This is a genomic window from Dictyobacter aurantiacus, from assembly GCF_003967515.1.
GTDB lineage: Bacteria > Chloroflexota > Ktedonobacteria > Ktedonobacterales > Ktedonobacteraceae > Dictyobacter > Dictyobacter aurantiacus.
In genome coordinates this window covers 115344-230686 of record NZ_BIFQ01000002.1, presented here as the reverse complement: position 1 = coordinate 230686, position 115343 = coordinate 115344, and the positions used below count along the sequence as shown (strand labels likewise).

The 115343-nt window shown below is 53.7% G+C and carries 99 protein-coding genes and 5 pseudogenes (2 of these 104 cut by a window edge); 61 read left to right on the top strand and 43 right to left on the bottom strand.

Translation table 11 applies throughout. The annotated features are described in order from the left end of the window. Positions 1-538, top strand: the 3' portion of a protein-coding gene (locus KTT_RS25820) for a Type 1 glutamine amidotransferase-like domain-containing protein (protein WP_160146141.1). It extends 173 nt beyond the left edge of the window; the window shows 538 of its 711 coding nt (coding positions 174-711); its start codon lies beyond the left edge, outside the window; the stop codon is at positions 536-538. Here KTT_RS25820 and KTT_RS25815 read toward each other — a convergent pair. The 3 genes from KTT_RS25815 to KTT_RS25805 all read right to left on the bottom strand — a co-directional run bounded on the left by KTT_RS25815 (position 535) and on the right by KTT_RS25805 (position 3230). Continuing rightward, positions 535-1908 carry a cytochrome P450 gene (locus tag KTT_RS25815; RefSeq protein WP_126600212.1) on the bottom strand — a complete coding sequence of 458 codons (1374 nt, stop codon included), beginning with the start codon at positions 1906-1908 and terminating at the stop codon, positions 535-537. The genes KTT_RS25820 and KTT_RS25815 overlap by 4 nt on opposite strands. 19 nt (positions 1909-1927) lie before the next feature. After that, a complete protein-coding gene (locus tag KTT_RS25810) occupies positions 1928-2485 on the bottom strand; it encodes a GNAT family N-acetyltransferase (protein WP_126600210.1) in 558 nt (185 codons plus the stop codon). A 349-nt stretch (positions 2486-2834) separates the two neighbouring features. Next, positions 2835-3230: a DUF4383 domain-containing protein gene (locus KTT_RS25805; RefSeq protein ID WP_126600208.1), complete on the bottom strand. Its 396-nt coding sequence runs from the start codon at positions 3228-3230 to the stop codon at positions 2835-2837. A 308-nt stretch (positions 3231-3538) separates the two neighbouring features. Here KTT_RS25805 and KTT_RS25800 point away from each other — a divergent pair, with 308 nt between their 5' ends. Next, positions 3539-4879 carry an MFS transporter gene (locus KTT_RS25800; protein ID WP_126600206.1) on the top strand — a complete coding sequence of 447 codons (1341 nt, stop codon included), beginning with the start codon at positions 3539-3541 and terminating at the stop codon, positions 4877-4879. A 39-nt stretch (positions 4880-4918) separates the two neighbouring features. Here KTT_RS25800 and KTT_RS25795 read toward each other — a convergent pair whose 3' ends face one another. From KTT_RS25795 to hppD, 3 genes are read right to left on the bottom strand one after another with little or no spacing between them, the layout of a single operon-like run. Beyond that, positions 4919-6082 (bottom strand): homogentisate 1,2-dioxygenase, encoded by a 1164-nt coding sequence (locus KTT_RS25795; protein WP_126600204.1) that lies wholly within the window; start codon positions 6080-6082, stop codon positions 4919-4921. Between the two features lie 27 nt (positions 6083-6109). Then, on the bottom strand, positions 6110-7003 hold the full coding sequence (locus tag KTT_RS25790; RefSeq protein WP_126600203.1) for a fumarylacetoacetate hydrolase family protein: 894 nt from the start codon (positions 7001-7003) through the stop codon (positions 6110-6112). Further along, the gene (gene hppD / locus KTT_RS25785) at positions 7004-8107 is read right to left on the bottom strand and encodes a 4-hydroxyphenylpyruvate dioxygenase (RefSeq protein ID WP_126600201.1); all 1104 of its coding nucleotides are present in this window, start codon (positions 8105-8107) and stop codon (positions 7004-7006) included. It abuts the gene before it with no gap. A gap of 229 nt (positions 8108-8336) precedes the next feature. Here hppD and KTT_RS25780 point away from each other — a divergent pair, with 229 nt between their 5' ends. Further along, the gene (locus KTT_RS25780) at positions 8337-9041 is read left to right on the top strand and encodes an IclR family transcriptional regulator (RefSeq protein ID WP_126600199.1); all 705 of its coding nucleotides are present in this window, start codon (positions 8337-8339) and stop codon (positions 9039-9041) included. A 178-nt stretch (positions 9042-9219) separates the two neighbouring features. On the opposite strand, the gene KTT_RS25775 is transcribed toward KTT_RS25780, so the two are convergent. The 3 genes from KTT_RS25775 to KTT_RS25765 form a co-directional block, all read right to left on the bottom strand. Continuing rightward, on the bottom strand, positions 9220-9564 hold the full coding sequence (locus tag KTT_RS25775) for a mersacidin/lichenicidin family type 2 lantibiotic (protein WP_160146140.1): 345 nt from the start codon (positions 9562-9564) through the stop codon (positions 9220-9222). Positions 9565-10264: 700 nt separating this feature from the next. Beyond that, complete coding sequence (locus KTT_RS36630) at positions 10265-10588, bottom strand: mersacidin/lichenicidin family type 2 lantibiotic (RefSeq protein WP_218031015.1); 324 nt, start codon at positions 10586-10588, stop codon at positions 10265-10267. Between the two features lie 491 nt (positions 10589-11079). Then, positions 11080-11988: a MarR family transcriptional regulator gene (locus KTT_RS25765; RefSeq protein WP_126600195.1), complete on the bottom strand. Its 909-nt coding sequence runs from the start codon at positions 11986-11988 to the stop codon at positions 11080-11082. 273 nt (positions 11989-12261) lie between these two features. Here KTT_RS25765 and KTT_RS25760 point away from each other — a divergent pair, with 273 nt between their 5' ends. From KTT_RS25760 to KTT_RS25750, 3 genes are all read left to right on the top strand, one after another. Next, entirely contained in the window at positions 12262-12894 is a 633-nt protein-coding gene (locus tag KTT_RS25760) for an NADPH-dependent F420 reductase (protein WP_126600193.1), read from the top strand. A 35-nt stretch (positions 12895-12929) separates the two neighbouring features. Beyond that, positions 12930-13703, top strand: coding sequence for a type 1 glutamine amidotransferase domain-containing protein (locus KTT_RS25755; protein ID WP_126600191.1), 774 nt, complete (start codon positions 12930-12932; stop codon positions 13701-13703). Positions 13704-14164: 461 nt separating this feature from the next. Further along, entirely contained in the window at positions 14165-14650 is a 486-nt protein-coding gene (locus KTT_RS25750; protein WP_160146139.1) for a ClbS/DfsB family four-helix bundle protein, read from the top strand. 69 nt (positions 14651-14719) lie between these two features. Here KTT_RS25750 and KTT_RS25745 read toward each other — a convergent pair whose 3' ends face one another. Next, complete coding sequence (locus KTT_RS25745; protein ID WP_126600187.1) at positions 14720-15667, bottom strand: LLM class F420-dependent oxidoreductase; 948 nt, start codon at positions 15665-15667, stop codon at positions 14720-14722. Positions 15668-16070: 403 nt separating this feature from the next. Here KTT_RS25745 and KTT_RS25740 point away from each other — a divergent pair, with 403 nt between their 5' ends. Continuing rightward, the gene (locus KTT_RS25740; protein WP_218031014.1) at positions 16071-16889 is read left to right on the top strand and encodes a GNAT family N-acetyltransferase; all 819 of its coding nucleotides are present in this window, start codon (positions 16071-16073) and stop codon (positions 16887-16889) included. Between the two features lie 59 nt (positions 16890-16948). On the opposite strand, the gene KTT_RS25735 is transcribed toward KTT_RS25740, so the two are convergent. Continuing rightward, entirely contained in the window at positions 16949-17896 is a 948-nt protein-coding gene (locus tag KTT_RS25735) for an MBL fold metallo-hydrolase (protein WP_126600184.1), read from the bottom strand. Positions 17897-18055: 159 nt separating this feature from the next. Next, positions 18056-18268, bottom strand: a complete 213-nt coding sequence (locus KTT_RS25730; RefSeq protein ID WP_126600182.1) for a dodecin — start codon at positions 18266-18268, stop codon at positions 18056-18058. A gap of 257 nt (positions 18269-18525) precedes the next feature. Here KTT_RS25730 and KTT_RS25725 point away from each other — a divergent pair, with 257 nt between their 5' ends. Further along, positions 18526-18909, top strand: coding sequence for a methionine-R-sulfoxide reductase (locus KTT_RS25725; protein ID WP_126600180.1), 384 nt, complete (start codon positions 18526-18528; stop codon positions 18907-18909). 114 nt (positions 18910-19023) lie between these two features. Here KTT_RS25725 and KTT_RS25720 read toward each other — a convergent pair whose 3' ends face one another. After that, a complete protein-coding gene (locus KTT_RS25720; RefSeq protein ID WP_126600178.1) occupies positions 19024-20679 on the bottom strand; it encodes an FAD-dependent monooxygenase in 1656 nt (551 codons plus the stop codon). A gap of 111 nt (positions 20680-20790) precedes the next feature. Continuing rightward, positions 20791-23802 (bottom strand): winged helix-turn-helix domain-containing protein, encoded by a 3012-nt coding sequence (locus KTT_RS25715; RefSeq protein WP_160146138.1) that lies wholly within the window; start codon positions 23800-23802, stop codon positions 20791-20793. 628 nt (positions 23803-24430) lie between these two features. On the opposite strand from KTT_RS25715, the gene KTT_RS25710 reads away from it, so the two are divergent. Beyond that, complete coding sequence (locus KTT_RS25710; protein WP_126600174.1) at positions 24431-25729, top strand: MFS transporter; 1299 nt, start codon at positions 24431-24433, stop codon at positions 25727-25729. A 325-nt stretch (positions 25730-26054) separates the two neighbouring features. Here the strand turns inward: KTT_RS25710 and KTT_RS25705 are convergent, their stop codons facing one another. Continuing rightward, entirely contained in the window at positions 26055-27266 is a 1212-nt protein-coding gene (locus KTT_RS25705; RefSeq protein ID WP_126599403.1) for an IS256 family transposase, read from the bottom strand. A gap of 176 nt (positions 27267-27442) precedes the next feature. Here KTT_RS25705 and KTT_RS25700 point away from each other — a divergent pair, with 176 nt between their 5' ends. Continuing rightward, positions 27443-29038, top strand: a complete 1596-nt coding sequence (locus KTT_RS25700) for an ISL3 family transposase (RefSeq protein WP_126594041.1) — start codon at positions 27443-27445, stop codon at positions 29036-29038. A gap of 34 nt (positions 29039-29072) precedes the next feature. On the opposite strand, the gene KTT_RS25695 is transcribed toward KTT_RS25700, so the two are convergent. Beyond that, a complete protein-coding gene (locus tag KTT_RS25695; protein WP_126600172.1) occupies positions 29073-29324 on the bottom strand; it encodes an NUDIX domain-containing protein in 252 nt (83 codons plus the stop codon). 393 nt (positions 29325-29717) lie between these two features. Between KTT_RS25695 and KTT_RS25690 the strand changes: the two genes are divergently transcribed. The 4 genes from KTT_RS25690 to KTT_RS25675 all read left to right on the top strand — a co-directional run bounded on the left by KTT_RS25690 (position 29718) and on the right by KTT_RS25675 (position 33553). Beyond that, a complete protein-coding gene (locus KTT_RS25690; protein WP_126600170.1) occupies positions 29718-30272 on the top strand; it encodes an RNA polymerase sigma factor in 555 nt (184 codons plus the stop codon). Next, entirely contained in the window at positions 30269-31798 is a 1530-nt protein-coding gene (locus KTT_RS25685; protein ID WP_126600168.1) for a PQQ-binding-like beta-propeller repeat protein, read from the top strand. Before KTT_RS25690 ends, KTT_RS25685 begins: the two co-directional genes overlap by 4 nt. Before the next feature lie 206 nt (positions 31799-32004). Beyond that, on the top strand, positions 32005-32256 hold the full coding sequence (locus KTT_RS25680; protein ID WP_126600166.1) for a hypothetical protein: 252 nt from the start codon (positions 32005-32007) through the stop codon (positions 32254-32256). A 385-nt stretch (positions 32257-32641) separates the two neighbouring features. Then, on the top strand, positions 32642-33553 hold the full coding sequence (locus KTT_RS25675; RefSeq protein WP_126600164.1) for an aminoglycoside phosphotransferase family protein: 912 nt from the start codon (positions 32642-32644) through the stop codon (positions 33551-33553). Positions 33554-33747: 194 nt separating this feature from the next. Here KTT_RS25675 and KTT_RS25670 read toward each other — a convergent pair whose 3' ends face one another. Then, complete coding sequence (locus KTT_RS25670) at positions 33748-34410, bottom strand: TetR/AcrR family transcriptional regulator (protein WP_126600162.1); 663 nt, start codon at positions 34408-34410, stop codon at positions 33748-33750. 207 nt (positions 34411-34617) lie between these two features. Between KTT_RS25670 and KTT_RS25665 the strand changes: the two genes are divergently transcribed. The 3 genes from KTT_RS25665 to KTT_RS25655 are packed head-to-tail and all read left to right on the top strand — an operon-like array spanning position 34618 to position 37455. Beyond that, entirely contained in the window at positions 34618-34848 is a 231-nt protein-coding gene (locus KTT_RS25665) for a ferredoxin (RefSeq protein WP_126600160.1), read from the top strand. After that, positions 34838-36154 carry an NAD(P)/FAD-dependent oxidoreductase gene (locus KTT_RS25660; RefSeq protein WP_126600158.1) on the top strand — a complete coding sequence of 439 codons (1317 nt, stop codon included), beginning with the start codon at positions 34838-34840 and terminating at the stop codon, positions 36152-36154. Before KTT_RS25665 ends, KTT_RS25660 begins: the two co-directional genes overlap by 11 nt. A gap of 38 nt (positions 36155-36192) precedes the next feature. After that, positions 36193-37455, top strand: a complete 1263-nt coding sequence (locus KTT_RS25655) for a cytochrome P450 (RefSeq protein WP_126600155.1) — start codon at positions 36193-36195, stop codon at positions 37453-37455. Positions 37456-37641: 186 nt separating this feature from the next. Here the strand turns inward: KTT_RS25655 and KTT_RS25650 are convergent, their stop codons facing one another. Further along, positions 37642-38754, bottom strand: coding sequence for a hypothetical protein (locus KTT_RS25650; protein WP_126600153.1), 1113 nt, complete (start codon positions 38752-38754; stop codon positions 37642-37644). A 749-nt stretch (positions 38755-39503) separates the two neighbouring features. On the opposite strand from KTT_RS25650, the gene KTT_RS25645 reads away from it, so the two are divergent. Together KTT_RS25645 and KTT_RS25640 are read left to right on the top strand one after the other, a co-directional pair. After that, positions 39504-41762: a glycosyl hydrolase family 18 protein gene (locus tag KTT_RS25645; RefSeq protein WP_126600151.1), complete on the top strand. Its 2259-nt coding sequence runs from the start codon at positions 39504-39506 to the stop codon at positions 41760-41762. An 85-nt stretch (positions 41763-41847) separates the two neighbouring features. Continuing rightward, positions 41848-43350 (top strand): chitinase, encoded by a 1503-nt coding sequence (locus KTT_RS25640; RefSeq protein WP_126600149.1) that lies wholly within the window; start codon positions 41848-41850, stop codon positions 43348-43350. Between the two features lie 34 nt (positions 43351-43384). On the opposite strand, the gene KTT_RS25635 is transcribed toward KTT_RS25640, so the two are convergent. After that, positions 43385-44260 carry an SDR family NAD(P)-dependent oxidoreductase gene (locus KTT_RS25635; RefSeq protein ID WP_126600147.1) on the bottom strand — a complete coding sequence of 292 codons (876 nt, stop codon included), beginning with the start codon at positions 44258-44260 and terminating at the stop codon, positions 43385-43387. Positions 44261-44567: 307 nt separating this feature from the next. Between KTT_RS25635 and KTT_RS25630 the strand changes: the two genes are divergently transcribed. Continuing rightward, positions 44568-45143, top strand: coding sequence for a cysteine hydrolase family protein (locus tag KTT_RS25630; RefSeq protein ID WP_126600145.1), 576 nt, complete (start codon positions 44568-44570; stop codon positions 45141-45143). A 92-nt stretch (positions 45144-45235) separates the two neighbouring features. On the opposite strand, the gene KTT_RS25625 is transcribed toward KTT_RS25630, so the two are convergent. After that, a complete protein-coding gene (locus tag KTT_RS25625) occupies positions 45236-45805 on the bottom strand; it encodes a DUF1326 domain-containing protein (RefSeq protein ID WP_160146137.1) in 570 nt (189 codons plus the stop codon). A 358-nt stretch (positions 45806-46163) separates the two neighbouring features. On the opposite strand from KTT_RS25625, the gene KTT_RS25620 reads away from it, so the two are divergent. From KTT_RS25620 to KTT_RS25595, 6 genes are all read left to right on the top strand, one after another. Further along, the gene (locus KTT_RS25620; protein ID WP_126600141.1) at positions 46164-46400 is read left to right on the top strand and encodes a heavy-metal-associated domain-containing protein; all 237 of its coding nucleotides are present in this window, start codon (positions 46164-46166) and stop codon (positions 46398-46400) included. 123 nt (positions 46401-46523) lie between these two features. Then, on the top strand, positions 46524-47321 hold the full coding sequence (locus KTT_RS25615; protein WP_126600139.1) for an aminoglycoside adenylyltransferase domain-containing protein: 798 nt from the start codon (positions 46524-46526) through the stop codon (positions 47319-47321). Positions 47322-47560: 239 nt separating this feature from the next. Continuing rightward, positions 47561-47974, top strand: a complete 414-nt coding sequence (locus KTT_RS25610) for a DoxX family protein (RefSeq protein WP_126600137.1) — start codon at positions 47561-47563, stop codon at positions 47972-47974. A gap of 11 nt (positions 47975-47985) precedes the next feature. Beyond that, entirely contained in the window at positions 47986-48402 is a 417-nt protein-coding gene (gene tsaA / locus KTT_RS25605) for a tRNA (N6-threonylcarbamoyladenosine(37)-N6)-methyltransferase TrmO (RefSeq protein WP_126600135.1), read from the top strand. Positions 48403-48981: 579 nt separating this feature from the next. Further along, entirely contained in the window at positions 48982-49938 is a 957-nt protein-coding gene (locus KTT_RS25600) for an ABC transporter ATP-binding protein (RefSeq protein ID WP_160146136.1), read from the top strand. Next, the gene (locus KTT_RS25595; protein WP_126600131.1) at positions 49904-50749 is read left to right on the top strand and encodes a DUF2705 family protein; all 846 of its coding nucleotides are present in this window, start codon (positions 49904-49906) and stop codon (positions 50747-50749) included. Before KTT_RS25600 ends, KTT_RS25595 begins: the two co-directional genes overlap by 35 nt. Positions 50750-51185: 436 nt before the next feature. Here the strand turns inward: KTT_RS25595 and KTT_RS37245 are convergent, their stop codons facing one another. Then, the gene (locus KTT_RS37245) at positions 51186-51362 is read right to left on the bottom strand and encodes a hypothetical protein (protein ID WP_235845874.1); all 177 of its coding nucleotides are present in this window, start codon (positions 51360-51362) and stop codon (positions 51186-51188) included. Between KTT_RS37245 and KTT_RS25590 the strand changes: the two genes are divergently transcribed. Beyond that, a complete protein-coding gene (locus tag KTT_RS25590; protein ID WP_268904565.1) occupies positions 51298-52218 on the top strand; it encodes a phosphotransferase enzyme family protein in 921 nt (306 codons plus the stop codon). The genes KTT_RS37245 and KTT_RS25590 overlap by 65 nt on opposite strands. Positions 52219-53034: 816 nt before the next feature. Here KTT_RS25590 and KTT_RS25585 read toward each other — a convergent pair. Both KTT_RS25585 and KTT_RS25580 read right to left on the bottom strand, forming a co-directional pair. Continuing rightward, positions 53035-54387, bottom strand: a complete 1353-nt coding sequence (locus tag KTT_RS25585) for a universal stress protein (RefSeq protein ID WP_126600127.1) — start codon at positions 54385-54387, stop codon at positions 53035-53037. A 511-nt stretch (positions 54388-54898) separates the two neighbouring features. Beyond that, positions 54899-55327 carry a hypothetical protein gene (locus tag KTT_RS25580; protein ID WP_126600125.1) on the bottom strand — a complete coding sequence of 143 codons (429 nt, stop codon included), beginning with the start codon at positions 55325-55327 and terminating at the stop codon, positions 54899-54901. A 322-nt stretch (positions 55328-55649) separates the two neighbouring features. Between KTT_RS25580 and KTT_RS25575 the strand changes: the two genes are divergently transcribed. After that, the gene (locus tag KTT_RS25575; RefSeq protein WP_126600122.1) at positions 55650-56372 is read left to right on the top strand and encodes a response regulator transcription factor; all 723 of its coding nucleotides are present in this window, start codon (positions 55650-55652) and stop codon (positions 56370-56372) included. A 9-nt stretch (positions 56373-56381) separates the two neighbouring features. Here KTT_RS25575 and KTT_RS25570 read toward each other — a convergent pair whose 3' ends face one another. The 3 genes and pseudogenes from KTT_RS25570 to KTT_RS25560 all read right to left on the bottom strand — a co-directional run bounded on the left by KTT_RS25570 (position 56382) and on the right by KTT_RS25560 (position 57608). Next, complete coding sequence (locus tag KTT_RS25570) at positions 56382-56888, bottom strand: hemerythrin domain-containing protein (protein ID WP_126600120.1); 507 nt, start codon at positions 56886-56888, stop codon at positions 56382-56384. A 224-nt stretch (positions 56889-57112) separates the two neighbouring features. Further along, the gene (locus KTT_RS25565) at positions 57113-57298 is read right to left on the bottom strand and encodes a hypothetical protein (protein ID WP_126600118.1); all 186 of its coding nucleotides are present in this window, start codon (positions 57296-57298) and stop codon (positions 57113-57115) included. A gap of 50 nt (positions 57299-57348) precedes the next feature. Further along, positions 57349-57608, bottom strand: a pseudogene (locus KTT_RS25560) (4Fe-4S dicluster domain-containing protein). A gap of 635 nt (positions 57609-58243) precedes the next feature. On the opposite strand from KTT_RS25560, the gene KTT_RS25555 reads away from it, so the two are divergent. The 8 genes from KTT_RS25555 to KTT_RS25520 all read left to right on the top strand — a co-directional run bounded on the left by KTT_RS25555 (position 58244) and on the right by KTT_RS25520 (position 62862). Then, positions 58244-58450 (top strand): hypothetical protein, encoded by a 207-nt coding sequence (locus tag KTT_RS25555; protein ID WP_126600116.1) that lies wholly within the window; start codon positions 58244-58246, stop codon positions 58448-58450. A gap of 321 nt (positions 58451-58771) precedes the next feature. Then, positions 58772-59215 carry an OsmC family peroxiredoxin gene (locus KTT_RS25550; protein ID WP_126600114.1) on the top strand — a complete coding sequence of 148 codons (444 nt, stop codon included), beginning with the start codon at positions 58772-58774 and terminating at the stop codon, positions 59213-59215. Between the two features lie 38 nt (positions 59216-59253). Further along, positions 59254-59643: a DUF488 domain-containing protein gene (locus KTT_RS25545; protein WP_126600112.1), complete on the top strand. Its 390-nt coding sequence runs from the start codon at positions 59254-59256 to the stop codon at positions 59641-59643. 22 nt (positions 59644-59665) lie between these two features. Continuing rightward, positions 59666-60328 (top strand): GTP cyclohydrolase I, encoded by a 663-nt coding sequence (gene folE / locus KTT_RS25540; RefSeq protein WP_160146135.1) that lies wholly within the window; start codon positions 59666-59668, stop codon positions 60326-60328. After that, on the top strand, positions 60325-61188 hold the full coding sequence (locus KTT_RS25535) for a RibD family protein (RefSeq protein WP_126600109.1): 864 nt from the start codon (positions 60325-60327) through the stop codon (positions 61186-61188). The genes folE and KTT_RS25535 overlap by 4 nt, the downstream gene beginning before the upstream one ends. Positions 61189-61367: 179 nt before the next feature. After that, positions 61368-61589 carry a hypothetical protein gene (locus KTT_RS25530; RefSeq protein ID WP_126600106.1) on the top strand — a complete coding sequence of 74 codons (222 nt, stop codon included), beginning with the start codon at positions 61368-61370 and terminating at the stop codon, positions 61587-61589. Further along, positions 61586-62539, top strand: coding sequence for a DNA-3-methyladenine glycosylase family protein (locus KTT_RS25525; protein ID WP_126600104.1), 954 nt, complete (start codon positions 61586-61588; stop codon positions 62537-62539). The genes KTT_RS25530 and KTT_RS25525 overlap by 4 nt, the downstream gene beginning before the upstream one ends. After that, positions 62539-62862, top strand: coding sequence for a PAS domain-containing protein (locus KTT_RS25520; protein WP_235845970.1), 324 nt, complete (start codon positions 62539-62541; stop codon positions 62860-62862). Before KTT_RS25525 ends, KTT_RS25520 begins: the two co-directional genes overlap by 1 nt. Positions 62863-63045: 183 nt before the next feature. On the opposite strand, the gene KTT_RS25515 is transcribed toward KTT_RS25520, so the two are convergent. The 3 genes and pseudogenes from KTT_RS25515 to KTT_RS25505 form a co-directional block, all read right to left on the bottom strand. After that, positions 63046-64359 (bottom strand): RNA-guided endonuclease InsQ/TnpB family protein, encoded by a 1314-nt coding sequence (locus tag KTT_RS25515; protein WP_126603137.1) that lies wholly within the window; start codon positions 64357-64359, stop codon positions 63046-63048. A 291-nt stretch (positions 64360-64650) separates the two neighbouring features. Beyond that, positions 64651-65187 (bottom strand): annotated as a pseudogene (sdhB, locus tag KTT_RS25510) (succinate dehydrogenase iron-sulfur subunit); the annotation flags it as partial. 93 nt (positions 65188-65280) lie between these two features. Then, entirely contained in the window at positions 65281-65715 is a 435-nt protein-coding gene (locus KTT_RS25505; RefSeq protein WP_126600098.1) for an Hsp20/alpha crystallin family protein, read from the bottom strand. Positions 65716-66019: 304 nt separating this feature from the next. Between KTT_RS25505 and KTT_RS25500 the strand changes: the two genes are divergently transcribed. The 8 genes and pseudogenes from KTT_RS25500 to KTT_RS25465 all read left to right on the top strand — a co-directional run. Continuing rightward, positions 66020-66559 carry a DUF488 domain-containing protein gene (locus KTT_RS25500; RefSeq protein ID WP_126600096.1) on the top strand — a complete coding sequence of 180 codons (540 nt, stop codon included), beginning with the start codon at positions 66020-66022 and terminating at the stop codon, positions 66557-66559. Between the two features lie 266 nt (positions 66560-66825). After that, entirely contained in the window at positions 66826-67053 is a 228-nt protein-coding gene (locus KTT_RS25495; RefSeq protein ID WP_160146134.1) for an MmgE/PrpD family protein, read from the top strand. A 42-nt stretch (positions 67054-67095) separates the two neighbouring features. After that, a complete protein-coding gene (locus KTT_RS25490) occupies positions 67096-67797 on the top strand; it encodes a DsbA family oxidoreductase (protein ID WP_126600092.1) in 702 nt (233 codons plus the stop codon). Between the two features lie 57 nt (positions 67798-67854). Next, a complete protein-coding gene (locus KTT_RS25485) occupies positions 67855-68748 on the top strand; it encodes a Rieske (2Fe-2S) protein (RefSeq protein ID WP_126600090.1) in 894 nt (297 codons plus the stop codon). 25 nt (positions 68749-68773) lie between these two features. After that, positions 68774-69058: pseudogene (locus KTT_RS37785) on the top strand (FAD-dependent oxidoreductase); the annotation flags it as partial. 302 nt (positions 69059-69360) lie between these two features. Next, on the top strand, positions 69361-70539 hold the full coding sequence (locus KTT_RS25475; protein WP_126600085.1) for a hypothetical protein: 1179 nt from the start codon (positions 69361-69363) through the stop codon (positions 70537-70539). 250 nt (positions 70540-70789) lie between these two features. Then, a pseudogene (locus KTT_RS25470) lies at positions 70790-71332 on the top strand (4Fe-4S dicluster domain-containing protein); the annotation flags it as partial. A gap of 194 nt (positions 71333-71526) precedes the next feature. Beyond that, positions 71527-71787 (top strand): annotated as a pseudogene (locus KTT_RS25465) (zinc ribbon domain-containing protein); the annotation flags it as partial. Between the two features lie 156 nt (positions 71788-71943). Here KTT_RS25465 and KTT_RS25460 read toward each other — a convergent pair. The 5 genes from KTT_RS25460 to KTT_RS25440 form a co-directional block, all read right to left on the bottom strand. Then, positions 71944-74349: a glycoside hydrolase family 65 protein gene (locus KTT_RS25460; protein WP_126600083.1), complete on the bottom strand. Its 2406-nt coding sequence runs from the start codon at positions 74347-74349 to the stop codon at positions 71944-71946. 367 nt (positions 74350-74716) lie between these two features. After that, positions 74717-75952: an MFS transporter gene (locus KTT_RS25455; RefSeq protein WP_160146133.1), complete on the bottom strand. Its 1236-nt coding sequence runs from the start codon at positions 75950-75952 to the stop codon at positions 74717-74719. A gap of 219 nt (positions 75953-76171) precedes the next feature. Beyond that, on the bottom strand, positions 76172-76939 hold the full coding sequence (locus KTT_RS25450) for an MBL fold metallo-hydrolase (protein WP_126600079.1): 768 nt from the start codon (positions 76937-76939) through the stop codon (positions 76172-76174). Between the two features lie 89 nt (positions 76940-77028). Next, positions 77029-78348 (bottom strand): MFS transporter, encoded by a 1320-nt coding sequence (locus tag KTT_RS25445; RefSeq protein ID WP_126600077.1) that lies wholly within the window; start codon positions 78346-78348, stop codon positions 77029-77031. A 574-nt stretch (positions 78349-78922) separates the two neighbouring features. After that, complete coding sequence (locus tag KTT_RS25440) at positions 78923-79972, bottom strand: LacI family DNA-binding transcriptional regulator (RefSeq protein WP_126600075.1); 1050 nt, start codon at positions 79970-79972, stop codon at positions 78923-78925. Between the two features lie 434 nt (positions 79973-80406). Between KTT_RS25440 and KTT_RS25435 the strand changes: the two genes are divergently transcribed. From KTT_RS25435 to KTT_RS25420, 4 genes are all read left to right on the top strand, one after another. Further along, positions 80407-81792: an ABC transporter substrate-binding protein gene (locus KTT_RS25435; protein WP_126600073.1), complete on the top strand. Its 1386-nt coding sequence runs from the start codon at positions 80407-80409 to the stop codon at positions 81790-81792. 267 nt (positions 81793-82059) lie between these two features. Further along, the gene (locus KTT_RS25430; protein WP_160146132.1) at positions 82060-82887 is read left to right on the top strand and encodes a carbohydrate ABC transporter permease; all 828 of its coding nucleotides are present in this window, start codon (positions 82060-82062) and stop codon (positions 82885-82887) included. A 4-nt stretch (positions 82888-82891) separates the two neighbouring features. Then, entirely contained in the window at positions 82892-83716 is an 825-nt protein-coding gene (locus KTT_RS25425; protein ID WP_126600069.1) for a carbohydrate ABC transporter permease, read from the top strand. A gap of 48 nt (positions 83717-83764) precedes the next feature. After that, entirely contained in the window at positions 83765-84805 is a 1041-nt protein-coding gene (locus KTT_RS25420; protein ID WP_126600067.1) for a zinc-dependent alcohol dehydrogenase family protein, read from the top strand. 5 nt (positions 84806-84810) lie between these two features. On the opposite strand, the gene KTT_RS25415 is transcribed toward KTT_RS25420, so the two are convergent. Then, complete coding sequence (locus KTT_RS25415) at positions 84811-85686, bottom strand: SDR family oxidoreductase (protein ID WP_218031013.1); 876 nt, start codon at positions 85684-85686, stop codon at positions 84811-84813. A gap of 219 nt (positions 85687-85905) precedes the next feature. On the opposite strand from KTT_RS25415, the gene KTT_RS25410 reads away from it, so the two are divergent. From KTT_RS25410 to KTT_RS25385, 6 genes are all read left to right on the top strand, one after another. After that, positions 85906-86877, top strand: a complete 972-nt coding sequence (locus tag KTT_RS25410; RefSeq protein ID WP_126600065.1) for an N-acetylglucosamine kinase — start codon at positions 85906-85908, stop codon at positions 86875-86877. A 219-nt stretch (positions 86878-87096) separates the two neighbouring features. After that, positions 87097-87339, top strand: a complete 243-nt coding sequence (locus KTT_RS25405; RefSeq protein WP_126600063.1) for a hypothetical protein — start codon at positions 87097-87099, stop codon at positions 87337-87339. Between the two features lie 30 nt (positions 87340-87369). Then, positions 87370-88350 carry a trypsin-like serine peptidase gene (locus tag KTT_RS25400; RefSeq protein WP_126600061.1) on the top strand — a complete coding sequence of 327 codons (981 nt, stop codon included), beginning with the start codon at positions 87370-87372 and terminating at the stop codon, positions 88348-88350. A 316-nt stretch (positions 88351-88666) separates the two neighbouring features. Continuing rightward, on the top strand, positions 88667-89410 hold the full coding sequence (locus KTT_RS25395; RefSeq protein ID WP_126600059.1) for a (Fe-S)-binding protein: 744 nt from the start codon (positions 88667-88669) through the stop codon (positions 89408-89410). Next, entirely contained in the window at positions 89407-90831 is a 1425-nt protein-coding gene (locus KTT_RS25390; RefSeq protein WP_126600057.1) for a LutB/LldF family L-lactate oxidation iron-sulfur protein, read from the top strand. The genes KTT_RS25395 and KTT_RS25390 overlap by 4 nt, the downstream gene beginning before the upstream one ends. Continuing rightward, positions 90828-91460, top strand: a complete 633-nt coding sequence (locus KTT_RS25385; RefSeq protein ID WP_126600055.1) for a LutC/YkgG family protein — start codon at positions 90828-90830, stop codon at positions 91458-91460. The genes KTT_RS25390 and KTT_RS25385 overlap by 4 nt, the downstream gene beginning before the upstream one ends. 63 nt (positions 91461-91523) lie before the next feature. On the opposite strand, the gene KTT_RS25380 is transcribed toward KTT_RS25385, so the two are convergent. Then, the gene (locus KTT_RS25380) at positions 91524-92021 is read right to left on the bottom strand and encodes a GtrA family protein (RefSeq protein ID WP_126600053.1); all 498 of its coding nucleotides are present in this window, start codon (positions 92019-92021) and stop codon (positions 91524-91526) included. 513 nt (positions 92022-92534) lie between these two features. On the opposite strand from KTT_RS25380, the gene KTT_RS25375 reads away from it, so the two are divergent. The 3 genes from KTT_RS25375 to KTT_RS25365 all read left to right on the top strand — a co-directional run bounded on the left by KTT_RS25375 (position 92535) and on the right by KTT_RS25365 (position 96170). Continuing rightward, the gene (locus KTT_RS25375) at positions 92535-93428 is read left to right on the top strand and encodes a VOC family protein (protein WP_126600051.1); all 894 of its coding nucleotides are present in this window, start codon (positions 92535-92537) and stop codon (positions 93426-93428) included. A gap of 55 nt (positions 93429-93483) precedes the next feature. Next, positions 93484-94380, top strand: coding sequence for an NAD(P)-dependent oxidoreductase (locus KTT_RS25370; protein ID WP_268904542.1), 897 nt, complete (start codon positions 93484-93486; stop codon positions 94378-94380). 485 nt (positions 94381-94865) lie between these two features. After that, the gene (locus KTT_RS25365) at positions 94866-96170 is read left to right on the top strand and encodes an MFS transporter (protein ID WP_126600047.1); all 1305 of its coding nucleotides are present in this window, start codon (positions 94866-94868) and stop codon (positions 96168-96170) included. Positions 96171-96267: 97 nt separating this feature from the next. Here KTT_RS25365 and KTT_RS25360 read toward each other — a convergent pair whose 3' ends face one another. Continuing rightward, on the bottom strand, positions 96268-97332 hold the full coding sequence (locus KTT_RS25360; RefSeq protein WP_126600045.1) for an alpha/beta hydrolase: 1065 nt from the start codon (positions 97330-97332) through the stop codon (positions 96268-96270). 689 nt (positions 97333-98021) lie between these two features. Here KTT_RS25360 and KTT_RS25355 point away from each other — a divergent pair. Continuing rightward, positions 98022-99326, top strand: coding sequence for a glycoside hydrolase family 3 protein (locus KTT_RS25355; protein WP_126600043.1), 1305 nt, complete (start codon positions 98022-98024; stop codon positions 99324-99326). 35 nt (positions 99327-99361) lie between these two features. Here the strand turns inward: KTT_RS25355 and KTT_RS25350 are convergent, their stop codons facing one another. Next, positions 99362-100684, bottom strand: a complete 1323-nt coding sequence (locus KTT_RS25350; protein WP_235845870.1) for an MFS transporter — start codon at positions 100682-100684, stop codon at positions 99362-99364. Positions 100685-101274: 590 nt separating this feature from the next. Between KTT_RS25350 and KTT_RS25345 the strand changes: the two genes are divergently transcribed. Both KTT_RS25345 and KTT_RS25340 read left to right on the top strand, forming a co-directional pair. Further along, the gene (locus KTT_RS25345) at positions 101275-102876 is read left to right on the top strand and encodes an alpha-amylase family glycosyl hydrolase (RefSeq protein WP_126600041.1); all 1602 of its coding nucleotides are present in this window, start codon (positions 101275-101277) and stop codon (positions 102874-102876) included. Between the two features lie 226 nt (positions 102877-103102). Further along, positions 103103-105226, top strand: coding sequence for an ADP-ribosylglycohydrolase family protein (locus KTT_RS25340; protein WP_126600039.1), 2124 nt, complete (start codon positions 103103-103105; stop codon positions 105224-105226). Between the two features lie 1811 nt (positions 105227-107037). Here the strand turns inward: KTT_RS25340 and KTT_RS25335 are convergent. The 5 genes from KTT_RS25335 to KTT_RS25315 all read right to left on the bottom strand — a co-directional run bounded on the left by KTT_RS25335 (position 107038) and on the right by KTT_RS25315 (position 113891). Further along, on the bottom strand, positions 107038-107988 hold the full coding sequence (locus KTT_RS25335; protein WP_126600037.1) for a carbohydrate ABC transporter permease: 951 nt from the start codon (positions 107986-107988) through the stop codon (positions 107038-107040). A 19-nt stretch (positions 107989-108007) separates the two neighbouring features. After that, a complete protein-coding gene (locus KTT_RS25330) occupies positions 108008-109006 on the bottom strand; it encodes a carbohydrate ABC transporter permease (protein WP_218031011.1) in 999 nt (332 codons plus the stop codon). 103 nt (positions 109007-109109) lie between these two features. Next, positions 109110-110501, bottom strand: coding sequence for an ABC transporter substrate-binding protein (locus KTT_RS25325; RefSeq protein WP_160146131.1), 1392 nt, complete (start codon positions 110499-110501; stop codon positions 109110-109112). Positions 110502-110709: 208 nt separating this feature from the next. Next, a complete protein-coding gene (locus KTT_RS25320; RefSeq protein WP_160146130.1) occupies positions 110710-111612 on the bottom strand; it encodes a CE1 family esterase in 903 nt (300 codons plus the stop codon). 191 nt (positions 111613-111803) lie between these two features. Continuing rightward, complete coding sequence (locus KTT_RS25315; protein WP_218031010.1) at positions 111804-113891, bottom strand: tetratricopeptide repeat protein; 2088 nt, start codon at positions 113889-113891, stop codon at positions 111804-111806. A gap of 678 nt (positions 113892-114569) precedes the next feature. Here KTT_RS25315 and KTT_RS25310 point away from each other — a divergent pair. Beyond that, positions 114570-115343 carry the 5' end (the start) of a WD40 repeat domain-containing protein gene (locus KTT_RS25310; RefSeq protein WP_160146129.1) on the top strand. It continues 2472 nt past the right edge of the window, so the window shows 774 of its 3246 coding nt (coding positions 1-774); its start codon is at positions 114570-114572; the stop codon falls past the right edge of the window.

The following is a 115343-nucleotide window of genomic DNA, read 5'->3' as shown; positions in this document are numbered from 1 at the left end:
CTGGTTTCAGCACCTGGGCGCGACGGACGTAAGGTCACTGCCACTGATCGATAAGGCTTCGGCCAACGCGGAAGAGATTATCGTCGCGCTTAACCAGTCCCGGCTAATCTATCTGCTGGGAGGATTTCCACATCACCTGGGGCAGACGCTGCTTCGAAGCAAGGGTTGGGACGCCATGCGGCAGGCATACGAGCACGGAGCCGTGCTGGCGGGCAGCAGCGCCGGCGCTATGGTGTTGTGCCAGTACTACTTTGATCCGCAGAGCAAAAAGGTCGTCGAAGGACTGGGATTGATACCCCGGGCCTGCGTCCTGCCCCATCACAACGCTTTTGGTAAAAACTGGGCCGCTCAGCTAACCAGCCTGCTGCCCGATACCATTCTGCTAGGGATAGATGAGCAGACGGGCATGATCAACGACGTAGACACCGGACAAAGGAACACCTGGCGCGCGTACGGCAAGGGGTCCATCACGCTGTATCGGGCGGGCAGCACAAGCGTCTACAAAGCGGGCGAGCCCTTTGAGGTCCTGGTCAGCTAGACCACCTGGTGGCGGCGCTGGACGCGCATCTTCAGCCCATATCTGGGCCGGATGGTAATGGTTTTATCGTTATCTGGAATGATCTGTTGACCTGGTAGCAGCGAGAACGTGACATGCTGCACCAGCGCCGCCAGCAGCAGATGGCCCTCCATCAGAGCAAAATGGTTACCGATGCAGATACGTGGCCCGGCGCCAAACGGCAGATAGGCGAAGCGTGGCAGGCGGGCCTCATTCTCGGGTCGAAAATGGTCTGGATTAAAGCGTTCGGGATCGGGAAAGTAGTCGGGGCGGCGCTGAATCGTGTAGGGTACGATCATAATCGTCTGGCCCCGGCGCAGATGGTAGGGTCCCAGGTCGACCGGTCGCAGAGCCACCCGGACCAGGGCGATCGAAGGTGGATAGAGGCGCATGCTCTCTTTTAAGACCTGTAATGTATAGGGGAGTCGCGCCAGGTCGGCGTAGGTAGGTGAGCGGCCCTGCAGAACCGAATCTACCTCGTCACGCAGGCGTTGATAGATGTCAGGATGCTCGGCAAGTAAGAACCAGGTCCAGGTCAAAGCAGCAGCTGTCGTCTCATGTCCGGCCACAAACAGGGTCAGGGCCTCATCCTTGATCTGCTGATCGCTCATCGGGGCTCCATCCTCGTCGCGTGCCCGCAGCAGGATGGACAGGAAATCGTCTCCCTGTTCGCCGCTGGCCCTGCGCTCCTCGATCATCTTCTGCATGCGCCGATTGAGCAGTTCCAGCGCTCCTCGCGTCTGCCTGTTGCGCTCCGTTGGCCAGTTGAGTGGGAGAGGAAAGAAGGACGAAAGGATATAGTTGATATAGGCCAGCGCGGTGCTCAGGGCGGCGCCAAGTTCATCAGTCTCCGCCAACACATCGGTCTGGAAGAGCACATTCCCAACGATGCTCATGGTCAGTGCCATCATCTCGCGGCTCATGTCCAGGGTCGCGCCATCCTGCCAGTCCTGCTGCGCGCGCTCAGTATACTCCACCATCGTCTGTGCGTAGTTGACGATGTGTCGTGGCTGGAAAGACGGAGCCATAATCTTGCGCTGGCGGCGATGCAGCTCGCCCTCGCTGCTGAACAGACCTTCACCCAGGACGGGTCGGAAGGCGCGATGTATAATAAAGCCCTTATCGAAGTCGTTCGCGTGCTCCACCAGGGCCGCGTGCACCAGCTCGGACGAATTGAGTAGTAGCATCTGGGCTGGTCCCACCCGGAAGGAGCCTATATCGCCCGTCTGACGCGCCACGGACAGCAGAAACGCCAGTCGATCCCTGCGCATCGATTCCAGGCTACCCAGCAAAGAATGCTCTTTAATGGCCGGAATCTCTGGTCTCGACGTTGCCTCAACACCAGTTTCCATCGGATCTGCTCCTGATATGTCAAGCTAGTTTCGCATTATCTACAGAGAGGTCAATGCGCCAGTCATTGCAACGCATAAAATGGCCTTTTGGATACTCGAATTCGCATTCCTCAATCAAGGTGAACCCCAGCTTGCGACAGACCGCGTTTGAGGGTTGATTCTCAACGGATGGGAAAGCATGCAGGAAGCGATACTTACCATCCAGGCGGGCCTGAGCGATGGCCAGGGCGGTTGCCCTGCTCGCGATCCCCTGGCCCTGAAAGGTGGGGAGCACGAGCCAGCCGGTTTCGTAGATATCCTCGCCATTGTGGTTGGTGTCCCAGTAGCCAACCGAGCCGACCGCCTCACCTGTAGCCACGTGAATAATCTTGAACATGCGCCCCTTCCCCTCATCCGTGAGCCGTTCGTAGCGGACCTGCCGCCTGGCAAGTTGCTCATCGCTCTCGGGCCCACCGAGATACCTGGTTATAGTTGGATCACCCAGCGTCTTCTTTAAGATATCCAGGTCGTCCTTTCCCCAGGGCTCGATTCGAATGACATTCTGGTCGCGTTCCTTGCTTGCTGGATGGTTGCCCATAATCAGTTCGAGCTCCTCTCGAATATTGGCCTCCATGTCCTGGTGATAGCTATAGTCTGGAGGCTCTATCTGTATCCCGCTTTTTTGATTCGCCCGCCCTGTTTGAGAAGGAGGCCTTTTTCGCATTGTACCACAGTGGTTTGCTACATCAACCATCTTTAAATAACTTCACTGTTATGGGTATTCTGGTGAGCAGAAGTTCCCAAACGCAATCCCCTTTTATCTAAATAAATATAAAGAAGCTGTTGTCCTGTGCACATGATTACAGAACAGCAGCTTCTTTATAGTGTGAAGATGAAATCAACGTTGGGAATAGACTCCATTGATATTGTCTTACAGACAGCAATGGTTACGCTCTCTGAGCGATTGTGGCACGCTCCTGCAGGGCAAAGCCAACGAGGGTGAGCACGACACCGATAACGATGTGAAGAAAGTTATCCGCTAAATTGATCATGACCAGGCCCAGGAGCATGCCATTGGGAGCAAGGCCAGGGATGAAGCCAAGGATAGCAATCAGCAGATAGATGATACCACTAGCCCTGTTGTAGAGGCGCCCCATTCCTGTAAATGCGGCAGCGATGCCAAGCACGCCGAACAGCAGGTGAACGACACTATGAACGCCGTTGACCATAAACAGCCCCAGTAAAGCACCCCCGGGAGTTAATGCTGGAACGAAACCGAGGATACCGATTAAGAGAAAAACAATACCGAAGACAAGCGCTATGGTTTTCTGAATATTTGCCATGATTATAATTGGCTCCTTTCATTTTTCTATTGAGCACTACGCTTGTCTGGTCAATTTGGATCACTATGGTCGGGGTTTATAAAATCGGAGGGAAAACGCTGGATGGTAATAGCAGAGAGCGGGCAGGGGATTTATAAATAGTATAATTGTTTCCGCATTAACCTTTTGCAGGACCTGAATTTCTCATTTTAATTGTAGCATATTCGTCAATAGCTCGACATCGTGCTTTTGGCCGATGTTTTTTGCATCTGCTTTCGGTATAGTTACCATCAGTTTTGTTTGATGGACTGGAAAGGAGAAGGTATCTGATGGCGGATGAAGATGTATCTGAGCCGATTGACCCCGCCTCTTCCCAGGTGGCTGTGCCAGAGGAGGCTCTGGAAGCGGAGGTGCTGACGAGTGTTATTTCTAAGCGGCCGAAGAAAAGTTTGCTGAGTGCGTTCACTTCACTGCGCCATCGTAACTTTCGTCTGTACTGGTCGGGTCAGGTAATCTCTCAGCTGGGTAGTTATATGCAGGGGATCGGGCAGTCCTGGCTGGTGTGGCAACTGACCCATAGCGCCTGGCAACTGGGACTAGTGGGGGCGTTGCAGGCTGTGCCGGTATTGTTCTTTGCGCTGTTCGGGGGAGTCCTGGCCGATCGCTGGCCTAAACGACACGTCCTGCTTTGTACCCAGACTGCGGCTATGATCCAGGCTCTGCTGCTCTGGGGGCTGATTGCGACCGGCGTGGTACAGTTATGGCACCTGTATATACTGGCGCTGATGCTGGGTCTCACCAATTGCCTGGGCCGGCCCACGGGACAGGCATTTGTCGTCGAGATGGTTGGGCGAGAAGATCTGCCAAACGCTGTGGGTTTAAACTCCATGCTGTCTCAGATGACGCGCATCGTGGGGCCGGGACTGGGAGGCATCGTCATCGCGCTCAGCGGCGTTCCCATTCTCTTCTTATATAATGGGCTGAGCTATCTGGCGGCGATAGCAGCCCTGGTGCTGATTAAGAACCATGAGTTGTACGCCCAGGCTGTGCCCATGAAAGGGGAAGAAAGGCGTAAGAATACCTGGCAGAGTCTGCGTGAAGGTGTGGAATATGTATGGCGTACCCCGACGATACTGCGCTTGATCCTGGTGGTTGGCCTGGTGCTGCTTTTCGGCTCCAACTTTGGGGTACTGCTGCCATCCTTCGCCACGGATGTGCTGCATGGAGGACCCGAAAGCTTTGGTTTTCTCTCGGCAGCCATGGGAACTGGAGCGTTGTTGGCCTCTTTATGGCTGGCCTGGAACAACGAGCAGCCGACCTTTCGTAGGGTGCTGATCAGTATGCTGATCTTTGCTGTGCTGGAGATCCTGTTCGCGCTATCGGGCTGGTATGTGCTGTCGCTGATATTGATCGCTGGTGTTGGAGGTCTGGAGATCGACTTCGCGGCCCAGGCCATGACCGCGCTGCAGACCGCCGCGCCCGATCACCTGCGCGGACGTGTGATGAGCGTGCAGATTCTATTCTTCGATGGCAGTCTCCCGCTGGGCTATTTGTTGATAGGCTGGCTATCCGGGCTCTTTGGGCCGCAGCCTGCAATGTTTACCGGCGCCATTCTCTGCTTGCTGGTCACAGCGGTTGGATGGATCTGGCATAAAGCGGGTACTCGCTAATCTTGAGAAGCGAGTACCCGCTCTTGATATGGGTGAGTGTTAGTCCGCGAACCAGCTGTAGGGGTAAGCGGGATCGTCCAGGGTGCGGGCGATGGTGGTGAACTTCAGCGGGTTGAAGGTATCGATCATCACGGCCAGCTCATCGGTGCGCTCGGCGCCCAGGCTCTTTTCGACGGCGCCCGGATGGGGTCCATGGGGGATGCCGCGTGGATGCAGGGTCATCGAGGAGCGCTCAATGCCCCGGCGGCTGCCGAAGTTGCCGTTGACGTAATAGAGCAACTCGTCGCTATCGATATTGCTGTGGTTATAGGGCACAGGGATCGAGCGCGGATGATAGTCGAGCTTGCGCGGCACGAACGAGCAAACGACAAAGTTGGGTCCCTGGAAGGTCTGATGGACCGGTGGGGGTTGGTGGACGCGTCCCGTAATCGGCTCAAAATCGGCGATGTTAAAGATCCAGGGATACTCGCAGCCGTCCCAGCCGACGGTGTTGATGGGATGGAAATCGTACCAGTAGCTACTGATGATGCCACCGACCTTGACGCGCACCTCAAATTCGCCGCGCTCGGTATGGGTAACCAGTTCCTCGGGACGGCGGATGTCGCGCTCGCAGTATGGCGAGTGTTCAAGCAACTGTCCATTGGGACTGAGGTAGCGGCGAGGAGGCTCGATCGAGCCATGGGCCTCCACCACCAGGAAGCGAGACTGCGCGCTATCGGGTGCGATAGTAAAGCGGAATGTTGTCCCGCGCGGGATGATGATGTAGTCCCCCTCGTGATAAGGGAGCAAGCCAAAATTGGTTTCCAGCACCCCATGGCCATCGTGGACGAAGTACATCTGGTCTGCCTCGCCATTGCGATAGAAGTAGGTCATATCCTGCGTTGGCAGGGCGATCCCGATCGTCAGATCCTTGTTATACATCAGCACCATATTGCCCAATACCGCGTCGCTGCCAGGTTTGAAGCCCGCCGTCTTCAAATGGTGGTGGCGATGAACATCCTCGTTCCACTCCTCAAACTGCTGTTTGCTGAACGGCTCGATCTTCTTCACACGGGTCGGAGGATAATGGTAGTAGATGTTAGAATAATTATTCGAGAAGCCCTCGATCCCAAACAGTTCCTCTGAATAGAGCGAGCCATCTGGTTTCTGAAACTGCGTATGGCGTTTGGGGGGAATCTCACCCAGGCGATGATAAGGTGGCATCGGCCTCACCTCCTCTATTGAAAAAAGCTACACAATCCTATTCCGCAATACACCGATTCCCGTAATTTCCAGTTCAACCGTATCACCGCGCTGCAGCCACGGATGAATTTCGGTACCAAGCTCCAGTATACAGCCCGTACCAACGGTACCGGAGCCAAGGATATCGCCGGGACGCAGACGAGCGTTGCGTGAGGCGTAGGCGATCAGCTGGGGAAAACTATAGTAGATCTGATTGAAATTGCCGCGAGAGATCTCCTGACCATTCACCCGGGCCAGCATTGTCAGGTCGTAGCGCTCACCGCTACCACTGCCGGTGCGATAGCCCTTCAACTCATCGGGAGTGACCAGCCAGGGTCCCAGCGACGTAGCAAAATCTTTGCCCTTGCCAGGCCCCAGGTTGAGCTTCATATCCTGGCGCTGAAAATCGCGCGCGCTCCAATCATTCATAATGGTATAGCCCGCGATATACTGGTGTGCCTCATCGACCGCAATATTTTTGCCTTCGCGCCCGATCACGCAGGCGATCTCCAGCTCGATATCCAGTTCCTGACTGCCAACAGGATAGGGAACGCGCTCATCGTGCCCATAGATCTCGCTGGTATTAGAAAAGTAGAAGGTAGGGAGCTTATACCATTCAGGGATCATCTCCAGTCCACGCTTCGCGCGACCCGCCTTGACGTGTTGCTCAAAGGCATAGAAATCGCGCAGCGTGGGTGGATTGGGCACGGGTGTCATCAAGGTAAGCGTGCGCACGGATAATCCCGGCTTATTACTCTCCAGCAGCTGGCGTGCTTGCTGCATGCCAGCTGGATCCTGCAATAGCCTGAGCAGGTTTGGATAGTGGAGTAGAAGTATCTCTTCACCGCGTACTACGCCCGCGTATGTAATATCATGGGCGGTTCTGACCGTGACTAGCTTCATTTAGAGATTTCCTCGCAGCTCCTGCTCCTGTTCGAGAGCCTGGAAGAGCGCTTTGAAGTTACCCTCACCAAAGCCACGGGCACCTTTGCGCTGAATCACCTCAAAGAAGACTGTTGGACGTGCCACGACCGGCTTCGAGAAGATCTGCAGCAGATACCCCTCATCATCATGATCGACCAGGATGCTCAGATCGGCCAACTGCGACAGATTCTCATCGATATGACCGACCCGGTCAAGTACATCATCATAATAGTTGCGCGGGGTGCGCAGGAATTCCACGCCGCGCTCCGTCAGATTGCGCACCGTCGACACAATATCGTCGGTAATCAGGGCCAGGTGCTGCACGCCGGGGGTGTGATAGAAATCAAGGTACTCCTCGATCTGCGACTTCTTACGGCCCGGGGCCGGCTCATTGATCGGCAGCTTGATGCGGCCACTGCCATTCTGCATTACCTTCGACATCAGGGCGGAATACTCGGTGCTGATCTGGCGATCATCGAAGTGGATCATCTGGGTGAAGCCCATGATCTTCTCGTAGAAGCCCACCCACTCGTTCATCTTGCCCAGCTCCACATTGCCCACCACATGGTCGATGCCAGCCAGGCCAGCAGGACGGGAACGGCGCGGCAGCGACGAATCCAGGGCGCGGAAGCCAGGCATAAAGGCCCCCTTATAATCCTGGCGCTCCACAAAGGTATGGATCGTCTCACCATAGGTCGCGATAGAGGCTAGCTTCACCGAACCAAAATCATCGCGAATCTCTTTAGGTTCCATCACGCCACGCGCGCCACGGCTGGTTGCCTCTTGATAGGCACGTTCGGCACTCTCCACGCGGAACGCCACATCTTTGATACCATCGCCATGCAGATGAGCGTGCTGCGCGATGGGGCTATCGGGGTTTAATGCGGAGGTAATCAGCAGGCGGATATTGCCCTGTTCCAGCACATAGCTAGTGCGATCGCGTGTGCCGGTCTCCAATCCCGCGTAGGCCACGGGCACAAAACCCCAGGCATGGGTGAAATAATATGCCGTATGCTTGGCATCGCCAACATACATCTCAATATAGTCGAAATTCTGGATCGGCATGAAATCCTGGTGCGTCATTGGACTCTCTCTTTCCATGCGAATGCGTCATTGCGTTTACGGTTTTTGTGCGATAATCGGACAAAATATTCGTTAATCGGACTACTTGTTTAAGTTATAGCAGGGAACCTATGGGATGTCAAGGAACGAGCAGCCGCGGGCATATAGACAAGAAAGCTATGATATTGTATAGTCGGTCGATGGAGTATCTGCGAGGTGTAAATAGCAGATAAACGAGGAAACTGAGGTTATGGCACAACCGCGTCCAAATGAACGACCCCTGCAAGGCGAAACGGCTCAGACACTGGACCGTGGATTGCGCGTGCTGGACATTCTGGCCAGCTATCCAGCGGGACTGAGTGTACCCGACATCGCGCAGGCATTGAATATTCATCGCACCATCGCCTATCGCCTCCTCAACACGCTGGTCGCCCACCGTCTTGTGCGCCGTACAGAGGATAACCGCTATTGCCTGGGGATTGGACTGATTGAGTTGGCCCGCCATGTCGTTCCACGCTTACAGGAGGCCGCCTATCCCGCCATGCGGCAACTGGCGGAAGAGTTGCGGGCCACCGCCTGCCTGACGATCATGGATGGAGACGAAGGCGTAGTCCTGACCACATTGGAGCCAAGGACAACGACCATGCATATCGCCTATCGACCTGGATTCCGGCACATGCTCGACAAAGGGGCATCGGGCCTGGCCATCCTGGCGGGGCGCCCACGACAACCAGGAGAGCGCCGGGAGATCACCATGGCTCGCAAACGCGGCTACGCCACCAGTTACGACGAGATCCAGTACGGGGCCAGCGGCATCGCGGCCCCCATTCAGCCCGATGGTCAGCAGGCCGAAGCCAGCATCGGTGTGGTCTTGCTGGGTAAGATCGACGAAGCCACCTTCGCGCCCCACATCATCGCCGCCGCCCACACCATCGCCAGCGCCCTTCTTACATAGATAACAGGGAGGCACAGAGATCTGCTCTGCAGAAAAAGAGGGCCCCTTCACATGTTGAAGGGGCCCTCTTTAATGTGTAGCCATCGACCTGCTTACAGAGTAATCCACAGCAACCGGGAGAGCCTATCCATAGATGGCGAAACGACAGTTACCATGGTGACACCAAGCCGGTTAGCGCTTAGTGGTTATTGCCCTGATTGCCACCGAACCAGTTGCCACCACCGTTTGGTTGCTGCCAGCCACCGAACCAGTTATTGCCACCATGGCAGTGATGATGGCGATGACGATGGTAATGATACGGCTGGAAGTAGCCATCAAACATGTAACTATCAAACTGGTAGCCATAGTAGGCGCTCGGATCGAACTGGTTACTTGACCCGCAGGCACCGCTGACAGCCGAAAGAGCTGCATCGGTCAATTCAATTGCACCGATGGGATTCTGAGGAAGCTGCGCGAGCTCTTCACTGGTCAGGGTTTCGCGATACTGAGCATCTTTCCAGGCTTTTGCAATGTCGAAGTTCATAAATGGTGCCTTCCTTTTCATGTAATAAAACGACAAATTTACTTTTGTGGTACCGTACGACGAACGCGCTACAGAAATGGCTATAGAGACAGTTATTGTAAATACCCCTGGGGCATTTCTATTTTATTGTTCTATGTCCGATCTCGTAGTGACTGCTTGCGTGCCTCAATGAATTTCGATACCTAAATCTATTATAAAAACCACCAAAACAAGCGAGCGCTTAAAGCGAAAGAATACATGTATAGAAATTCATAAAGAAAGCGTAAAAAAGGTGTCGCGAGATAAATTAATGAATACAAATACATGTGTGGTGTCTCCTGAAAGATGAAAAAGAAAGAGATAGCGACGAAATCATGCGTATTTATGGATATTTTTTGTCTTTGAGCATCAGATTTCAAAGTAATGGAAAAATGAATAGAAATTTATAAAAATGACACATTTTATGTGTGTAGGAAGAATAGATTTGGCCTCAAATAGACCATACAATGCGGGTATTTCATTGTATTGAAGAATTTGTATCACAATTTCATGACCGTTATGTGTAAAAGAAGAGCCAGCCACAGCCACTCTAAGGATGGGTGTTACCGCTGCCTGTGTGCTGACCGGCATTATAAAACAGGATAAAGAAAGCGAGCGACCAACTTCGCGTTGGTCGCTCGCTTCAGGTGACCCGGTGATTATCAATCGCTCTTAGAGAGGATTAGCAGTGGCAGCAGCCACCGTCGAAGCCGCCGAGATAGCCGTAACCACTACCGACGAATCCATAGCCACCGCCTACGAGCCCGTAGCCACCACCGTAAAAGGAACCACCGGAGCGGCGGAAGCCAGGGATGGGATCGACTGGCCAGAGTCCGCCACAGCAGAATGGATCAATGTGGCACAGCGCGCCATTGACCGTAGCCAGGGCTGAATCAGTCAATTCAACGGAACCGACGGGATTCTGTGGCAACTGCGCGCGCTCCTCGCTGCTGAGGCTCTCGGCATACTGGGCGTCTTTCCATGCTCGTGCGATATCAATGCTCATAATGTGTATTTCCTTTCATTCACTAAAAAAAATTTTAATGGTATCTCTCACAACGATAAGTTAATGGAATTGCCTATGTCCATGTGTACATAAATGGATTGTCAACCATAAACGACACAGACTACATAAACAACTTTGCACTCATTTCGTTTGTTTCCTTACGAATTTGGATACCTAAATGCATTATAAAAACCCCAAAAACAAGCAGGGGGTAAAAAACGGGAGGTATATTGTCTGTTTTTTCAGAGAGCAAATGAAAATGAGATTTATGTTCAGTGCATATGAATAAAGCGTCAGGGTGATGGTAACAGATGGATGGAATCGAACCTACCAATCCTGGTGGATTTTGAGCTTATCTGGAATAGTCAGAGCCAGGATTTGACACCAATTTTCGCGGCATGGAAAAATGAATAAGATGTTAGGGAAATTGCTGGTTTTTGGTGGGCAGAGAGGAAAAACTGGCTAACAAGCCACTAAAAAACGTTCACGGCTTATCTCTCCTCTGGTAGGGAAATGGCCAAAGAGACCTGTCTATGTTCAAGTCCGTGAAGCACATCCAATACCAGAGGATCTTGCTTGACCGCCAGCGCCTGTTTATAGAGCTCTTCAATGGTGCGGATCTCTAATCCATTGGCCGCGATAATCAAGTCTCCTTCATATAGCTTAGATTGCGCAGTGGGACCTGATGATTCCACGCTGCGCACCAGCAGGCCGGGGATGTCAGGCAGTCCTGAAGCGCGGCGTATCGTTCTGGCTACCTGGACGGGTGCAAGGGACGCTCCCAGCCAGTGTAAGGGATGCCGAGGGTCCTCGGGTGCGACCTGGTCGAAACTGCTGAGCAGGATATGGAGGAGATCAGCCAGTTGTGTACGCTCCTGCTGATTCAATGCTGAGAGCAGACGCTCCTCGTTGGCGAGGTGCAATGGAGCGACATGCTCGAAGAGCTGCAGTCCCTTCTCGGTCAGCCGCACCAGGACTCCCCGCTGATCGGAAGGATCGGGGTGGCGCTCCACGATGCCATCGCGTTCAAGCCGATCGATGCGCACGCTGATCGTTCCCCCGGTCAACTGCAGAGCATTCACCAGGGCGCGCTGTGATAGCTGATAGGGCTGGCCTGCTCGACGCAGGGTAGCGATCACCGCGAACGATGGTCCAGTCAGACCAAAGCGTTCAAGAACAGCAGTAACTTCGGAGCGTAGATAGGTATGCAGTCTTTCCAGGCGACTGATGATCGCGATCGGCGCGACCGGAAGGTCCGGCAGTTCCTGCGCCCAATCTTCGAGCACCCCATCAACATGATCCTTGAGATAATGCTTTGAATGAGAGATCAGTTCTTTATTTGTCCCATTCTCTTCTCTGGCATTTTTTTGCTCAGGCTGAAATTTTTCCTGTCCAGTCATACTTCACCCATGTTTTTAGCTATTCATTACTCCGCAATTCACCCTCTAGTCTAAATCGAAGCACCATATATATCTGATCCAGTTTATCTATGCATACAATCGTGCTGGTGAGAAAAGTGGGTGAACCAATTTTGTTCTTCAATAATATCACATAGAATTATCGGAATAAATGTTTGAATTCAAACGTTGTATCAGAAGGAAAGGATGAGGCGAAATAGAAATGAAAGATAATGCTCTATTTTGCCGCTTCAATACATAGTTTATGGAGAAAACATGATGGAAAGAAGAGCGCTGGTTATTGCAGTACTGGGTGCTGGAAACATTGGACGCACGCTGGGCAAAAAGTGGAGCCAGGCGGGGCATGAACTGCATTTCGGCGTGAGCGATCCTGCGGGCAAGAATGCTCAACTGGTGCATGCCGAGTTCGGCGACCATGCTACGGTGGGTACCATAGAGGACGCGCTGCAGAAGCAGCCCGACGTGGTACTGATCGCTTTACCCGGCCTGGTAGTAGAAGAGGTGGCGCAGCAATATGCCTCCCGGCTCGATGGGCGCATCATCATTGATGCCGCCAATCGCGTTGGGGAAGACTCGATGCACAACCTGGGTCATTTCCAGCGGCATACGCCACAGGCTCAGCTCTATCGAGCGTTTAATTCGCTGGGCTGGGAGAACTTCGCCGAGCCCAATTTTGAGGGTATCCAGGCGGACCTCTTCTACTGCGGAACTGATGGTACGACTCGAGTCACTGTGGAGCAACTGATCAGCGAGGTTGGCCTGCGACCGGTATATCTTGGCGGGGTCGATAAAGCTGGCGTAATGGACGCGGTCGCTTCGCTCTGGTTCGCCCTGGTCTTTGGTCAAAAGAAACCTCGCCACCTGGCCTTCAAAGTATTAGGTATTTAGTGTATACAAAGTTCTACAAAAGAAAGAAGAACATCATGGCTGATATCAGCATTCAGAATAGCGGCTCTCACCATTCCGTGGTTGATACCACCCACACCAAGCCTTTTCGCATCTTGCAGGTCGTGGCCAATCCATCTACCTCCACCACCACTGGCTGGCCGGTAGGATTCTGGGCGGCCGAACTCTCGCATCCCTTCTATGAATTCAGCGAGGCCGGGTACGATGTCACCGTGGCCAGCCCCGCTGGTGGCAAGGTCGAGGTCGACGCGCTCAGCGATCCGCGTGATCCCAGCAAATGGTCGGCTGATGACCTGATCAGCATGGGATTTCTCTCTACCCCCGATCTGGTGGAACTGCTGGAGAGCACGCCCCGGCTGGCCGATCTCGACTACAGCTCGTATGATGCGCTGGTTATTTGTGGTGGGCAATCGCCGATGTTCACATTCCGCGACAACCAGGATCTACACAACGCCATTCGCAGCTTTTATGAGGCTGAAAAGCCGGTAGCCGCCTTCTGTCATGGCGTAGCGGCCCTGGTGGATGCCACGCTCTCCGACGGCAGTTACCTGGTCACCGGCAAGACCGTCACCGGCTTCGCCAACGTAGAAGAGGACTACTCGGACAAAGCCGCCAGCGTCAAGATCATGCCCTGGCGCCTGGAGGATGCGCTCAGAGAGCGAGGCGCCAACTACGTCCAGGCGGGTCTGTTTAAGCAATTCGCCATCCGTGATGGGCGCCTGATTACAGGCCAGCAGCAATACTCGGGGCGCAAGGTGGCGCAGCTGGTGATAGCTGCCCTGGGTCAATAAATACTTGCCAGGTGGCGCGAGTTCTCATCGTGTCACTCACCAACTTCGCGTGTTACTCATACGTATACGTATACGTAGCGTCCAACGCATACCTGGTTTCATCAGAGCCGCTAGATGGAACTGGCAGGCAAGAGCAGCCGTGTGAAAGGATGAGCAAGATGAACGAAAAGAAACCGTCAACTGGCAAAACCGTAGCCTGGATGTATGGGGTGGTAGCCTCTTTTGTCACTGTATATGTCGTAGGAGGTGTCCTGCTCGACAAATTATGGCGCAAATAGCGGGTAGCACATATCTACAAGTAGATTGAGAGAGGAGCATGACATGAACTATCCTTATGGGTGATTCGCGCCATGCTCTTTATTGTCAGAAAATTGTCAGAAAAGGATAAACTATAGTTAAGCTTGTTGTTGCTCGCCTGAATGAACAGGGATGAAATACTTCTGGAGGATAACGTGGACAAAATGACTTTGTTGAATACGATCCAGACTCAATATGCACAACTCGAAGCGTTGCTCGCGCCCTTAAGCGAGGCGCAAATCTGCACGCCTCCATCAGAGGGGGAATGGTCCATTAAAGATGCCATGGCGCATATCGCCGCATGGGAACAGATCTGTACGCTCTGGCTGGACGAGGTCGTGCGTGGCATTACTCCCCGGCCGGTGGAACGGGTTGACATGGAGAGCAATGATCGCATCTATCGCGAGAACCGGGATCGCTCCCTGGCAGAGGTGCAGGAGTTCTTTCATCTGGCTCACCAACGCTTTGTTGAACAGGTGAAGATACTGCTGCAGACGCTTTCGGAGGAGGATCTCAACACACCACATCGTTTTGCCTGGACCACGGACTGGCCGGGTGATACCCTGGTAGCCGTCATCGCTGATAATTCGTATGAGCATTATCAAGACCATGAGCAGCAGATCCGCAGCTTGCTGCAGGCGAAAAGGTAAAGTAGCATCCAGGTGTCTGGCGAGGGATACGTCAGGCACCTGAATTATGTTGATTCCCAGGAAGAACGATCAGGCGATAAACTCGCTCGCGAAGCGCTTAATCGAAGTTAGCTGGGTGGCATCGGGGAAAGCGATGAGCAGTTCTTGAACGCCAGCCTCTTCGTATGCCTGCAGGCGCTGGCGGATCGTATCGATGCTACCGACAAGTGTCGTATTAATCGCATTGCCAAAGCGGGCCTTCATCATTGGTGGGACTTTGGCCAGCGCCTCTTCATCGGTTTCGCCGATAATACAGACGCTCATCGATGTACGATGGATGCTATTGTAGTCGCGTCCAATGGCCTCGCAGTGCTGGCGAATAACCTCAAATTTGTGTTTGAGGGTCTCAAGATCACCCGCGACATTACAGGCATCGCCATACTGGGCCACCAGTTTCAGAGTAACTTTCTCACCACCGCCACCGATCAGCAATGGAATGTGTGGTTTCTGCACCCCTTTGGGTTGATTGATGGCACCATTGACATGATAATATTTGCCTTCGAATACGGCCTCCTCCTGTGTCCACATAGCCAGGATCACCTGGACCGCTTCGCGCAGATGGCGCAGGCGATCTGGGGCATCGGGATAGTCATAGCCATAGGCACGATATTCATGTTCATACCAACCGGCGCCGATGCCGAAATTGAGGCGACCATGGCTCAGCACGTCCACCGTACTGGCCATCTTCGCTAGCAGTGCGGGATTTCTATAGCCATTACAGGAGACCATCTGACCGATGCGGATGCGCCTGGTATCACGGGCCAGCGCGGCCGTTGTCGTCCAGCACTCAAATGTCACTTCCTGAGATGGCTGGGGGATAGTATGAAAATGGTCCACCAGCCATGCCGAATTGAAACCAGCCTCATCGGCCGTCTGCGCCACGCGGGTCATGGTTTCGTATGCCTCAACCGGATCTTTGATATGGGCCAGATCCATGGTCCAGCCCTGCGGGAGTGAAATGCCAAACTGAAGTGCCATGAATAGAAACACCTTTCTGCGAAAACGCTATACACAACGAAATGACAGGTAAAGGGCGTGCGCGATCGACTATAAATAGGTCGTGCTCAGGAGTAAATGCGAACACCGGGCACGGACCGCTTTTATTGTATTACATATCATGGTTATTTGTCTGAGCTATCATCCATGAGGGGCTGAACCGATTGGGGACGGGGTCGCTACGCTCCAAGCTGGGGCAAGCCCAGCACCTACGGGGGCATTGCTTGTTGTTTGATGCATGGGTTTTTCCTGTTTGCAAAATGTGGAATGGTGCTTTGTTTGTATTGCTATGTGGATAGGGGGTAGAGGATCAGTTATACTTTGATTAAAATGTATGATGCTAGTTGATGAATGTTGACGAGATTCTGAATTGATGCAGGGGGCAATGATGGAACAGCCGTTTGATGGCCTGCCGGCGCAAGCCATGGTTGAGATGATCGAGGCGAACACGAACGAATTTCTGCTAACCCTGGGGCGCCTGGGCGGCGGTGAGGAATGTAGTGAGGCGGATCATCAGTGGATTATCGGTGGATCTCCGCTCGCCTATCATAACTGTGTGACCCGTGCCCGACTTACTGAGGAGAGCGTGGATGAAGTTATCGAGGAGTCCATGCGGCTGTTGCAGTCCTATAACGTGCCGGGTTCCTGGCATGTCGGACCGTGGATGGGTCCAGATAATCTTGGTGAGCGGCTGGTGGCGCATGGTTTCATCCATGTAGGTAGTGAGCCAGGGATGGCGCTTGATCTGGGGCAGCTAAACGAGTCTCTTTCCGTACCCGATGAGCTGGTTATTCAGCGTGTACGTAACGAGCGGGAGTTGGAGATATGGACACGCACGCTAGGGATGGGATTTGGGGAAGGAGAGGTTGAGGCGAACTGGGTGGGTGCCATGTATCGCAAGATAGGTTTTGACGAGGAGGGGTCGTGGCATCACTATCTAGGCTGGTGGCATGGTGAGCCGGTAGCCACGGCTTCTCTGTTCCTGGGGGCTGGTGTAGCGGGCATCTATTTTGTCTTTACATTGCCGCAGGCGCGCCGCCAGGGTATAGGAGCCGCCATTACACTGGCCGCGCTGCAGGATGCCAGCATGCGGGGTTACGGTGTTGGTGTCCTGGGTTCATCCTCAATGGGCTACCCCGTCTACCAGCGTCTGGGTTTTCAGGAGTATTGCCGGATCGAGATGTATGAGTGGGCCCTCCCGTAGCAGGTAATTCGTGACATCTGCTACGAGAGATCTTTCTGGCAAATCGTGCCATCAAAGGATTAGCTCATGAGCCATTGCATGATGTAGCGAATATTGTTGTTGTGGGCGCCGCTATAAAATGGGCGGTCGAGTGGTTCGGGGATTTCAATCATGCGTGATGCGTCCGCGGCCACTTCATCGAGCGAATAATCGATCAAGGCGGCGGCCTGTTCCAGGTCTTTTTCCGTTGGGAGTCGTTGTTGTAACACGGCGCGGCAGCGTCGCTCGATCTCGCGGAAGTAGGTGAGATTGGCGTTGATGATGCGGGGGCTGGTCGTGCCGCCGTGGGAGCAGAGGACGCGTTGAGGCTGCAGGCTGGCGAAATGCTCCAGGGTCGAGAACATATCCTGCACGCCGGCGACGTTTTTTATCAGCGGCAAGGGTGTCTCGACGGCATCGAAGGCGAGCAGCAGGCGCAATTCTGCAATCCAGGCGGCGATATGGTCCCGGCAATGGCCTGGCGCGCTAAAGAGCTCAATCGTCAGATCGCCACCAGCGAGGGAGAGTCTGTCAGGAAAGGTAATGGTTGGAGGTGTAAGGACGACCGCATGGAAATGGTTGGGATAGCTACGCTGAAAATCGGCCAGCAAGGTCTGCTCTCGCTCCGACTGCAGCCGCGTCCGGCAGTGCTCATGCGCGATGATTGGAGCGGTACGCTCTCCTGTAAAGTAGCTGTTGCCCCACGAATGGTCCCAATCCGCGTGGCTATTCATGACCAGCAAAGGTTTTTTGGCTGGATCCACGGATATATCTTCAAAGATCACGGCCATATCTTCTGGTCGAATCGATGTATCACAGAGCAGGCGAAAGCGATCTGTGGTCAGGAGATAGCAGTCGACCTCCATGCCATCGAACTCGGTTGGCCCGGAGAAGTTGTTGGGGGAGACACGCAGGCGGCTGCCGCGATAGACGCGCACGCGACCATCCTGGCTCATCTGTGGTACGATGGTGATATCGGACATTGGCATCGATGAAGCTCCAATCTATTGAATGGTGTGTTATCTTCCTTATCTTAACCTTTCTGACCGGGTTATGTCTATCGGGGGAAGGTGTTGGAGCGGGAGCAGTTTATAAAGCCGGGGCGAGCCCGGCACCTACGATGACGATGATTGGCGATGGTCAGGTGTTTATTCGAGGGCAAAGCCGATTTCCAGGGTGACCTGGTACTCAATGGCTTCCCCATCGATGCGGCCCCTTTGTTCCTTGACTTCAAACCATTGCACGTGGCGCAGCGTTTTCTGTGCTCGCGCAACGGCGTGCCGCACGGCGTCATCAAAACCAACGCTTGAGGTACCTACCAGTTCTGTTTTTCGATAGATTGTGGCTTCGTGTGTTGACATGTTTTTCTCCTATCTGTTATTTGCTCTGCTTTACTTTACCTCTCTTCTTCTTATACGCTGGTTTTTTCAAATGAGACGAGTTTGATATGATGCTGAGATGTGGATTTACGTGTTGGACAGAGGGTATCTGGATGGCGGAAAATGCCGTGGTTTTGGGGAACATCCGTGTGGCGGCAAATTGTTATAAATATTATCATACGTGAGAAATGTTTTTTTATGAGGACAACCTTGATACATTGAGACAGGGGAGGATTGATATGAACAAATTAACACCGCAAGAAGAGTGGGTTCTTTTACATAAGGGGACCGAGCGCCCTTTTAGTAATGAGTATGATGAGTTTTTCGCTGACGGCACCTTTATCTGTCGGCGCTGTAATGCTCCGCTCTTTTCTTCTGAGAGCAAGTTTAATAGTGGCTGTGGCTGGCCAGCCTTTGACGAGAACTATCCGAACGCGGTGCGCCGCGAGACGGATGCGGATGGCAGACGGACCGAGATCTTGTGCGCGAACTGTGGTGGACACCTGGGGCACGTTTTCCAGGGTGAGCGCCTGACAGAGAAGAATACGCGCCACTGCGTCAACTCGCTGTCGATTCGCTTTATCCCCAAAGAGAAAGAGCTTCCTGCCACACTGCATGAATAATCATGCTTGAGGGTCCTATTCGGGCGGTCGCATATGCGGCCGCCTGTTTTTTTATATAGTGGAGTAGTATTGTCGGGTCATGTTTGTGCTTAGCACAAACATGACCCGACAATACTACTCCACTATATTTCTTAATACCAGCTCAAGTGCCTGGAGGGGATTGGGTGGGAGAGAATGGGCGCGCCAGGCAATGAAGCCGTCGGGGCGCACCAGCACTGCTCCACTGCTGGAGATGCCATAGCTTGATTGAAATTGTTGCTCTGTGTCGGTGTATGGCTGGTGATCGCCAATGCCATGTATCGCAAATGGAACACTGAGTTTGTTTGATAGGTTGGTGACAGCCGCGGTCCAGGCATCGCTGGTAGGGGTAAGTAGAACGAATCCATGGCCGAAGAGGTCGAGGGTTGACATGGTTTCGCCGTTGGAAGAGAGCCAGATGTGTGGGGCGCGGGTGCCTGGGCGTCCCGATGGCGCGTTTTCAAACAGTGGGATGATGGCCTCGTTCTCGAGGACGATGGAGCCCGAGCGGTAGAGGTAGCCGCTGACAACGCTGAAGCCGGTAGGATGGGGCGCATCAGGGAGTAGACGCACGCGTTCTATGAGTTGTGAGGCGCTCCGCATTATCTCCTCGTGCTGTTCATGCTGTGGTAAGCGATAGGCATACAGCCAGGAGGAGACGCCGACCGCCAGATCAGCGGCTGGTTGTCGCTCGGCCTCGTAGGTGGCAAGCAAGGAAGGGGCGGCCTGATGCTTTATGACCATGGCCAGCTTCCAGGCCAGGTTGTGTGCATCGGCGATCCCTGTATTGGCGCCGAAGGCTCCCATGGTGGTCATCACATGGGCAGCATCTCCGGCCAGAAAGACCCTGCTACATTGATAATGCTCGGCGACGCGAGCGGCTAGCTCCCAATATAAGGTACCAACAAGCCTGACTGGCCAGTCGGACCTGCCGATGGCGGCGCGTACCAGTTCGAGGCAGCGCGCCTCTGATAAAGGAGTGGGTTCACCAGGTTTGAGGTAGGCCAGCAATCCCCACCTGTCCTCCGCCGATTGTCCGATGAGTCCTTCCACGATGGGATTGTTGATAAAGCCGAGGGTGATCTTGCGGCCGGGTAGCAGAGAGCTGAGATCGGCCTGGAACAGGATGCTGGCCCAGTTTCCCAACTCTCCATAGCCATAGCTATCGATGCCCAGTTGTTGGCGCACCATGCTGCGGTTGCCGTCGGCAGCTACCATGTAGGAGGCGTGCACCTGGTATTCACGGCTCGTTGCACGCTCTTTCACACGCGCCGTTACCCCGGTTTTATCCTGTTCAAACGATACGAGTTCGTTGGAGAAACGGATATCGCAGCCGGCGTCCCTGGCGTGGGCTAGCACGATAGGCTCAAGTTTATCCTGTCCAATCAGGGCGCGGCGCGTTGGACTGGCGAAGGGATCGGATTGTTGATACTGCTGATTGATGATCTGCTCACTGCTATCGATTACCGGACCCGCCAGGCTGACGACGCGCAGTCCCATCTCGCCCAGTTCATTCGGTGGCGTTGCCGCCTGGAAAATAGCGGACTCCAGGCCAGCCTGGCGGAAGATCTCCATGCTGCGCGGGTTAAAGGCGCCCGCACGCGCATGGATTGAGGTGCCGGAATGGCGCTCAATCAGCAGACAGCGTATCCCCTGTCGAGCCAGAAAGAGGGCCATCGAAAGGCCAACGATACTGCCTCCGACGATAAGGACCGGTGTCTGCTCTAATGTAGTAGTTATCTGGTTGCTCATTATGCTTGCTCCAATCCCTGGTGAAATTGATCAAGAACCATTGATGAGCAGCAGTATAAAGTGGAGGCGGGTGATACGGCATCACCCACGCTGGTGAAATCGGGAGGGTATTCAGGAAAGTCGGCGACGTTGGACGGTGGTCTGCAGTTCGCGGCGGGTATGCACCCCCAGCTTGTGGTAGATGCTGCGCACCTGGGTTTTGACGGTATTGAGCGAGACGACCAGTTCACGCGCGATCTGGGGATAAGAGAGGTCTGCCAGCAGCAGGCGCAGCACACGCTGCTCCTGACGTGAGAGCGGCTCGGGTGTGGCTATAAAAGGGGCCTGGTTCGGTCCAAAGGCCTGCAGTACAGACTGGAGGTAGCGAGCCAGGGCTGGTTCATATATCTGTCGTTGCAGCGAGCGCAGCAGGACCGCCGCGTCCTCTCCCTGATCGAGGAACAAGCGATGATAGTTCTCGGTATGGGTGTGAATAAGGATCGTCTGCAGCGTCTGGCGCACCTGGAGGGTGCGACGTTGAGCGTACTGGATGCTGGCCACCAGGAGCTGCATCTCCAGCCATGCACGCAGGCGTCCCGCCATCTGTGCTTTTTCTTGTAGCCTTGAGAGCAGCTCAGAGGCGGCTGAAAAGTCTTTCTGGCGCACCAGCAGGCGAGCCTGCAGTATGCCGAGCTGCTCCCGCAGCGGCTCTGATAGGTCCGACGTCCTGGAAATGAGGGTAGAGAGCTGATATTGAGCGGTCACAAGGTCGTTTTCTAGTAACAGGAACTGGATCTGACAGAGCTGGACCTCGTAGGTGAGCGGCTGGTGGTCTGAAAGTCGTGTGAGCAGCGCGGCCAGGCGCTGTTGAGCCTGGCTCTTCTGGTCACGCGCATAGGCGATGCGCGCGATGACCAGGGCGGCCTGAGTCTGTAATATCTGGCTCTGTAGCTGCTCTGCGAGGGCGATCGCCTCCTGAGCCGCGCGCTCAGCCGCGTCCAGGTTATTCCATTCATAGAACAGGCGTGCCTGACCGAGCAGGGCTGGTGATAGATCTTCGACATCGCCTAAATCCCTGGCTTCCTGTAGAACGGCCTGGTAGCAAGAGGATGCTAGCTGTAAGGTCCCCTGTTCGAAATAAACGAGCCCCAGGGCCAGCCTGCAACTACGGGCTCCATGGAGATGATGCAGGGCTGTCCAGATGGCCTGAGCCTCCTGCAGCGTTTCGCGGGCCCGTATGATCTGACCGGCAGAGAGCTCGCCTATGCCGAGGATATTCAGGCTCATCCCGCGCCAGTGCTGAGCTTCGGCGGGCAGCAAGCCCAATGCCTGGTGGGCGTAGTCTGCGGCCCGCTCAACCTCGCCGTGCCAGATGGCGTGCTGGGCACGGAACGTAAAGACCTCTCCCAGCCGGACCTTGTTGTCCTGCGCGCGCCAGCACTCCTCGGCGTGAAGCAAGAGCTGCTCGATATGGGCCAGTTCCGCACTGGACGGGGGAGAGGGAACGAAGCTCAAAGAGAGGACCCAGGCATAGCTCAGACAGAGCAAGGGATGCAGGTAGAGCTCCTGTTCTGGCAATTGTTCCAGCCAGCGACGCAGGGTATGCACCTCCTGCAGGTCATTGAAGCCCTGCAAGTTCAGCATCTGCACCATTATTTCGGCGGCTAACGCCAGCTCCTCGGCGTGCAGGGCCGCCTCGATGGCTTCATTTAGCATATGCTGTTGTAAATACCACAGGCTAGCCTGCCGGGCCGCCTGCAGCATTTCGTCTCGCTCAACACGGTGTCTGGCCTCGGCGCGAAGCGCTTCCGCAAAGAGTGGATGGTAGCGATACCATGGTCCGGGGCCCTCCAACTGTTCCAGGAACAGTCCGCGTTGCGCCAGCGAGTGCAGCAGCGACGCACTATTGCGCTTACCGGTTACCGCGTCACAGAGAGATGGCGTCAGGCGATTGAGCATGCTGGTAGAGAGCAGGAACGTCTGCAAGGCTGGTGGAAGCGTATTCAGAACCTCATCAATGAAATATTCCTGCAATGGGAGCTGATTACGCACAAAGCTGCTTAATTGCTGCTCAATCGTCTCCTGCGCCTGGTTTTTCTGCAGAGAGAGCGCGAACAGGCGCAGGGCCGCCGCCCAGCCTTCCAGTTGCGCGTCGATCTGCTGGAGCGCCTGAGGGGTCAATGGCGTGGCAACGAGCGGCCGCAGGAATGTCTCTACCTCATCCGGGCGAAAGCGCAGTCCATCCGGTCCGATCTCGCAGAGCTCATCCCGGATGCGTAGCCGGGTAAGCGGCAGGGCCGGAGTGCTGCGGGTAATGATCACAAGGTGCATGGTATGTGGCAGGTGATCAAGGAAGAAGGCCAGCGTCTGATGGATGGTGGGAGCGGTAATCAGGTGATAGTCTTCCAGCACCAGGATGCCGGATTCGGCAATGTGGGCCAGCGCATTTAGAAAATAGGTGAGGATGGTATCCAGAAAATGCGTCTCATGCCAGTGCTGAGAGATCAAAGCCAGCTGCTCAAGGGCAGACTGTCCTGGATCAGGCTGAAAAACGCGGCAGGCGGTCATCACATAGCGCCAGAAGCGCACCGGATCGTTGTCGTTGGCATCCAGGGATAGCCAGGCCAGGGCCGGAAAGTGCTGCCGGGTCTTGCGTGTCGCCTGCCACTGGCTGATCAGCGTCGTCTTGCCACTGCCTGCAGGTGCTGAGAGCAGGATCAGGCGACGCTCCAGTCCCGAGTCAAGCAGTGTAAACAGGCGTTCGCGAGGAATCAGAGAGGTGGTCACACGTGGCAATTGAAACTTAGGTTCAAGCAAAGGAACCGACAGCATCCCCTGCAGCTCCATGCAGATCTCCTCCAGGCGAGAAGTGGTAATATCGGTACTCTTGCCCGCGTAGCGCTTGACGACGCGTTTCCCCTGGCGCTGGTAGGCATACCAGTAAGCCTCGTTGGTACGTTTGCGTGTCTCTTTCAGCATATTGAAGCGCTGTTGTCCATTCTGAAAAGAAAAGGACCTGTGGGTATGTAGCCAGTCTAACCACGCGGGTCCCGGTACTGGCAATAGAAAGCTGTCCCCCTCATAGAGCTCGTAGCGACACTGTAGGCCAGACCAGCGTAACATAAAGGGTGAGGTTCGTGGCATAGTGGCTCGCTCCTCTCTCTCATTTTGTTCCCCAAACATTCCCCTGTAGAGAGTATAAAAGATATCCTTGAGCCATGCAAGTCAGCATTAGCATTGCTCTTCAGGCTGTCAAATATCTTTTGGGTAACACACATGGGGTGAAAACAATATGATTTTAGCCATGATATTGCCGCCAGCGCGTTGCAATTCAGAGGGATAAGATGTAAGATCATAGTGCAGGCCACGGGGCGAGGATAGAAACAACATATGTATCCCAGACCGGGCCGAAAGACCATAATCATCGCGGTATTGGTAGGGCAAGCTACAGCATCGCGAGACAACCAAATAGTGATACTACGATCGATGGTGCCGCACTAGCGTCGGTGCGCACCTGAATCTTCCAATCAGATAGACCTGGTACAACCTATTCAAATAAACCACGCATATCCACGTGCGATATGCCCGCTCTCATTGGCTCCAGAGTAGATAAGCGATCTCTATACCAGAAAATCAGGACGAATCGAAGTCCACATGCCATGTGACGTAAATATATAAATAATGTATCACTATAACTAGATTCAGGGTCTGCAAGCAAACCAATGCATTTTTGATGTCCCATTTGCAACTACATATGAAGGTGTAGTCTTTCATGACATACGAAACTATTAGAACAAATCAGACGCTACTTTTTTTTGCTTGTTGTTTTACATTTATCGCAAATGGACTACTCGGGGTTTTACCGGCAGCAAGTTTAGTTGTATTAGCGCAAAATACACACACCGAGACCAGTACTGCGGGTCTCATTTTTACGGTAAGTTCATCAGGAACGATCGTCGCGGTAGTCGTCAGCAACGCGCTGATCAAGCGGCTTGGATCGAAAGCGGTGGTCATAGCCGGGCTGGCAGGCCTGATAGCTTCCAGCATCATGATTCCGCTGGCCCAGCAATTCAACGTCTGGCTGGCGGCTGAGATGCTACAGGGAATGAGTATCGGGCTGATCAATATCGGTGTCATTATGACCCTGACGCTGAATTTTGGCGACAGACTGGGCGAAAAATTAAACATGTTGCACGGCTCGGTCGGCATGGGCTCGTTGCTCGCGCCAATCTTTCTATCGTATGCGCTATCGTTTACCGGTAGCGCGCTGGCGGCATTTATCGTTACCGCACTGGTGGGACTGCTGTGTCTATCAACATTTTATGTTTTACGCTTTCAAACCAGGGCGGCCAGGCGAAACATTAGCCACGCGGTCTATGAAGCGCCGCAGCCATCGCTGATGCCTGACCGGCCCGGACCAGCGTTCAAGCAGTCGCTACTATGGCTGATTGCCCTGCAGGTCTGTTTGTATGTGGGCGCTGAGGCGGGTTTTAGCAACTGGGTGATTACCGCCATTAGTAAGGAAGCCAATATCAGCGTCCAGATGACCACGCCGGCGGCAACGCTGTTCTGGATCGGCATCACCTCCGGACGCATGGCGGTGGCGCGCTTCATGAAGCGGGGCCACCTCACCAACGCCCAACTGCTCTATATCAGCATGCTTGGTGGAGCAGCCTGTGGTGTCTTGCTGATCGCCTGTATGCAGGTGCCGATCGTCTGTTTTGTAGCCAGCTTCGGGGTAGGGCTCTTCCTGGGACCCATCTTCCCGACCTTGCAGGCCATCGCCACCCGGCGCTTCGATCGTGTACCGGCGCTGGTCTCCAGCGTCGTCATGGTCAGCTCGGGTTTCGCTGGAATGACCATTCCGCTGTCGATGGGGATGCTCATTCCCCAGATCGGCGCGCGCGAAGTCATGATGATCCCGGCGTTACTATGCCTGCTGGTAGCCTTTCCATACTACCTGGCCAACCGGAAAGAGCAGAAGATCGTCGCCTACCGGCAGCAGCAGACGGAGCGGCCCATCTACGAACTGCCCACGATCCAATTGCCAATCGTCGAAAGCGTCGCATAAGTTATACATAGCATTGTCAGAAGAAGCATCGAAGTATGTGCACCGTACTTTGATGCTTCTTTATTATGCGTTGCTTGCCATTTTATGGGTGTAGACGATCCCTGCATCTGCATCCCCTGAAAGCCAACGCCTTAGTGGTTCACTATCGTACCACGTATGTACGCTGAGCAGATCAAGTACAGATGTCTCCTCTTTCCAATGCGCGGAAAGTACCAGATCATCTGGATCCCTAGGGCAAATGTGTCCCGAAACTTCGCAGGCAAAATGAAAAGCAAAGCCAGCATCGCGCGGGAGTCTGTCAAGACTTTTGTGTATGTATTTTGCTCTATTGGGGAAAACGCTCCCCAAAGAGCAAAGCAAAGCAATTGAGCGCTGGCACCCAATGGTAAATGGGCATGGTCCACTTTTTGGCAATATTGAACATGGCCAGGTACACGACTTTGTAGACGGCTTCCTCGGAGGGGAACATGCGGTGGTTCCGTGTCACCTTGCGCAATGACATGTTGACTGACTCAATTGCGTTGGTGGTATAGATCACTTTGCGAATATCTTCTGGATAGGTAAACAACGGGATAACATGGCTCCAGTGGCTTCTCCATAACTTACTGATGCTCGCATATTTTGGGTCCCATTTCTCTGCAAACAGTTCTAACTGAAATTCCGCTTCCATTTCCGTGGCGGCGGCATAGATCTGCTTCAAGTCGGCGGCCACCTCCTTGCGGTGCTTGTAGGACACATATTTGAGCGAGTTGCGCACCATGTGCACCATACACAGTTGGACCTGGGTCTGCGGATAGAGCGTTTCGATGGCTTCGGGCAAGCCAGTGAGCCCATCCACACAAGCGACAAACATATCTTTGAGTCCCCGATTGTGCAACTCGGTGAACACGGAAAGCCAGAATTTGGCGCCTTCGTTGTGGCCTAACCACATTCCAAGCAATTCTTTTTGGCCCTGCATGTTGACCCCTAAAGCCAGATAGAGGGCGCGATTGATGATGCGCTGGTTCTCCCGTACTTTGACCACCAGGCAGTCCACGTAGACAATCGGGTAAAGCACCTCCAGCGGGCGATTCTGCCACTGACGCACCTCATCAAGCACGGCTTCGGTGACATTGGAGACAAACGTGGCTGAAATGTCAACACCATAGAGCTCCTGGATCTGCGCTTGAATATCACGGGTCGTCATGCCACGGGCGTAGAGCGCCAGGATCTTCTCGTCAAAGCCCTCCAGCCGTGTTTCATGCTTGGGGATCAAGACAGGCTCAAAACTGGCATCACGATCCCGTGGCATGTCAATGCTCACCACTCCTTGTGATCCTTTGAGGGTTTTGCGGCTGCGTCCATTGCGGACGTTGGTGCATTCTTCAGTGCGCTTGCCATGCTTAGGATAGCCGAGATGTTCTTCCATCTCTGCTTCCAAACAGCGTTCGATCAACGCGCCAGTGAGTTGTTTGAGAAATCCGCCTTCAGCGAGCAGCTGTTTCGGATCGCTGCATTCTTTGAGCAGTTCATCAATGAGTTCGCGTCGAATGGTCATACGTTTTTCCTCTTCTTCCATCTTCCTCATCCTATTATACGTTACGTCTTACGTATCACGTATTACGTATTATTTACACAAAATATTGGCTCTTCCGCACTTTCCGTGCTGGGCTTGCAACCCCTATTCGTAGAAAAAGATGGAGGGAAATTGTTTTGCCTCCAATAAAATCATGAATGAGGTGCTCCTTCTTGCCAATGCTTCCGTTCTCGTTATCCGGTTTTGCCATTCAACACATCACACATATCAGGGAGATCCTAACTATTACGGCCTGTGCCACTAGTCCCACAGCGGCTTGCCCATCTTGCCAACACGTTTCGTCTCATATCCATAGTTATTACACACGCTCACCACAAGACTTGCCGGTCAGCGGTCACATTGTCCAGCTTGTTTTACGAGTGCGGCGTTTCCGCTGCTTGAATCACACTTGCCAGCGACAAACCTTTGCCGAACGCTTGCCTAGTCTTCCCGTTTCAGCCCGGCAAACGACTCGGTTAGCAACATTGCTGGATGGCATCGCTGTTGTTCTCAGTGGACAAGCAGGCTCACGACTCACCGAGCAATTAGCCATGCCAGTGAGCGCCGATACACTTCTCCGACGAGCCAAAAAGAAGGCCCCACCGTCACCAACGCCCCGAATCCTGGGTGTGGACGATTTTGCTTTTCGACGCGGGCGCACCTATGGGACGATCCTCATCAATTTAGAAAGTCACCAACCAGTTGATGTGCTGGAAGATAGGAGCGCAGAAACCTTTGCCGACTGGCTCAGGAAGCATCCAGGCGTCGAAATTATCAGCCGAGATCGTTCCAAGGACTACCTACGTGGGGCAACTGAAGGCGCACCACAAGCCCAACAAGTCATAGATCGCTGGCATCTGTTAAAAAATCTTCGGGAAGCTGTCGAGCGATTTCTCAGTCATACCCAAATGCCAGAGGAGGTAAGAGCGGAAATCAGCTTGACGATTGCGCCGCGTCAGAAGAGAACCAGTGGCGAGCGAGCTCGCTCCGAGGGCTCACGAAACCGACGCCTGGCACTCTACAATCAGGTGGTGGAGTTATCCAAGCAAGGAGGGACTATTCAGGGGATCGCCAGACAACTCCAGATCAGCCGGCAAACGGTTCGCAAGTTTGTTCAGGCCTCCACTTTTCCTGAATTTCAGCGAGTTCCTCGCACCAAGAGCGCGATTGACCCATATCGCCCATATCTGCAAGAGCGTTGGGAAGCAGGATGCCGCACCATCGACCAGTTATGGAAGGATGTGCAAGAGCGTGGATTTACTGGTAGTTGGATGATGGTCTACCGCTGGGTTCAACTTCAACAGGACGAGAGAGCTGAGGCAGCCGACCAAACGCAACAAAACACGCAGACGAGAACAAACAAACTGGCTCCGCGCCATCTTGCCTGGCTGTTTCTTCACAATCCTGAACATCTGGAGAAGCAAGAACGAGAGGCCCTTGCTCTGCTGCGAAAAGTACCAAGCATCGAAACAGCCTATGGATTAGTCCAACAATTTGTCGTGATGCTCACAGTGCACAACGCCAAACCACTGGATACCTGGCTCTGGGACTGCCAACTGAGCGGGATTAGCGACCTGGTGACCTTTGCTCAGGGCTTGGAAAAAGAAGGTTCTGCTCTCCACGCAGCGTTCACTCTTCCGTACAGCAATGGACCTGTCGAAGGAAAAATAAATAAATTGAAATATATAAAGCGATCCATGTATGGGCGAGGTGGTTTCCCGCTCTTACGCCAAAAGGTTTTGAAAGCTGGATGATGGAGCACGGAAAGTGCGGAAGAGCCAAAATATTTTACACACTCTCGCGCGGACCATCTTCAGTCGTGCGCAGCAGTTGAACTACGAATGCCAGCTGTGGAGTGCCAGCAAGCTGCAAGCCCGTTTCCTCCAGCAATTCTCGCCGCAAGGCTGCTACAAGCTCTTCTCCCGGCTCCACAACACCTCCTGGCAGCCACCAGGAAAGCTCTTCAGGGCCGCGCTGCTTGACCAGGAGAAAATGATCGTTTCTGCGTATTAAAGCAAATACAGTATGCTGGTAATCCATCAATGTGCACCTTTAATTTTTTTAGTAGTATTCCACATATCTTACATAGGTTGCAAGAATGTGTCTTACTTCCGGCACCCTGTGGGCGTATGCGTGCCACCGCACGCGCGTCCGCCCTTTTTTTGTATATTGGTGCATGGGTTGCGCATCCGCGCAACCCATGCACCAATATACAAAAAAATTATGAGCACCGGAGGTGCGAAACCCCATGCAGGCCGTAGGCCATCATCATGAGAGTCAGACACGTTCCAAGAAAGAATGTAAGAAGAGAAGAGGGCGTGTACACGTAGGGCGGGACTTGTAGAAAAAGAACAAAAGCATTATGTTGAACAACTGTTAGCATTTTTGCCAGTACCAACGATACATAAGCAGAAGTAAAATGTGAGGAATGAGATGCATCAGATAGATCATAAATCGTCATTCGATGCCTCACCAGTGGCGCTCCTCTACGATCGTTATGCGCATATTATTTTGCGTGTGGTATCACGATTTGCACAATCGCAAGAGGATGCGCACGACCTGGTACTGGAAGTATTTATCGCGGCCATGGAGAGCGCCACCTGGCTGAACTTGTCACAAGAAGAGCAACTGGCCTGGCTGCGGCGTGTAGCCCATAATAAAGGCGTCGATCACTATCGGCGCCATACACGCTATCAATCGGTATCCATTGATGTAGGGCCATCCGCTCCCCTTCTCTTTGAAGATGATGAACGCATGCCCGAGCATATCACCCTTCGCAATGAAGAGCATGCCATGTTACGAGAAAATATTTCCCGGCTTTCAGAACTGCAGCAAGAGATTGTGCACCTTCGTTTTGGACATGGTCTGCGCACAAAAGAGATCGCGCAGCGGCTCAATAAAAGCGATGGCCTGGTACGCGTCCTATTATCGCGCGCCATCAACTATCTACGCGGCATGTATCGGCAGCAGGAAGGAGCGCAACAATGAGACCCTCAGATGAATTGTTTTCACCAGAAACAATTGACGAACAGATTGCCTACCTTGCCAGCCAGCCAAATCCGCGTTGGAAAGCCGTCGCAGACGAGGGCGACGTGCAAGACGACTTGAATGTGCGCCTGATGCATGAGCTGCATCATCTTGAGCAGGAAGACGCGCGTAAACTGGTCCAGACCCGGGCCCGCCTGGCCGCAGCTTATGAAGCCCGTAGCATGACCACACAGAAGCGACAGGGGAACGACGTTTCTGAACAAGAGACGATGAAGACGGTAGCCCAACCAGCGAGACGACAAAAGGCAGACCGCTCAGGAAGAAAACGCCTGGTCAGAACGGTATCGCTCCTGGTCGCCATCATGATCATAGGTAGCATGGTAGCCATTTTCGCATGGAACAATGGGCATATAAAAAATTCATCCAGTGCTCGACCGACCGCTACGCCTGCAGTGGTAAAAAAGGCAACCCCACCGGGTGCTTACACCATTCTCAACGACAGGACGATCATACATATTGATCCCAGGCAAAAAAATCCTGTCTGGTTTTATGATATGCCAGCCTCTGAATCGAACTCCCCCATGATTGCTATCGATGGAGACACGGTGTATGCTACCCACGAGGAAATTGTGTACGCATTTGACGCCACCACAGGTCGCACGCGTTGGGCACAATTCATGCCTGATACCCTGACCGGTGGACCTCTTGTGGCGAATGGCAGCGTATATGCGATAACCACGCGAGGAAGCCTGTATGAGCTGCAGCCAGAAAACGGCCATATCCTGCACACCTATACCCTACCATTTACTTCTCAATTTTCTACCTATCATGACCAGAACATCCTGTATATATCCGCAAAAGCAGAACTGGCGGCTATCGATCTGAGTAATGGACGGCTACAATGGAAAAGGCAGCTCAGCACAAATCCAGATGCAGCCATATCAAACATACAGGTGTCTCATGGAATCATGCTGCTAGATCTTACTACAAGTCAGGTCCCCTTATTAGAGAGTATGAAAGCTTTTGATGTGAAGACGGGCAACGTACTGTGGACATTGCCCGCAGGCACCCGCGTCTATTACATAGCTCATTTACAGAATGATGTTGTGTACTATAGCGCGTCAGATACCAGTGTGCTACACGCCTATAATGTTCGCCAGCAACGGGAGATCTGGCAGCAAAATCTCACGGCCAGTGTCTTTGAAATGTCTATCGTCAACGCAAATACCTTACTGCTGAAGTTAGGAGACTATGTTCTGCAAAGCGACAATACCCAGGTACAACAAATCAAGGGACTGGTCACGCTAGACCTGCAGCATGGCACGATAAAAGGACAGTATCCAGATTCCCAGCAGCAAGGAGATAGCATGATAGGGCTCATGATCTGGTCTGTAATTATACAGCCGGATGGCACATTTGTGTATATGAACCTGAGTGGAGACGGGGCAAAGGGTACTTTAACCTATAACTTCACCGCATTCTCATCTACGTGTAAACCGATCTGGCGAGTGAGCTTCCAACATTAGCGCCTGATGAGAAGGGAAAATATTTGTTGAGTCCCCATTTTCTAACAGTAGGGTGCATACGAAGACTCTCGTATGCACCCTACTGTTATTCGTATAGTCTTAGAAGCTAGCTACAATACAACCAGGGTAAAACGTTGACCACCTCGTAGCGTAGTAATATAAGGGTTAGCTATTAATGTGTGTAGCCTCAAGAAAGGAGACTGCTCATGTTTCGATTTGTATCCAGAGGTTGGCGGGCGCTAACGATGCCACAGGTGAGCATGAAGCCGGAACTGTATGAGGAAGAGCGAAGGGCCAGGCTGGCAGAGGAACGAGAACGGCTGCGCACTCGACAAGATGCCTTACAGCAGGCGCGGCAAAAAAGTGGTCCATTGAAGCTGGGAGATACGGAGGCGCAACTGAAGCGTGTCTCCGAAGAAGTTACCATGGAGGCCGCTGAAAAGAAGAAGAGACACTAGGAAGAATCGAGGCCTCTTGTATATTTTGTCGTTAGCACGTTATACTACTCTAGTATGCGAATGATAGCAGTTAAAAGGAAACGTGCAATGTTCGCTCATTATTGACGCTGACATGTAACCCGGCATCTATATATCCGATCGCTGCTCAGTAGTCCAGTTGCTATTGAGAGGGTTTTCTGTTGCATATTTGCGTGGATTATACGTGCGCATCTATCTACCTCTATCCGTGCTCCTCCATTATCTTCTCTGGTATATCCACATATGACCAATACCTTTAATTGGTGGGACGTGGGCGTCCGGGGACGTGGTTGCTTCGCAAGCCGGGGCAAGCCCGGCACCTACGGCGGATTGTGAAATATATTGATACCAGAGGAGAAAACGAATTTTGTTTACTATTCCTGATAATTTTGCGCAATTTATGATCAAGCAATTTGGGGAGGAGGGGCGTGTCTGGTTGGATCAGTTACCGGAGAGGCTGGCATCCTATGAGGAGCGCTGGAGCATAAAGATTGGCGAGCCGGTACAGAATCTTTCTTTTAACTATGTCGCGCCAGCGGTGGGTGTGGATGGGAGGAAGGTGATGTTGAAGACGGGGCTGACCGATGAATTTCCCATTCAGCCGGAGGCGCTGCGTCATTTTGACGGATATGGCGCTGTGAAGATGCTGGCCTACGATGAAGCCAATGAGGTGATGCTGATGGAACTCCTCGCCCCCGGTACCTCCTTGCGGGTGGTCGAGAACGACGAAGCGGTGATAACGGCCGCTACAGAAGTGATGCGCAAGCTCTGGCGTTCGTTGCCCGAGCAACACTATCCTTTTCCAACCATCATAGATTGGGGAAAGTCCTTCGCCGAGTTGCGTCAGCAATATAACGGTGGAACGGGTCCGATCCCGGCGGTTGATTTCGACCGGGCCGAGAAGCTGTATGAGGAGCTGAGCGCCTCAATGGGAGAGCAGGTCTTGCTTCACGGTGACCTGCACCACGACAACATCCTGCTGGACGAGTACGAAGGCTGGCGCGCCGTTGATCCGAAGGGGGTAATTGGCGAGCGCGTCTATGAGACGGGGGCTATATTGCGGAACTTCTGGCCCGACATCCTGTCTAATCCTGATCCCAGGGCGTTGACGAGGCGGCGTATTGATCAGATGTCCGAGGAACTGGGTTTTGATCGGGAGCGCATCTACAACTGGGCCTTTGCCCAGGCCGTGCTATCGGTGGTCTGGAGCGTGGAAGATAGGGGCCAACTGGAATACGAAGGGCTTTACTTCGTGAACTTGTTGAATTCGATCAGGTGAGCCTCTTTTAGGGGGCGCTTACTCTCGTTGTGTTGGGGAACATCCACGCCCCCGCATGGGCGTCCGCGTGCGCGGCCGCATTTGTTTTTTATGTTGGTGCAACAGGGGCGCATCCGCGCCCCTGTTGCACCAACATGCTATGAGCTGTTGAGTATTGCAGGTGCGAAAATACAGGTAGGTTTTGATTATAAGAGTTAGATACTCTCTGGCGAGAAGATGGGGGAGAGGTAGCTGATGAGCATGGTTTTGAGGGCGCTGAGGACCGTGGATTGCTCGTGGGAAGGGACGGTTTCGGATAGCTCGAGAAGTGTCTGGGTGGTGGTGTAGAGGATGCGCAGGGTGAGGGCGCGCTCAGCGTTAGGCAACTGAGGGACGCGGGCCGCCAGTAGATCATCCAGGCGCGCAAAAAGCTCCTGGTGGATCTGCTGGGCCTCGGTGGCGAATTCGCTGGATGCGCTGGCGCCGATCAAGAAGGCACGTATTCCCCCGTGGCTGGCATGCAAGGTGATGAGTGCGCTAATCAGGCTGTCGAAGGCATCTGAGAGCGATTGAAAGAAAAAATCATCGGTCAGGATATTTTGGATCAGGTCGCGATACTGCTGGTGATAGCGAGCCACCACGGCCTGTAGTATCGCTTTTTTGTTGGGGAAAAACTGATAGAGAGACCCAATCGATGTGTTGGCGCGCTGGGCGATGGCGTTAGTGCTGGTGGCCTGATAGCCGATTTCAGCAAAGAGCTGCTCGGCGGCATCCAGAATCGCCGCTACGCGCTGCTGTCCCCGAATCTGCTGTGGCTGACGACGAAAATGCGTTTCCTGTACTTCTGCGGCCTCTGTTTGTATCTGCTCCTGGTCCATCTGCTCCCCACAATCTTCTACTTACTGGCTCTCCACAATGTAAACATGCCAAGTATAGCACACATCTATCTACGTGTTCCCCTCTTTGTATCCTATCAGTGACAAGAATCGTTTATCCATAAACGAAAATGTGAGTAATTAACTCATATTTCGTGGTAGAATATGAATGCTATGAGAACCATTTTGAGATAGAAAGGATAACGAGCGATGAAAATCACTGTTGACCTTAATCGTTGTCAGGGGTATGGGCAGTGTTGTTTCGCGGACCCGAAGGTGTTCCAGTTGCATGGAGAAGAGGCATTGGAATATGATCCATCTCCCAGCGATGAGCGCCGTCTGCAGATAATTCGTGCTGCAAAGGCGTGTCCTGTGCAGGCTATCTATATTGGTGAGTCATTTGAGGAGCAAGAAGAGAGGTCGAAAGCTCATGGGGAGTGATCGCGCACAGGGAAGGCGCAAAGACGAACGGATCGTGATTGTCGGTGCCTCGCTGGCAGGACTGCGCGCCGCCGAGGCACTGCGTCGCAATGGCTTCGCGGGTCAGCTTACGATTGTAGGTGACGAGCCATACGCGCCATATGACCGCCCGCCCCTCTCCAAGCAGGTTCTGGCTGGCCGTCTTCCGGTAGAGCATACATCGCTGGCCCTGTTTGAGGATGTGCGTGCACGCTGGATCTTAGGAGTCGCCGCTACCTCGCTGGACGTTAAGCAGCGCCGGGTCGCGTTAAGCAACGGTGAAACGCTGCCTTTCGACCAATTGTTAATCACCACCGGCACCCGGGCTCGTCCCTGGCCCGAGGAGCATGGAGGTAAACTGGATGGCGTATTTTTGATCCGTGACCGCGATGACGCGCAAAAGCTGCGGGCGCGCCTGGAGCGCAAGCCCGGCCGTGTCCTGATCGCCGGAGGAGGCTTTATCGGTTGCGAAGCCGCTGGCGTCTGTCGCGAACTGGGAATAGACGTTACGCTGATAGAGCGAGGTCCGACGCCGCTATATGGAGCGCTGGGGAGCAGCATTGGAGAGATCGTAGCCCGTTTACAGCGCCAGCGTGGTGTGGATCTGCGCACCAACATGACGGTGGCCGCGTTTGAGGGAGACGAAGAGGGACGTCTGCGTCGCGCCCGTCTGACTGATGGGAGCGTGATGGACGTGGATGTTGCGATTGTCGCCCTGGGCGCTTTGCATAATACCGAATGGTTGATGGATTCCGGCTTGACTGTGGATGAGCGTGGGGTTGTCTGTGATGTTTATTGCAGGGTATTGGATGCGCAGGGCCGGCCCAGTCCAGGCATCTTTACCGCCGGAGACGTAGCGCGTTGGCCGCAGCATCTCTACGAAGAGGATGTTATCGCCGTTGAACACTGGGGCAATGCCGTTGACCAGGCGGAGAACGCGGCGCACAACATGCTCAGCGAGATGGATGACTATCGGGTCTACCGGCACATCCCGATGTTCTGGTCGAGCCAGTTTGGCGTCAACATCAAATCGGTTGGCCTGCCGAATCTGGGTGATGAAGTCATGATCACGCAAGGTTCAGTGGAACGCTATCGCTTCGTTGCCGTGTATGGACGTAAGGGACGCCTTATCGGAGCTGTGAGCTTTGATCAGGGACGCTGGCTGGATGCTTACAGTGCGCTGATCGATGCCGGGGCCAGCTATCCACCCCAACTAGCAGCCGCCGACCAGCCAGAGGATATGCAGTCCCGGCAAGCTGGTTTCCCGGTAGCTACCCGGCACGCCTGAAGTAGTATCGGCACAGACGAAAGGACAGATAGACAACCATGGTACAAAAGTCAAAGATAAACTTTAAAGAGATCCTGGACCACTCGCATATAGCTAATCCCTATCCACTCTACGAGCAATTCCGCGATACTCCCGTGGCCGTGCAGGAGGATGGTAGCTATGTCGTCAGCACGTATAATGAGATCGTCTTCTTGCTCCACGATCCTCGTGTGAGCTCCGACATGCGCAAATCCGACGCTCAGAAACGGGCAATGGAACAGATGGAGCAGAAGCGAGCCCAGATGATTGCTCAGGGCCAGCCTGTGCCAGAGCAAGAAGAGGTTGAGCCTCCATTCATCTTTCAAGATCCCCCCAACCATGACCGCCTGCGGCGTATCGTGATGAGCCAGTTTACGCCCGAGCGCATAGAGAGTATGACCTTGCACATCGAGCAGATCGTCAAAGAGCACCTGGACAGACATACACAGGGTGGCCAGATTGACATCGTCGATGATCTGGCCTATCCGTTGCCGGTAACGGTTATCTGTCAGCTGCTGGGTGTACCACGTGAGGATGAGGCGCGCTTCCACGCCTGGGCCGAATTACTGGCTACCGTCCTGGACCCAGGCCAGATACAGACCGAAGAGCAGCAGAAGCAGATTATGGATGCCGGCCAGCAAATCCGCGCATACATGACTCAATTGTTGGAGAGGCTCAAGACCAATCCCGGTGATAACATGCTCTCGGGCATGATGCGCACCGACGACGTCGAAGGTCCGATGACGCCACGCGAACTGATCAGCACTGCCGTCCTGCTCTTGATCGCTGGACACGAGACGACCGTCAACCTGATCACCAATGGCACGCTGGCCATGGTGCGTTCTCCAGAGCTCTTACAGCAGCTGCGTGAGGATCCCGACCTGGTGATCACCTATGTCGAGGAACTGTTGCGCTATGATCCGCCGGTACATTTCCGCACGCGTACCGCGCTGACCGACATCGATATCGCCGGAGTGACTATCCCCAAAGGAGCTACCATCGTTCTAGTGCTGGCCTCCGGCAGCCACGATGGAACGCGTTTTAAGGATCCCGAAGAGTTTATTGCCGATCGCCAGGGCAACGAGCATCTGGGCTTTGGTAGTGGTATCCACTATTGCGTTGGCGCGCCTCTGGCACGTATCGAAGCTCATATCGCCCTCAGGGAGCTCAGTCGCCGCCTGATCGAACCGACGCTCGCGGTTGATCCTCCTCCCTATAGAGATAACGCCGCCCTGCGCGGCCCCCGCCACCTTCTCATAAACTTCAAAGGATTAGTAAATTAAAACAGCAGGGTGATGTGCGATGTCGCACATCACCCTGCTGTTTTAAGAGGAGGGGATTTTGGGGACTTGAGCATGCCCCCAGCATGCTCGCCCAAACCCCGGCAGGAGGGGCTGAGCGCCCCTCCTGCATCTCTCCGCTTTTTACCGGCTTTATTCATTAAAGATCATATCTTAGAAATCGAACGATCAGTTGCCGTAGGTGACGACCAGGGGAGCAGGCTGCATAGAGAGCACCTCCGCTGGTGTCATAACGCTGGTTTTGGATTCGATGTTATAGAACAATTTGAAGCCACCGTAATCGAAATTGTGATAGGCCTGCAAATCGTCGTGTACCCACTCGTGATACTGGCGCATCTTATCGCCATGATCACCGGGATAGCCCCCGACGCTATCGACGTGGATGACGGTATCCACCCGCGGGTCAATAATGATGTCGCGCTTATCCGCGATCTCCGCCTTGCCCGCGTCATTTGGTGTTGCCGTGCCATCGCCGCTGGGGCGATACTGATGGATAACGAGAATCTTACGCGGCACATGGTATTTCATCGGAATGGCCGCTACCGCCTCAATGATTGGATTGAGATCAGAGGCCCGCACATTGCTGAGATTCGTGCCGGGGATGCCATCATGACGGGGAAACATCCACTCGGGATCGACGGCCATATGGACAAAGCTATATTTTTCCAGGTAGGGGAGAAAATAATTGACCTCTGGCATAACCGGTGACCAGCCAAAGTTCAGGTCAAGGAAAAGCAGTAAATTGTTAGTTTTACAAAAATCAATATACTGCTGAATGGTGTCGCTATCGAGGTGATGGCTGTAGGTATTGTCTGGTCCGGGAAAGCCATCAGGGATACTTACGACCAGATCGATCCCTAACTGGACAGGATGGGACGGATCAAGACGCTCATATTCTGCCCCCTGCGCCTTCAAGTGTGCCAGCATGTCAGCGCTTAACTGGTAAGCGGGACCTGTGGCGGCGGCGCCAGGTATCGCGTAGAACGCGACGATACGATGGGTAGGCAGAATCGCATTGAGATTAGGATCAAATGCCGGCGTCGGAGTCGGAGTGGGTTGTGTTGGTTTGGGCGCCATCGTAAATGTCTCGCCCGACTGATCGGTTGTTGCCTTACTTGATGGAAACACATATGCCAGAAAGACACTTGTGGCAACGATCACCAATAGCAAAGATAAGACACATACAATGAGTAATCTACTCGCTCTCCAATTCTGATCTCGTAGATTGAGCGGCCCTTTCTGCTGAAATATTTTTTGTGGTAATGATAGTCTACTACGCATCGACTGACTGTTTTCCTTTGAAATACTGGTGGGTTCTCTGCGTACCCATGTCTAAATAAGAAGGCCAACGAGAATCCGAAAAAATAAAAACTGATAGAACTTGCATCAACTTTAGTCAGACCATTTCCATAAATAAGTGCATCAATATAAAATTGTCTCGCTATTTTTTGTTTCCCGCCTATAAAAAATAACGCTATTTTTTAACCATAGCATACAATATATTTCCATTTATATATGTGATGTAGCTCACAATCTGAGCCACTGCGCAAGGAGAGAAATCCTTTGCACTTTTTATGCTCAACTGTATGATAACAGCTTTGTAACATTCGTATACCCAAAAGGACTAATGGGGGTAGGGAAAGGAGGACTTTTAGGATAGGTGCGCAAGCCGAGGCCAGTCCGGCGCGTATGGGAAAGCCGGAGCAAGCCCGGCAGCTACTGGTATATACATATTGACATATACACCAGGCTTGGGTACACTTTCATCAGGGGCATATGATACGTAAAGGGCTTTTTCTGGAAAAGCTTTTGTTTTCGAGCACCATCTCTTTAATGGAAGCGGCAGATAAAACGTAAGTCATTTTGTTGTTCTAACAACTAGATGTACTTGCAACATGAAAGGAGGAACATGATCGCTATAGATTATAAATCCTGATGTGAGTCGGGCGCACAGCTGTTTTTCAAGTCAATCGGTTTCAGGCGATCATTTTAGCATGGACTGCTTATCGGATGAACGCAAGGAGCACCTTATGACAAATGCAAAGTTGTGGCAGCCAGGAAGAGTGGGTCTATTCCTGCTCTTGTTGCTTGCCACTGTATTCTATGTTCCCTCAATTGCGCATGGAGCAGCGGACGCTTCCACTATCTCTACGCCTACCAATGTTAATGTTGTCTTTAGCGGATCACAATCAATTACCCTCAGCTGGTCCGCCTCCACCGATAATTCGGGGACGGGGGATGTCGCGGCCTACTATGTTTTTAATGGTTCACAGATCGTCGCGACCTCTATGGGGACAGCGGTCACGATCAGTTCGCTGCGGCCCTCAACCAGCTATACCTTTACTGTGCAGGCATATGACAAAGACGGAAACGTCTCGGCGCAAAGTTCGGCGGTCAGCGCCGCGACCCAGGCGGCAGGGAGTAGCCCGTATCAGAATATCGCCTATTTTGATCAATGGGGCATCTATGGCAACAGTTATTATCCCTCAACCGTTGACACGTCAGGAGCCGCCTCTAAGCTCACCGCTATTATCTACGACTTTGAAAACATCGATCCAGTCAACCTGACGTGTTTTGAAACCATCAAGGCATCTGACTCCAGCAACGAAAGTGACCCCAACGCGGGTGATGGTGCCGGTGACGCGTTTGCCGATTATCAGAAGAGTTATAGCTCCAATTCCGTAGATGGGAGCTCTGATTCGTATAGCCAGCCAATAAAGGGAAACTTCAACCAGTTGCGCGAGCTCAAGGTAAAGTATCCCAATCTGAAACTGTTGCTCTCGCTGGGGGGCTGGACCTACTCCAAGTATTTTTCCGATGTAGCCGCCACGTCAGCCTCACGGCAGAAGTTCGTCAGTTCGTGTATCTCGATGTTCCTCAAAGGCAACCTGCCCACGGGAATCAGCGGTGATCCCTCCGGAGGGAACGCATCCGCCGCGGGTATCTTTGACGGTTTTGATATCGACTGGGAGTATCCCGGGACCCAGGGGCATATCGGCAATCACTATAGCGCCCAGGATAGTGCCAACTACACCTTGCTGCTCCAGGAGTTCCGTACGGAGTTGGACTCCTATGGTAGCAGTATCGGCAAGCATTTCCAACTGACGGCGGCGGTACCTTCCGGGCAGGATAAGATCGCGTACATCCAGACCGACCAGGTAGGCAAGTATCTCGATTACGCGGATGTGATGACCTATGACATGCATGGAGGATTTGAGAGCACCGGTCCCACGAACTTTCAGGATCCCCTGTACGCCTCGCCCAACGATCCATCCCAGCCGATAGCGCCTGGCAGCGAGAAATATAACATTGATAGCGCGATCAAAGATTGGACAACGGGCTCGGCAGCCTATGGTATCCCCGGCGGATTCCCATCTGGCAAGCTGGTGATGGGCTTCCCGCTCTACTATCGCGGCTGGACTGGCGTCGCCGCTGGCAGCAACCACGGTCTCTATCAAAGCGCGACCGGGCCATCGCCCTCATTTCCCACCAGCCAGCAGGCAGGAATCGCCGACTACAAAGAACTGGCCGCCGCAGGTCTGACCAGCAACACCAGCGACAACTTCTTTGATTCCACTACCCAGGCCAGCTGGATCTACGATGGCACCAACTTCTACACGGGCGACACCCCGCAATCGATCGCCGCAAAGACCGATTACATCAAGTCCCACAACCTCGGCGGCGCGATGCTCTTTTCCCTGGACGCCAATGATCCTGCTGACACATTACTGAACGCCGTCGCCAACGGCCTGGCAGGGGGAACTATCCCTACGCCGACGCCAACCCCGAATCCGACGCCGACGCCAACTCCGAATCCGACACCTACTCCCAATCCTACACCGACGCCGACGCCGAATCCGACGCCCACACCAACTCCCAATCCGACACCTACTCCTACACCTACGCCAGGCAACCTGGTGACAAATGGAGGATTCGAGACGGGGAATCTCAGTAGTTGGAGTTGTGATCCAGGGGATACAGTCGTGAGTAGTCCTGTGTACAGTGGGAGCTATGCCTTGCAGTTGACGCCCTCGAATTCGACCACCGGTCAATGCACGCAGACGATCAATGTCCAGCCCAACCATGCGTATACATTGAAAGCGTACGTGCAGGGAAACTATGTCTACCTGGGTGTCAACGGTTACTCCAGTAACTGGATGAATGCGAGCAGCTATGGATTGCTGAGTTATTCATTCACGACTACTGCCAGTACGACCAGTATCACGATCTTTGTACACGGCTGGTATCTCCAGGGGAACGTCTACGTTGACGATGTCTCTTTAAGCTGATGGCGCGCGGTCGGAGGACGGTGGTTCTCCGACCGGTCGCCTGTTTGGTTGAATTCGTGTTGAACATATTGCAAGGAGCGCAAGAATGTTTCGCAGCAAACTGGCACAGATCAGCGTTGCGCTGTGCGTCTTGAGCGGTATGGTGCTACTGCTCTTCTTCAACAGGTCGGTGGGTGTGGCCGTAGCGGCCAACAACCTGGTGACCAATGGAGGCTTTGAGACAGGGAACCTCAGCGGTTGGAGCTGTGATCCCGGTGATACTGTGGTGAACAGCCCAGTACATAGCGGTGCTTATGCCTTACAGCTCAACCCGAGCAACTCGACCACGGGACAGTGTACGCAGACCATCAGTGTTCTGCCTGGTACGGCATACACGCTCAGCGCGTATGTGGATGGATCGTATATGTACCTGGGCGTCAACGGCTATGGCAGCAACTGGACGAACAGTTCAAGCTATACACAGCTCTCCTATTCATTCACGACTGGAAGCAGTACCAGCAGCATCACGATCTACGTTCATGACTGGTACGCGCAGAATAGTGGTTACGTAGACGACATCAGCCTGGCGGGTCCCGGTGGAAATGGGACGCCAACGCCCACCCCATCGCCAACGGCCACCAGTACCCCGACGCCTACGCCAACGGTGCTTCCAACAGCGACCCCCACGCCCTGTACCGCCTGCGGAGGAGGGTTGCCCGAGCATATCTTAACCGGCTACTGGCAGGACTTTACCAATGGCGCGACTCCTCTCAGGCTGAGCGGGGTCGATGCACAATATAACCTGATCGCGGTGGCCTTCGCCAATGCTGATCCCTCCACCCCTGGTGGCGTTACCTTTAGCATCGATTCTGGTCTTTCCTCCGCCCTGGGAGGCTATAGCGCGGCGCAATTTACCAGCGACATCGCGACGTTGCACGCACAGGGCAAGAAGGTCATCATTTCCGTTGGCGGGCAGAACGGAACCATCAGTGTCGGCGACGCGACCTCGGCCAGCAACTTCGCCAATAGCGTCTACCAGTTGATCAAGACCTATGGTTTTGATGGGGTCGACATCGATCTGGAGAACGGCATCAACCCGACCTATATGGGTAGCGCCCTGCGGCAGCTCTCTACGCTGGTAGGTTCGAATCTCATTATTACGCTGGCGCCGCAGACGATCGACATGCAATCCACGGGTAGTGCCTACTTCCAGCTGGCCTTACAGATCAAGGATATCCTGACCGTCGTCAACATGCAGTACTACAATTCTGGCAGCATGAACGGCTGCGATGGCAGGGTTTATTCCGAAGGGAGCGAGGACTTCCTGACGGCCCTGGCCTGCATTCAACTGCAGGGAGGGTTGAGGGCCGACCAGGTTGGGATTGGCGTTCCCGCGAGCAGTTCGGCTGCGGGCGGAGGATATGTCTCGCCATCGGTGGTGAATAATGCTCTGGATTGCCTGGCAACGGGTACGAACTGTGGCTCGTTCAGGCCATCAACGACCTACCCAACCATTCGGGGAGCGATGACATGGTCGATCAACTGGGATGCGTCAAACGGGTATAACTTCGCGCATACCGTTGGCGCGCACCTGGCGACCTTGCCGTAACCTGCCATAGGAGATGGTCCATAGGCGGCGGCTGTTACAACATGCGATGGCCGCCGCCGACATACAGAATCTGTCCGGTGAGCCAGCGGGCTTGCTGGGAGGCGAGAAAGACGATCACATCGGCCAGGTCCTCAGGTTGACCAACGCGTCGCAATGGGGTCTGCTCAGACAGTGCCTGCTCCATGGCAGGCGTGATCCAACCTGTCTGAGTGGGTCCTGGCGACACAATATTGACGGTAATGCCGTATGGTCCCAGTTCATGGGCGGCCGCCCGAGAATAGGATTCCATAGCGAACTTACTTGCTCCATAGGATGTATTCTGCCCAAAACCCGAGGCGGCATCGGTACTGAGATTGATAATGCGTCCATCGCGTAGATCTTTGGTGATGCGTCGCCGGGCGAACTCCGCCATCATCAGCGCCACGGCCCGACTATTGATCGCGAAGTGGCGATCGTGGCTTTCCGCGCTCAATGCAGACAGCGGATAGCCGCCTGGCGTAAGATCGGCCGAGCCCGGATAGCCTTTAGGGATGAACGTATCAGCCTGGCAGTAATCCGCGTTATTCACCAGCACATCAACGGGTCCAAACAGGTATTCAGCCTGCTCAAAGAGCCAGGGGATGGTGGTGGGATTGGACAGATCGGCCTCAATCGCCTGCGCGCGTCCTCCCTGCTCACGAAGATTCCTAACAACCTCGTCCGCGTCCTGGGCACGTCGGCTATTGTAGAAGGCGAGTCCGGGTGATGATGCATCGTCCGATGGGGCGGGTGATCCCAGTGCAGGCATACGGAGATAATTGATCAGTACGGACGCGCCCTCGCGCGCTAACGCTCTGGCCGTAGCGGCGCCGATGCCGTGGTTACCACCGGTGATTAAGGCTACCTTGCCCGCTAATCCTGTATCGATCATTATTAACATCCCTGCTTTCTATTGTTCCGTATAGAGTATTTCACTTAGAATAGATCTTCTTCTTAGCACTCTGGGGCACGTGAGCGCCCCCGCACGCGCGTCCGCTGCGCGGCCGCGCTGGTTTTTTATATTAACGCATGGGGACGCGCATTCGCGCGTCCCCATGCGTTAATATAAAGTTGACACGCAGCACTGCAGATGTGCAAGCTTATGCAAGCTGCAGGTGATAAGATATATTCTTATGACAATAGCAACTATTACAGTATATAATAAATTTCAGGAGAAACAGAAAGGAAACCATCAATCGATGTCTGATACGCAAGCAAACGCGGCCCTGTTAGTAATGGATATGCAGGCGGGGATTGTTGATCGATACGCACAGTCAAGCGATATTCTTGAGCGTACAAATATAGCTATTGCGACGGCTCGTGCCGCATCGATTCCCGTTATCTATGTGGTTGTGGGCTTTCGGCCGGGATATCCCGAGGTCAGTTCTAGAAATAAGATGTTCTCTGCTCGCAGGCAAGCTGCCTCGTCAATGGTTGCCTTTTCGACGGAACTTCCCCAGGCTATCGCCCCGCAGCCGACGGATGTAGTGATTACCAAGCGTCGCGTCAGCGCGTTTAGCGGGAGCGATTTAGAGGTGGTGTTGAGGGCGCAGAACATCTCGCACCTGGTGCTATGCGGCATCGCGACCAGTGGAGTCGTCTTATCGACGCTCAGGGAAGCGGCGGATAAAGATTACCAGTTGACCGTCCTGGCCGACTGTTGTCTGGATAGCGATGAAGAGGTTCATCGCGTTCTGCTATCCAAAGTCTTTCCACGGCAGGCGGAGGTCACACAGGCTAAAGACTGGGCGGCAACGCTGGACGTTGAGAAATAAAGGAACTGGCATACAGCCGTACTTCTTTTATAGATTGATGCATGGGTTGCTCTAATGGCACCCCATGCATCAATCTATAAAAGAATCCAGAGCTAATCTTTCTGGTACGTGAATGTGTCGCGCAGGGCCATCAATCCCTGATAGTTCCAGGCTCTCGCCTGTTGGCTGGCCTGTCCATCGGGGCTGCAGACCAGGGATTGCGGATCGGGGCTGAAGGTCGCGTCCAGCGTTAGTTTGTTGTCGGGGGACATGTGATAGGATAGGTGGGCGCGATACACCGCACGCGAGGTCTGCGGAAGCGGCGCGACCTCGGCCGGAACACTATCCAATTGATGTTCAAAGACGTTGAGCAGCGCAACGACCTGGAGCATCGAGGCGGCGCTATCCACCAGGATAACCTCCTGCCAGCGATCATTTTCTCCCTCAACGACCGGTTGGGTCAGACTTAAAATGGTAAGATGAGATACATCGATGCCTTGAATAAGGCCGGCCTCGATATGAAAGCCGCTCACGCGCCAGAAGGGATAATTCGGCTGATCGCCCCTGACACTATCGCCACACCTACATGGATTGCAATCGCAGGGGTCACACGTACAGGAATCGCCGCGCGCCCCAAAGACAGCCCCTTTTACGAGATAGCTTTTTTGCATCACTGTAGCCATGATAACTCTCCTCAATAGTAAGGTCTCGCCTGGCTGGTTTTTTGAGTTGGTGTGACAGGGGTGCATTCGCGCCCCTGTCACACCAACTCATCATCATATTTAGTATAACATAAAAAGTTTAAAATGAATTTAGCTTATTAGCGTTGGTTGTGTTATTAATTGATCTATCAGTTACTGTATTTCAGATCCTTACACAGTCTAAATTAGTTACCATGATTCTATAGGGATAAGTATGTATTTTTTTTCTTAAGGTTTTATTTTTGTATCTGAAGCATGTAAAGTATGTTTTATGAAATGCGCCTGTAATGCTTATAGAAAACTAGTAGTTGTTCGGGCTATGTAGTGTAAGGAGGTCAGGATGATACAGGATGCTTACTTAAAAATGGGGCGTATGAATTGTAACGGGTGCGTGAGCAAGATAACGAAGATTCTTCAATCTTTTCACGGTCTAGAGATAGTGCAGGTTGATCTTGCGGCTAAAACGGTCACGGTACGCTATGAGTCGGATCGACTCAACTTTGAAGAGGTCGAGCAAGCTCTGGCGCAGGCGAAATATCCTATTGTGGAGATCTTGCAAGAGCGTGGTACAAGGTAATATTTGACAGAGCGTATGCGGTACATGTATAGTCAAGCCTCATATAGGATATGAAGGTAACGGCGATACAGGGTTGCTATTCTGGTGAGCCGGATATGAACAGGATTCTCTGGGAGGCGATATATGACGGGCAAGCAAGACACACGTTTGCAAGCGCTGCCGATGGATGTGCAGTCTTATGCTTCGCAGGTGGTACAGGTGCTGCATAGCTATCTGCAGGAGGGCTTATTGGGTGTCTATCTGGTTGGATCTGCCGCGTTAGGAGGGTTTGTTCCTGGCAGGAGCGATCTCGATATCCAGGGGGTCTGCGCGCGGCACCTGCGGCAGGAAGAGAAGGAGCAACTCGCCGCCCTGCTGGCGCATCCCGCGCTCCCGTGTCCAACGCGTGGATGCGAGCTTGTTATTTATCAGAAAGACGCGATCGCGGCATCCACTTCCACAGTCGGCTTTGAGCTTAATCTCAACTCCGGCCCGCAGATGCCTTTGCATGTTACCTATGATGCGAAGGATGAATCGCCCCACTGGTTTTTCTTTGATCGAGCGATCGCGCGCGAGCATGGCATCGCTCTTTTTGGTCCTCCGCCCCAGAATCTGTTTGGGGTTATTCCACGGGCATGGCTGATTGAGGCCGTTCTGATATCGCTGCGCTGGTATACGGACTATGACGAAACCGGCTATGCAAGCGTCCTCAACGCATGTCGGGGATGGTGCTTTGTGGAGGAGAATCAGGTACGATCGAAGAAGGATGCGGTAGCATGGGCTACAACACGTGTGGACGAGGGCGGTCTACTTCGGCAAGCTCTGGCCTTACACGCTGGGACCACTGACGAAAAGCTGGATGCAGCCAGGGTCAGGCGATTGCTGGATATGATCCAACGGCGTGTAGAGCAGGTGTGGCAAGAGGAGGTGTGGAAAAAATGAGGTAGCCGGCCAATGTTGTAGATGAATGTGTGGGGGGATAAAAACTGCAGGGAAAGAGCGGAATAGAAAGCCATTTTATTTCCGCTTTTTTGTTCGCGAAACAGAATAGAAAAACAGAGAGAAAAACAATAGCTAAAGATGTATCGCGAACGTTGCCTTGAACTTTTTGCTCCACGGTGAAGGAGCCTTTTACCACCTGTGATCGCACCTCATCCAGATTACTTGAAGGAGAAAAAGACATGCAAGTGGCTACCCCGACAACTTCGGTTTCAAAGACTTCATTATGGATTGGTCGTGTTTTGTCAGCGCTGGCGGCGCTGTTTCTACTCTTTGACGGCATTACCCACGTGGTGCAGATCTCCCCTGTCGTAGACTCGCTAAACCAACTCGGATATCCGGTGAACCTCGCTCTTGTCCTCGGCGTTATGGAGCTTGTATGCCTGGCTGTTTATGTATTTCCAGCTACCTCAGTTCTGGGAGCGATCCTGTTGACGGGTTACCTGGGCGGAGCGATCTCTGCTCACCTGCGCCTTGGAGATCCTCTGTTCAGCACCACGCTTTTCCCTGTCTACATTGGTATATTGATCTGGGGTGGGCTCTACCTGCGCGACGAGCGCGTACGAGCGCTTTTCACTGCTCGTAAAGAGCACTAGGGAAAGAACTTATGGCAGATATTGATTATGTACTGCATCCCATTGGTTTCCTGCAATCGTCGCTGAAGCGGCGTGAGGGCGCGCCCAAACAGGGCCGGGAAGGAGCACCGGACGCGTGGCTGATCGTCAATGACGAGTTCGGCGAGGGGTTGGATAGGATCGCGGTGGGTGATGAATTAATTATTATCAGCTGGTTTCATCGGTCCCGACGCGACACACTCAAGGTCCATCCGCGCGGCAATCCGGAGATACCACTGACAGGCGTCTTCGCCACACGCTCGCCCGACAGGCCAAATCCGCTGGGTCTGCACAGGGTAACAGTGCGTGAGATAGCTGGCCACAGGTTGAAGGTCGGGCCGATCGAGGCCATCGATGGCACGCCGGTTGTAGATATCAAGCCGGTGCTATCACACACAATAGACGCATAGCGACCGCGACCCAGAGGGGTCGCGGCTCTTTTTTTATCTGTCAGAGCGTGTCAGACTCCTATCATGTTGGGAGCGCGTGAGCACCCTCGCACGGGCGGCCGCTACGCGGCCGCCCTGTTTTGTGTGTTCGTGCCTGGGGCGCGCATCAGCGCGCCCCAGGCACGAACACACAACGGAATGCTGAGCACCGGAGGTGCGAAAACCCATGCAGGCCGCAGGCCATCAGCATGAGAGTCTGACACGTTCTCAGGGCTTTGAGCAGGAGTCGTGAACATATGGAGGACCTCTTTCGTAGAGGAGGATGATCAGGTTTTGTATTTAGTGCGCCAGGTTGCGTTTGCATTATAGAGAGCCTTATTGCTTTGTGGGGTTGCTAAATATGGGCCTGTCGCATAGAGGTATGATAGAAGAATTCTGTTGCGTAATATCTACTAATAATTAGTAGACCTAAAGTGCGCTCAATATGTAAATTAATGAATGTTAGAAATAAGATGCTTCGACGTTTATAAATGTGCTGAGTAAATCTCATAAAAGCAGTGATAGAGCCAGAAGAGAGCTATTAATTATAAGGAGAAAAATTTGGGCAGCGATGTCGTCATAAACGTTTCGCACGCAAAGAAGTATTATCGCACGGTGCATGCTGTCGAAGACATTTCCTTGCAGGTGAGAAGTGGTGAAATTTATGGTTTTCTGGGCCCTAATGGGTCAGGAAAGACGACCACCATCGGCATGATGCTGGGTTTGATCTATCCGACTGGTGGGACCATTGAAATTTTTGGTGAGCAGATTACTCCAATGCATAATGCCGGTCTGCGACGCGTAGGGACCTTGATGGGTTCACCGTCCATGATGATGGCATATTCGGCACGGCGCAATATGCAGATGCTGCACCGACTGTATCCAGAGGTCCCGGAACAGCGCATTGATCAGGTGCTGACGATGGTGGGCCTCAGTGATGTTAACAACCGGCCCGTCAAGCAATTTTCAACGGGTATGAAACAGCGGTTGGGGCTGGCCCTGGCACTGCTCGGGCAGCCCGATCTGTTGATCCTCGACGAGCCAACCAATGGCATGGATCCCGTTGGCATGCATGAGATACGCCTGCTGCTACAGAGCCTGGCTAAACAGGGAGTGACCATCTTTATTAGCAGCCACCTGCTGCACGAAATGCAGTTGATCTGCAACCGGGTAGCGATCGTGCGTAAGGGTCTGGTGGTGGCTGAAGGAAAGGTCGAAGATCTGCTGAAGACCGAGCATGTTACACGTATCAAGACCAGAGATCAACAGAAAGCTGTGCAGTTGCTGGGAGAACTGGTGGAGAGTCAGCGCTATCTGCATGTAAATGGCCCATATGTTGATGTGCAGTCGGTGACGGCCGAAAAGATTATCGAGCACCTGGTTGCCCATAGCCTGACGCCATCAGAGGTATTCCCGATTCAGAACAACCTGGAAAATGTGTTTTTACAATTCGCGCAAGAGGCGGAAAAAGGAGCTGAGACGCATGCTGTGGAGAACGCTGCAGTTAGAGAAAGATAAGGTCTTCGGCCGACCGATCTTATGGATTGAGCTGGGAATTTTAACGCTGATTATCGCGCTTATCGATTGTGGTCAATATGTTCTCGCACAACTACTGCCTCCCAATAGTGGTGGCGGTGAAGTGCTAACACGTTCCCTGAGCTGGCCAATGGGGCTGGTGCAATCGCCGCAATTTGCCGCGTCCCATTCAATGGGTGGTATCTTACTGACGATTATCGTGGCCGTCATTACAGCCAGGGAATATTCCTGGCGCACCTTTCACCTCTGGCTAAGCCGTGGCGTATCCCGCCTGGTTTTGATCGAAGCCAAATGCATCGTTAACGTATTGCTGGTGCTAACGATGGTGATTGCATCGATCCTGGTATCCGGTATCCTCACCGCGATCCTGACGCTGCTGCTGCACGGCTCATTAGCGGTAGATGGGGAGAATTTGAAGACGCTGGTAATCAACTTCCTGATTACCGATTATGCTTTGCTGCCCTATGTTGCCCTGGCTTTTATGCTGACCATCATCAGCCGCTCATCGATTCTGGCGATTGGTGTTGGGCTGGCCTTCATCCTTCTGGTTGAGTCGGTGCTCCATACAACATTTATACTGGCAGGCGGTACCTGGATTTACGTCGCGCAGTACCTGCCAATGGGATTGGAGGCATCGCTACGGGAAGCCACGAAGGTGAGTGCGGCTCCCGCGTCTCCTTTGCAGATTCCCTACCTATCACCCGCGCTTGCCAGTGCTATGATCGCGCTCTATGTTGCCGTTCTTGTGGGCATCACCATCTGGCGCTTTTTACGGCAGAACTTTACCGATTAAAATGTGGATGTGCCAGACACACTTTTTACAGGTATGTCTGAGCGCCCTCGCACGGGCGTCCGCTAGCGCGGCCGCCTTCATTTTATGCGTAGGTGCACCAGCGGGCGCATTCGCGCCCGCTGGTGCACCTACGCATAAAATGAAGGCGGCCTCTAAAGTGGGCATTTCGTATCTATTTCCATATCAAGCCTATGGGATCGCGACCGTACGATATTGAGAATGCAGCCAAGCTTGTTGTAGATGCATTCAGCAAAAAGATGTTTGAAGCTGATCAATCAAATTTTAAGGACCACCTTGCGCTTTTTGGTAAATAAGGCGAAGAGTGGTCAGGTTTTGAGGAGAGGAGTGATCACTCAGCGTGAAGCATGAGCACTGTTACATCTGTCCCTGAGAAAAGCGCTCTCCATCTGGTATACTTCTTTCCAAGAACTGTTCATTAATGAAGGTGGGCCATTGCCATGACCGGAATCGAAGCTTCGACCTCTCCCCCTCCCTTGCCGCGCTGGTTCGGACCTAGAGCCAGCCCCGATGATCCGGCCGTCTCGGCCTTGATCGCCCGCGTCGCGCGCGGGGCCAGGTGGGCAGACATCGGCGGTGGGTTCAATCTCAACATACGGATAGACGCTGAGCCGCCGGTTGTCCTCCGGATTCATAGGCCGTGGGTAACGCGCGGCCGAGTGGCTGGACTGCGACGCCTGCGCGAGCGGCTCCAGCGCACCCAAGTCCGAGTCGCTCGGCCGATTCAGATGTTCGGCTCCGACCTCGTGAGGGTCGCTGATCGTTGGGCTGAGCTTGAGGAGTTCATCGGTCACGTGAAGCCGCCGGCGACCCAGGACTCCTACGTCCGCCTATTCGAGGAGCTTGGACGTCTTCACGCGGCGCTCAAAGCAGTCTGGGAGCCCAGTCCGCCCGAACCTCTCGACGACCACAAGACATTCGGCCAACTGCGTTACTCGGTCGGCTTCACACGCCGCCGGCTCGGACCCCGTAGCGAGCCGGTCGTGCGTCGGATGCGCCAACTGACTGGCGAGCTGTCCGAGCTCCGGAAGGGTGTCGAACTGCCATTCGCGCCGATTCACGGTGACTACCGCCTGGGCAACGCGGTCGAACTGTCAGACGGCTCATGGGTCACCCTGGACCTGGATTTTGTGAGGGTCAGGGAGCGGCTGTACGACATCGCGGGCGCTCTGAGCCTGATGCGCGACTTTCCCGGCATCGCCACCAGCCTGAACCCCGGTGCACAGAGCGGCGAATGGCTCGATCCGCGACGACTGCTCGACGCCTACGAAAGCACGGCTCCGGAACCGCTGACTCGTGACGAGCACCGTTGGCTCCCCGGGGCTCTGGCTCTTATACCCTTGCACTGGGCCGCCACCGCAGGACTCGTCGGCAACAACATCCACGAGGCCGAGAGCGCAATGACCGCCGCCGAGGCCTGGTGGTCGCGCCGCGCTGAACTGTCGTCGTAGTCCGGCGGCTGCGCTCGGGGACTGATTTCTCTCGGCCCGGGCCAGCGATGGCCCAGGCCTGTGGGACACCGGTTCGTATTGGTCCAACCAAGTGAGGTGATGCCTCTGAATACGAACCGCGGCCCACCGTAGCTGGCGGTTGGGTACGGCTTGGCGGCTGGAAACCGGCCCAGGCGAGCTGCCGGGACGAGGCCGCCGTCGCGTTGTCGGCGCTACAGGACCGAACCGGTCGAAATTCCGGGACTTCAGACAGTCACATACGTTGCATCTCCCGTATCCCCGGTTACCGGTACAACATCATGTCAGGTGACCACCGTCTGACGGTTTTGTGCGGAGGCTTCACGTCCACACCCGTGAAAATGCCCAGGAGCTTGTTGATAGCTATGCGGACCGGGAACTGCAACACGATTTCGGGCTAGAAAAGACGCTGGATACGCTCTTTCCTCCCTCTTGAATGGCATCTGAGCAACAGTTCTGCGGATCATCCTTCTCCTGTGCCTACCAATTGACAAAACAGTGCTGAATGAGGCGAGAGAAGGAGCAGCTTCTCAAACAGTCAATGCTTGAGCTGCTCACGCTTCCCGCTGAGTGATCACTCTTCACCTTATTTACCACTTATTGTCGCGAAAGCGCGATAAACTGTATTGCAGCTCGAACTCGTGTCTGTTGCGTCACGGGCAGCGGTCCTATATCAAACGTGGAAGCGCGATAAACTGTATTGCAACTGATAAATCGCTGGGATGAAGAGCGTCGCTTCTTGCTTCGCTGTGAACTTGATGCTGCCTATTTAATCTAATTGAGCAACAGGATACTGTACTAGAAGAGCCCGACCCAGGATGGCATCTCAGATGTTTGCTCGCTGCCCTCTATTTGGCCTGTCTCACTGGTTTGCTTCGCTTTTTGTGGTCTTACTAGAAGAGTAGGAAGATGTGTTGTGCTTAGAATGCGTTCGGCGACACTGCCCATGACCCAGCGTTTCGGACCGCTTCTTCCATGCGTTGCCAGGGCAATCACATCACATCTGTTGGTACCATTGGCTCCTTCTCCCTGTTCGGCCAGCTGTAGAAGTTTCCCAGCACTATCCAGGTCATGGTCGAGAGCGATTGTGATCTGTAAATTGAGCGAGGCCAATTGACCTTCGTGCAACTGTTTCTCGATAGTCTGGAGGTACTCCATAACTGATGAGGTTTCTTGTTGTATGGCCTGTGCCATACTGGCATTTTGATCATATGCGAATGCCGCTGAGAGATGGAGGATATATATAAGATGCAATGCTCCTCTGGCCGGTGCCGACAATGCTGTACTCAAGTAAGCGGCAGGCTCTAATGCGGCCTCTGCCAGTTGAGAACCGTCAAGGGCGACCATAACACGGATGGATTGGGGGGTCTTGGAACGTTCTTGTTGTTGCAGATGATCATCATCTCGAAGGACAAGCACTGGTATAGGACTAGAACGTGCGACTTTCTGAGCGACACTTCCCAGTACCCAGCGTTTCAAGCCAGTTTGTCCTTTACTGCACATGACGATTAGATCATTCTGATGCAGACGCGTAGCCGCAAAGATCATCTCTTCTGGCGGCCCAATGAATATTTCTGGTGTTACGGGAACGCCAGCCAGATCTTTCGACTGCTTTACCATCTCTAGGTAATGGGTTGCACTTGCACGAGCTTTCTCTGTGACTCCAGTCGCATAGCGAGCTGTTGTTTGGGAAGGCATAATGGATTGCATGATAACCAACGATCCACCGAAAATGCGAGCAATACGTGCAGCAATAGGAAGTGCACGTTTTGAGCGGATGGACCCGTCCAAAGGAACTAAAATGCGCTGAAAGGGCTTTCTAGTGGTTCCCGTTGTCGTCTTCCGATGTTCTTGCTTATCATCACGGTGTGATGGAAGTTTGCTTTGGCAACAAACCTGGAATGCTGGTGTATCTGAAGAGCAATCTGTTAAATGGATGTGGCTCTTTTGTGCATCTATCTCTAAGAGGGCCATAGATTGTAGCATGTCGGGCGAGATACTCTGGAGGAGATCAATCAAATCTAACGGTTTCCAGCATGCTGTTTCCAGACGCGGTACATTACTTATATCTTTATTGATCTCCACAAAGGCATCTGGATATCTGCTCGCGACCGCGAGCAGACAAATCTGGAGTCTGTCATAAAGCTGCATCGTGTACCCTCCTTACCGCTGACCATTATAGCTGTCAGTCTTTTTCGTCCAGGCCGTTGAGGATGTGTCACAGAAGAACCTCTTTTACCTCGCGTCGAGGAGTAGGCTCACCATCTTTGCCGGATCTCATGCGCAAAAGTAATTGCGGAAAACCTCTTTGTACGATGAGATTATGGAGCATCAGACGCAATTCCGTAACTTCGATGGGTTGATTCAGAAATGATAACGAACCATGTATTTTCCATATGTGCTGTCTCTTGCAACGTGATGAGGAGTGAATCGGGTATCTCTCAATTTTCAAATGCTCGCCGATTGGTTCTCCGTTCCCCAATGGCGGAGAAAAGCTTGTTTTCGTTAGCAGTTGGCCCTGTGCTGCCTCCCCAACAAACAAGAGCGAGTAGATCTGGTTGAGGAATATCAGGTTGCCTACACTGATTGTGTGAGCGTCTTACAAAGTGTATCCTCATCTCCACTCAATCTAATATCTCTATTCAACATTAGAATCTGGATATTACAATGGCATCACAGTAGCAGGTTGCACTCTCACAGAGAGATCACAAGGAGTAGCAACGTTTGAGGGAGAGCGGTCAGTCGAAGCATCTCTTTCGGTGGCGCGTTGGAGCGCGTGGGTATCGGCGACCAGCACGGGCACTCCGTACCGAAAGATGGGAGCAAGCAACCCCGCTCCTCCTAGCGGCATACGCCGTAACTGCGCTTCCTGCTCCGGTGTCACGCCTACAATGGTGGCCAGGTGAAACAGGTGCCCTTCTGGAGGCACCAGGGGCTCACTCTCCTCACTGACCCGGCGCAGGGTCAAGGCGGCTATCTCCGCGCTAATGAGGTCGCATGCCGTTTCTGCGATGAGTGCGTGCAGACGCGCTTCCTCCTGTTCGCTCATGAGCGCTGCCCCTACCCGGCTCTGTTTCAACATAGATACCACGCTGCATCACTCCCTCCTACTCTTCATTATGAGCCGTGAGCGCGGTCGCCCATCGATTTTTCGCTTCTTGCACGTCCTCATTCTCCCTGACCAAAGCCAAGGCTCAGGGTGCTCACGCCGTACGGCTGACAGCTTCAATGAACGCTTTCCTTTTGCTTCGTTCTTATTCTATAATTTCTAGAAGAACCTGGCACGTTCATGCCGAAAAACGTGTGAGACCATGATACATCTTGCTTGTGATCTCTAGCGTCACCAGGCTCTTCCTGTCACATGTCTACCGTGAACACTATCAGTGTTTCTGTCTGGGAGAGAAGCACACACGATGACCGAGAAACAAACGACCATTCTGATTGTGGATGATGATCTGCAACTCTTCCAGTTGATGGCCCGCAATCTCGAATTGGAGGGCTATGCGGTGCTGCTGGCAGGAGACGGCAAGCAAGCCCTCAGCCAGATTGAGCATGCCTCGCCAGATCTGGTGCTGCTCGATGTGATGCTGCCCAGGATGGATGGCTTCACCGTCTGCCACCGCGTGCGCTCTTTCTCGACCATTCCTATTATTATTGTCACCGCAAAGGAGCGCAGCCAGGACAAGGTGCGTGGGCTGGATCTGGGGGCTGACGATTACCTGACCAAACCACTGGATATGGATGAACTGCTGGCACGCGTGCGGGCAGCGCTCAGACGCGCCCACTTTCGGGAGAACGAACGCGCCCTGTCCACGACGATGACCATCGGCAAGCTCACCATCGACTTTGGACAGCGCCAGGTCAGCCTGGCGAACCAGAAGGTGGTGCTCACACCTACTGAGTACCGCCTCCTCGCCTTACTCGCTCGTCATGCCGGACGTATTCTGCCTCAGGATGCCTTGTTAGAGCAGACCTGGGGCAAAGAGTACGTCGGCGAGCATCACCTGCTCCAGGTGAATATCAACCGCCTGCGCCACAAGCTGGAACCTGATCCTACCCATCCGCGCTATCTGCTGACCGAGCCCGGCATCGGCTACGTCCTGGCCCCACAAGTACAGGAGCCGGGCATCTCTTGACGCGAGCCATCATCTGATGGCGCGCTTTTCCTCCTGCGCGGCCCGTTCCATCGCCTCGAACAGATCCCGGGCCTCCTCTCGCGAGAGACGCGTGTCCAGGAGCGGGAGGTAGACCTCTTCCTCTTTCGCAAAGTGGGCGGTGACGAGCGCAGAGAGGCCATAGAGGACGCGGCGGAGCGCTTGCACCTCGGATGTATCCAGGTGGTCGTTCTTCAGAGACGAGCGCAGGGCTCCCAGTTCTTCCGTCAGCCGACCAATCTCCACATGGTCGCGGCTCATCGTGGCCGTTGCTTCTGGCGCTCCCATCAACCGTCCCACGACGGGATACAGGGCACGTTCTTCCGCTTGGGCATGGGGAAGGAGTTGGTGCGAAAGAAATGCAGAGGTCTCGTCGATTTCCTGCCGAAGCGAGGGAAGCGGTGTGCTCCCGACGGCGTCAGCGACCGCTCGCAATCGCTCGATATGCGGAAGCAGTTCTTTGTGCTCATCTCGTAGGGGTTGTGTTAATTGGGACATGTGCTTTCTCCTTTTTGGCTGTTCGTTTGTTTAGACGCATCTCGCCGAAGGGGCGAGGAGGCGTGTTCTTCGCATTTTGGGTACAACGCGCGATAGCTTTCCTCCTTGCTCTTCTGTCCAGAAGTATAGGCGTTTTTCGCGCAGGTGACCGTGACAAAAGTCTCTCCAGCTACTGCATCGCTGTCGAGGAACACAATCATCACACCGCCGAGAGACCGCCCCGCTTACGCCTCGGTGCCCAGGTGAACATACATGAGAGCAAGCAGCAAAGGGAAAAAGCTGAGGATGAACAGGGCCGTGCGTGTTGATGCGGGCCAGTCCAGAGCCACACCTATGGAGATGAGAGCCACGGTGATCCCGAAAAAGACCAGGCCCACTGTCCTGTAGAGCGTGGGATGACGATGGACCATCCTTTTATCCTCCTCCAAGGCGAGCAGAAAGAGCTCTCAACAAGCAGTGGTTAGTGCCGGAAGTAATCGGCGTTGATCTTGAGATACTCCTGCCACTCTGACGGAACTGCGCTTTCTTCAAAGATGGCGGTCACGGGGCACGCTGGCTCACAGGTCCCGCAATCGATATACTCGTCAGGGTTAATGTAGAGCTGTACATGCTGGTCGTAGTCGGCTTCACCGGCTGCGGGATGAATACAATCGACCGGACATACATCGACGCACGAGCCGTCCTTCACCCGATACATGGCGCAGTAATAACGTAGGTCATAGGTTCACCTTTTCCCTCTTGTTGATCTCTTTCTCAATGGGCACGTTCACCTGTTCTGACAGATCCCTGCGGAAGCTGCCTACTTCGGATTTCTGAAGCGGGCGAACGCGGAAGCCGCTTTCTATGAGTCTGCCACAGTTGGGGCAAAATTTGGTGGTATCAGAGAACTGAAGACCACAATAGAGACAATATTTGGCCATAGATGTTTCCCTCATCTTTCAGGGGTGCCATTTCTGGTTGTATCTGCATGCTCCTTCCATCTCAACTGATGTGTTGGAGAGCACCGATGCTTTCGAGACAGCCCCCCGAAAAACATCGTTGCACGATGTATTTTTCTCTCTTGATTGTACCTCCAAATTGGCAGGGAGAGGCCAGCATGCGGTCACAGAACAATCACAATTCTGCTCTCCATGAACAAGCGCGAAGCCGGCTGATCTTCTCTGCTCATGCATGGCTCTCGGACATTCCGTGGCAGCGACGCTCTCGTGATTGTTCTGTGACTATGCTTTGGCCCGTGTCCCCCTTTTTTGGATTACAATAGGGAAAAGAAATACATCGTATCACGATAAAGCTGCACGATGAGCAGCCATGCTGTTGCTACCCCTCTCGTACGTCCTTTCAAAAAGGAGAATCTCGTGAACGACATTGATGACACAGAAGCGATTGAACACTTACGCCAGGCTGGCTGGACCCCCGTAGAAATAGAGCGACTCCGGCAGGTCCGCCGAGCATATGTTGAAAAGGGAGAGCAGACGCTAGGAGATCATCCGCATTCTACGTTTGTCCGCTGGCTACTGATCCTTCTCCAGGAGGGGGTTCCGGCCTCTGGACCATGCTGGTAATCACAAGAAGAGATCTTGTGATTGTTTCGTGATTGCTCCCGCCGTCCTATGGCGTCACCTTGTGCTATGCTTATAATGTATCGGGTAACGATACGAAACACCAGGTGTCTGGAACATCCCTCTCCACTTCACAAAGGCGTGTCGTGGGGTATTGGATCATTGATCCGGACATCCACTCTCAGAGCAAGAGGCTATCTGGCCCCTGGTATCAGGAGTGATGAGGGTGCACCTATACTGCACGAGGGCCGGAGGCATTCAGTCAAAATGAGAAGAGTGCTCATCCCCATAGTGAGGAAGGGAAAAATAAAAAGGGAGAAAACGATGCTCAAAGCACAACGACGAGCTGAAATGATCTGGAACGGCAATCTGGCGCGGGGAAATGGGGAGGTGAAGGTTGGCAGTGGGGTGGTAGAAACCCTGCCGATGACCTGGGCCTCACGTACTGAGCAGCCGGACGGCAAAACGAGCCCGGAAGAACTCATCGCTGCGGCGCACGCTGGCTGCTATGCGATGGCGCTGGCGTTAACGCTAGCAGAGGGAGGCACGCCTCCAGATCGCTTACGAGTGGCTGCTGTCTGTACGCTTGAAGAGGTCGATCAGAAACCGAAGATCACGAGCATGGAGCTTGAGGTTGCAGGCAAGGTCGTGGGGCTGGATGCCGCAGGGTTTGGACGGGCAGCGCACCAGGCCGAGCAACTCTGCCCCGTCTCGAATGCGCTGCGTCAGAGCGTCGCCATTCGACTCACGGCGCACCTGGAAGCCTGACCATCCATACCTGGGGAGGAAGCAAAGGAGGTCACACCATGACCGAAAAGCCGACAACCGTCGCGTTCAAACGTGTCTACGATGAGCCAGCAGAAAGCGATGGCAGGCGTGTCCTGGTCGAGCGCCTGTGGCCGCGTGGACTTTCCAAAGAGCGCGCCCATATTGATCTCTGGCTCAAGGAGGTCGCCCCCAGCCACGAACTACGGACCTGGTTTGGACATGACCCGGAGAAATGGGAGGAGTTTCGTCGTCGCTACGAAGCGGAGTTGGCGTCTGGGGAGGCGCGCAAGGCTTTCTCCACGCTGCGGGATCTGGCCCGGCAGGGACCGCTCACTCTGGTCTTTGCCGCCCGAGACGACCAGCATACCAATGCGGTCGTGTTGCGCGATCTCCTTTCCCGGGACGATCTCTCCAGCCGGAACGAATGATGAGAGAAGAGGGAGAAAACCTATGGCTCTTGAGTATGATATTGATGAGGAACAGATCCAACATGCCTTGCATCTCTATCCCCGACATGTTTCCGAGGAGCAGATGCAGACCTTTGAGCGCTACATGGCGGAAATCTTCACGGCCTTTGGCCTGGATCTGAACACACCCGCTACCCGCGAGACCCCGCGACGGTATATTCGAGCCCTGTTTGATTCCACTGAAGGGTATGAAGGCGATCCCAAATTACTGACTGTGTTTGAGACGGAATGCCGTGGGGGGCCAGATTGTCGCCTCAGCCAGGTGATTGAGGGGCCGATCCATTTCTACTCGCTCTGCGAGCACCATGCCTTGCCCTTCCACGGGCATGCCTACGTGGGCTATATCGCACACGAGCACATTATCGGGATTTCCAAGCTCACCCGTTTAGTGCGCCTGTTTGCCAGGCGCTTCAGTGTACAGGAACGCATCGGGCAGCAGATTGCTGATACCCTGGAGGAGATGCTTTCTCCGCATGGCGTCGCGGTCTATCTCGAAGCCCACCATCTCTGTACCGAGATGCGTGGTGTGCGTGCCGTCTCGCCAATCACACGGACCACCTTCTGGCGGGGCAATTACGATACCGACGCTTCCTTGCGTGCAGAATTTTTCGTCGCGTGTGGACTCCCGCGTGGGGGGCAGACATGAGCAGCTCGCTACAGCCACTGGAGTCTCTGTTTGACCAGACGCAGGGGCAGGCCCTTCCCGAGCCCCCGGAACTGTTGACCCTGTATGGGCCGCTCCAGTTCCCCCTGCATCCTGGCCAACCGTATCTTGTCGGCAACTTTGTCTCAACACTCGATGGAGTCGTCTCGTTGAACATCCCAGGTCAGGCAGGCGGCGGGCCAATCAGTGGCGAGAGTCCGCATGACCACCTGGTGATGGGTCTCTTACGCTCCGTAGCTGATGCCGTGATCATTGGCGCTGGCACCCTGCGAGCCGTTTCTCCAGAGCATCGCTGGACAGCCCAATATATCTATCCGGCCCTGGGTGATGTCTACCAGCAACTGCGGCTTCGCCTGGGCAAGCCGGAGCCACCACTCAACGTGGTTGTCACCGCACGCGGCGACCTCAATCTTGCGTTGCCACTCTTTCAGTCCGGGGACGTGCCTGTGATGATCGTCACGACGACACAAGGCGCAACCTATCTGAGCGCGCGCCTCATCCCTCCAGCGGTGCGAGTCGTAGACATGCAGCCAACCGGCCCCCTTCGCGCGCGGTCAATCGTCCGGGCGGTGTGCGAGGCGCGCCCGTGCCAGATGATTCTGGTTGAAGGTGGGCCACAGGTGCTGGGAGACTTCCTGACGGAGCACCTCCTGGATGAACTGTTCCTGACGCTGGCTCCACAGATTGCCGGTCGGGACAACACGAGCTTTCGGCCTGGACTGGTCGAGGGACACCTGTTTGCGCCCGAACACCCCCTCTGGGGCACGCTCATCAGTGTCAAACGCGGGGGCAGCCATTTGTTTGTACGCTATGCCTTCCAAACACAGGAGGTTGCATCATGACCACTGCTGTGCAAGAACTGACCACACTCGGACAAAGTATCTGGCTCGATGATATTGACCGCGAATACCTACGTTCTATCAAGAGAAGCTTCTGCCCCTGCTCCAGGCAGAGGGGCCACGCGAGCCTGTGATCTGATGGAGAACGAAGAAGGAAGAGAGGAAAGAGAAGGAGGGTTCTCATGAAGTGTGAAGAATGTCAGCAAGCATTGTGGAAGGCCGGAGAGGTCGTTGCGGCAGGAGCCTATGCACGCGTCGATGATCGATCCTATCGCGTCATCATCCTGGAGCAAGCAGGGCCGCTGCCTGCCTCCTTTGATGGTCATACGGCGCTCTATTGTCCGTCCGCATGCCGGTGTGCCGTCCGAGCCAGGCCACCTCAGGAGAACAACGCAGCGCGATGAGAGAGGAAACCTTTGTGCTCGATCCCACGCCCCCTTTCCGCCTGGATCTGACGGTGTGGGCGCTACGCAGACGTGCCAGGAACCAGATCGATCAATGGGACGGCACGACCTATACACGAGTTCTGCTGCTTGACGGGCACCCGGTCAAAGTGACGGTCTCCCAGCAGGACCCGCTGCCGCACCCGCGCCTGCTCGTGACGGCATCATGCTCCGTTCCTCTCGCACAGCTCACTGCAAGGGTCAGCAGCACCTTGCAGCGCATGCTTGGCTGTGCGACAGATATCAGCGCCTTTTCTGCCCTGGCCCGGCGCGATCAAGAACTCTCGGCGCTGGCCGAGCAGTTCCGGGGACTCAAACCGCCACGTTTCCCGACGCTGTTTGAAGCGTTGCTCAATGCCTTTGCCTGCCAGCAGGTCAGCCTGGACGTAGGTCTTCTGCTGCTCAACCGGCTGGCGGAGCGGTACGGTTTGTCCTGGACAGATGACCAGGGCGTCGCCTTTGCCTTCCCAGGCCCAGAACACCTCACCAGCGCTTCCGAAGAGCAGCTCAGGGGGCTTGGCTGGAGCCGCCAGAAGGCTCGAGCAGCGCTTGAACTTGCCCATCTGCTGGTCGAGGAGCCACACGCTTTTGCCGAACTTCCGCGCATGAGCGATGAGGAGGTGTGCCAGGCTCTGCTGCCCCTGCGAGGAGTCGGGCGGTGGACAGCGGAATATGTGTTGCTGAGAGGATTAGGGAGAATCGAGGTCTTTCCAGGCGATGATGTTGGGGCACAGAAGAATCTGCAACGGCTCCTCTCGCTTGATGAGCAACCAACCTATGAGCACATGCAAATGTTGACAGCCCGCTGGCATCCGTATGCCGGGTTGGTCTATTTCCATCTCTTATTGCGCACCCTTGACAAGAAAGGGCTCCTTTCCCGAGACCGAGAGGAGCCGAGAGAAAAGATGTGATGGAACAGCAACAGCTCTACGCGTTTCAAGAGGAGAAGCATATCCTCTCTCATCAGTCCCCAGCGTCGCCTGCGACCGCCGAAGTGCCAACGGTTCCCCTGGACATGATGACGCGCTTGCTCGATTTCTCACCAGATGCCTCGCTTGTGGTCGATCCATCTGGCACCATTGTCCTGCTGAATGCACAGGCTGCATTCTTGTTTGGGCACGAGCAGGGGGAATTGCTTAGGCAACCATTAGAAGTGCTACTTCCAGAGCACCTTCACCGCATTCATGTCGCAGACCTGCAGGCAACCGCTCAGCTTCAGTTCTCTTTCGTATGAGAAAAACAACGATTACTTCCAGCTTTGTTTGTGAACGTCTGCTCCGATTTTGATACGCAGATGTGTGCAGCAAGCTGGCACATCTGGCAAATTTCGTTGTTCCTGCTTCATCGACCACTGCCATGGCACCGGGCCTTGAGATCAGCTATCGGCTTCGGTCTCACACGGCCTCCACAGGCGGTTTTACGTTGGGCCTGAGCCACTATCCGCAACGGGAACGTGAAGCCTTTCATCGAGCAAGCGGCGGGCTTCACATTCCAGGTTCAGCGCCGCATTGAGATCGCGATCTCTCACCATTCCACATTTCAAACAACAGTAGGTGCGATATTTCAAGGGCATGCGCTTCTTCACATGCCCACACCCAGAGCATCTTTTGGTCGAGGGGAAGAACCGATCCACGACCATGGCCTGCCCTCCCACCGCCTGCATTTTGGTGGCAAAGAATTGGAGCAACTGGCCGAGTCCGGCGTCTGCCATCGCTCTGGCCAGCTTCCGGTTTTTGAACATGCCTTTGATATGGAGGTCTTCCAGTCCCACCACGCTACACGTCTGAGCTATCTCGGTGGTCAGCTTGTGATGACTATCTCGCCGCATGTCGGCTATCTTGCCGTGCAAGCGAGCCAGTTTGACCCTGGCCTTCTCACGGTTCTTGCTGCCCTGTTTGGTTTGGGGATCATAGTGTTTGCGACTCAACGAGCGCGAAAGACGTTTCAGCTTCTTGATCTGCCTGGACAACGGTTTGTGGTTTTTAAATCGCCGACCATCGCTCACAATCGCTGCTTCTTTGATGCCTACATCAACGCCGACGAGGGGATGAGGATTGACCACAGAGACAGAGGGGATTTCCACGTGAATGCTCACGTACCAATGACCGCCAGACAGGCCAATCGTCGCCCCCAGGATTTTGACAGAAGAACAGAGCACATGCTTGCGCTCATTGCGCCATTTGCCGGATGTCTTTGCATAATCAGCACGCACGAAGCGCAGCGACTCCGCCATGTTGATCTTCCCCAGGCTACGCTTGTACTTTGTCTTGTTGCGGATCTTCTGGGGCAGCATTCCATCGGCTTGCTGCTTGTCCAGAAGAAACTGACCTAACACCGGGACAACGATCCAATGGTCCCCAACCGACAATTTATCATTGGCAACGTAGAAAGACTCCCGACTCCTGTTCTTCTTTTTGAAAGTGGGGTAGGTGTTCTGTCCCTTGAAGAAGCGGGAGAAGGCGTCTCCCAAATCCTCAAAGGCCCCTTCAATCACACATTTGGTGACCGCAAAGGTCCAGGGGAATTCCCTGGCTCGCATGGCTTGAAACTGTTTCTTGAGGGTGTGGGCTGTGGGCTTCTTCTCCCGCTTGCCTTCCTGATACTCCTGGTATTGCTTGTTCCATTCAGCGAGTCCCCAATTATAGACGAACCTGCGCGTCCCACAGGCGCGGCGCAGATACTCTTCCTGTTCAGGCGTTGGGTTCAGGCGAATCTTGTGCGCTTTGATCATGGCTGCCATCTGCTTTTCCACTCCAAGCACCAGGGAAAATTCTTTGTCGGTAGAGGAGCGCTCATTGGTAACGGACGATGGATTTTGAGTCGGCCTTAGCGGTCCCATCGCTGCAAAATCTTGGGGACAACCCCTACCAGTTTTGCACATGCACCAAATGTGTACATGTGTGTAGTAAAACATATGTGTACACACAATTTCAACTATCTAGTACCTCCTCCTCAAGCATATCTCCGTGTCCTCCCCCTCCGTGTTCAGACAGCAAGGAACGAGATACCACTGCTTTCTTCATCATGTGACATCTGGCCCGCCATAGAGCAGCGCTCGCTTGACTTCCGCGATGAGACCCGTCACCGGAATGCCGCGTGGGCAGCATTCGGTACAGTTAAACACGGTCCGGCAACGAAAGGCTCCCAGGCGATCACTGAGGATAGCCAGACGCTCGGTTGCGCCCCGATCCCGACTATCGAAGATGAAACGATGCGCATTGACAATGGCGGCTGGTCCTACCCACTGCGGGTCTCCCCAGGTCACGGGGCAGGAGGACGTACAGGCGGCACAGAGAATGCATTTGGTGCCTTCATCATAGCGCGCCCGCTGCTCTGGCGTCTGGAGACGCTCAGTGAGCGGCGGCGGTTCATCATTGATCAGGTAGGGGTTGATCTTGTTGTACTGTGCAAAAAACGGTTCCTGGTCCACCACCAGGTCCTTGATCACCCGAAAAGCGGGCAGCGGCTTGATCGTGACTGTCTCGGAGAGATGGCGCATGAGCAACGTACAGGCCAGCCGATTGAGTCCGCTGATATTCATGGCATCGGAACCGCAGACCCTCTTTTCCTTTCTTAATATTCTTCTCTCTATTTTTTTCTTGTACTCGTCTAAAATTTTGCTTGTGTGCGGAAATAGCTGGAGACACCACTTTTATCCTTGGGATTCCGTGGTGTGAACGTGAACGCAGACGGGTGGGTGCCCGGCGTTCCCTTGATGCTGTCCTCGTGAGGGAGCCACCCGTTCAAGGGTCAAATGTGCAGGAGCCATCTGGTCGCTCAGCGGAAACGTCACAGTCAGCACGCCATTGCCATACGAGACATTAGCGCAAACTGCGTTGACGGGCAGCGGAAGGGTCACTTCGCGTGCGTAGGCTCCCGCGTGCCACTCATCGAGGAAACGTTGTTTGCCGTCATGTTCCTTGAGCAGCCCGCGCAGTGCCCCCTGGAGAATCAGGTGCCCGTCTTCGGTTACGTGAATAGTAATGTTCTCGGGTTCCAGACCCGGCATGGGAGCTGTGACCATCAAGCGACCATTCGTGCTGTACATGTTGATGGGGATTGGTTGTTGCTTCACCTGTTCTTGCATTAGTTTCACCTTTCATTCCGCAACGCTCGGTGCTCGCTGCCGTGCTGACCTCAGACCGGGAAGCCCTGTTCTCGGAAGGGCAGGCGGAAACGTTGTCAGCCGTCCGGCCAAACGCGAGAGCTTTTCGCGCTTCTCTATCGTAATACGATCTATTCTCTCCTTCTAGTATATGCGCTTTTGGGAGAAAAGAGAGGGGTGTTGGGTCACGAATCGATCACAATAGAGCCAACGCATGAGAAGATGATGCCCCTCTGGCCCAGAAGTGGAGAGCGGGGTCTTTTCTGACTGGTGGTATACTCTCTGTATGGAGAACACAAGCATTTATACTATTGGTCACTCAACCCATACCATCGAGGAGTTTCTAGAGCTGCTGCGCGCATACGCGATCCAACTCCTGGTCGATGTGCGTACCATTCCCAGATCACGCGCGCATCCCCAGTTTGGTAAAGATCTGCTCCCAGGCGAACTTCAAGGAGTCGGCATTGCGTATGCTCACCTGGAAGCGCTGGGCGGTCTGCGTCACGCGCGGAAAGACTCTCCGAACACCGGCTGGCGCAACGCCTCTTTTCGCGGATTTGCCGATTATATGGCGACTCCGGCGTTTCAGGAGGGCCTTGCTGAACTGGAGGCCCTTGCCCGCCGTCAAAACACGGTGATCATGTGCGCCGAGGCCCTTCCCTGGCGTTGCCATCGGTCCCTGATCGCCGATGCGCTGACCGTAGCTTCCTGGCACGTCTCCCACATCATGAACAAGCACACCGTCAAAGAGCATACCTTGACCCCCTTTCTGCGTGTGGAAGGCGGTCTGCTGATCTATCCCGGTGAAGAGCATCCCGCTTCCTGATCTCGCCTGCTGCCACTGTCCGACCGCATCTTCTCCAGGTTTGTGCGGGAATGGCTCTCTCGGCAGAACCAGCCTCGTCCTCTTGTGCCGCCGAAACGCTGACCTCTGCTCATCGCTGAGAAGGCGAGATTGTGATTGCATTGTGATCGTCCCCCACTTGCCCCGGCTGCCTGACATGTTATGCTAGAACTGTATCGTCACACGATAGGATAGTTCAGGTTCATCATTTCCCTGAAGGAATGAACAAGCCAGAGCAGGAGAGAAGCATGACCCAGGTTGAACGTCTTGCGGCATGGATCGAGCGGGCGACGTATACCGACCTTTCGGAAGAAGCGAAAGAGGCACTGAAGATCCACATCCTCGACGCATTGGGCTGTGTGTTTGGGGCCCTCGATGGGCCACCGATTCGGATGCTTCGTGCTCAGCTTGAGGACTTTGGGGGCCGACCCCTGGTGACGCTGATGGGAGGCGGGAAAGTTGCTCCTGACCTATAAGGGTACACCTGGGAAAGCGGAAAGCGGAAAGGAGCCTCTCTGATGGCTAAGCCCATCCCTATCGCTATGTACGCCGATCTCGCCTGCCCCTATGCCTATGTGAGCGCCTATCGCTTGCGCAAGCTGCGCACGGAGGATCGCGCACCGGTTGTCATCGAGCATAAAAGCCTCGCCCTGGAGTATATCAACAAGGAACCGACGCCCAAACCTGTGCTTGAGCTTGAGATTGAGCTTCCTGTCCTGGTCCAGGAGGAACCTGGCATTCCGTATCAGCCCTGGCAGCGACCGGAGAGCGAGTGGCCGGTCACGATGTGGCCCGCTTTCGAGGTCGTCAAGTGTGCTGAGCGGCAGAGCCTGGAACTGGCAGATGCACTCGACTGGGCTATCCGTACTGCCTTGTTCGCAGAAAGCAGGTGCATCTCCATGCGCCATGTCCTCTTCGATCTGTCTGAACATGTTGGCATCGAGATGGGACGTTTTGCCGAGGACTTCGACCGGGGCGTGATGAAGTACCAGGTGCTGGCCGAAGCGCAAGAGGGATGGGAGCGCCTACATGTCGCGGGCAGTCCCACCTTTGTCTTGCCTTCTGGCAAACAGATCAGCAACGTGGGATTACCGGACATTGTTCTTGATCCACATCAGCCGGGTAGTGTGCTCGTCACACCCGCTCCCGGACCAAGAGCGGACGGCCTGGAGATCTTCAGGCGAATAGTTGCCGAAGCGCAACCATCGAGCAGGCAGTGAAGGAGAAGAGAGAGCGGGGAACACACAACAAGCATACAGAAGAAAGGAGCATCTGTCATGGAGCAAGCATCTCCGAAACACGAGCAAGCTCAACCCCCTCTGGAGCGATTGAGCGATGCCCTCCAGGAGGCCATCAAGGTGGTTGTGGGCACCCATCGCAAGCCCCCTCGGCGTTTGAAAAGTTTCCTGAACGGCACGTGGTTCGGCCACCCGCTGCACCCTGTGATCACCGATATCCCCATTGCGGCCTGGCTGCTTACTGCCATCTTCGATATCATCTGGTTGATCGCGCCGACCCATACGAACTGGGCTGGTCTGGGGGCATTTGTGGCCGTGATTGCCGGGTTGCTCGCAGCGCTAGGAGCGATTGCCACCGGGCTTACCGATTGGAGCGACACCTATGGCGCGGAGCGGCGCGTGGGTCTCAATCACGCCTTCTTCAACGCCTGCGCCTTCGTGCTCTATCTTGTTTCTTTCATTCTCCGCTGGCTGTCCGGTCCAGGCGATGGAGTAGCCGCTGCCATCCTGGGGTTTGTGGGACTGGCCTGCGTGCTCTATGCTGGCTATCTGGGCGGCGAACTGGTCTTTACCACCGGAACTGGCGTCAATCATACCGCCTGGGAAGCGGCGGGTGAGGACTACGAGGCGGTGCTGCCGGTTGCGGAAGTGGAAGAAAACAAGCTATATCGCGTGATGGCCGCAGGGGTTCCGGTGGTGGTCCTGCGCCAGGGTGAGCAGTTCTGTGCCATCTCTGCGACCTGTCCCCATGCAGGCGGCCCCCTGGACGAAGGGGCGATCAGCGGGGATGTGGTCGAATGCCCCTGGCACGGGTCCCGCTTCCGCCTGTGCGATGGACGCGTACTGACCGGCCCGGCGACCGTCAATGCGCCGCGCTATGAGGTGCGTGTGTCCAATGGGCAAGTAGAGGTCAAGCGTGCAAGCTCTGCATGAGAGAAATAGGAGAGACGAGCAAGTGATGCAAAACGACACGAGGCACTCAAGCAGAGCACGAGCACGCGAGCAGCCGCGCGTCGTGATCGTTGGTGCAGGGTTCGGTGGCCTGGAAGCGGCCAAAGCGTTACGCCACGCGCCTGTCCAGGTCACGGTGATCGACCGCTGGAACCACCACTTGTTCCAACCCATGTTGTACCAGGTGGCAACGGCGGGTCTGTCCATTGAGGACATCTCTGCCCCGATCCGCCGGATTTTTCACCGGCAAGCCAACACCTCCGCACTGATGGCCGAGGTGACTGGAATTGATGGAAAAGCGCAGCCGCAGCCATTCCATTACCATGACAAGGGGACCCTGGCCACCATTGGTCGCGCCTTTGCCGTCGTTGCTATTGGCCCTCTGCGCTTCACCGGTTTTCTTGCCTGGTTGACCTGGATTGCCGTGCATATCTTTTACCTGATCGGCTTTCGCAATCGTCTCCTGGTGCTGATTCAGTACGCCTGGGCCTATGTGACGTTTCAGCCAGGAGCGCGGATCATCTTACCGGATGAGCATGCCCGGCGCGAGAAAGACGGTATGCCCGTTGAACACAAGCGAAAGGAAGCAACGTCATGAACCACTCTCTCTCCCCCAGACCGCAAGCCGGAGATGGAAGGCTCGCCCCGGGAGCAACAGATGGGCAGAGGAGGCCGCTGGGATTACGCACACGTGCCATGTTGTTCGGCGTCCTTGCGGCAGCCATTCTCACCGGGCTGATTGCTCTGGGCTCACGCGGCTTTCACTGGTTTGATGCCACCTTGATTGGCTATGCCGTCGCCTCGATTTTCGCTGTCGCTGCGGTGACGTACAAATACAGCTTCTGGTTGGCACGCCCGCAAACCGGGCGGTATTGGCGACGCAGTTGGCAGCTCTTTTTCTCCTATGCCAACTTTCGCCGCTACACAGTGCTGATTCCAACCGCCATCCTTGATCTGTTCTCGCAACAGTTTATTCGGCGTCGTGGGATGTATCGTTGGCTGACGCACCAATGTATCTTCTGGGGCGTGATCCTCTCCTGTTGTATTACCTTTTCCCTGACCTTTGGCTGGATACGCATGACCCTGACAGCAACCGGGCAACACCTGGTCTGGTTCTTCGGCTTTCCGCTCCTGGCGTTCCCCGTTGACTCGGCGCTGGGATGGCTCATCTACCATGCCCTGGATTTGACCGCGATCTTGTTGTTCATTGGGCTGGTGCTGGCCCTCCATCGACGTTTCCACGACCTGTCGCTGATTACGGTGCAGCGCTTCGGCTTCGATCTCATGCCGTTAGCCTTGCTGATGGCCATTGTGATCACCGGTCTGGCGCTGACCGCCGATAGCACCTGGCTGCGTGGCGCGTATTACTGGTATATTTCACTGACGCACGAAGTGGTGGTCGTGCTCTGGCTCATTTCGCTGCCATTCGGCAAGTTTTTCCATCTCATTGAGCGTCCGGCCACCGTGGGCATCGAACTCTATTGGAAGACAGGCGAGGGGACCGAGATGCAAACGTGCGCGCGTTGTGGCGAGGCATTTGCCCCGGTGCGCTTTATTCAGGATCTCAAGAAAACGCTGCTGGATGTGGGGGAAAATTACAGCCTGCGCGAGGATGTGTTTGCTCAACAGAGTGCTGAGTCAACGGGAACCGAGGCCGAAGAGCAGGCCACCAGGACCCTCTGGTGGCAGGACCTGTGCCCCTCCTGCAAGCGTGTGGCGCGTGGGCAAGCGACGCTCGCCGCCCTTGATCCCGGTGGCAATCGCTTCTTATAAACGGAAAGGAAGAACAGGATGAGTGTTGATAAAGGTCGGTTTCGACGTGGTCAAAAGTCTGTGCCTGTGTGGCTGCACGAGCCCCGCAAGCACCGGAGTGGGCGCGTGACGTGGATATAGCTCAGTTAGAGGCAGCACGCAAACGTCGCCACGAACTGCCCATCGCGAATGCACGCCCGACCCCCACGTTCCACTAGCCTCTGGTAGACACGTTCTGTGATGAGAAAAGAGGACAACAATGACAGAAACAGTGGTGATGAAACAGATCTTTCTCGATCCCTCGCGTTGTATCGGCTGCCGCTCGTGTGTGGCAGCCTGCCGCGAATGCGATACGCACAAGGGGGAGAGTATGATCTATATTGATTATCTTGAACGATCCAATACCGTGGCGTCCTCGCCAACGTTGTGCATGCACTGCGAGGACCCGCTGGCTCCTTGCGCCCAGGTGTGCCCGGCACAGGCCATTCTGGTGAGCCCGGATGGCGTCGTGCACCAGGCAGACGAGTCGCGCTGCATCTATTGCGAGAATTGTGGCTACGCCTGTCCCTTTGGCGTCCCCAAATTCGATAGGCACAAGCATTTTATGCGCAAGTGCAACCTATGCTATGATCGCACCAGCCAGGGCAAAGGTCCGATGTGTACGACGGTCTGTCCCACACAGGCCATTTTCTATGGCACCTATGAAGAGTGGGTACAGGCAGGCCGGGGCTTACAGGGAGCCAGGCCAGTCAACACGTTCTCTTTTGGACGACAGCGCGTACGTACGCGTAACTACGTGGTGCTCTCGGAGGAGGACGAGGCTCTTGACCTCATGGCGCTCCTGGACGAGGCGACCTTGGGCAAAGATAGCCAGGTGCCGCAAGCCACTGCTGGACGCAATATGGAGCCGTGGGTCGAGGCAGAGACTGCTGGGATACCAGAGAGGGAGGCTCCTCCCCAACCCTGGACACCGCGCGAACCGCAGCCGTTTACGGTTCCTGCATCATCAGCAAAGTCGGTCAACGAGGAGGGCAGGTCGTGAAGGTAGGGCGGTTTTTTCCTTCAACCAAGCTCTGCCATGGATGTCAATGGAAATGGGATGAGATCACGCTGGCGGATCGCGTGTTCGTGTGCCAAACCCCCGACTGTTCCTACTATCAGTTTGGGCAAGATCGCGATCACAATGCCTCGCTCAACATTTTGTCGGGAGCCCTTCGCTTGATCGGGCTGATTGATCAAGCCGTCTCCGGTACTGGCTCGGACGCATGACGGAAAATCGGCTGTGGACTTGATAGAAGACCAAAGTGCTTCGGCATGGAGGCGGTTGAGGATGAAGCAGCAACAACGAAATTCTGTGTGGAGGTGTGCTTGCACATGTTTGCATACGAAAATCGGAGCAGGAAAAAGCTAGAGCGTAAGATGCGACTAGGGACGGAGATGCACGCTATGGTGTGGCTGCTCTGTTGTTTTGCAGGAATAGGATTGGGCAGCACGTTCAACAGGTGCGCGTCCAGGAGGTTGAGTCGGTCGCGGCCCTACCTTTATCCGCGGAATGGGCCGGATGACCGCTTCATTCGTGGAGAGAGCTAGTTTATCGCCATGATGCCATATCGCTAGCGGGGAGCCTTCAATAAGAGAATACCTTACGTCTGTCGCAGTTACTTCAATGTATATGCAACGGTTGCGGAACAGAATTCGGAAGGCGAGTCGGGCGACACTCTCTGGCAGCCTGGGGGCAAAGGCGAGTGAACCTCCGTATAGGCGCATACCTCCAAAGCCAGCGACCAGTGCGGACCAGGTTCCCACCAGCGAAGCGATATGGAGTCCATCGCGAGTGTTATGCTCCAGATCATAAAGATCCATAAACGCAACCTCGGCAAGGTAGTCATACGCGAGTTGGAGTTGACCTACCTCAGCCGCGATGACTGCCTGCGTTGATGCCGAGAGCGAGGAATCGCGTACAGTGAGAGGCTCGTAGTAGGCGAAGTTGCGCGCCTTCTGCTCTGCAGTAAAGGCATCGCCACGAAGGTGCATAGCAAGGACAAGGTCGGCCTGTTTGACCACCTGCTTGCGATAGAGGTCAAAATAGGGGAAGTACAGGAGCAAAGGGTAGTGGTCCGTTTTGGTGTCAGCAAAGTTCCACACTTCATGCGAGGTAAATGCATCATCTTGAGGGGTTACATTGAGGCTCTTGTCATACGGTATGAACATTTTCTCAGCAGCCTCGCTCCAACTGGCAATCTCGCCAGCGTGCACACCGAGTGCACGTGCCACGTGAGGATGGCGCTTTGCTGCCTCTGCCGCAGAGCGCAGGTTATGCTGGGCCATAAGATTGGTATAGACGTTGTTGTCAACAAGGGCGCTATACTCGTCGGGTCCGGTGACGCCATCGATGCGGAATTCCCCATTGACATTGAGGAAGCCGAGCGAACGCCACAACCTTGCAGTCTCGACGAGTAATTCAAGGCCAATCTCCTTCTCGAACGCTCTATCTTCGGTGCTCTCGATGTAATGGGTCACCGCGTACGCGATATCAGCGTTGATATGAAACGCGGCAGTGCCCGCCGGCCAGTAACTTGAACTCGCCTCGCCATGAATCGTTCGCCAGGGAAAAGCTGCTCCACGCAGTCCAAGTTGGCGAGCACGTTCCTTGGCCAGATGGAGGGTCGAGTGACGCCAGCGCAGGACGTCGGCGGCGGCGCGAGGAAGGGTCAGTATCAGGGCGGGCAGGACGCAGATCTCTGTGTCCCAAAACGTGTGCCCATCATAACCGGGTCCGGTCAACCCTTTTGCCGGTATAGGTCGTTGCTCTCCCCGACAGCCCGCCTGAAGCACATGGAAAAGCGCGAAGCGCAATGCTTGTTGAACCTCTGCATCACCTTCGATCTCGATGTTTGAACTCTTCCAGAAATCATTCAGGAAGCCACGCTGCTCAGCAAGCAGGCCCTCCCAGCCAGTGGACCGGGCAGCGGAAAGCGCGGCGATGATCTGGTCAGAGATTGCTGATCGTGAGCGCTGGCTCGACCAACCATAGGCAAGAAATTTGATGATGCGCAGTCGCTCACCGGGCCTCAACTGCGCGCTGACCGAGACGCGCGCTATGTCAGGGGTACTCTCCGCTTCAATCGTCATCCCCTTAGGTCCCTCGATCTGATGATCCATTGCCGCACCCATGCGCAGGCTACTGGCCTGTGTGTGATGAACCAGGAGTCCACGTGTGTTCCGAACCTCGTGTTCCTCTCCTTCAAGTGGGGACAGGGAAACAGTGCCTGCTCGTGGATCCTTGCCTGCATCTGGCAACGCTTCGTTCGCCACTAACTCTGATTGCAAAACGATGCGCACCGAAGAGTCAATCGGCTCAACCTCATAGCTAATTGCAGCGATGGCACGCTGGGTAAATGATACCATTCGTGTAGACGAAACCTTGATTGAGCGACCTGTAGGCGAGACCCAATTGACCGTACGGTGCAGGACACCAGCGCGAAGGTCGAGCTCCCTTTCATGGCTTTGAAGCAGGCCATACCGAACGTCAAAAGGTGTATCATCGACAAGGAGGCGGATAATTTTGCCATTGGTTACATTGACGATCGCCTGCCCAGACTCAGGATAGCCGTAGCCTCCTTCTGCATAAGGTAGGGGACGTAGCTCATAGAAGGAATTTAAATAGGTGCCAGGAAGGCCATACGGTTCTCCTTCATCAAGGTTGCCACGGAGCCCAATGTGTCCGTTGGAGAGGGCGAAAACAGACTCTGTCTGTGCCAGAATATCAAGGTTGAGTTCTGTCTCGTGAATTTTCCACTCTTCGACTGTGAAAGATGGGTGTTTAATCATGGATGCTCCAAAAGTTCTAGATAGCTCTCGCTCGTATACGTACTTCCACGATCAGAGTGATGGAGTAATCCGGACTGTAAACGTCTATGGGCCAGTGCCATACGGAGCTCGTACGGCCGGGGTAGCATCTTGAAAGGGAGCCATGAACCATCCTACCACCATGCGTGAGAACAAATCAAACACCACCGCAAGAAGCCACCCTTCTGTGGTCCAAATGGACATCATGCCTGCCCACCCATTTGCTGTTCAGGCTCATTGTATTGGAGAGAACAGTTTTTATGAGTGGGATGGCTGTCCTACAAGCTTGTTGCAAAAGACCACCGCACCGGCTGCAGTGCAAAGTCACCAGTTACGACTTTCTTTCAAATTACCTGGGTTTTATCGTGGGAGAGAGGTGGGCGCGACGGATGGGGTTGCTGAGCATGGCCAGGGCTGCCAGCAGGATCTGGCCTGCCGCCGCTAGCAGCACAGTGGTGGTGGGTCCATAGTATTGGAGCAGCCACCCGGCGAGGGTGAGCCCCAGGGGGGCGAGGCCGTTGCTGATCAGGCGCGAGATACTATTGACGCGGCCACGCATCTCATCCGGCGTCAGCGCGAAGCGATAGCTTATATTGACGATATTGTAGATCGGGCTAACCAGGAAGATGGCGGCAAGAATGCAGCCGAGCCAGAACGGGGATGGCAGAGGGGCCATGAGCAACCACAACAAGGCGTCCAGCCAGAGCGTTCCCAGGATGATGAACGCAAAGCGCAGGCGTCGTTGAACGTGTGTTGCCAGCATCGATCCGATAATGCCTCCCAGACCGCCAATGCTCAGGATCAAGCCGATGAGGCCACTGGAGGCATGGCTATGCTGCGCGATGATGATGATGACGAGGGTCAGACCAGCGCCAAAGAAGACGCTGCCGGAGGTCACGAGCGCCATCGAACGTAAAAGTGGTTGTTTCCATAGCCAGAACAGACCTTCCGTGATCTCTTTGAAGAGATTGTGGGCGACGATCTCGCGCTGTTCCTGAAAGCGGGCGCGCATCAACAGCAGCGAAACGATCGAGATCAAGTAGGAAAGCGCATCGACCAGGAAGGGCAGGAACATCTGCAGGCTAAAGAGCACGCCCCCGAGGGGAGATCCGAGCAGATTCATAATGCCCATAGATGCCTGTGTACGTCCCATGGCAGCGGGCAACTGCTCCTGCGAAACTACCTGGGGCAGGCATGTCACTTCCGCGATGCTAAAGAAGGTTCCCAGCAGGACATCCACGAAACCTGTGATATACAACACCTCTATATTAAGAGCGCCCATCAAGCCCATCACAAACAGGCCGCCCATGGTTAGCAGGCGGCCCGCGTCGCAGACTAGCATCACCCGCTTACGGTCCCAGCGATCAACCAGCGCACCTGCGGGCAGCACAAACGAGAGGTAGGTTAGTGAGCGCATCGCACTGATCAAACCAGCCTGCGCGGGTGAGTGCGTCACCGCCAGGATCAGCAATGGAAATGCCAGCAAAGACACCGCCGTACCAACATTGGAGAGTGTTTGTCCACCCCACAATAACATAAAGTCGCGATTACTCCAGAGGGAAGCGCCTGGTGATGATGCCCGCATGAGAGTGTATCTCCTTGGATAAGTAGACAGGGTACTAAAACGCAGTGCCATACCTGACGGTAAAGAGGAAGAGACAAAAATAGGCGGCCCACAATGCATTTCAAATTATCGATGCGGGCCGCGCGATACCGGTGATACTGGTGGAAAAATCATCCCTTGTGAAGAACGATTTCGCCGATAGATGGTAACAGAATGGAGTGCCGAAGGCTTCTGGCTGGATTAGAATGAGAGTTGTGCTCCATCATCAGGGATCAATACTTGATCCGTCAAATCCTCAGCCGCCAGGCTTGCTTTCAGGGCGCTCCTGCTCAGGCGGCAATGATTGATTGTCTCCATGTGGACCGCGACCACGCGGGTATCTGGTGCGCGGCGACAGACCTGGCGTACATCTTCCTCATCCATCGTGATCGGTCCTCCTCCGGTCGCGTATGTGGCCGCGCCCGCATTTAGAACGGTCACCGCGGGCGAGAAGCGGGTCAGGGCCTGTTCAACGTCCGAGCACCAGACCGTATCGCCAGCGATGTAGAGAGAAGGGGATTGTCGCGACTGCAGAACAAAGCCCGAGACCGGTCCCATCTTTTTGCCGAGTTCGCCGCGACCATGCTGTCCCCCGGTGCGAGAGATCCGGAGTCCGCGCCACTCCATCTGTTGCTGAATCGGGAGCACGGAAGTAAAGCCCGCCTGTTCAAAGACGGCCTGATCTTCTGGCTGGCATAGAATAGGGATATGTTTTGGCAAGAGTTCCTGGGCCGCCGCATCCCAATGGTCGCGGTGCGTATGGGTGACCAGTACCCCATCAATGTGGTGCAGTAAAGCTTGCAGCTCTGTTTCAGAGAGTGGCAGTTCTACCATTGGGATGCGCCAATCGTTGCCTGCGTTGGCGATCGGCTCCATCGCCCGCGCTGGGTTTAGCATAGGATCGACAAGAAGCGTAAGGCCGTCGTACTGAACGGTAAGAGTTGCGTGGCGCAAAAAATGTATCTGCATAACATTATTTCCTTTTATAAGCCGGGGCGAGCCCGGCACCTACGGAGGCATGGTCGTAAAGGTACGGAAAGCCGGGGCGAGCCCGGCACCTACGACGACGACGATGATGATATTGCGCGTTGTTTGAGCGTGATGGCGGCGAAAAGGGCGATGAAGAGGGCCAGGAAGCCGCCGATGGCGAACGAGATCTGCGGTGTAATCACATGGCTGACGGCTGCCTGGGTGAGTGGCGCGAGTAGGACCGCCAGTGACAGCGCTGATCCACGGATACCCATCACCTGCGAGCGATTCTGATCGGTTGTCGCGCTCAGGTAGGCGGTACCCAGCGCCGGAGCCAGCAGTGCGCTGCCCAATCCGGTAATCACCGCGGCGGCGATCAAGAGCGCATACTGATGCAGAAAGATCATGCCCAGGTTTAGCGCCGCCTCAAGGACGCATCCCAGCACGATGAGTGTCTTCTTCGGCAAAAGTTCGCTGATGCGTCCCAGCAGCAGCGGGAAGGCCGCCAGCGACAGTCCGTATGTACTGACGATCACGCCATACTCAGCCGCATTGTAGTGGAGTACCTTCTCGAAGAAGAAGGGATACTGAGGCAGTGTAAACGGATAGGTAAAAGTGATGCCGAAATCAATCAGCACAAAGGCGGCGAAGAGCCACAGTAACTTCAGCATACTCCGGGTACCGGCACCTGCGGTAGTCTCACCCGGACGCTGATTGCTCTTCTGCTGAGCGAGGATACTGGCGCGCACCTCCCTGGGCAGTGTCTCGGGCAACATAACCAGAGCCAGGAGCGCGGCGATCAGCGCCAGACCAGACGTTAGCAAGAACGGGGTCGTAAACCCCCAGGACTGATAGAGGAAGCCACCAATGCCGGGACCAAGAGCGATACCGGCGGCCTGAGCGGTCGTCATGATACCGATCCAGCGTCCCTGGCGCTCTACCGGCAGGATATCGCCGACCATAGCCATCGACGCGGGCATTAATCCGGCGGCCAGCGCCCCTTCTAAGAAGCGCACCACGATGAAAAGCGGTGGCAGATTGACAAAGGCCAGGAAGATATTGGTAAGCACAAAGCCGGCCAATGACAGCAAGACCACTGGCTTACGCCCGATGCGCGCGGCCAGGGTGCCCATCGGTGTGCTGAACAAAAACATGCCCAGCCCAAATCCAGCCTCCATCAGCGCCAGCGTCTCCGCGCCCAACCCCAGTGCCTGCAAACGTTGAGGATAGACCGGGATAATGATGCCGAAGCCGGTCATCAACAAAGCGATGCAGCCTGAGAGAAAGGACAGAGTCGTTGTGACCTGTCTCTTTGGACGCGCGGGCGGTATGAATGCTGGCGCGCTATCTAACTGTGGCTCGCCAGGTGATAGATCGAGATTGCCTGTATTGATTGGGGTTCCTTGCATAAACTGCTAATCCTTTTATTACTTAACAGTGCTTTACGATGATACACAGCTAAATGGCATCTGAATAAGGGCACGAAAAATGGATGGGCACAAGTATATCGTGTCATGATCATGCATACAGACGGGATGGTGCTGAAGTGATCAGGTGTACATCAATTGGTGAAAGCCAGAGATGTATGTTGATGGTGGGCTGTGTAATTAAAAAGATACCAATCGGTAGTCCTATAATAGGAAGTGGAATTTAAGCAAGCGTAAAAACGCTACCTGGTGATAGATGCAAAGACACAGGCCACAAGCAATAGAAGGGTTACATCATCATCACAAAGAAACGATATTTCTTGCGATCGGTGCAATGGCAACGGTTCTAGTGCCCCGTGTTCCTGGTCATTGTTGTATTCTCCTGGATGCAAATATAACATTTGATTTCTTGTTCAGTATACCCATTTACTGTACGGGATGTCAATGGTGGTAACGTCTGTATATGAGGGTATTCTAAGCCGTATGTTGTTGTGCAAAATGGTTTTTTTTGCAAGTCACCTCTCACAACAAGTGCATGCTCTATCGTTAAGGCAACTCAGGCATGAAACCGGGAGAGGGCGTCAGGAGAACGGAGGTGTGATCCACACGATTCACGCACAATGAAGCGAGTTTGCAGGCGTACCTCTCTTGGCGCTCGTTCTTGATGCTGCAGGCGTTCAAAGAGAAGATGGGCAGCCTGTTTCCCAATCTCATATGTTGGTTGATCAACGACCGTTAGATGGGGGCGCATCACCGGAGCCCAGGCGAAATCATCAAAGCAGATCAGGGCGATCTCTTCCGGGCAGCGCAGGCCAAGCTGCGCGATCGCCCGCATGGCGCCAATGACCATGGTTCCATCCATCAAGAAGAGGGCTGTTGGCCGGTCTTCGAGGGTGAGGAGCTGGTGCGCTCCACGTTCTCCTCCATCTACGCGCGCACGGGCCGTCGCAATCAGAGCTGGATCAACCGCGATGCCATGTTTTTCGAGCGCTTCAGTGTATCCCACCAGACGTTCTTCCGTGGGTGTAATGCCACGCGCCCCCGTCACCAGCCCGATACGCCGATGGCCGAGTCCGATGAGATGTTCTATAGCGGTTCTGGTGCCCACAGTATTATTTACCAGGACCGTATCGATACCCAACTCAATCAACGAACGGTCAATCCCGACCAGGGCGAGATTCTGAAGAGGGAGCTCCTGTAAATATTCGAAACTATGATCCGTCACGGCAATAATGAGGCCATCGGCCTGCTTGCTGTCCAGCAGGTGAAGATATTTTTTCTCTTTCTCAGGGTCTTCATCTGTATTCCCGATAATCAAAGAATAATTATGGGTATGGGTCACATCTTCGACGCCCCGCGCGATGTTGGTATAGAAAGGGTTCATGATATCGGGGATAACGAGTCCTATACTATGGCTGACCTGTGTCTTTAATCCACGCGCAAAGTTATTGCGTTTATACCCTAACGCGGCAATGCTGGCGCGCACGCGCTGCGCCAGTTCGGGGCTCACATACTTGTTTTCATTCATCACGGCCGAAACTGTCGCCACGGAGACCGCGGCATGGGCAGCGACATCCTTGATAGTAACTGAACGCTCAGCAGACATCGCTATATGGTCTCCTCTCGCTGGTTATGCATAGTGGTGTACGTTCACCTGCCGCTAGCTAATCGTTATGCTGGCAGCTATTGTGAACGTATCATAGATAGCCCATCCTGTCAAGGAGCAAAGCATCTCTAGCTACGGAATTCATATAACGCGCCTTGACAAATGCAAATATTGTATGGTATAGTCAGAAAAACGATTAGCTAATCGTTTTTCTGACTATACCATATCTACCTACCATTCTCAAACAGAGTAACCTTTACTCGTAGCTCGTTGTATTTTTTTCTGGCGCACATTTTTCTTAATGAAGAGAAAGGAAGCGCTCGTCCAGAAGACCCGAGCCTGGTTTGCGCCCTAATTCCTACACATGCCGTGTTGAGTTTTTCTCAGACATCGTCAGTCTTGAGTGGTCCAGACAGATCATGGAGGAATATACAATGAAGGTTATCCCACGGATCATTACTATACTCACGGGTTTTACCTTGCTTCTTGCCGGATTGGTTGCATGTGCTCCATCCAGCCAGTCATCATCATCCTCATCGAATACAACCACGCTTACCGTCGCCACCGTCAATAATGGACAGATGGTGCAGATGGAGCAACTCACCAAACAGGTTTTTGAGAAAGATCACCCCACCATCAAGATCAACTTTGTCACGCTGCCAGAGAATGATCTGCGTTCTAAGGTGACACAAGATGTCGCCACCAACGCTGGAAAGTTTGACATCGCCACCATTGGAAGTTATGAGACCCCTATCTGGGCGCATAATGGCTGGTTAGATGACCTCTCACCCTATTTTGGCAAAATGTCGGCGCAGGATAAGAGCAGTTACAACTATGATGATCTGCTCAAGCCCATTATGTCCTCCCTCTCCTATCAGAAGCATCCCTACGCGGTGCCCTTTTATGGTGAGAGTAGCATGATGATGTATAACAAGCAGATTTTTGCTCAACACCATCTCACCATGCCAGAACATCCCACCTGGGATCAGATCAAGCAGTTCGCGCAGGAGCTCAATGATCCCGCGCACGGCGTATCCGGCATTGTCTTACGCGGGCAGGCCGGGTGGGGCATGAATATGGCTCCTCTTGATACCATGATCAACACCTATGGTGGGAGCTGGTTCGACAACAACTGGCAGCCGCAGCTTTCCAAACCGGCCGTTCAGCAGGCTGTGACGGATTACGTCACCCTGTTGCAGAAGTATGGTGAGCCGGGCGCATCAACCTCAGGCTGGCAGGAGTGCTTGAGCCTGATGTCACAGGGCAAAGCCGCGATGTACTATGACGCGACCTCTCTGGCGGGCGTGCTGGAGACCCCTTCTCAGTCCAAGGTCGCCGGGCAGGTTGGCTATGCCTATGCGCCAACAAAGGTCACCACCAATGGTAGCCGCTGGCTGTGGGCCTGGTCGCTGGGTCTCGTCAAGAGCAGCCAACATAAGGATGCCGCCTTCCAATTTATCACCTGGGCGACGAGCCCGCAGTATCTGACCCTGGCCGGAAAAACCTTTGGCTGGGCCAACGTTCCCCCCGGTACACGTACCTCTATCTATCAGAATCCCAACTACCAGAAGGCCGCGCCCTTTGCCCAGATCGCGCTCGACTCGATCAACACGGCGACGCCAGACCAGCCGACGGCCAATCCTGTCCCCTATCATGGCATTCAATATGTGGGCATACCACAGTTTGAATCGGTAGGGCAGCAGGTCAGTGAAAACATTTCAGCGGTGATCGCCGGAAAAATGACTGTGAGCCAGGCACTACAGCAATCCGACCAACTGCTCTCCTCGCAGGTCAATAAGAGTAATACCGCCGGATATTAATCGTAGCGGTACGATATCGCCAGATTGCCGCGCCGGAGGGAGTGTTCCCTTCTCAGGAAGGTTCCTCCGGCGCGACAGGTACTACGATGATGTAAGAGATCGAGTGATCACAGGGAAGGTGGTGCTATGAATTGGATGTCTCTTGCCATACGGCGTGGCAAACAGGGAGAGAACAGGATATCATCGCACGTGCGAGCAGGGGTTTCTCCTCCCACCCCTTCAGTCAGACGAAGAATCACATGGCTGCACATTCCGGCGTTTCTCTTTATGCTTATCATGACCCAGATCCCATTTGTCCTTGCCCTCTGGTTTAGCCTTCATTCCTGGAACCTGCTGCAGCCAGAACTGGGATTCCCATTCGTCGGTCTCGCCAACTATGTGAACGAGTTCGTAAGTGATCCATCATTCTGGCCCGTGATCGGGCATACCATAGAACTGGTATTTGGGGCCATCGCCCTGGCTATCGTTGTGGGAACAGTGCTGGCCCTACTGCTCAACCGGCCAATCGGGGGCAAAAACGTATTGCGTGCGCTGGTCACGACACCGTTTCTGGTAACCCCATCGGTGATGGCTTTGATCTGGAAAAATCTGATGCTCAGTCCAACCTTCGGCATCATCGATTGGGGATTGCATACGATTGGCCTGCCAGCGGTGCCCTGGTTCTCTGCTTTTCCTCTGGAGAGCGTCACCTGTATCGTGGCCTGGGAGTGGACCCCCTTTGTGATGCTTGTCCTGCTGGCGGGTCTGCAATCCATTCCTGAAGAGGTCATCGAAGCCGCGCGGGTAGATGGCAGTGGGTCCTGGATGACATTCTGGGGTATCATCTTCCCTATGCTGCGGCGCTCCTACGAAGTCGCTCTTTTGTTTGGAACCATCTTTATCTTTCAGACCTTTGGAGAGATCTACCTGACGACCGGTGGAGGACCGGGAGTTGCCACCAATACACTGCCCTACTATACCTATAAGACCGCCTTCAGTTCCTGGCAGATCGGGCAGGCGGCGGCGCTGGGTGTGATTGGCGTTGTCATCGCGATTCTGGCCGCCAGAGGAATGTTGCACTTCACGGCGGATAATACTGCTGAGGAAAGGGGGTAGCGGAATGGTAGCAATGAAAAAATGGTCGCGGCTATTCTGGACCGTCATCACCTATATACTGGTGTTCCTCATGATTTTTCCTGTGATCTGGATGGTGATTACCGGCTTCAAGCAGGAAGCGGATGCCTACACCTCGGCACCTGAACTTATTTTTCGTCCAACGCTGGATCAATTCATGATCGCCATCAACGGTGGGTTTAGCGCCTATCTGTTTAATAGTGTCGTCGCATCTCTGGTGTCAACAGCCATCGCGATGCTGCTTGGCATTCCCGCCGCCTACTGCATGGTATTTCAGATGCGCAAAAAATCCTCAAACGACATGCTCTTCTTTGTGCTCTCGACGCGTTTCATGCCGTTTGCCGCCATCCTGATTCCATTGTATGTGATCGTCTCACGTCTGAATCTACTTGATAACCTGTTCACCCTGATTATCGTCTACACGGCGATGAATCTGCCATTGATTATCTGGATGGCTCGCTCATACTTTCTGGATTTACCGAAGGAAGTGTTAGAAAGCGCCTGGCTGGATGGTAATGGTACCATCGGTACCATTGTGAACATCGTCATTCCGATGGCCGCCCCAGGCCTGGTGGCGGCGGCGCTGCTGGCCATCATTTTCGCCTGGAATGACTTCTTCTTCGCCACAACGTTAACCTACACACAATCGCCCACGTTGCCGGTCATGGTAGCTGTTTTCTCCAGCAATCAAGATTTGTTTCTGGCCAAAATCTCGGCTTTGGCCACGGGCATTATTCTCGTGCCGGTGATACTGGGAATGTATGCGCAGCGCCACCTGGTACGTGGTATGACAGGTGGGGCGTTGAAGTAATATAATAGACAAACTTGATTGTTGTAACTGGAAATAGAGAGGTTGAATATGCGAGCCGTAATCATCGACACACCTGGCAACATTCGTGTTGGAGAGGTGCCAGATCCCGTTCCATTGCCAGATGAATTGTTGATACGGGTAGGAGCCTGTGGCCTTTGTGGGACCGATCTGCATCTTATTGATGGTGATTCTCCTCTGGCCCGTTACCCGCTTGTGCCCGGTCACGAGTTCGCTGGTGAGGTGGTGGCGCTTGGAAGTAATGTCGCGCAGATGAACGAGGCCGGGGAGAAGACGGGCGTGAAGGTCGGGAGCAGGGTAGCGATCGAGCCGAATCTTCCCTGTGGCCACTGTGAGCAGTGCCGCACAGGTCATGAAAATCTGTGCCTGCACTACGAGGCCTTAGGGGTTACGCGCAACGGAGCCCTGGCTGAATACGTGACCGTGCCGGTCTCGAAAGCGTATCTGTTGCCCGATACGCTTTCACTGCGCGAGGCGGCGCTGATCGAGCCGGTCTCCTGTGCCGTGCATGGCATGCATAGTCTTCAACCCAGATCGGGTGATACGTTTCTGATTGTGGGTGCGGGAACGATGGGATTGCTGCTCTTGCAACTGGCACGACGAGGAGGCGCCTCGCGGATCACGGTGGTGGATACCAATGAGAAGCGCCTGGCGAGGGCGGAGCAGTTGGGGGCGACCCACACCTACACCAGTATTCAGCAGGTCATCAAGGAAGAGCCAGGCGGCTTCCACTGTGTCATTGACGCAACCGGGGTGGCGGTAGCGATCGAGCAGGCATTCATGGCGGTCAAGCGCGGCGGCAAATTTATGATGTTCGGCGTGGCGCCGCACGAGGCCCGCGTCTCTCTTTCACCATTTCGCATCTACAATGAGGAGATCACCATCGTGGGTTCGATGGCGGTGCTGTTCTCGTTTCAAGCGGCGCTCGATCTTATCAACGCAGGCGTGATCGATACCCAGGCCATATTGACGGCGGCCCTGCCGCTAACAGACATTGAGCGGGCGCTCAGCCTGGTACGGCGCGGTGAAGGCGTCAAAACGTTGATCCTGCCCAATAGTCAGGAGGGTTAGCGTTATCAGGCCTCCATGGGCAGCTTAACCAGTTGCATGCTTGCTGCCCACACCTGCTCTTGTAATGCCTGGTCATACGATTCTTTAGATGTTCGTTTCGGGACCAGCTTATCAAAATATTTTCCCGTGACCTGCTCAACCTCGGGCGACATAGCCAGGTAGAGAGAGGTGAGGGCGCCCTTTTCCGGGCTGGAGCCCAGGCATGATAGTATTGCCTTCGCCACCGACTGCGCGCGGGGTCCGACGTTAGACATGCCCATGTTGGTGAATACGAAGCCGGGATTGAGGCAATTAAGCGTTACGCCGCTGCCCTCTAACTGGCGCGCCAGCTTATATGAGCATAAGAGCATGGCGAGTTTTGATTGCGCATAGGCGCGCCAGACATTGTAGCCCTGCTGCAATTGCAGATCCTGCATCTGGAGATGGGCTGTATAGTGCGCGCCTGAACAGACATTCACAATCCGCGCCGATGCGCTGGCTTTCAAGCGCTCAAGCAGCAGCTGTGTGAGCAGAAAGGGGGCCAGATGATTGACCGCGAAGGTCATTTCCAGATGATCTACTGTGAGGGTTCGTTTCGTCAGAAAGACGCCTGCGTTGTTAATGAGGACGTGCAGATGCTCATAGCGCTCCAGAAAAGTGGCGGCCAGTTGATGAACGGATGCCTGGGATGAGAGATCAGCGAGCAAGAGGTCGACCGCGGTATTCCCGCTAGTGACCTGGATCTCCTGGCGTGCCGCCTCGCCTTTGGTCTGATTGCGCGCAACGATGACCACCGTTGCTCCTTGTCTCGCCAGTCCGATAGCTGTAGCTTTGCCAATCCCTGAAGTCGCGCCGGTCACCAGGCAAATTTTGCCGTGCATCGGTTGATATATCTGTTTCATGCATGAATGCGTGCCAGGGCTCTCGCATCCAGGCGAAGAGGGCACGCTCCTCCTTTTTGCATAAGGCGTAAATTGTTTGCTCATTGCTGCCAATAGCATACGTTATGTATATGTGTGCTGGCAAGGGGTGGTGGCACAACTCGTGCCCAGCTGCATATTAAAGAATAGTTGAACAAGAGCTGGTGCACAAGCGTGATTCTCGTGCTAGAAAGGTTTCGTATGGTTCCTCCACAGAAGCAGATCTCTGGCAAAGAGATAGCGCATGATTTCTTCCTCGGCCTGGATAGCGGTGGTAGCAAAACGTACGCCACTATTGTTGACCCCGAAGGACAGGAGGTCGGACATGGCCTGGCTGAAGGTTCCAATTTTACGCAGGTTGGACTGGAGGTGGCGACGCAACGCATGCGTGAAGCGATCGAAGCAGCGGCGCGGACAGCTGGCTGTTCGTTGCCGATCGGAAAAGCCTGGCTAGGCATAGCCGGTGTGGCGCGACAGGAGCATATTGATGCGCTGCTGCCTGCGCTGAGTTCATGCGCTGAGGTGATCCATATCACGAACGATGCGGAACTGGGTCTATGCGCACTGGAGCAGCGGGTTGGTGTGGCCATCATTGCTGGAACTGGCTCGATCGTGCTGGGACGTAACACGGAAGGACGCAAGGCGCGGGCCGGTGGCTGGGGGTATCTATTGGGGAACGAAGGCAGTGGTTATACCATAGGACAGAATGCATTGGTTGCCGCGCTGCAATTCGCCGATGGTCGTGGTCAGCCGACATCCCTGCTGGATGCCATTTTGCATGAGTGGAACTTGAGCCGAGCTGAAGAGGTTATCAGCCGGGTGTACGCGCAGGCCGGTAGAGCTAATGTAGCGCGCCTCTCGCGTATCGTGTTTGAGGTAGCCCGAGCGGGGGACGAGATAGCGCAGGACATTATAGAGCGCAACGCCTATGAACTGGCCTGCACCTGCAACGCGGTCTGCTCGCGCCTGGATTTTTCCCGCCAGGGTGTGCCGCTGGCACTTGTTGGAGGCCTGTTTGTCCACGAGATCCCCTATCGTGAGCGCGTGCTGGATCACATCCGTGAACGCACCCCGTTGGCTCGGATAGAGATTGTATCCGAGCCTTCTCTATGGGCAGCTCGTGCCGCGCGTGCTTTGCCGCTAGCTGAGCACCTTGCCGATGCACAGAGCTAGCTCTCCTGAGCAGATCTCTATGATGACCAGCAAGATGCTTCCTGCAGAGTATGATTTTTGGCTGGAGGGCTTCTTTAAATCAGCGAATGCTGGTATACTTATATGTAATGACTTATATTCCTATTCTCGAGCAAAACGCTTTTCCTGGAAGTCATTGTTGGGATTGCCTGCATGCGCATGCGATTCATAAGGACTTTCTTTTTGAAAGAAGGAAGCATCATGTCTCGGTTTATCCGGGTGTCCTTACTTGGCACCATTCTTCTTGGCGTGCTGGTCGCCTGGAGGCGCCTGACGAAACCAGGCGCTGCCAAAAAGACTGCACGGCATTCTATATCAACCTCGCCTGATACGGTTCGGGATTATTGGACCGCTGACAAAATGCGCCAGGCGCAGCCTGCCACAATGCCGAAGGTCGATGCTCTCGGCCAGGATAAACATCATCCCAAGACGCCTCGTTCGTAGCGGGCGTGATGAAAGAGAGAACAAGGTATCATGTCGCAACAGCCCAGGCGCATCCATCCATTGCTGGTTGAGCGGAGCTTTCTGAGCGTTCTTGCCTGTGCCTACGTGGTGTATCTGGTGGTATTTGGACCTGATCTCTATTCCTGGGTATTCCCTTCCTCAGACTCGATCGTTGACCATCACATCGATACGACGTCCGACGCGGCTGTTCAGCACTGGACAGTAGCAGCGATGCGCAACGCCACGGAAGATGATGTCCAAAGCGGCACGGTTTCCAGTCAGATCCTGGAAAAAAGTACGGCCACACGTCAAGGCAAAGCAACTCTCCAGCAGGGACAACCTCCACGTGATGCGGGCCTTTCGTATCCCCTCTCGACTGTGGGAAAGGTCTTCTTCACGAACAACGCCGGCCAGAACATGTCGTGCAGTGGTACCGCCGTCACGAGCCGCAACCGCAGCGTTGTCGACACGGCCGGCCACTGTTTTTACCAGTATGGCGAGTGGATGCAAAATGTCATCTTCTGTCCTCAATATGATAACGGCAATACGCCGTATGGTTGCTGGGCCGCGCACGATCTGGAGGTTCCTTCTGAATGGATCGACGCGAAGCCAAATAATTTTCATTATGACTTTGGCATGGCCATCGTGGCCGCGAATAATCAGGGTCTGCTGACCGATGTTGTCGGAGGTGCGGGCTGGGCGTATAACCAGTCCGTCGACCAGGTCTTCTACGCCTATGGATATCCCGCCATGCCTCCATTCGATGGTCAGACCAGGCAATCGTGCGAAGGTGGATCGGGCACAAGCTGGCGCTTCGGTGAGGGCAATGTGGTCTCTATCCCTTGCAATATGAATGGTGGCTCCAGTGGAGGTCCCTGGTTCATCAAGATCGGCGACGCATGGTATCTCAACGGCCATAACGACTTCATCAGCAGCCGGATGCCGGGGCACATGTTCTCGCCCTACTATGACGACACCTGGTACACCCTGTATAAAAAGGCGAGTGCATAGTTCACGTCAAATGTTCACAATGCTTATGCGCAGGAAAAACCTGCGCGCCTGACAGAATACCTGGTATCTAAAAAATAGGAATTGACTGCCATTTTCATCAGTCAATTCCTATTTTGCTATCATTGCGCCTGTTTTCTCTGGCATGGCTACGGTATGATATAAGCGTACGAACTGCGCCGTAATTATTTATGGTTCGATGGGGCCGGTGTCTCGCGGGAATACTTATCGGCTTCCGCCGCCATATCTTCAGGGATTTTTCCTGTTCTATTTATTTCAGGTTCACGATGTTGTGATCTTATAAGAGGAAGGTTGATTCATGCGGATTGCCCTCTTTATCACCTGTTTTAATGACACCCTGTTTCCCCGGGTGGGTATCGCCACGACCCGTTTGCTGGAGCGTCTCGGATATGAGGTAGATTTTCCGGCAGCCCAGACCTGTTGTGGACAGATGCACTTTAATACTGGCTATCAACGTGAGGCGATACCGCTGGTTCGTCATTTCGTTGATGTGTTCCAACATGCTGATGTGGTGGTTGCCCCTTCAGCTTCATGTGTGGGGATGGTACGTGAGCTCTATCCAGCGGCGGCGAAACTTTCTGGCGACCAGGCATTGATCGCCGATGTCGAGCAACTGATCCCTTGTGTGTATGAGCTCTCTGAATTTCTAGTACGGCATGAAGGGCTGACTGATGTGGGTGCTTACTATCCACATCGGGTGACGTATCATCCAACGTGCCACAGCTTGCGGGTCTTGCACGTCGGTGATGCGCCTCTGCAATTATTGCGGGCGGTAAAAGGGATCGACCTGGTGGAGTTGCCCGATGCACGTGAGTGCTGTGGATTTGGGGGGACGTTTGCCGTCAAGAATGCCGATACATCGCTGGCCATGCTGGGCGACAAGATACGGTGTGTGCTCGATACGAAGGCCGAGGTCGTCTGTTCCGCCGATACTTCCTGCCTGCTCCATATCGGGGGTGGGCTATCGCGGCAAAGAGCGGGTGTGGGAACGATCCACCTGGCGGAGATTCTGATGGAGACGGAAAGTGAGGTGACACAATGAGTGCGCGCCCTCAACCATTACCATTTTTCCCGCTTATGGCCCGGTCGGCACTGGCAAATTCCCAGCTCCGGCGCAATATGGGCAAGGCGACCAGTACGATTCGTCAGAAACGAGCCGCGGTTGTCGGAGAGCTGCCTGATTGGGAAGCACTGAGGAGCGCGGGATCGGCGATTAAAGCACAGGTGATGTACCATCTCGATGAATATCTGCTCCAGCTGGAGGATGCGGTGCAACGAGCGGGCGGACAGGTTCACTGGGCCAGGGACGCGCAGGAGGCCAATCGGCTCGTCACCGAGATTGTGCAGGGCGTGGGGGCGGAACGCGTCGTCAAGGTGAAATCGATGACCACTGATGAGATCCACCTGAACGATGCACTGGCGCAGGCGGGGATTCAGGCCGTAGAGACGGACCTGGCGGAGTTGATTATTCAACTGGCACAGGAGAAATCTTCCCACATTCTGGTCCCGGCCATTCATAAGAACCGCAGCGAGATTCGCGATCTCTTTCAGCGCACGATTGCGCAGGGGCAAGAGCTCTCGGATGAGCCCAATGAGATCGCGGCGGCGGCCCGGCGCTATCTACGTACACAATTTCTCACGACGCCGGTGGCAATTAGCGGCGCCAACTTTGCGATCGCGGAGACGGGAACCATCGGTGTAGTTGAGAGCGAGGGGAATGGCCGCATGTGCCTGACGCTGCCGCAGACGCTGATTACCGTGATGGGGATCGAGAAACTTCTCCCTAGATTCCAGGATCTTGAAGTTTTTTTGCAGTTGCTCCCACGCAGTTCAACAGGCGAGCGCATGAATCCCTATACCAGTTTGTGGACCGGCGTCACCGCCGGAGATGGTCCACAGGCGTTCCACCTGGTCTTGCTGGATAATGGACGAACACAGGTGCTGGCGGATGACATCGGTCGTCAGACGCTGCACTGTATTCGCTGCAGCGCCTGTCTGAATATCTGTCCCGTCTATTCACGTACCGGTGGTCATGCCTATGGCTCCGTGTATCCTGGGCCGATCGGTGCCATCCTGACGCCCCAGCTTGTGGGGATCGAGCAGGCGAAGTCGCTCCCCTATGCCTCCAGTCTCTGTGGAGCGTGCTATGAAGTCTGCCCGGTCAGCATTAATATTCCCCAGGTGCTCTTGCATCTGCGCGGAGAAGTAGTTCGCAAGACCTCCCCCTTGAATCCGGAAGCGTTGGCGATGAGGCAGCTGGCACGTATTTTTGCCAGTCCCAAAAAATATGCTCGGGCGCAACAACTGGCCCGGCGGGGGCAGGGTCTTTTTATGCATAACGGCGTGATTGATCATCTTCCGGGTCAACTCGCTGGCTGGACCATGGCGCGTGACCTGGCCCCGGTGCCAAAGCAGAGTTTTCGCGATTGGTGGCAAGAACACCAGAAAGGGGAACAGGCATGAGCAATCCAGCCAGAGAGGAGATGTTACTGCGTATCCGGAGAGCCCTGGCCAATGCCCCTGAGCCGGACCCTCATCAGCCCACGTTTCGTGTGCATGATGACCGGGAGAGATCTTCCCTGCTACAAGACTTTATCGAGCGATTGACCGATTACAAAGCTGAGGTGACGATGACCAGTATGGAAGCGCTGCCGCAGGCTTTAACCGACATCTGTCAGCAGCATGGTATTCAGAGACTGGCCGTTCCCTCTGATCTTCCTGAAGCATTGCATCCTGCTCAACTGGTGGTAGTGCGTGATGAACCACCGCTCTCTCTATCGGAATTAGACGGGGTAGACGGGGTCATTACCGGTTGCGCCCTGGCGATCTCCCAGACCGGCACCATCGTATTAGATGGCGGCAGGTGGCAGGGACGGCGTGCTCTGTCATTGGTGCCTGATCGCCATCTCTGTATTGTGCGCGCTGAGCAGGTAGTAGGGTTGGTTCCCGAGGCCATCGAGCGCTTACAAACGAGCGCCAAGCACCCGCTGACCTTTATCTCAGGTCCCTCGGCGACAAGTGATATAGAATTAAACCGCGTCGAAGGCGTCCACGGACCGCGTTATCTACACATTTTTCTTATCAATGAGTAGTACTGTCTCGCTGGAAAGTCCTCTCAAAGAGGGCTTTCCAGCGGTGTCCAGTTTGAGGCGTGATTACTCTATCTCATTGATGGCAAGGATCGCGTCCTCAACTGGCTCTACCGATTTTTGTTCGATGGCGCGGAAGACCAGCTTGTTTGAGATAAAGAAGTTATAGAAAAACTGCGCAACCATGCCGATGAAGCTGGCTATATATGGGTCGATGTGCAGGGTAAAGTACAGGGCCCACGAAACAGCGAGGGAGATGAGCATGGCTGAGATGCTGGCTAACTGACCTTTAAAGGCGCGCCGTACCCATTCCCAGCCGTGAATATCTTTGACCTGCTCACTATAGGTGAAAAACTGGTTCAGCGTGAAATTCGTGAGGTTGCTGATCTCAAAGGCGCAGAACCAGGAGGCAGGGTAGAGGAAGATGCTCTTTGTAGAGAGCCCTAGAGCCAGCAGATGCATAAAGCAGAACAGCGCGCCTTCATTGATAAGGATGCCGACGCCACCGACCAGGGCGTAGCGAACAATGCGAATTTTTAAGAGCCGTTTTATTAATGCGATCATATGAAATATATTCCTTGCGTGGTGAATACAGATACATTTGCTATATCCTATCCTGTCTTTTTCTTCCGTGCAAGCTCTTGCTCCATTTGGGGTCTATCTGAATGTGGAGACGCTATCTCCTGAATCATCGTTTTCAAAGAACAGCCAGAAGTAAGGCTGTCAGGTAGCTCTATATATCGGACAGACGGATGATTGTCTTTTTGAAAAGCGCATGCTGCTCCCATGCTCCCAAAACATGGATAAGCGAGACCATTTTTATGTCTATTGGGAAGGTTTGCGATGTTGCATAGTTTCCTCTAGTATACACGCTTGACAAACGCGTTTTCTTTTTCTACACTTCTTATGTATATCTCATCTTGTTCCGTCGGTGTAATGATTTGTTCTTTGCTAGAAAAATATTCTCTTTTCATAGATATATTAGTATATTAAGCACAGTGGATATGCTCAATGGATCCCATAAGGAGCTCGGTATCAACCTGACAAAGTTCTGTGTAGCGAAGGAGAACCTGTTTTATGGTACACGTTGCAAAGATCGGTCATGTCGCGTTTCACACGACGAATCTTGACAGATTGCTGGCATACTATACAGATGTTTTAGGACTGACGCTTACGACGCGAGGCGGTGACGGCACTGCCTACCTGAGCTGTGGTGTCGATCACCATAGCGTTATCCTCACGCCCGCGAGGGAAAACCGCCTGCACCACGTCGCGTTTCAGCTCGATCATAGTGTTTCATTGCGGGATGCCGCCAGGCAGCTTCACGAGGCGGGAATCGAGAGTGAGCTTATGAGCGACGCACAGCCAGGCATCCCGGAACTCCTGCAACTCTCTGATCCCGATGGCAATCTCATCCAGCTCTATGTCGATACCGAGCATGTGAGCAACGGATTTGGAGGCACGGGGATCGTACCGGTGAAGTTGGGGCATGTGGCTATGTACGTGAGCGACGTGAAGAAAATCGTCGCTTTTTATCAGCAGATATTAGGATTCCGTGTCTCCGACTGGCTCGAAGATTTCTTTGTCTTCATGCGTTGCAATATCGATCACCATACCATGAACTTTTTGCAGTCCAAACGCAAGAACGAGATGTTCCACGTTGCCTTTGAATTACGCGACTGGGCGCAAGTGCAGAGCGCCTGCGACTGGCTGAACAAGCATCACCTCCCGTTAGCCTGGGGACCCGGGCGCCATGGCATAGGACACAACATCTTCACGTATCATTATGACCCCGACCATAACCTGGTAGAGCTCTTCACGGAAATCGATATCCTCAGCAACGAGGATATTGGTTATTTTGAGCCTCGCCCCTGGCATGAAGACTTTCCCCAAAAACCCAAAGTGTGGAAGGACAGCCCCGAGGCAGTCAACAAATGGGGTGTTCTCCCTCCCGCCGGGCTGATGGGATAAGCCTTCAACCTCCGAAGCTTTTCACAGAAACGCATTGAGTTTTTCTGCAGCAGTTGTGAAGAAGGGAAAAGGTATGAACGTTGGCATCATTGGACTTGGCAGAATAGGACTGCCCATTGCAAAGAACTTGATCGAGGCCGGATTACCGGTGATGGGCTACCGCCGTGGAGACATGAATCCCTTCACTGGCTCAGGGGGCGTGGCCGCCGGCTCATGTCGAGAGGTAGCAGAGCGCTCCGATGTTGTTATCACCTGTTTACACGAAGCTGACTTTCATGATGCCTTCACCGGTCCATCGGGACTCATTTATGGCGCGCATAACAACCTGGTTGTCATCGATTTGAGCACAGCAACTATCGAAGTAAAGGAGCAGCAGCGTCAGGCACTCCAGTCAAGGCAAGCTCGTATGTTAGATTGCCCTATCAGTGGAAGTCCGATGATGGCTGCCGCCAAACAGGCTGTTCTTTTTGCCAGCGGAGAAAAAGCGGTGTACGAACAATGTCTTCCAGTCCTTGAGGCCATTGCCAGCAATAGCTTTTATCTGGGATCCTTTGGGGCGGGAATGAAGATGAAATACATCGCGAATTTACTGCTGGCGGTTCACAATGTAGCCGCCGCAGAAGCGATGGTCCTGGGTGCCAAAGCGAACCTCGATCCAGAACTGATGCTGAATGTTATCAGTCCTAGCATCGCCGGCTCGACCGCCTTTACAACCCGGGCCCTCATGATGTCGCAGGGGAGCTATCTACCTCCAGCCCCTGGACCAATTCAGACCATGCATGAAGTCATCGAACTGATCGACGCCTTTGCCAGGAATACTGGCTGTCCAACGCCCCTCTTCTCCCTGGCGACCCGCTACTATGAGCAGGCTATGGAAGAAGGCAGAGGTGAACAAGATATCGCAGCCATCTATGCCCTGCTGGGCAGGGAGGCTGGACTTGACATGCTTTGACGCATAGTCCTTATGGTTGAAAAAGGTGAAAGGTAACTCTACCCATAAAGACGTAGGATTGTGGGCGCATAAAAAAGCCATTTGCGGATACTTCACATAGCATTGAATCACTGTGTATACATAAGGGTTGCCTTTATTATAGATACATTATCCATTGTTTTCGCTTTAGTATTATGCCTAAAATAAGAGAAGAAAACCTTTTCTTTATAAATTCTTGTTTTGTATTGCTTATAGCCTCTGATGGAACATGGGTTGAGAGGTTGGTTCTGGACAGAGTTGTTCAGTTACGCTTTTCATTTTCTATTGAAATCTTATAGCAATGTCTGCTTTTTTATGCATATGAATCCTTCGCGCATTGAGAGCGCGCATTCTGCCCTCCATCATACTCGCATACGCTACCCCCGGGTCGTCCTGTGCCTTCACTGAGTAATACAGAACACACTCTTAATTTTATGCTGTTTAAAATCTAGAAGGACCTCTTTACTGTGAATGCGCTGATCGTCAAACGACATTTTCAAACGCCCGCTTTTCTTCGTCTTCTTACTGATAAAACATTTGGCATCTTCCTCTTTGGCTCATTTCTTTCCAGCATGGGATTCTGGATCCAATCGGTGGGGCAGGGCTGGCAGGTATTGCAGATGACCAATTCTGCCTTGTTGCTCGGGCTGGTTGTATTTGCCGCGACAGCCCCGAACATTCTCTTCTCACTATTTGGAGGAGTTATTGTGGATCGCCTGAATCGTCGCTGGCTAATCACTGTGGTACAAATTGTGTATATGGTGACGGCACTTCTACTGGGAGTGTTGACCACGCTGCACCTGATTACCGTCTGGCAGATCATTGCCCTGGCGCTACTCAATGGCATATTCAGCTGTATTGGTTTTCCAGCCTGGCAGGCCTTCATCGGAGATCTGGTACCTCGGGAAGACCTGAAACAGGGAATTGCCTTGAACTCGGTCCAGTTTAATCTATCACGGGTCATTGGCCCTGCTGTAGGCGGCATCTCAATCGGGCTGGTCGGCATTGCCGGAGCGTACTACCTGAACGCATTAAGTTATGTGTTTGTCATTGTACCCTTACTGGTCATGAAGTTTGGGGTGCAGAGCAGCCGGACGAGTGCTAAACAGCGCGTTTTGAAGGATCTGAGTGAAGGTTTAAGATATACGGTGCAGCATAAAGTGCTAAGGATGATCCTGTTGCTGCAACTGGTGATTGCTTTCCTGGTCTATCCTTTCGCGGCACTGCTCCCGCTTTTCGCGCGCGACGTTTTTCACACAGGTGCCATTGGTCTGGGTGAACTGAACTCAGCGGTTGGTATTGGAGCCCTGACGGGTTCATTGCTGGTCGTCATGTTAACCCGTCGCATGGTAAACGGCTCGCGCATGCTCGTTTGGACCTGCTCAATCGGCGGACTGGCCTGCGTCGCATTTTCGATGATGTTCAATATACAGATTGCCTGTAGTTTGCTCGTTCTGGTGGGTGTATGTATGGTGATGTCTTCGACCATAGCCAATACGGCCGTGCAGACATTAGTGCCTGAAGCGATGAGGGGCCGTGTACTGAGCATTCTGGCACTGATCATCTTTGGCATCGCTCCATTTGGAAATCTGGCATCTGGTTGGGTATCAGGAATCATCGGTGCCCAACACACGCTGGCCATAGGTGGGGTATTGTGTTTTGTATTAGCGCTCTTAATATGTGTGAGCCAGGTTAAATTTACACCTGGTGTACCAGACGGTGAAGATCCCCTAAATCCAGTGGATGCCACCAGCGCCGTTTCGGTCAGGTAGAGGTTTCCTCTCATTAACTGAATAACATGAAGCACCTGAAAAAAGGTGGTGCCTGAGATCTCAGGCACTACCTTTTTTCAGATGCTCCCAAAATTCCTCATGCCTCATCCACGAACGCTGTAAAGATGTTTATGACCTCTGCCTGTTTCTCAATGTGCGGAGAGTGTCCACAATCGGGCAAAGCGACTTCTTTATAATGACCGCCATTGGCGCTGTAACGATCCAGGACTGTGCGCACCTGTGTCTTCATTGGTTGTGGCGGATATATCTCAGCACCAGGCCAACCCGGGACCGCCCCGATCTGCCCAAGAAAGCCTATGTCAAAGAAGGAGGTATCGGAGACAATCTGGTCATCGGTACCGTGGAGCCAGAGCACCGCTGGCTTGACCTGACACTGTGCGAAGTTGTCCTGGCGAAGATATTTAGGAGAAAGGGCATTATTGACCCCCTGTGTGCCTGGTGCCATGTTGGGCCAGTGAGGAGATGGGGTGAAATCACCCGGATAGTTTCCAGGTGTAACACGAGTTGAATTGATGGAACTGACAAAGATCTCTTCACGTTCAGGAGCTACTCGGAATGGCGGCTTGAAATAAAAGGTATTCATCGTCGTACGGGGTGAAACGTCGTCACCGCCACGATCGGCCTGCTGCAGTCGCTGCACGAAACCTGGATTTGCGGTACCGCCACCACTGCCAGCATAATCGGGCCAGATAGGAATACCATCGGCCTCCTTCGTACCCCCAAAGCCAAAGGGAGAACCGGGAGCTTCCAGCGTCAACGAGCGCAGGGTTCCAGGATAATCGATGGCATACTGCATTGCGACATTGCCACCCAGTGACCACCCCAGGAGATGAAATGGAGGCAGCTTCAATGCGCGCACAAACGCATCCAGGTCATCGGAAAAATCCTGAACACCACGTGTTGCATCGAGTGGAAGGACCTCGCTATCGCCGTACCCACGCATATCAGGAGCATAGATGGTATAGCGATTGGTCGCAGCCAGTTCGAGCATGAAATCCTGGAAGAAGAGAGCGGAAGAGCAGTTCCCATGTACCAGCACGATCGGGTTGGGTCCCGTGCCAGCTTCGAGATAGGCGACGGTTAACCGATCAGTTTTGACTGCATGTTGCGCAATACCGGGAATGATGAGGTTGGTTGCCATGGCTCGTTTCTCCTGTTATGTATACTGGATGATAGATGAGTCATGTGTCATGTTTGGATGATTTTATCTGATCCAATGCACAATGTCAAGTGTGGGCGAATGAGAAAGTATATACACGTATTGACGAGGGAAAAGCACCGTTTCGGGGGAAGGTGGGGAGCTTCTCGGCAAGGAAGAATGCTGTCAGCAGTAGTGACAATGTACCTATGGTTATGGTATTATGGTGTGCAACGCAGCCTGCTTGTAATGGAAAATATCGCTAGCGGGCTCTTGATATGCTATCGTCAATCAGTCTGTAATGTGGCTAGCGCTGCCAGCATGGTTTCACGACATGCACGGTTTTGCTGGTGGCTGTGCCTGATCGATAGCAAGGCAGGGGATGCCAATATATTCCGACCCTGTAGGACCTCCATACTATGCCTGTCTCCTTACGCGAGACAGCGTGGCCATAAATGTCGCATTGATTGTGGCCCACTACCCCCTTACCAATCGATAGAGAGCACATGACACGTCCCCATGTTTCACACATTTCAATAGAGATGTGAAAGGGTTCGCGACAGCCGAGCCGATGAGATGGCGCGTGCGTTCCTGTATTGCCGGGAATGAATGCCTGTGTCCTCATTGTAAAGCGGACAAGTAGCAGAAATAGAGATAAAGACAGCGATTTCTGGAAATGAAAGGCATCCTTTATGATATTTCCTTATCAACAGCAGTCAAGGGCTCCTGGCGGGAGCTTACGACGTTCCCTGTATAGCGCCATGCTTCTGACCCTTGCGCTATGCATCGCCTGTGTTGTTACGTTTGGGCAGATATGGCACAGCTCAAATACGTCCGAGCGGCCAATGTCTTCAACCCTGGGGACTGTGCATGCTCACCAGGCAGCTTCTACACAATCAGCGACATACGCTCCCGTTGCCAATCAGGTCAGCGGGCAGCAGAACCAGAGTCTCAATGCGTATATCAGCCACATGACACAGACGCAAAAGATCGGCCAGCTGCTTATGCTGCCCGTCTACACCAACGGCTATAATTCCGCGTTGGATCAGCCTCTGCAACAATGGGACATCGCCAACGTCATCATCTTTACCCAGTATGGCGGGGCACTGATGCCGAGTACCCAGAGCGGACTGGCGCAACTGGCACATGACATGCAGGCCCATGCCAATCAGCGGCTGATCGTAGCGACAGACGATGAGGGGGGAACCGTCGACCGGCTGGCCCCATATTATGGGTCTACTCTTTCGCCTGGCAGCCTGGCCGCGACAGGTGATACAAACAAGGTGTATGCGCAGGCGCGTCAAGCTGCTCAGCGCATGCTGGCCAATGGCATCAACACCGACTTCGCCCCGCTGGCTGATGTTTATCAAGGGGGTGCCATAGACCAGAGCCGGATGTTCGGCTCGACACCAGGCGACGTTACCAAATATGCGGGAGCGTTTCTGGACGGTTTACAGCAGAACGGTGTACAGGGGACGCTGAAGCACTGGCCCGGTCTCGGCTCCGCCTCGGCCAATCCCGACAATGGATTGGCGACCATTACGCACAGTCAGGCTCAGCTCAACTCCATAGACTTCGCACCGTTTCGCGCCCTGCTGGCCCGTCAACCTGGAATGATCATGACGACGCACGTCATGGTCCCCGCGTATGACGCCAACAAACCGGCTTCGCTCTCGCCGGTCCTGATAAACCAGGTTCTGCGCGGCCAGCTGGGTTATCAAGGTGTCGTCGTAACCGACCAGATGGAGGCAGGTGGATTGCTCCAGGCTATGCAAAAGCAAGGATATAGCGATCCCTCACAGGCGATCGCCGAGGCAACTGTCCAGGCGATCCTGGCGGGCAACGACATCGTTGAATGTCCAATGGCGCCTGATCGCCTGGCAGCGGTCGTCAATGCCGTGACCTCGGCCGTACAATCGGGACGCATCTCACAGGATCGCCTGAATCAGTCGGTGCAGCGCATCCTTGCGCTCAAGGCAAAAATGGGCCTGATCTAGCTATCGTAGCGCCTCAATCCTCAGCGCAGGATCTATCAATGGTGATCATCCTGGTTGTGATCCTCACGCAGGGCACGCAGATTGCGCATATCAGGCCAGAGGGTCGCGACCAGGATCACAACCAGGATGGTTCCGATTCCGCCGCCGACCACCGAAGCGATCGGACCAAACACCTGTGCGGTCAGTCCTGACTCGAAGCCACCAAGCTGATTCGACGTTCCAATAAAGAGCGAGCTGACCGCACCCACACGACCACGCATCTCATCGGGGGTGCGTACCAGGGCCAGCGTCGAGCGAATCACCACACTGATATTATCCAGACCGCCAAGCACAAAGAGCGCGAGCAGCGAGAGCCAGAACCAGTGCGAGAGCCCAAACACAATAGTCGCGACCCCAAAGCCAGCCACGGCTAGCAGGAGGGTCCGACCAGCATGCTTGAAAGGTGGACGATAGGCAAGTAGCAACGCCATACAGACCGCCCCCACAGAATCCGCTCCCTGTAACCAGCCCAGGCCGAAGGGTCCAACATGCAGAATACTTTTGGCGAAGACCGGCAAGAGCGACGTGGCCCCACCCAGGAGGACCGCAAACAGATCCAACGTAATGGCCGCCAGCAGGACCTGTGTATGTTTCAGGAAACGTAGTCCCTCCAGCAACTCACCTGGTGCCGGGCGACCAGCCTTGCGCACCTGCTGATGCTTAAGACGCATGAATATCAGCAGTACGATAAAGGTGAGTGAGAGAACTGTACTGATCAGATAGACATCAGTAGATCCATTGAAGAGCCCAATCAAAAAGCCACCTGTGGCCGGGCCCAGGACCGCCGATAATTGTGTAATGCTACTGCGCCACTTCGTTGCATCTTCAAACGCATCCACATCGACCACCTGAGCCAGCAAGACCTGGCCGACCGGTTGGCTGAAGCATTGAGCTGTGCCAAGCGCGAGTAAACAAAGGTAGATCAGCAGTAGTAGCCCGTGCGTGAAGGATAATGCTGCCAGACCGAGCATCGCCAGGATCTGGAGTATGATACTGGCAATGAGGACCGCCTTGCGGTTATAGCGGTCGATAATATAGCCTGCCGGCAAGAAAAGCACAATGACAGGAATAATCTGTGCCAGTCCCACGCCGCCAAGAACAAGGGCGGATCCGGTACGATCATACAACTCCCAACCGATGGCGATGGTTACCATTTGCTGACCAAAAGAGGCCAGGAAGGAGCCGATAATCAAGAGACGAAAATCACGGGAACGAAGTACTCTACGAGAATCGTGCGAAGAAACAAGGGCTTCTTCGGGGGTAGGTGGGAGAAGTACGGCCTCCTCCATATTTTGAATATCCTCGCTGCTTTCCGGCATATGGTATCCTTGCTATCCCTCTCTATTGAAATGTGATCCTTCACACAAGAGGAGCATGCGAGGCAACAAAAAAAGCCATAGGCGCAAATCTCCTGCGATGCGAAACATCAAACAGTCAAAATGCGGTGGCTAACGTTACACGCTTACGGCTAAATTTTAGCATTTCTCCTATGAATTATAGAGCGTTTACTTAAGCATGTCAATGTTTATCTCAAAAGCTCAAAAGTATTTGTTTAAAGTATCAGCGTTGTGAATATCAGGGAGAAAACCATGGAGTTTTTTCTCTTGAAGTGGGCGTTGTGAGCTATATTGGGCATAGGTAGAACTGGCCTGTATCATTAGTGGTCTCATCTTCATCAGCCAAGCTTTTTTGAAAGATATGGAAGAGGTATTACGGCTGGTACTACGATACTGAATTTAATGTTGACATAACACTATTGATGACAATATTGTAAGATAAATAGAATCACATCAATGGAGAATGCGATGTGGGTGGTCCTATGGACCTATCACAGGTGCATCAATTTGGATAGGACCTGTTAAAGGATACTTAATCATTATTCAAAGGTATTTGCTAGGGGTAAATGTTTATGGCACAAATGCATAAATGGTGGCAGACCGGAGTTGTTTATCAGATATATCCTCGTAGCTTTATGGATAGTAACGGAGATGGTGTTGGAGATCTGGCGGGAATTACGCAACGGCTCGGTTACTTAGAATGGCTGGGGATAGATGCAGTATGGCTATCGCCAGTGTATCCATCGCCAATGGCCGATTTTGGATATGATATAGCCAACTATACTGATATCGATCCACTGTTTGGCACATTGAATGATTTTGATGCACTCCTGCATGAAGCCCATCGGCGCAACATCAAACTCATTGTAGACTTTGTCCCCAATCATACATCTGATGAGCATGATTGGTTTGTAGAATCCCGCTCAAGTCGGGAAAGCAGCAAACGCGACTGGTATATCTGGCGTGATCCAGCGGCTGATGGTGGTCCACCCAACAACTGGACGAGCTTTTTTGGTGGTTCCGCGTGGCAGTTTGATGAGGGCAGTGGACAATATTATCTGCACATGTTTGACGTCAAGCAGCCGGACCTCAACTGGAGAAATCCAGAAGTGAGAGCAGCGATGTACGATGTGCTGCGTTTCTGGCTTGATCGGGGAGTCGATGGTTTTCGTGTGGACGTCATATGGATGATGATCAAAGACGCCCAGTTCCGGGATAATCCAAACCGACCGGGATGGAAGCCCGGTGATCCGCCTTATGCAAGGCAGGAAGGTCGCTACACTGAGAATCAGCCTGAAGTGCATGATGTGATCAAAGAGATGCGATCCCTGGTAGACCGTTATGACGAACGCGTTTTTATCGGCGAGATCTATCTGCCGGTGCCACAGTTGATGCATTATTATGGACATTCTTTAGATGAGGTCCATCTGCCATTTAACTTTCAATTCATCGAGCTCGCGACCTGGAGCGCCAGTACTATCCGCGCCTGTGTAGATATGTACGAAAAGGCACTGCCAGAAGGAGCGTGGCCGAACTGGGTATTAGGGAATCATGACCGCTCCCGTATCGCCAGCCGTATTGGAAAAGAGCAGGCACGCATCGCGCACATGCTGCTACTTACCCTGCGAGGAACGCCAACGTGGTACTACGGGGACGAACTGGGTATGCAAGATGCCGTTGTACCGCCGGAAATGATGCACGATCCCCAGGGAAAAGACAACCCTCAGCATAGTCGAGATCCGCAGAGATCACCAATGCAATGGAATAGTCAACCTGGAGCAGGTTTTACCCAACCCGGCGTTACGAGCTGGTTGCCATTGTCCCAGGATTATCAGCATGTGAATGTACAGGTGGAGCAAGATGATGAACACTCCTATCTCACCCTCGTAAAAAAGTTATTGTCACTTCGGCAATCCATCCCGGCGCTCACCACGGGTAGCTACACATCCTTAGATGGAGTGCCTGATGACTGCTTTGTCTATATCAGGGAGCAAGAAGGCAAGCGGTATCTCGTGGCACTAAACTGCTCTGGCCAGGAGCAGCAGCTCCATCTCGACCATGCCAGGCAGGGGAATGTGGTATTGTCAACCTTCCTGGATCGCAATGATCAGGTCGAGCTAACCAATTTTGTGTTACGAGCAAACGAAGGTTGTCTTATCGAGATCGACGACTAATATCCGTTTCATATAGCTATAAGTTCCTTCTGGTGTGCATGCATCTAAGGGAGCCTGGTATGAATCTGGGCAGATAGCGTTGAGAGGATGCCGCTAAGATCCACATGAATCATAGATGATAAAGTGTAGGTATAAGTGCATTTCTCTCGGCGTCCTGTCTTGATGTTGCCGTCGTGCAAAGAGAAGATATATATGGTTTATGTATGCTCTTGCGAAAGGATCACATATGTCATTGCTTGCCCTGCCTAAAGATTATGCTGAACGTGTCTATGCCGGTGTGCTGGGGAAGATTATCGGGGTCTACCTTGGGCGCCCGTTTGAAGGCTGGACGTATGAGCATATCATGGAAGAACTTGGTGAGATCACGCAGTACGTGCACGAACGACGGGGTGTGCCCCTGGTCGTGACCGATGATGATATTTCTGGTACCTTCACCTTTGTACGCGCCCTGGCCGACTACGGCTATGACCGCAATGTGACGGCGGCGCAGATCGGGCAGACATGGCTCAACTATATTATTGAAGGCCGCACCATTTTGTGGTGGGGTGGGCTGGGGAACTCGACGGAACATACGGCCTATCTGCGTTTGAAGAGAGGAATAAAAGCGCCGAAGAGTGGATCGATGGCCTTAAACGGGAAAGTCGTGTCCGAGCAGATCGGCTCCCAGATCTTCATCGATGGCTGGGCCATGGTTTCTCCGGGCGATCCCGAGCAGGCCGCGGAATTCGCGCGGCGAGCGGCGAGCGTGAGCCATGATGGTGAGGCCATCTATGGCGCCCAGGTGCTGGCTGCCATGGAGGCCCAGGCGTTTGTTGAGCGTGATATCAATGCCTTACTCGATCTCGGAACCTCCTTTATTCCGCGTGATTCGGTCATCTACCGCGTGATTCACGATATCCGGGACTGGCATGAGAGCGAGCCGGATTGGCGCAAGACGCGTGAAAAGATTGTGGAGCGCTATGGCTATGATCGCTATGGCGGCAACTGTCACATGGTTCCCAATCATGCGTTGATCATCCTGGCTCTTCTCTACGGTGAGGATGATTTTCATCGCTCGCTGATGATCGCCAACACGGCCGGGTGGGATACCGACTGCAACTCCGGCAACGTCGGGTGCTTGCTGGGGATCAAAAATGGGTTACAGGGGCTAGAGGGTGGGCCGGACTGGCGCGGGCCAGTGGCGGATCGTCTCTATTTGCCCACCGCCGATGGTGGGCGAGCCATTACTGATGCGGTGACCGAGACCTATCATCTCGTCAGGGCCGGTCATGCGTTACGGGGGATACCGTTTGAGGCGCCCAGGCAGGGAGCGCGCTTCCATTTCTCATTACCAGGATCGGTGCAGGGCTTTCATGTGGATGCAGCAGAGGCAGAATCGGCTGCGCGCGTGCACCTGGACAATGCCCTGTATCAGGGGCAGGAACACGAGCGCAGCCTGGAGATCCGCTATGAGCGACTGGGGGCAGGCCAGCAGGCGCGCGTGGCAACACCGACCTTCGTGCCCCCTGATGCCATCACGATGCCCGGCTATACCCTGCTGGCCTCGCCGACGCTCTATGCGGGTCAGACGGTTCAGGCACGCCTGGGAGCTGATCACAGCAATGGCGCAGCGGTGACGGTGCGTCTGTCACTGCAGTACTATGGTAAGGATGACCATCTGGTGACGGTGAAAGGTCCTGAGCAGGATCTAGCCGCCGGGGAGGAGCAGATCCTGACATGGCGTATTCCCGATACCACGGGCCAACCGATTGCGACCATTGGGATTGAGCTGAGCGCAGAGAAAGAGGTATCTGGTCGTGTCTACCTGGCCTCGCTCGGCTGGGCAGGCGCACCCAACATTACCCTGACACGTCCTCTTGACGGCGGAATAATGTGGAGGCGTGCATGGGTCAACGCTGTTGATCAATTTGAAGGGCGATCTCCCGAGCCTTATCGCCTGGTGCAGAACGATGGACGAGGGATGATCTCGCAAGGGACGCGCGAATGGACCGATTATGTCGTCAGCGCGGCCATTACTCCCCATGCGGTCCAGGCGGCCGGCCTGGGGGCGCGAGTGCAGGGATTGCAGCGCTATTATGCCCTGATGCTCAGTGAAACCGGGAAGGTATATTTGCTCAAAGTGCTGGATGGAGAGACGGTTCTGGGAGAAGCACCACTGCAGTGGGAGCTTGACCGGACCTACAGCGTCCGCATTCGAGTGGTCAAGGAGCATCTTCAGGCCTGGGTGGATGGGACGCTGCTCTTTGATGTCGAAGATGAAGGAACGCCGTTATCGAGTGGAGGCGTTGCCCTGCTGTGCCAGGAAGGGCGCATGGAGTGTGGCGGTGTGACTGTGCAGCCAGCCGGGTAGTAAGGATATGATACACAGTACGTGGCGATGCCGATGCCTGGTGGTGCGATGCCGATGCCTGGTGGTGCGATGCTGATGACCCTGCCCTCACGGATGATCTGGCCCAACCTGGCGGCGGATGCGGTCCTGCTGCGCAGGAACTGTGGACTTCCGGTGAGGTCGACGGTCAGATGGCCGTTGCATGCTCTCCCGACGAGGTTGTTCATAAGGTCATAGACCTCAATCTCTTCGTGCTCAACGTCCATCTCAAGCTTGCCTGTTTGATCGATACTCCAGACGGTTCCCACGACCCGGTCGTCACCTGCATAGACGTACGCGCGCAGCGCGGCCCCCATTGGCACTTCCCCTGCTGGCTGCAAGCCGCGGAGCTGATCAGTAAGCGTGGCATAGGCTGCGTAGGAGATCCGTGGTTCGCCATTGTCGTTTAAGAGGCCCCAACCTTCGCCAGCATATTGGAGTGTAAAAATGAAGCTTCTGGCCACCCCGGCCGCCACGGAGGCAATCTGTGCTCGAACAATGAAGTTGGCCTGATCCCAGACGCTGACCCCTTGTAGAAGGTCCCAGCCGGTTTCGGTGAGCCATATCTCTACGTGCTGGCCGCCGTTCTCATTGAGGAACGAGCGCATGGACTGGATGATCTGCACGTAGTTGGTTGCCTCAGGCGTCGTATCTCGCGAGGCATAAATGTGGATGGCTATTGCGTCATAGGATGTGATCCCCGCCACCTGGATCGCATGATGATCAAAATCAAACCCCCCATTGGAGCCAATCAGGAACGCATCGGGATCGGCCCGTTTGATTCCCTCTCTCGCTGCTTTGAGGAGCAAGCCATAATGTGCGCCGTCGGATCGCCAGTATTGGGAGGTGGTTGGCTCGTTCCAGATTTCCCAGTAGCGGATACCATAGCCATCGGTCCAGCCCATCTGCCGGGCGAGTACACCTCCCGGTTTATAGCGGTTGACGACCTGATAGCAGAAATTATTGAAGTTTGATAGCGCCGTCTGCCAATCGATGTTGTCTGGGCGGCCATTCCAGCCCTCTGGGATAGACCATGATGCCCAGTAATCGAGCAGGCCCATTATAAGTACATGGTGTTCGCGTGCTTGAAGCATGGATGCATCGAAGGCCGCCCAGTGCCACGTGCCCTGGCTCGGCTCAAGATTATTCCAGAACAATTCTTCGCGACTCCATGCGATGCCCGCTTTGTGGATGCGTTGAAAGCTCCTGACGGACCCATTTTCATCGAAACGGATACCGAGCCAGGCACCGCCTCCGCCGATGCCCCAGGGGGACGCTGGTTCTGGTCTGTTGACGGGTGGAGATAGAAGCGCCAGCGAACTGCTTGCGGTTGCTACTATTGTGCTCGCTGACTGGAGCATGGCCGTCGCGTTGTACCAGCCCATTTTTTTGGTGTCGATCATGATCTGACGAGAGAAGGTGCCATTGGGTGTCAGAACTACATGGTCGGTGTGCCGGGCAACGGTTGTGCCATAGGCATCCTGAACCGTGATGCTGAGCGTGTACGTTCCTCCCAGCCCGCTTGAGTCCTGAACGGATTCCAGCAGGGCCATCTGTTGCCCTGACTCAAAAAGGTTTCCGGGGGCTATTTCGTTGAGTGTGAGCCTGGCTGTGGCTACTATGTCTGATCGTGTGTTATTGGTGGGTGAGGTAAGGCACGATCCTTGTGCCGTGCCGCCAATGAACTTCGGGAAGCGGAGCCGGGTGAGCATCATGAAAAATCGAGAGATGTTCATAGAAGATGTCCTCCTGTTGATAACAGAGGTTTCCCACATGCTACAAAGCCAGTAGGCTCAGCCTTTAAGGCCTGCGAAGGCGGCATTGCCTTTGATAATCTGATTCTGAAAGATCGCAACAAGAATGAATGGCACAAGAGAGGCCAGAGAGGCCGCGGCAATCTGATCGACCAATGGCGCATCGCCGAGTTGATACTGATAGAGTGCCAGGCCGATCGGTTCCCATCCTGATCGACTGAGGGTGAGTAATGGCCAGAGAAACCCATTCCAATCGGCGATAAATGAAAAGATCAACCCGACGACCAGAGCGGGCTTGATCAGTGGCAGGCAGATGCGCCAGAAAATCGTCCAGTGCCTGGCCCCATCCAGGCGAGCGGCCTCGACTATATCGGTCGGAATAGTATCCATAAACAATTTGTAAATAAAGATACTCATAGCGTTGAAAGCTCCTGGAAACCAGAGCGCGAAAGGTGTGCCAATAAGATTCCAATGGAAGATTGGGACATCGAGGATAGTGGCGTATTGTGTAATGAACAGAGCAATGCTGGGAACCATCAGCGTACACATGAACAGGAATAAGAGCAGATTGCCAAACTTCGGTCGCAGACGCGAAAAGGAGTAGGCAGCCGTCGTGGAGACCAGCGTGCCCAGCACCCAGCTGCCAACCGACAGAAATACCGTATTGAAAAAGGCTCGCAGCCAGTCTATTTGTGTCAGGGCGTCCTGTATGCCTTGCCATGTTGGATGGAGAGGCCAGAAGGTCGGGGGTATTTGCGCCATTTCGAGTGGTTGTTTCAACGATCCGGTAAAAAGCCAGTAGAGTGGGAATGCGGTACTCAAGAGCACGCAAACCATGAACGCGAACAGTATGTAGTAGACTACACGCACTTTCACATTGCGCATCTCTATCGGCGAGATCAACGTACGCACCTGCGATTCCCGGGCACGTCCTGATGAATCACGGCGTCGACGTCCTGGCGTACCAATCAAATCGGGAAGAGCAGCCATGTAGTTCAGCGACCTTTCTTCACACTCGGGGCGCGTATCTATGAGTGGGGCGATCCTTGACCAATCCCAGACTGGCGCGCATCAAGTAGAGATAATACATGGAGAGCATAGCCAGCACCACAAACAAAATCAGGGAAAGCGCACTGGCCGCGCCAAAGTCACCTTCCCGGAAGGCGTAATTGTAGATCTGCAATACCACTGTCGTTGTGGCGTAAGCGGGTCCACCGCTGGTAAACAGGAACGGCTCGTTGAAGACCTGCATCGTGCCCAGGATTTGCGCAATCAGCATAATGAGCATCAGGAAACGGATCTGCGGGAATGTTACATGCCAGATGCGCTGAAGAATACTGGCACCGTCAATCTCGGCCGCGTCATACAGTTCCACTGAGACACCCCGTAAGGCCGCGGTATAGAGCAGGAGCGAACCTCCAAATCCCGCCCAGGTACTGTAGATGACCAGAGAGGGTAACGCCATCGTTGTGGAGTTCAGGAAAGGTTGCGGCACAATGTGGAGTGCTTCAAGGATGGTGTTCGCGAGACCTCCATCAGGCAGGTAGATCCATTTCCAGAGAATCGCCGCCGCGACTGGCGGCACAAAGGCCGGTAAGTAAAAAAAGAGGCGGAAGACGCTGGAACCCCTGCGTATCTCGTTCACAATAATGGCGAGAATGATTGGTACGAAATAGCCAAAGATCAGTGCGTATAGCATGAAAAAAGCACTATTTTTCCAGGCCGTCCAGAACTGTGGATCAGCCAGCACATACATGAAGTTGCTCCAGCCGACCCATCGGGGTGGATTGATCAGGTCATTGTATTGAAACGCAAAGGTAAACGCTTTGACGATCGGAACCATGGTAAACAGTGAGAAAAAGAAGGCTGCTGGAAGCAGCCAGACCCAGCCAAACATATTTTCGATGAGTGTGCGCTTCCGGTAATTGCGCCGCGCTTGCAGGCGACCCTGAGCTTTTGCCGCGTCTAGCGCGCATGTGGTGCCTGGTGTATCATGGTGTCTGGCCAAAGCGCCCTCCAAACGAACTGTATCTACCTTGATGCAGAAATCTCCGTGGAGAGAATGCCTATGCCATGAGGAGCAATTCGCCCTCCACGGAAGTTGCTGCTGGCTACGATGCTGTAGTCAGGTAACGGGACTGGAACGAACTAGCTGTATTCTCCAGGAGAGCTTCAGGATCAGCACTGGGATCGGTGAATATGGCTTGCATAACAGCATCCAGTTCACTGTAAAGGTCTTGAGCGTGCAGGCGTGGTTCAGGCACCAGGGGAACAGAAGAATGGGCATACGCCGCGTAATTTTGCAGCGGCAGATTCGCATATTTTCTCGTAATCGCATCATACTGCCTGGCGTAGCTGCCCCTGAACAGGTTGGCACCGGGGATACCAACTGGTTTGTTCTGGGCGACCTGTGCTTTGAGCTGATCCTCGTAGCTGTGCAGATCGAAGGATCGGTACGAAGTATAGAGCACAGCCCCCCTGATCGCATTGGCTGTCGACTTGCTATTAATCACCCAGAGGCCGCCGCCACCCAGAGCGCCATGCTGACCGTTGTTTTGCGGCATCGGGCCCAGACCCAGAAAATCGAGAGAGCCTTTCCCACTATAGAGAGTTCCCCATGAATCCCCTGCCCCGATGCACATGCCTGCTTTGCCAGTCGCAACGGCATTGGTGATATCACCCTGCTGGAAGGTAGCCGTTTGCATCTGCATTGATTTGTCGGTGAAGCGCATCTGCTGCAACATGCGCAGGACCGCCACTCCCTGTGCACTCTGAAAGGCCGCCGTTGTCTTTGTCCCCGCATTGCTTTCCACGACTCCGCCGGTGCTATAGAGCCAGTTGATAAAGTGCCAACCACCCTGGTTGCCGGCGGCGTTTTCCACAAAGCCAGAGACGCCTGTTTTCTCGGCAATGCGTTTGGCATAGGCACGGAAATCATCCCAGTTCGTGGGTGGTTGGTTCGGGTCCAGACCTGCCTTCGTAAAGAGTGCGCGGTTGTAGATCAATCCGAGCACATAGGCGTTCGCTGGCAAGCCGTACATGTGCCCGTTAGAACCAGAAACCACCTGGCGAACGTCGGGGGAAAAAATATCTTTGAACGGGGTGGTATCGAAATCAGCCTGGATATCAGCAGCGATGTGATGCTCAATCATATACTGAGACTCGGTAAAATAAGTATTGATCGCATCATCCGCCTGTCCAGCTGCAAACATTGGATAGAAGGTCGTCGGATCGAACTGGTAGCTATCGCCAACGATGTTGTACTGTGGATGCGCCTTCTCAAATCGGGTTACAACTTCAAGCCAGCTTTGATAGCTTGCTGACCCGGGATCGACTTTGGGAGCATCACTTATCTTCACCGACGTCGTATTCGAAGAAGGGCTCCTTCCTCCACAGGTGGCTAGCATGCTTCCAGTCGTAACAAGCCCAAGAGCGGCGTTGCACATTTTTTGCAGCATATGACGCCGAGACCAAAACATTGTTCCAGGTGCATAATTATTCATAAAAGGCACCTTCCCGATAAACAGAAAAGCAAGTACAAGAACAATAGAATGACATATAAATATTAGCGCTATAAAAACCATATTATATATTATAACAATATTATAAGAGTAAAACGCCATCGTGTCAATCAAAGCATAGCTATGCTTTGATTGACACGATGGAAAAGGCTATCACAAAGCAAAAAAGATGACATGTAGCGCGTAATGCCTATGATATTGGGCCAGATAAAGAATGGAGTTTAAAGAAATTCCAGATCACCTGTTCCGTGGACAGGTTGCCGATCGCCGCCGGAATGCTATGTGCGCCGCCCTCAATGCGATAGTGCAGGATAGAAGCGTCCTGGCGGCAGCCGGTCCAGCGGAAGCCAGTCGAGTTCTTGTCGCGGGCAAAAATTTCTGGTCCCTGCGTACAGCCATTGCGTTGTGCCCACTCGTGCAACCAATCCTGTACCGCGGGCAGCGGCCATGGCGGATTGACTTTAGCTGGAATGCCATTGTATGGCACAACGGGATCCGCGCTACCATGGATCTCAAGCATGGGAATGGGTCGCCTGGGATGGCAGCCAGCCTGCAATGGATAGTAGTTGCCCGCAATCGGGGCGACTGCGGCGATGCGCGTAGAGAGTTGGCAGGCGACGAAGCCGCTCATGCCACCGCCATTCGAGAAGCCAGTCGCATAGATACGCTGGGAGTCGATACAAAAATCGTTGGTCAGCTTATCCAGCATATTATTCATAAAGACCGTCTCATCAATATTGTAGTCATATGGACCGATACTCGCCCACATAGGTAGCTGCTGATCATCGGGTAGACCTTGAGGATAGACCGCCATGAAATGTTCTTTGTCCGCGAGCTGGGAGAAGCCGGTCTCCCGCTCTGCGTTACTGGAGGTTCCTCCATGACCATGAAAGACAATTATTACTGGCACCGGCGCGTGGGAGGTATAGTGAGCTGGTGTATGGACTAGATACGTGCGGGTATGTTGTCCTCGCGCGACAGCTGGAGGGACCACTACAACTTGATTTTGAGTGGTGCCCGCGCGCACCGGCGAGTTACCTATACAAGCGCTCTTGCCCTGTTGAGAAGATTGTGAAGAGGACGAACCAGCCATGTTTGATGTATTCTGTGCAGCGGTACTTGAAGGGTGATGGGGTATTGATGCGGTAGTTAACACGCAGCCAGTGATTGCCAGGCAGCATAGCCAGAAGAGTGGGGCAATAGGTAAGAGGGCCCGTTTTTTCCGCATCCAATGCATAAAAGGCCATTTTCTTATATCCTTAATATGTTGAGTTGGCGGCACCTTTAGTGGCTCCTATTTGACTCCAGGGTGTTTATAAGGCTTTCCATTCTTTTTATCTCTAGATCTACCCCCAGGACTTTAATTCTACTAAAATCACTATACGCCATTCTAGCCCATTCAAGTGCCTCATCCCTCCTGCCCTGCTTCTGGCGTAGATACGCCAGTGAGCTCTTATACTTGGCAGTGCGCCGCTTTTCGTTATTGCGCTCAGCTATTCTCAGACCAAGTTCCAGCAAGCGTTCCGCGGTATCATAGTCACCTTCATTTCTGGCTATATCCCCCAGATAATTTTGGGCGCCATTTGCCAACCACTGCCAGCCAAACGTATTCGCCTCCTCCATTACCTTCTGAAAGGTTCCTTTGGCAATGGCAGTTTCCCCTCTCCAGTAAAATGCGCTGGCATAGTTATAGTTAATATTGAGGGTAAACCGAGTGCGGAGTTGTGCGTCTGGCACATGCGGAACTATGTCTCTGGCTTGATCCAGAAGAGCGAGAGCCTTATCAAAATATTCTTGCGTGTTTATTTTCTCTCTATTTTTCGGGCCTATTTTAAAGACGGAGGGATACACTTTGTTAATCAACCAGTGTACTTTTATATGTGGCTGTGCGTAGGAAAGATATTGCTCACCTTCTTCGAAGCATTTTTCAGCTTCCGCATGGCGAGTCATAAGCGCGAGCGTAATAGCTTTACTGGCGGTAGCATCTAGCCACGTAAGCCAGTCTTCCCTCCCCTCAGCGGCGTCTATGAGCCAGTTGAGCCAATCCAGGCGATTGTCCCAATGCCCATAGAGGGTTGTGAAGTCGATAATGCTTCCAGGTTCCTCTGCGCACCAGAACACTTTGAGTACATCATATCTATCGTGAACGGCGCACCAGTCAAAGAGTGCCTGGAGATTTTCCCACTCCTCGTTCAAAGGATCGAAGCGTTTATACCAATCCTCCATGTCATGGCCGCCATAGTTTTGCGCAAAGCGGAGATACCAGGTGACCCAACGTTCATGTGCTTTCTTTTCAAAATCTGGGTGTGCTCTCAATTCTGCTAACGCATATTCTCGTGTCAGCGGAAGCATACGGAAGCGATCATCAAGCTCTCGTATAAGGGAGAGACGTTGTAGCTGTGACAATGCTTCTTCTGCTTCAATAGGATCGGTTTCGAGTCCAGCAACATAGGTTACGGCAGCACGAGATGGCATACGAGGGAAAAGAGCAAATGCCATTAACATCTCATGTGCTTTCTTTCCCCGTAATGGCTCGACCGATCCCTGGAAACAGAAACGAGCAACATCCCCATCAGCGCTCGGCACCATGCGCAGTATGGACTCCATTGAGTAGCCCGCTGCCCGTTGACCAACGGCGTAGACCAGGGCTGCCGGGATGCCGCCAATGCGCTTATAGAGCATTTGAACTTCTTTTTGGCTCAACGATACCTGTTTCTCTTCCGCTTGTTGCTCAATCAATTCGATCGTGGCATCTTCCGCCAATTGCTCCAGGCGGATGGGGGTGTAGATGGCCCGTTCACGTGTGGTCAGGACAACTTTGACGGTAGATGTAAGCTCATAGAGAAATGAGAGAATTCCTTGCTTATCTTCCATCGTTTCTAAATTATCGACAATCAGCAGTGTCCTTTGGCGACCAAACGCCTCACGTACCAGATCTGCTTGCTCTTCAAATGGGGTCAGGCGAATGTCATCACGCCCTAGAATCAATGATACTTCCTGGAAGATTTTGCGTAATGTGCTGTGGGTCTGCGTTCGTGGAAGGAGGCCGCCAGCCGTAAGATATTGCTGCTTAGCAGAAACAAAAGCAATCACGTCAAAAGTGGGAAGGTGGGGTGTAACCGTTTCGCCAGTACTGGCATGCCAGATTTGATGAGCTACGTCAAGTGCCAGTGCCGTCTTCCCCACTCCGCCGATGCCATCAACGGTAATCAGATGGGCTGCTTTATGTGGTAAGAGCAATTCTTGTAAGTGGTTTATTTCTTCCTGGCGACCAATCAGTAACTTTACCCATGGTTTTGCAGATGATGGAAAGCATAGTTTTGCTGAAAGTTGTAGACGTTTAAGCTTGGGAAAAAGACGGTCAATGACCACCTCGGCCAGCACTGCATTTACTCGCTATCTTCAAATAATGTCGCATTTAAACCTGTGTCTTGTCGAGATGCGGTGAATCTCACCTCTAATGGGCTTTGCCTGATAATTCGATCATACGCTGATTTACCTACCCAAATAAGGCGATGAATCATACAACAGTTATGAAGGATTTTGAGTAGTTACTAGATTGATCAAGAAAAATAGAGTATCATAATATTATCCTTCATTTTTATGAATAGCGTTACCAGTCGTGATATAAAGCGTGAGGATTGTATGTCCACACCACCAATGCGTAGAAAAAGGAATGCTGGCTGGGTACGATTTGTTGTTCCTATTATCCTATCTATGCTCCTTTTGCTCTTAATTATCAGCATGGTATGTATTGTGTTAGGAAATCTCAAGGTCATTTATTGGCCTAATACTTTAAATACTGTGTTTCTTTCGATAATTCTCCCTGAACTGGCTGTCATTATTGCGTTGGCTCAATGGTTACATTCCATTTCTTCTGAGAAGAAAAAGGAACAGAACAATTTACAGGAGCAAAAGCTTATACAACCAGTTGCTATGATTGCTGTGTCGGTACCCAACCCATCAGGTGCATTAGACGCACAGATTTTGGCGCCAGAGAAAATCATCACTACGGATATCGCTCCACTGGATCAGGCAAAGATCATAGATATGGGAGAAGCTCCGTACGTCGGACATTTTTACGGGCGTGCAGATGAGCTTGTAGTTCTCAAACGTTGGATCGTGGACGATCGCTGTCGTTTAATCTCAATTATCGGTATGGGTGGTATTGGGAAGAGTAGCCTGGTTGCCAGGTTGATCGATCAAGAATTGCATGTTTTTCGGGCGGTTTTCTGGCGTTCACTCCTGAATGCTCCCCCTCTTGATCGTTTCTTGCAAGAATGTCTGCAATTTTTGATCCAAACGCAACAGATTCAGATTCCACAAGACACGGAAGAAAAGATGCGCCTGCTTATGACACAGTTACAAAAACAGCGCTGTCTCCTCGTTTTGGATAATGCCGAAGCGATCTTAAAAAGCGGTAGCAGTATGGCAGAGTACAAAGATGGCTACGAGGGATATGGCAAATTCATTCATCACATTGCAGAGACCAGACATCAGAGTTGTCTCATCGTAACAAGCCGTGAGCAACCAAAAGAGATTGCAAGACTGGCAGGCAAGGAAACGTCCGTCCGCTCCTATCGCCTAGGGGGATTGAATGTAGACGATGCGCGAGCCATATTAGAGACGAGAGGCTTATCAGGAGATGAACACTCCTGGCAGATTCTGATTGAACGTCTTTCTAGCAATCCACAAACGTTACTGTTGATCGCATCACTCATTCGTGAGGGCTATCGCGGACTCATATCTCAATATCTGGTAGATTTCAGTGATGTTTCACCTCATGAATATCCAGATGTACGTACGTTGTTAGATGAACAATTT

Coding starts and splice junctions, on each gene's coding strand:
- KTT_RS25815 (WP_126600212.1), bottom strand. CDS start 1,908: ATGGAAACTGGTGTTGAGGCAACGTCGAGACCAGAGATTCCGGCCATT.
- KTT_RS25810 (WP_126600210.1), bottom strand. CDS start 2,485: ATGGGCAACCATCCAGCAAGCAAGGAACGCGACCAGAATGTCATTCGA.
- KTT_RS25805 (WP_126600208.1), bottom strand. CDS start 3,230: ATGGCAAATATTCAGAAAACCATAGCGCTTGTCTTCGGTATTGTTTTT.
- KTT_RS25800 (WP_126600206.1), top strand. CDS start 3,539: ATGGCGGATGAAGATGTATCTGAGCCGATTGACCCCGCCTCTTCCCAG.
- KTT_RS25795 (WP_126600204.1), bottom strand. CDS start 6,082: ATGCCACCTTATCATCGCCTGGGTGAGATTCCCCCCAAACGCCATACG.
- KTT_RS25790 (WP_126600203.1), bottom strand. CDS start 7,003: ATGAAGCTAGTCACGGTCAGAACCGCCCATGATATTACATACGCGGGC.
- hppD (WP_126600201.1), bottom strand. CDS start 8,107: ATGACGCACCAGGATTTCATGCCGATCCAGAATTTCGACTATATTGAG.
- KTT_RS25780 (WP_126600199.1), top strand. CDS start 8,337: ATGGCACAACCGCGTCCAAATGAACGACCCCTGCAAGGCGAAACGGCT.
- KTT_RS25775 (WP_160146140.1), bottom strand. CDS start 9,564: ATGAACTTCGACATTGCAAAAGCCTGGAAAGATGCTCAGTATCGCGAA.
- KTT_RS36630 (WP_218031015.1), bottom strand. CDS start 10,588: ATGAGCATTGATATCGCACGAGCATGGAAAGACGCCCAGTATGCCGAG.
- KTT_RS25765 (WP_126600195.1), bottom strand. CDS start 11,988: ATGACTGGACAGGAAAAATTTCAGCCTGAGCAAAAAAATGCCAGAGAA.
- KTT_RS25760 (WP_126600193.1), top strand. CDS start 12,262: ATGATGGAAAGAAGAGCGCTGGTTATTGCAGTACTGGGTGCTGGAAAC.
- KTT_RS25755 (WP_126600191.1), top strand. CDS start 12,930: ATGGCTGATATCAGCATTCAGAATAGCGGCTCTCACCATTCCGTGGTT.
- KTT_RS25750 (WP_160146139.1), top strand. CDS start 14,165: ATGACTTTGTTGAATACGATCCAGACTCAATATGCACAACTCGAAGCG.
- KTT_RS25745 (WP_126600187.1), bottom strand. CDS start 15,667: ATGGCACTTCAGTTTGGCATTTCACTCCCGCAGGGCTGGACCATGGAT.
- KTT_RS25740 (WP_218031014.1), top strand. CDS start 16,071: ATGATGGAACAGCCGTTTGATGGCCTGCCGGCGCAAGCCATGGTTGAG.
- KTT_RS25735 (WP_126600184.1), bottom strand. CDS start 17,896: ATGCCAATGTCCGATATCACCATCGTACCACAGATGAGCCAGGATGGT.
- KTT_RS25730 (WP_126600182.1), bottom strand. CDS start 18,268: ATGTCAACACACGAAGCCACAATCTATCGAAAAACAGAACTGGTAGGT.
- KTT_RS25725 (WP_126600180.1), top strand. CDS start 18,526: ATGAACAAATTAACACCGCAAGAAGAGTGGGTTCTTTTACATAAGGGG.
- KTT_RS25720 (WP_126600178.1), bottom strand. CDS start 20,679: ATGAGCAACCAGATAACTACTACATTAGAGCAGACACCGGTCCTTATC.
- KTT_RS25715 (WP_160146138.1), bottom strand. CDS start 23,802: ATGCCACGAACCTCACCCTTTATGTTACGCTGGTCTGGCCTACAGTGT.
- KTT_RS25710 (WP_126600174.1), top strand. CDS start 24,431: ATGACATACGAAACTATTAGAACAAATCAGACGCTACTTTTTTTTGCT.
- KTT_RS25705 (WP_126599403.1), bottom strand. CDS start 27,266: ATGACCATTCGACGCGAACTCATTGATGAACTGCTCAAAGAATGCAGC.
- KTT_RS25700 (WP_126594041.1), top strand. CDS start 27,443: ATGAGGTGCTCCTTCTTGCCAATGCTTCCGTTCTCGTTATCCGGTTTT.
- KTT_RS25695 (WP_126600172.1), bottom strand. CDS start 29,324: ATGGATTACCAGCATACTGTATTTGCTTTAATACGCAGAAACGATCAT.
- KTT_RS25690 (WP_126600170.1), top strand. CDS start 29,718: ATGCATCAGATAGATCATAAATCGTCATTCGATGCCTCACCAGTGGCG.
- KTT_RS25685 (WP_126600168.1), top strand. CDS start 30,269: ATGAGACCCTCAGATGAATTGTTTTCACCAGAAACAATTGACGAACAG.
- KTT_RS25680 (WP_126600166.1), top strand. CDS start 32,005: ATGTTTCGATTTGTATCCAGAGGTTGGCGGGCGCTAACGATGCCACAG.
- KTT_RS25670 (WP_126600162.1), bottom strand. CDS start 34,410: ATGGACCAGGAGCAGATACAAACAGAGGCCGCAGAAGTACAGGAAACG.
- KTT_RS25665 (WP_126600160.1), top strand. CDS start 34,618: ATGAAAATCACTGTTGACCTTAATCGTTGTCAGGGGTATGGGCAGTGT.
- KTT_RS25660 (WP_126600158.1), top strand. CDS start 34,838: ATGGGGAGTGATCGCGCACAGGGAAGGCGCAAAGACGAACGGATCGTG.
- KTT_RS25655 (WP_126600155.1), top strand. CDS start 36,193: ATGGTACAAAAGTCAAAGATAAACTTTAAAGAGATCCTGGACCACTCG.
- KTT_RS25650 (WP_126600153.1), bottom strand. CDS start 38,754: ATGCGTAGTAGACTATCATTACCACAAAAAATATTTCAGCAGAAAGGG.
- KTT_RS25645 (WP_126600151.1), top strand. CDS start 39,504: ATGACAAATGCAAAGTTGTGGCAGCCAGGAAGAGTGGGTCTATTCCTG.
- KTT_RS25640 (WP_126600149.1), top strand. CDS start 41,848: ATGTTTCGCAGCAAACTGGCACAGATCAGCGTTGCGCTGTGCGTCTTG.
- KTT_RS25635 (WP_126600147.1), bottom strand. CDS start 44,260: ATGATCGATACAGGATTAGCGGGCAAGGTAGCCTTAATCACCGGTGGT.
- KTT_RS25630 (WP_126600145.1), top strand. CDS start 44,568: ATGTCTGATACGCAAGCAAACGCGGCCCTGTTAGTAATGGATATGCAG.
- KTT_RS25625 (WP_160146137.1), bottom strand. CDS start 45,805: ATGGCTACAGTGATGCAAAAAAGCTATCTCGTAAAAGGGGCTGTCTTT.
- KTT_RS25620 (WP_126600141.1), top strand. CDS start 46,164: ATGATACAGGATGCTTACTTAAAAATGGGGCGTATGAATTGTAACGGG.
- KTT_RS25615 (WP_126600139.1), top strand. CDS start 46,524: ATGACGGGCAAGCAAGACACACGTTTGCAAGCGCTGCCGATGGATGTG.
- KTT_RS25610 (WP_126600137.1), top strand. CDS start 47,561: ATGCAAGTGGCTACCCCGACAACTTCGGTTTCAAAGACTTCATTATGG.
- tsaA (WP_126600135.1), top strand. CDS start 47,986: ATGGCAGATATTGATTATGTACTGCATCCCATTGGTTTCCTGCAATCG.
- KTT_RS25595 (WP_126600131.1), top strand. CDS start 49,904: ATGCTGTGGAGAACGCTGCAGTTAGAGAAAGATAAGGTCTTCGGCCGA.
- KTT_RS37245 (WP_235845874.1), bottom strand. CDS start 51,362: ATGTTGAGATTGAACCCACCGCCGATGTCTGCCCACCTGGCCCCGCGC.
- KTT_RS25585 (WP_126600127.1), bottom strand. CDS start 54,387: ATGCAGCTTTATGACAGACTCCAGATTTGTCTGCTCGCGGTCGCGAGC.
- KTT_RS25575 (WP_126600122.1), top strand. CDS start 55,650: ATGACCGAGAAACAAACGACCATTCTGATTGTGGATGATGATCTGCAA.
- KTT_RS25570 (WP_126600120.1), bottom strand. CDS start 56,888: ATGTCCCAATTAACACAACCCCTACGAGATGAGCACAAAGAACTGCTT.
- KTT_RS25565 (WP_126600118.1), bottom strand. CDS start 57,298: ATGGTCCATCGTCATCCCACGCTCTACAGGACAGTGGGCCTGGTCTTT.
- KTT_RS25550 (WP_126600114.1), top strand. CDS start 58,772: ATGCTCAAAGCACAACGACGAGCTGAAATGATCTGGAACGGCAATCTG.
- KTT_RS25545 (WP_126600112.1), top strand. CDS start 59,254: ATGACCGAAAAGCCGACAACCGTCGCGTTCAAACGTGTCTACGATGAG.
- folE (WP_160146135.1), top strand. CDS start 59,666: ATGGCTCTTGAGTATGATATTGATGAGGAACAGATCCAACATGCCTTG.
- KTT_RS25535 (WP_126600109.1), top strand. CDS start 60,325: ATGAGCAGCTCGCTACAGCCACTGGAGTCTCTGTTTGACCAGACGCAG.
- KTT_RS25530 (WP_126600106.1), top strand. CDS start 61,368: ATGAAGTGTGAAGAATGTCAGCAAGCATTGTGGAAGGCCGGAGAGGTC.
- KTT_RS25525 (WP_126600104.1), top strand. CDS start 61,586: ATGAGAGAGGAAACCTTTGTGCTCGATCCCACGCCCCCTTTCCGCCTG.
- KTT_RS25520 (WP_235845970.1), top strand. CDS start 62,539: ATGGAACAGCAACAGCTCTACGCGTTTCAAGAGGAGAAGCATATCCTC.
- KTT_RS25515 (WP_126603137.1), bottom strand. CDS start 64,359: ATGATCAAAGCGCACAAGATTCGCCTGAACCCAACGCCTGAACAGGAA.
- KTT_RS25505 (WP_126600098.1), bottom strand. CDS start 65,715: ATGCAAGAACAGGTGAAGCAACAACCAATCCCCATCAACATGTACAGC.
- KTT_RS25500 (WP_126600096.1), top strand. CDS start 66,020: ATGGAGAACACAAGCATTTATACTATTGGTCACTCAACCCATACCATC.
- KTT_RS25495 (WP_160146134.1), top strand. CDS start 66,826: ATGACCCAGGTTGAACGTCTTGCGGCATGGATCGAGCGGGCGACGTAT.
- KTT_RS25490 (WP_126600092.1), top strand. CDS start 67,096: ATGGCTAAGCCCATCCCTATCGCTATGTACGCCGATCTCGCCTGCCCC.
- KTT_RS25485 (WP_126600090.1), top strand. CDS start 67,855: ATGGAGCAAGCATCTCCGAAACACGAGCAAGCTCAACCCCCTCTGGAG.
- KTT_RS25475 (WP_126600085.1), top strand. CDS start 69,361: ATGAACCACTCTCTCTCCCCCAGACCGCAAGCCGGAGATGGAAGGCTC.
- KTT_RS25460 (WP_126600083.1), bottom strand. CDS start 74,349: ATGATTAAACACCCATCTTTCACAGTCGAAGAGTGGAAAATTCACGAG.
- KTT_RS25455 (WP_160146133.1), bottom strand. CDS start 75,952: ATGCGGGCATCATCACCAGGCGCTTCCCTCTGGAGTAATCGCGACTTT.
- KTT_RS25450 (WP_126600079.1), bottom strand. CDS start 76,939: ATGCAGATACATTTTTTGCGCCACGCAACTCTTACCGTTCAGTACGAC.
- KTT_RS25445 (WP_126600077.1), bottom strand. CDS start 78,348: ATGCAAGGAACCCCAATCAATACAGGCAATCTCGATCTATCACCTGGC.
- KTT_RS25440 (WP_126600075.1), bottom strand. CDS start 79,972: ATGTCTGCTGAGCGTTCAGTTACTATCAAGGATGTCGCTGCCCATGCC.
- KTT_RS25435 (WP_126600073.1), top strand. CDS start 80,407: ATGAAGGTTATCCCACGGATCATTACTATACTCACGGGTTTTACCTTG.
- KTT_RS25430 (WP_160146132.1), top strand. CDS start 82,060: ATGCTTATCATGACCCAGATCCCATTTGTCCTTGCCCTCTGGTTTAGC.
- KTT_RS25425 (WP_126600069.1), top strand. CDS start 82,892: ATGGTAGCAATGAAAAAATGGTCGCGGCTATTCTGGACCGTCATCACC.
- KTT_RS25420 (WP_126600067.1), top strand. CDS start 83,765: ATGCGAGCCGTAATCATCGACACACCTGGCAACATTCGTGTTGGAGAG.
- KTT_RS25415 (WP_218031013.1), bottom strand. CDS start 85,686: ATGAAACAGATATATCAACCGATGCACGGCAAAATTTGCCTGGTGACC.
- KTT_RS25410 (WP_126600065.1), top strand. CDS start 85,906: ATGGTTCCTCCACAGAAGCAGATCTCTGGCAAAGAGATAGCGCATGAT.
- KTT_RS25405 (WP_126600063.1), top strand. CDS start 87,097: ATGTCTCGGTTTATCCGGGTGTCCTTACTTGGCACCATTCTTCTTGGC.
- KTT_RS25400 (WP_126600061.1), top strand. CDS start 87,370: ATGTCGCAACAGCCCAGGCGCATCCATCCATTGCTGGTTGAGCGGAGC.
- KTT_RS25395 (WP_126600059.1), top strand. CDS start 88,667: ATGCGGATTGCCCTCTTTATCACCTGTTTTAATGACACCCTGTTTCCC.
- KTT_RS25390 (WP_126600057.1), top strand. CDS start 89,407: ATGAGTGCGCGCCCTCAACCATTACCATTTTTCCCGCTTATGGCCCGG.
- KTT_RS25385 (WP_126600055.1), top strand. CDS start 90,828: ATGAGCAATCCAGCCAGAGAGGAGATGTTACTGCGTATCCGGAGAGCC.
- KTT_RS25380 (WP_126600053.1), bottom strand. CDS start 92,021: ATGATCGCATTAATAAAACGGCTCTTAAAAATTCGCATTGTTCGCTAC.
- KTT_RS25375 (WP_126600051.1), top strand. CDS start 92,535: ATGGTACACGTTGCAAAGATCGGTCATGTCGCGTTTCACACGACGAAT.
- KTT_RS25360 (WP_126600045.1), bottom strand. CDS start 97,332: ATGGCAACCAACCTCATCATTCCCGGTATTGCGCAACATGCAGTCAAA.
- KTT_RS25355 (WP_126600043.1), top strand. CDS start 98,022: ATGATATTTCCTTATCAACAGCAGTCAAGGGCTCCTGGCGGGAGCTTA.
- KTT_RS25350 (WP_235845870.1), bottom strand. CDS start 100,684: ATGCCGGAAAGCAGCGAGGATATTCAAAATATGGAGGAGGCCGTACTT.
- KTT_RS25345 (WP_126600041.1), top strand. CDS start 101,275: ATGGCACAAATGCATAAATGGTGGCAGACCGGAGTTGTTTATCAGATA.
- KTT_RS25340 (WP_126600039.1), top strand. CDS start 103,103: ATGTCATTGCTTGCCCTGCCTAAAGATTATGCTGAACGTGTCTATGCC.
- KTT_RS25335 (WP_126600037.1), bottom strand. CDS start 107,988: ATGGCTGCTCTTCCCGATTTGATTGGTACGCCAGGACGTCGACGCCGT.
- KTT_RS25325 (WP_160146131.1), bottom strand. CDS start 110,501: ATGAATAATTATGCACCTGGAACAATGTTTTGGTCTCGGCGTCATATG.
- KTT_RS25320 (WP_160146130.1), bottom strand. CDS start 111,612: ATGGCTGGTTCGTCCTCTTCACAATCTTCTCAACAGGGCAAGAGCGCT.